This is a genomic window from Cupriavidus sp. 09_S30, assembly GCF_056930435.1.
Genome location: NZ_JBXOWI010000002.1, coordinates 1,423,470 through 1,535,731, shown reverse-complemented (window position 1 = coordinate 1,535,731; position 112,262 = coordinate 1,423,470). Strand labels below are relative to the sequence as shown.

Genomic DNA, 112,262 nt, shown 5'->3' with positions numbered 1-112,262 from the left:
GCGCACCTTGTGCACCCTTGCGGGATCGGCGAAGACGCGCGCGTCCTTGTCGCGCCTGACGGCGCCGTCCTCCCAGCTGCCCTCCCAAAGCTTGTAGAGGACTTCCAGGTACTCATCGGCGCGGTCATAGCGCTCGTCGTGGGCGAACTGCGCCTCCAGCCCCATCGCCCGCGCGGCGCTGTCCAGGTAGCCGGTCACGATATTCCAGCCGATGCGGCCGCCGCTCAGGTGATCCAGCGTGGAGAAGCGGCGCGCCAGCAGGTAGGGCGCTTCGTAGCTCAGGTTGACCGTCACGCCGAAGCCCAGGTGGCGCGTGGCCGCGGCCATGGCCGACACCAGCAGCAGCGGATCGTTGACGGGCAACTGGATCGACTCGCGCAGCGTCATGTCCACATTGCCCTGGTAGACATCGTAGACGCCGACGATGTCGGCGATGAAGACCCCATCGAAGAGGCCGCGCTCCAGCGTGCGCGCTTGCTCGGTCCAGTAGGACAGCGTGTTGTAGTCGATCGAGCGGTCGCGCGGGTGGGTCCACAGGCCGTGGTTGATATGGCCCACGCAGTTCATGTTGAAGGCGTTGAGCAAGATGGGCTTGGCGGCCATCACAGGGCTCCGTGCCGGGGCGGGTGCCGGTCGTTGAGGTAGAAATTGCCCACCGCGTGGTACTTCCAGCGGACCGGATCGTGCAGGGTGTGGGTGCGGGCATTGCGCCAGAAGCGGTCGAGTCCGAGGTGGTCCAGCGTGGCGCCTGTGCCGCCCAGCTCCAACAGCTTGTTGCCCGCCAGCAGCGAGGCGGAGGTGGTCAGCACGCGCGCCTCGGCCACGGCCACCGAGGCCTGCGCCACGCTGCCGGCGTCGGGGCTGCGCTGCGCAGAGTCGACGATGCGGCCGGCACGGCGCAGCAAGGCTTCGGCCGCGCGCAGGCGCACTGCGACGTCACCCACCTGCTGGATCGCGAGCGGATCGTCGGCGGCCCGTTCGACGCCGGCGTCCACCCACGGCCGGGCATGCTCGCGCACGAAATCGAGCGTGGCAGCGAAGGCGCCGCGGCCGATGCCCAGGTCGATGGCCGCGTGCAGCAGCTGGGCCACAGGACCGATCGTGGTCGGCGTATCGAAGGAGGCCTGGAAGGGCACCACCCAGTCCGCCTCGACCCGCACCTGCTCGAAGCTGACCGAACCGCTGCCGGTGACCCGCTGGCCGAAGCCGTCCCAGTCATCGACGATGGTCACACCCTGCGCGCGGCGCGGCACGAAGGCCAGGTAGCTGACGTCCCGACCGTCCTCATCCGCCACCACCAAGGTGGGAATCCAGTGGGCGTAGAGCGCCCCGGTGCAGTAGAACTTGTTGCCGTCGATGCGCCATCCATCGCCATCACGCGTGAGTCGCGTGCGGCGCTTGAAGTCCTTGTGCCCGATCTCGGCCAGCGCGTTGCCGAACCGCTCGCCGGCAAGCGCGCGGGCGAAGAAGAAGCGCTTCTGCGCTTCGCTGCCGCCCACGCGCAGCACTTCGAGTGCGTAGAAATGGTTCTGCGGGATCTGGCCGAGCGAGCCGTCGGCGGCGGCGACGAGGGCGGTCACCTCGGCCAGCGTCACGCTGGACACGCCGGCGCCGCCGAATTCGCGCGGCACGGTGATGCCCCACAGGCCGCTGGCGCTGAAGGCATCGAGTTCGGCCCAGGGCAGGCGGCGTTCGCGGTCGCGCAGCGCGGCGTCTGGCGCGAAGCGGGCGGCCAGCTCGCGCGCGGCGGCCAGGGCCTCCACGTCATCGCGGATCAGGTGGGCCGGCCGGGCGAGGGGCGCCGCCGGCTCGGGCCGGCCGGGCGCGGGGGCAGCGGCAAAGAAAGAGGTCAGCTGCGACATGAAGAGAATCCGAATCAGTTCCAGGAATGCCGCGAGGGCAGCACGTGATTGAGGTGGTAGTTGCCGATCAGCTGCGTCTTCCAGCGCACCGGGTCGTGCAAGGTGTGGGTGCGGGCGTTGCGCCAGTGGCGGTCGAGGTTGTAGGCGGCCCGAGTGGCAGAGGAGCCCGCCAGCTCGAACAGCTTCTGGCTGGCCTCCAGCGCGGCCTCGGTGGTCAGCACCTTGGCCTCGGCCACGGCGATTGAAGCGCGCGCGCTGGCCTCGGCATCGACCGGGCCGGCGGCGATCGCGTCCAGCGTGCGACCTGCGTCGAGCAGGACCTCGCGCGCCGCATGCACGTCGATCTGCAGGCGGCCCACGTCCTGGATGATGTAGGGATCGTCGGCGGCACGCGCCACGCCCGAGTCCATCCAGGGCCGGGCACGCTCGCGCACGAAAGCGATCGCGTCCGCCAGTGCGGCCTCGGCGATGCCCTGGTCGATGGCGGCCTGGATCAGTTGGGAATTCGGGCCGTACAGGCCGGGGCGGTCGGCCAGTTGCCACAGCGGCAACACGTCGTCCGGGGATACCGGCACGTCATCGAACACCACGGTGCCGCTGGCCGTGGTGCGCTGGCCGAAGGACGACCAGTCGTCGATCACGCTGAGGCCGCGCACTTCGCGCGGGGACCACACATGCACCGCGCGGCCCGCTTCGTCCTGGGCACGCGCCGGCACGCGATGGGCGAACAGCGCGCCGGTGGAATAGAAGCGCCGCCCGCTCAGGCGCAGGCCATGCTCCGTCCTGACCAGGCGGGTGGTGCCTTGCAGCACGGTCGGGCTGGACGCGGAGCGCCGCTCGGGACCGGCATTGCCCAGCCGCGCGCCGGCCAGCACCTCGCCGTAGAAGCGCCGCTTCTGGGCCTGGGTGCCAAGCTCGCGCAGCACGCCGAGCAGTCCGAAGTGATTCTGGGGAATCTGGCCCAGCGCCGGGTCAGCGGCGCAGAGGATCACAAAGACCTCGGCGAGCGTGGCGTAGGACACATCGGCGCCGCCGAATTCGCGCGGCACCGTGATGGCGCCCAGTCCGCTTTCGGACCACTGCTCCAGCTCCTGCCAGGGCAGGCGGCGCTCGCGGTCGCGTTCGGCCGCGCCTTCGGCAAAGCTGGCGGCAAGATCCCGCGCGCGCTGCAGCGCCTGCGCATCGTCGGCGATGCGGTGCACGCGGTCCGGGTCGGGTAGCCGTGCCGGCGGCACGGGAATCAGGGCGGGAGGAAGATCGGACAGTTTCGTCATGGCAGTCTTGGTTGAGGCGATGCCGGTGTGCCGGCCTGGCTGCCGGGCCTCTCACGCGAACGCGTTACCGCGCTCCGCGGCGCATGCCGGGCCCGTGGAATGGCTCCGCCTGTGCGGTGCGCCGGGCTCGCATGCTGCAGTGAGGTGGCCCGCAGCCATGCTGGCATTGCAGCATGGCAAGGGGACCGCTTCCCACGAATATTTGCGTAGATGCTTACTCGGTTCGGCGCAGATGGCCGCCAAGGACGGAGGGGACGGCACGGGAAGCGGCATCGCCATGCGCGGCACAAGCGGGCACACGCTGCCCTGGCAACGGCCCACCGCTTGCGCGCCCGCGCCCATCGCGCACATCGCCTGCGCCGCCCGTATCAGCGCCCCTCTGTCGGTGCCGGACGCCAACCCTCCGCGCAGCTCGGCGGCCCCCGGCACGCAACTTCGCGGCGCGATCCCGCCAGGGCGCCCAGGGCCGGCAACCACCGTGGCGGGAGGGCAACGCCGTGGTGCGCGCGCGTACGCAAGGGCCGCGCTGGGGGGCATTTTGGTGGCAATATTGGGAATCTTCTACACGCTGCGGCTGTCGAAGTTCCAGCCCCGCCTGCTTCTTGCCACCGTGGACGGGCCGATCAATCAACCGCGAAGAGGAACGCTCGTGGACAGTTGTTCTAGTCGACCTTGGTATCGCTAGTCACAGGCAAGCCCTCTGTCGTTCCCCGACCGTTGTCTTGCCTGTTCAGGTAAGGCAGCGGCATCCCCTCCGGCCAGCCGGCCGCCCGGTCAACCCGCTCCTTTGCAGTAACTGATCCGCCAGGACTGCCTGGCGTCATGCCGCCCCGCGACCATCGTGGCTTGGCGGCGAGGAGTCGAGCATGCGTATCGCATCGGCCAAAACCGGGCGCCTGTCGGCATTGACGGCCCGCCTGTCTTCCCCCTTCCTCCGCCCGCTGGGGCCGGGTAGCGGCAGCCCTGCGGCGCCGCCTGGCGACCCGCACGCGCCTCGGACCAACAAGGAATTCGCTGAAGCCGCCATCCGGTACAGCCGGACGCTCTGGTGAGGGAGCCGGCCGCGCCGCGCGCGGCCTTGAGGATCCATGCGAAGAGGGGAGGCAATCATGGCAGACCTGACCAACGAACTCGCCGCACCAGCCCGCGAGGCCCCGGCGGAGGTCGTCCATGCCGGCGACATCCGGGGCGCGCTCGGCACGATCGCCCACCACGACACCGGCCCACGCGATGGCTGGCGGCGGCGTGCCAGCACGCTGCTGGCCATTCTCGGGCCCGGACTGATTGTCATGGTCGGCGATAACGATGCGGGCGCCTTCGGCACCTATACGCAGGCAGGGCAGAACTACGGCATGACGCTGCTGTGGACCTTGCTGCTGCTGATCCCGGTGCTGTACGTGAACCAGGAGATGGTGGTGCGGCTGGGCGCCGTGGCCCGCGTAGGGCACGCGAGGCTCATCTTCGAGCGCTTCGGCAAGATGTGGGGCTGCTTCAGCGTCGTCGACCTGTTCCTGGTCAATGCGCTCACGCTGGTGACCGAGTTCATCGGCATCAGCCTCGCACTCGAATACCTGGGCATTCCCCGCCAATTTGGTGTCTGCGCTGCCGCGCTGCTGGTGATGCTGGCGGCCTCGACGGGGGACTTCCGGCGCTTCGAGCGCTTCGCGCTGGCGTTGGTGGCCGGCAGCCTGACCTTGATCCCCGTCTTCTTCCTGGTCCACCCGCCGCTCGGCCAGGTCGCGCGGGGACTCCTGATTCCGTCCATGCCGGCACATGCCCGGCTGAGCGAGGTGATGCTGCTGATCATCGCAATCGTCGGCACCACCGTTGCGCCCTGGCAACTGTTCTTCCAGCAAAGCTATGTGATCGACAAGCGCATCACGCCCCGCTTCATCCACTACGAGCGCACCGATCTCTGGCTGGGCATCGTGCTCGTGGTGGTCGGCGCGGTCGCCATGATCGCCTTCAGCGCGGAAGCCTTCCGCGGCACGGATGCCTTCGGCAACTTTACCGACGCGCTGGGGATCGCCATCGGCCTGGAACGGCATGCCGGCCGCCTGAGCGGGGTGCTGTTTGCCATCGCACTGCTGGACGCCAGCATCATCGGGGCCTGCGCGGTGTCGCTTGCGACCGCCTATGCGCTGGGCGATGTGTTTGCCGCGCGCCATTCGCTGCACCGCCGGCCGTCGGAGGCGAAGGGCTTCTATGCGGTGTATTTCGGCCTGACGCTGCTGGCGGCGGGGCTGGTGCTGGCACCGCGCGTGCCGCTGGGCCTGTTGACCAATGCCGTGCAATCGCTCGCCGGCATCCTGCTGCCGAGCGCCACTGTCTTCCTGCTTCTGCTGTGCAATGACAAGGCCGTGCTGGGGCCCTGGGTCAACGGGCGCTGGACCAACCTGCTCACCGGCACCGTGGTCGCAGTCCTGGTGATGCTGTCCGTCATCCTGACCGCATCGGTCCTGTTTCCCCGGATGGGCGCACGCGAAATCCTGGCCATCCTGCTGCTCGGCAGTGCGCTTGCCGTCGGCGCCACGGTGCTTGCGGCGCGGCAGGCGCGGCGCGAGGGCAGGGGCATGGCTCGCGTGGCGGCACCTGCCGCGCAGGCCGCCGACTTGGCTTCGTGGACCATGCCTCCCTTGGCCGAACTGGCGCCGATCAAGCTGACGCCATTGAACCGTTTGTGGATGCTGGCGCTGCGAGGCTATCTGCTGGTGGCCGCCGGCCTGGTGCTGGCCCGCATCGCAAGCCTGGTGATACAGGGAGGCTGAGTCGTGTGTGTGGTGAATCGAATACGCAGGGATAGCCGGGCGGGGCGCGGCGCGGAGGACAGGCGCCGTATCCTCAACGAGCGCCCCCGCGGCAAGCCTGTCCCCGGGGGGGGGGGGGCGGCCGATAGGCCTGCCTCGCCAGACGTCGAGCCGCCCCACTACGCACTAGAATGAATTGGAACGTATGGGATGGTCCCGCGCCGGCGCCCGCCGGCCAACGTGGAGCCTCCCCGTCGGGCGCGCTATGCCTCGCCCGGACGACCAGCCGTCGCCCAGGCTGCCCCGGTTACCTCGACTCGCCTCGCATAGCACGCAGCAGACCGGATCCGTGCCGGATCCACGAGGAGATGTCATGGCAACGCCATTTTTCCTGCTATTGCTGCTGGCCTTGGTGATTCTCGGCGTCTATGTTTTCGCCGTGCGCTCGATCTTCAGCCACCGGCGCGGCTTGGCGCGCGAGCGTCACCCGCATCCGGGCCGGCCACGCCACCGCCTCAGCTAGGCCGCACGGCGTGAATGCCCAGGGTAGCGCGCAATCAATTTCACGAAGCCTTGCGCAGGATCACGTAGAGCTGGTCCTTCAGGAGGAGCTTCTCCTTCTTCAGCTGCTCGATGGCAGCGCCGTCGCCGGCCAGGATCCCTGCCTCCATGTTCTTGATCTGCTGGTCGAGATCGTTGTGCCGATCGAACAAGCGGGTAAAGTGCGCATCTGTCGTCTTCAGCGCGGAAATCTGCTCGCGAAATTCAGGGAACATCGGCTTTCCTCCTCAAGTTGCCAAGCTGCGCACCATCCGTCACAGCTGGCTTCCATTCTGCAATTCGCTCAGAGAAGGGGCCTTGACGCAGGTCATGGCCGGCCATCCGGCTTGGGCGCACGTCCGGCCGAGGCGGGTGCTGCTGCCAGCCTGGACCGCACGCATGCGCTTCCGCTCGAACCTGGCTTGATACCGGCGCGCGCTCCTCCGCCGGTCGTGCCTTGAGGCTGACAACGGTCGGGAAGGCCGCACCGGATCAAGGGCCTCATGCTTGCATCGACATCATGCGGACACCCAGCGACTGCTGCAGCTTTTCAACCAGTTCGTTGGTCAGCCCCTCGTGGGAGTTGGAGTCCATCCGCTCGGACGAGGGGACGTACCGGCAATCGGGCAGAGGCTCGCCTCCAGCTCAGTCCACGTCATCGTGTCTCGCTGGGTAACGGTGCCATCGCCCTTCGCGCGGTAGACGATGTTCACCGAGTTCTTGTTGAACGCCTTCGTGGTCACCGTGGCGCCATCGCCGTCGTGTAGGGATACCCCCAGTTCGACAGAGTCTTGACCAAGCTATCGAAGCTACACTAGCTTTACTGGTACAAGTCGTACAGCGATGCGATCGAAAGAAGCAATGACTTAGCATTCGCGCCTGAGGAGAAATAGGCATGACGAAGAGCGGATTGCAGGCAGGCCCATCCCCATCTCAGCTGATAGACGCGAGAATCGAGGAACTAGGCGACTGGCGGGGCCAGATGCTCAGCCAACTCCGCGCCTTGATCAAAGAGGCCGCCCCCGGAGTCGTCGAGGAGTGGAAGTGGAGAGGGGTTCCGGTGTGGTCGCACGACGGATTGATCTGCACAGGCGAGACTTACAAGAACGTCGTGAAGATGACCTTCGCCAAAGGGGCGGCACTGAAGGATCCGTCGGGCCTCTTCAACTCCAGTCTTGAAGGGAACACAAGGCGTGCGATCGATTTCCACGAAGACGCGGAGATCGACGAGGAAGCGTTGAAGGCGCTCATCCGCGCCGCCGTGGCCTTGAATATGTCCAAAGTCAGAAGCTGATCCACGGTATCCACCGTCAGTCCGTTCTTTACGACGGCCTGTCCACTAATGGCCGAGGCTCCATCGAGCCAGCCGGCTGTAGATTTATACAGTGCTCACGAAAATTGCCTCACCAGCCAGTTCCGTGCATAGTGCTCGACACTGAAACGGAGGCGCACACAATATGAGCGAATCGAACGAATCACGCCTGCGCGCAGCGCTGCAGGACGGGCCAATCCCGATGCGCCTGGAGCCGCTGTTCGGCCAGGACTTCCTCGGTGGGGATGACGCCGCGCACTACGCGATCTACACGGAGCCGGAGGATGCGCCTGGGCGTGCAGAGGTGCTGGCAACGCTGAAGGCGAAAATGGCCAGCGATGTGACGACACTGGATTGGGCTGAAGAACCATTGCTCGGGGAGACGCTGGAGGACGCAGACTGGTCGGTAGGGGCTGCCGAAGAAGTCAGCTTGTCCACGGATGAGGTCGTCGGCCAGGTGATCAATTACCGGCTGATTCTGACGCGCGCTCTGGAACCTATCGGCTTTTGCACCTTCGCGATCAACATCGACGACTACGGTGTCTTTTTCCCGACGCTGTGCGAGCTCTGGATGGAGGCGCCGTATCGAGATACTGGCATCGAGCTGGGATTTATGCGGCAGATGGCGGACGCCATCTACGCGACGATCACTGCTTTGGACGCACGGGTTGGAAACGGCGAGTCGGTTGGAATTGACGTGACCTTTGGCTGCGAGTTCACCTCAAGCACAACGGAGTCCATGCTTCAGGCATGCGCGGCGATGCTTCAGGAGCGGCTTGATTCTCCTGGGGCTTCGAACGGTGCAAGGCTGCAGCGGATTAGGGTTTCGTCTGTGAACGTCGCGTGATCGGGAGCTCGCCGGAGGTCGCGTGCCGGCCTGAACTCACATGCATTCAAATTGCATCTCTCGGCCTCGCATGATGTGGGGCGCAGGGCGAACCATTGCGGTGCCATGCGCCCCACGTTACGAAGCGCGACGAGCATGAAACCTGCGCGTGCCGACCCCAAAACCGCGCAATCTACTTCCACATTTCAATAGCGCCAAATCCCATGCTCGAACAACGCACGTCATTGGCGACGACGTGGAATATCGCGACTACGGCGATGCTGTTTGTTCACTAACGCAAGGCCATGTCCAGCGGCATCATGGCCGGTCCGATGGATGCCAGCAGGCGATCCTTCGTTACCCCGTCGCGGGATTGGACGGAAATGCCGTGCAGCTGCGCGGCGTAAAAATCGGCCAACGCCTCGACATCGGTGTCGGGCTTGAGTTGGCCCTGGGCCAGCGCCCCTCGCAAGCGCTCAACGATCGATTGCGTGCGGGCGCGCCGATGTTCGGCCAGCCATTCCATCACGCCTTCGTTGTCTGCCGAGTAGTTTGTGGCTGAGGAGACCACCATGCAGCCATGGGGATGGCCGCGCTTGGTATAGGTAGTGATAGCGTCACGCAGCAGCCGCTCGATGGCTGCGCGCACATCCGCTTCCTCTCTGAAGGCGCGTTCGGCGAAACCGCCGTCGCCTTGCTCGTAGAGCGTCACGGCTTCCTGGAACAGCGCCTCCTTGCTGCCAAAGGCGGCATAGATGCGTGCTGACGCGATGCCCATGACCTCGACCAAGTCGGACATCGACGTCCCTTCGTAGCCGCGCCGCCAGAACGCGAACATGGCCTGTTTCAGGGCCTTGTCGCGATCAAATTCTCTCGGTCGTCCTGCCATCGTCTTCCTCATCCGTCGATACATCGTTGCGTCGATTTTATCTCGCGTTGTGTTGACACGCGATGCTCTCTCGTCCTATTCTTTGTCGATCGACAAAGAATAGGAGCTTCACATGCGTACCCTCAAGGGCCCCAGCCTCCACCTCGCGCAGTTCGCTGACGATGCCGCTCCCTTCAACAGCCTGCCGAACATTGCGCAATGGGCTGCCGGCGTTGGCTTCAAGGCCTTGCAGATTCCCGCCTGGGACGGGCGCCTGTTCGACGCGGAGACCGCCGCGGATAGCCAGGACTATTGCGATGAAGTGAAGGGCACCCTGGCCGAGCATGGCCTGGAGATCAGCGAATTGACGACCCACATCTTCGGGCAACTGGTCGCGGTGCATCCGGCGTACGACGCCATGTGCGACAACTTCGCCCCCGAGTCCCTGCGTGGCAATCCGGCCGCGCGCACGGCATGGGCCCTGGATCGACTCAAACTGGCGGCACGGGCTTCACGCCGCCTGGGGCTGACCGACATGGGCACCTTTTCGGGCTCGTTGGCGTGGCCCTACCTGTTTCCCTTCCCGCAACGTCCCGCGGGCCTGATCGAGACGGCCTTCGACGAGCTGGCGCGGCGCTGGCGGCCGATTCTCGATGTCTGCGATGAAAACGGCGTCAACCTCTGCTACGAGATCCACCCCAGCGAAGACCTGCATGACGGTGTCAGCTTCGAGCGCTTCCATGCGCTGGTCGGCCAGCACGCGCGCTGCAAGATCCTGTTCGATCCCAGCCATTTCGTGCTGCAGCAGTTGGACTATCTGGCCTACATCGATATCTACCGCGAGCACATCCGCATGTTCCATGTGAAGGACGCGGAGTTCCTGCCTTCGGGTCGGCAAGGCATCTACGGCGGCTACAGCTCATGGCTGGAGCGTGCCGGCCGTTTCCGCTCGCTCGGCGACGGCCAGGTCGACTTCAAGGCGATCTTTTCCAAGTTCGCGCAGTACGACTTCGCGGGCTGGGCCACCCTGGAATGGGAATGCTGCCTCAAGGACCAGGAGGACGGCGCGCGCGAAGGCGTCGCATTCATCAACGACCACATCATCCGCGTGACAGACCGCATCTTCGACGACTTCGCCGGCGCCGCGGTCAACCCACAGCAAATCCACGCCATGCTCGGCATGGCATGAGCTGCTTCCCACATTGCTACGGAAAATCGATATGTCCGCCCAACTTCTGTCGCCGTCGGCGAACTCCCAAGGCTTCACTCACCAATACGTGCGCATCGATGGCCAGCGCGTGCATTGCGTCATCGCCGGCACCGGTGCCCCCGTCCTGCTGATTCCAGGATGGCCGCAGACCTGGTACGCCTGGCGCCATATCATGCAGGCGCTCGCAGAGCATGGCTTCATGGCCGTTGCCGTCGACCCGCCAGGCACCGGCTATTCCGACCGGCCGCACACGGGCTACGACACGGGACACACCGCCGCCACCTTGCATAGCGTGATGACGCAGCTCGGCTTCGATGTCTACCAGGTGGCCGGCCACGATGTCGGCATGTGGGTGGCCTATGCCTTGGCCAGTGACCGGCCCGAGGCGGTGAAAGCGCTGGCAATCACAGAGGCGGTGATCCCCGGGCTGGCTCCCGCGCCACCGATCTTCGTCCCGCCGGAAGAGAACATCTTCCTCTGGCATTTCATGTTCAACCAGCTGGCCGACTTGCCCGAGACCTTGATTGCCGGGCGTGAACGGGCCTATCTGGAGTTCATCTTCAACCGTTGGTCGTTCCGGCGCGACTGTGTGGCCGTCGATGTCTACGTCGACGCCTATGCGGCGCCGGGCGGCCTGCGTGGCGGTTTTTCCTATTACCGCGCCATACCGGAGACGGTTCGCCAGAATCAGGAGCGCGCGAAGCGCAAGCTGACGATGCCGGTGCTTGCCATCGGTGCCGAACATGCCACCGGCGACGCGCCGCTGGTCACCATGCGCGACAACGCCACGGATTTGCAGGGCGTGGTCGTGCCCGGCTGTGGCCACTTCATCATGGAAGAGGCACCCGAGGCCTTTGTCGGGCATCTGCTGCCCTTCCTGGAACGGAGCCGCTGAACATGCCGATCGACACCGACATCGCCGCGCAGCTGGAACGATTGGCCCTGGTCGAGCCACCTTCATCACTGGCCGAGTTGCGGCATCCCGCCGATACGGCGCTGCGGGCCTGGCACGGGCCGCTGGAAGCCATTGACCGTACGGAAACCTTCGAGGTGGCCACGCGCGATGGTCAGCAGATACGTGTGCGGGCCTATTGGCCACTCGGCACGGGAGATGGCGGGCCGCCCCGGCCAGCCATCGTTTATGCGCACGGTGGCGGGTGGTGCCTGGGCACGCTCGAGCTGTACGACAATCCTTGCAGCGCCTTGGCCCAGGCGACGCATAGCGTGGTGCTGTCGGTCGACTACCGGCTCGCGCCCGAGCACAAATTCCCGGTGCCCCTGGAGGACTTCTGCGATGCGCTGGCCTGGGTGTTCAGCCACGCCGCCAGCCTGGGACTCGACCCTGCGCGCATCGCCGTCGGCGGCGACAGCGCTGGAGGCAACCTCGCGGCGGCGGCCTGCCTGGTGGCCCGCGAGCAGGGCGGTCCGCCCATCGCGCATCAGCTATTGCTGTACCCGCCGCTGGACGCGTCGATGGACACGGCGTCCTATCGGACCTACGGGCAGGGCTACTACCTTACGAGAGAGGTCATGCAGTATTGCTTCGCGATGTATCTGGCCGATCCGGGCGAGGGCGCCTTACGTGTCGCCGCTGCGTGCGGCCTCGCTCGAGGGGTTGCCGCCAGTCACATTGCTGGCGTGCGAATTCGATCCATTGCGCGACGAAGCGCAAGCGTACGCGGCGCGGTTGCGGCAAGCCGGTGTGCCGGTCGATCTGACCGTGCTGCCCGGGATGGTTCATGCCTGCATCCATATGTGCGGCGTGGCGCCGGCAGCTCACCGTTTGTTCGCGGTAGCTGAAATGGCTATGCGCAGAGTGTTCCAATAACGAGCATTGCACGGGCCAGAGCGCCACCGCACGGCTTGAGCGAAGCCCGCCTCCCAAAGCTGCCGTGGGAGGCGGCCGGAGCGGCATCAGCCGATGGTGGCGCTCAAGCGGTTCAATCGCTCGATCGCAGCCTTCAATTCCATTGTGAGCTGGGCAACCAGTTCGCCGGCTGGTAGCGAGCGGGCCAGCGGCACGGCCTGCCCGGCCCACTGGGCCGCATACTCGCTGTTTCCCTTCGCCTTTGCGGCGCCGTGCAGCGCCTTGCCTGCGTCATAGGTGATCGGATAGTCCGGGAGCGCAGGGGCATCCGGCGCAATGCCGAGCTCGGTGAGCCGGTTCGTGAAGCCCCTGGCTGCACGGCCGGAAATGGCACGCGTGAGGGTAGTGGGGCGCTTGTCGCTGGCGGCAAGCGCCGCCCGATAGGCTGCATCGGCGGCCGACTCGGCGCTGGCGACGAAGGCGGTGCCAAGCTGCGCGGCCTCGGCGCCAAGCGCCAGCACCGCTGCGATGCCAGCACCATCCATGATCCCGCCAGCCCCGATCACTGGCAGGACGGTACGCTCCACCAGCACGCGCACCAGGGCCAGCGTGCCCAGGCCTTCGTCGTAGCCGTCCGGATCGAAGATGCCCCGGTGTCCACCCGCTTCAATCCCCTGCGCGACGATCGCATCGATGCCCGCCGCTTCAATCAGGCGCGCTTCCCGCAGCGACGTGGCGCTAGCCAGCAGCACGATGCCGGCAGCGTGCAGCGCGTCGATCTTCTCCTGTGCGGGCAGGCCGAAATGGAAGCTGACCACCGCGGGCTTCTCTTCCAGCAGCATCTCGAACATCGCCTCGTCGGCCACGAAAGTCTTGTAGATCTCGTGCAGGCTGGCGGGGGCGGTTGCGTCGAACTTCGCGAACTCCGGTGCGAGATAGTCGAGCCAGGCCTTTTCCCGCGCGGAATCGGCAGTGGCGGGTATATGGCAGAAAAGGTTGACGTTGAATGGCTTGCCGGTCAGGGCGCGCGTTTCGCGAATGGCCTTGCGCGCGCCCGCTGCATCCATTGCACCGACACCGAGCGAGCCCAGGCCACCGGCCTTGGATACGGCGGCGGCCATGGCCGGTGTGCTGGTTCCTGCCATCGGCGCCTGGATGATGGGCGTGGTGAGCCCAAGTCGCGAAATCAGGCTTCCAACGGGCTTGCGTGACTGTGAGGTGTTCATGAGAGATCTTCCTGTCGTGGTCTGTTGAGCCGGATCTGGCAGATGCCCGCCGCCAGGAGCCATGCGGCGGACACGATTGCCATCGCGCCGTTGAAACTGCCGCCGCGGGCCATCTCCGTCGATGAATCACTACTAGAGCTGGACATGGCCTAACTCCCGCACGAACGCCTCATAGGCTGACGTCGTGAAGCCGGATCGCTTCACGAGAAACGTGTGGACGGGTCGCACAGGCACGACCTGGAACTCGGACGCATCCCGATGCAAGGCCAGCAGGGAACGCGGCACGATCGCCACCGTCGATCCAGCCGACACCTGGGCGAGAATAGCGTGATAGGAGGGCATCTCCACAACGGCAAGCGTGCGCCGGACCTCGTCCCCAGCTTGCTCCAGCCACTCCTCCGCGCAGCGGCGATAAGTGCATCCACGTGAAAATGCGGCGAGCTGACGAAGTGTCACATCCTGCGGCTTGCGTACCTTCGGGTGGGTGGCGGGCAGGACCAGCACCAGTTCCTCGGTCTTCAGGAACGTGCCTTCCAGGCCCTCGCCGAGCTCGCGGATATCGGCATCACGCGCAGCAGCGGTGCTCGGGTGCGCCACGACCGCACAGTCGATGCGGCTGTCCTGCACAGCATCGACCAGGCTTTGCGTCGTACCCGTGGTCACCTTCAGTTCGACATCCGGCCAGGATGCGTGATAGCGCGCGAGCGGTTTCGGCAGCAGCGTTGCTGCCGAGCTTTCCATGGACCCGATGCGCAGCCGTCCGCTCGGCGTATGGGTGCGCATCGACTGCTGTGCCTCTTCAGCCAGCGCCAACAAGCGCTCCGCATAATCCAGCAGCCGCTGACCCTCCGGCGTCAGCGTCATCCTCTTGCTGTCGCGCAGGAACAGGGTAACGCCCAGGCTTTCTTCAAGTTGCTTCACGCGCGTGGTGACGTTGGATTGCACTCTTTCCAGGACTCTGGCGGCCCGGGTGATGCTCTGCTCCCGCGCTACCACCCGAAAGATCTCAAGTTCGGCAAGTTCCACGTCGCGTCACGACACTTCGTGTCGTTCTCCAATGGAGAATGAAAGTACATGCAGTATTGTAAATGGAGAACGATAAGTCAAGGATCGACTTGCTCTTCCACATTGGATGTGGCCACGGCGGCGCTTGTGCATGTAGGGCAGCACGGCCTTCATCATGGCCCCGCGCCGAACACAGTGACCTGTCCCAAACACCGCCATTGCGCATGATTACCACGAGCCTTTGCATCGACTTCGTTGGTACCGCCAAGAAGGGGGACTGGGTCGAGTCGCATGTCAGCGTCGTAAAAGCGGGGAGTCGCCTCGCCTTTGTGAATGCGCTGATTTCCGCCGAGGGCGTGCCTGTTGCCAGCGCCCGGGCGGTATTTCTCGTACTTGATGGCAGGGTCGCAGCGAACCCGGCGCCGCGCGTTACTACGACGTGAATTGCCAGCACTTAGGTGGTGTAGGGCAGGGCGGTGCCCTCAGCCGAGGGCTCGATCCGGCCGTCCGGATACTCGGCCACCTCGACGTAGCGATGGAGGAGCTTGCGGGATTCGGGCCGATCTGCCAGCAGGTACATCACCTTGCCGTACTGCATTGACCTCGGAATCCGCCAGTCCGAACCGCGTGTAACGGTCACCCCCGGCGGCATCCGGCTGATTAACCGGGAAGATGCCGGCCTTGTCTCTGTAGAACGCGACCGGCTTGCCGTGGCACTCAAGGTTCGCCCGGCGCCTCGCTGTCGTGGCCGCTGAAGCCCATCTGCGCCGAGATGCGGGCGGCGACGTTGCCGACGATTTCCTTGACCTCGTCCAGTGACGGACTGGACTGGGCATCGATGCGTTCGATGTAGGGCACGTTCAGTGCAGAGATCACATGACCGCTCGCGTCCATGACCGGGTAGGCGGCATTGGTGACTCCACGGATTTGGCGGCTGGGCATAACGGCATAGCCGCGCGTGCGCACCTGGCGCAGTATCTCGAACAGCTCGCCCGGATCCATGGTCAGCTCGCCATCCACCTTGATGTGTGCCGCCAGCATGCGGGCGCGCTCCACCTCGTCGCGGAAGGCCAGCAGCACATGGCCGGACGAGGTGTCGGTCAGCCCCATCATGACGCCGACCTTGAGCCCGAAGGACCAGCGCTCGGGGCTGTCGACCTGGGCGATCACCACCACGCGGCCGCCCTGATACACGGCCAGGTGGCAGGATTGGCGCGTACGGTGCGCCAGCTCGCGCAAGAGCGGCAGCGCCACGGCGACCAGCGTGCGCAGCGGGCGCTGGCGGTGCGCGAGCTCGAACATCTTGAGCGACAGGCTGTAGCGGTCGTTGACGTCCACCATCACATAGCCGCGGCGCTCCAGCGTCACCACCATACGGAAGATCTCGTTCACGCTGCGCCCAAGCTTCTGGGCGATCTCGTTGAGGGTAAAGCCCTCCAGCGAGTCGGCCAGCACCTCGAGGATGTCCAGTCCCTTGTCCAGCGCCGGCGCGCTGTAGCGCGGGCTGCCGCGCTCGGCGCCCGTGTCTTCGTCTGCAGAGTCTTTGGCAGGTGTATTCATGTAGGGGCCGATGATACCTGAACGCTCACATCACCGCGCCGATCTGCCATGGCACGAATTCGCTCTGGCCGTAGCCGTGGCGCTCGCTCTTGCTCTGCTCGCCCGAGGCCGTGGCCAGCACCAGCTCGAAGATGCGCCGGCCCATCTCCTCGATCGAGGCCGTGCCGTCGACGATCTCGCCGCAGTTGATGTCCATGTCTTCCTCCTGGCGCCGCCACAGCGCGCTGTTGGTGGCCAGCTTGAGCGAGGGCGAGGGCGCGCAGCCATAGGCGCTGCCGCGCCCGGTGGTGAAGCAGATCATGTTGGCGCCGCCCGCCACCTGGCCGGTGGCGCTGACCGGGTCGTAGCCCGGCGTGTCCATGTAGACGAAGCCGCGCGCCGTCACGGGCTCGGCGTACTCGTAGACCGCCTCCAGGTTGCTGGTGCCGCCCTTGGCCACCGCGCCCAGCGATTTCTCGAGGATGGTGGTGAGCCCGCCGGCCTTGTTGCCGGGAGAGGGGTTGTTGTTCATCTCGCCGTCGTTGATGCGCGTGTAGTGTTCCCACCAGTGGATGCGGTCCACGAGCTTCTGGCCCACTTCGCGCGAGACGGCGCGGCGCGTGAGCAAATGCTCGGCGCCGTAGATCTCGGGGGTTTCGCTGAGGATGGCCGTGCCGCCGTGGGCCACCAGCAGATCGACCGCCGCGCCCAGCGCCGGGTTGGCGCTCACGCCGCTGTAGCCGTCCGAGCCGCCGCACTGCAGGCCAATGGTCAGGTGCGCCGCGCTGCAGGGCTCGCGGCGCACGGCGTTGGCGCGCGGCAGCATCTCATTGATCAAGGCAATGCCTTTGTCCACGGTCTTCTGCGTACCGCCGGCGTCCTGGATGTTGAACACGCGCAGGTTCTCGCCCTCGGCCAGATGCCCGGTGGCCAGCCAGGCATTGATCTGGTTGGCCTCGCAGCCCAGGCCCACCACCAGCACGCCGGCAAAGTTGGCATGCGTGGCATAGCCCGTGAGCGTGCGCGAGAGGATGTCCATGCCCAGCCCTTCGGAGGCCATGCCGCAGCCGGTGCCATGCGTGAGCGCGACCACGCCATCGACATTCGGGTACGGGGCCAGCGCGTCCGGGTTGGTACGGCGCGAGAAATGCTCGGCGATGGCGCGCGCCGCCGTGGCAGAGCAGTTCACGCTGGTCAGGATGCCGATGTAGTTGCGCGTGGCCACGCGGCCATCAGCGCGGCGTATGCCCATGAACATGGCCTCGCGCCGCGCGGCCGGGGCCTTGGCATCGGCGCCGAAGGCGTAGTCGCGCGCAAAGTCGCCCTTGTCCGGCCCCATGTTCAGGTTGTGCACATGCACATGCTCGCCGGGCGCGATGGGCTGGCTGGCGAAGCCGATGATCTGGTTGTAGCGCCGCACCGGCTCGCCCGGCGCGATGGCACGCACGGCAACCTTGTGGCCGGGCGGGATCAGGCCCCGGCTGGTGACGGACTCGATGGCCGTGCCGCCCAGCAGCTGGGTGCGGGCGATGACCACGTCGTCGGCGGGATGGAGTCGGATGAAGGGGGTCATGGTAGGGATAGCGGTTGGTGCTCAGTGCTTGACGACCAGGGGGCTGAACTTCTGCCGCGCGCGCAGCACGTCGAAGTCCCAGGCGATGCCCAGCCCGGGGGCGGACGGCGCCAGCGCATGGCCGGCCTCGATGCGCAGCCGGCTGGTGGCCACCTCATCGAGCTGCGGAATGAACTCGACCCAGCGCGCATTCGGCACGGCCGCGCACAGGCTCACATGCAGCTCCATCAGGAAATGCGGGCAGATGGCGACGTTGTGGGCCTCGGCCAGGTGCGCGATCTTCAGCCACGGTGTGATACCGCCCACCCGCGCCACATCGGCCTGTACGATGGAGCAGGCATCGCGCTTGAGGTATTCGGCGAACTGCGCTGGGTGGTACATGGACTCGCCCACCGCGATGGGCAGCGAGGTGCTGGCCAGCAGCTGGGCATGGCCCTGCACCTGCTCGGCAGGCATGGGCTCCTCGAACCACGCGAGGTCGAAGGCCTCGTACTGGCGCGCCCGGCGGATTGCCTCGGACAGCGTGAAGCCCTGGTTGGCGTCGACCATCAGCTCGAAGCCACTGCCTACGGCCTCGCGCACGGCCGCGAGCCGGCGCAGGTCTTCCGACGCATGCGGCTTGCCGACCTTGAGCTTGGCGCCCAGGAAGCCTTCGGACTGCGCCTGCAGGGTCTGCTCCACCAGCTGCGCCGGCTCCAGGTGCAGCCAGCCGCCTTCGGTGGTGTAGACCGGCACGCGCGGCTGCGCGCCGCCGGCCAGCTGCCAGAGCGGCAGGCCCGCCACCACGGCATTACGGTCCCACAGCGCGGTATCGATGGCGGCCAGCGCCAGGCTGGTGATCGCGCCCACGGCCGTCGCATGCGTGTGGAAGAACAGGTCACGCCAGATGGCCTCGACGTGCTGCGGATCGCGGCCGATCAGGCGCGGCGCCAGGTGGTCGCGCAGCAGCGCCACGATGGACGAGCCGCCGGTGCCGATGGTGTAGGTGTAGCCCGTGCCCACGGAGCCATCGTCGCAGCGCAGCGTGACCATGACGGTCTCCTGCGTCACGAAGGACTGGATGGCATCCGTGCGGCGGACCTTGGGGGCGAGGTCGACCTGCGACAACTCGACTTGCTCGATGCGGCTCATCGCTCAGTTTCCCTATCAGTTGCCTTTGGCCAGCACATCGGGCGGCAGGTCCGCGCCGTGGAACTTGCGGTAGATGGCATTGAGCTCGCCGGACTTGAGCCGCGCCTTGATCGCCTCATCCACCTTGGCCTTCAGCCGCGGCTCGTTCTTACGCAGGCCCACGGCCAGCATGTTCACCTTCATCGTGAACTTGGGCTCCATCTGCTTGGACGGGTTGCGCTCGTTGATGGTCTTGAGCAGTGGCGGCGCCGTGGCGAAGATCTCGGCCTGGCCGCTCACCACGGCGGTGATCGAGGTGGCATCGTCGTCGAAGCGGGTGATCTGTGCCGTGGGCGGCGCGATCTTGGTCAGCTCCTGGTCGTTGGTCGTGCCCCGCGTGGAAATGACCTTCTTGCCCGCCAGATCGGCCGGGCCGGCGATCTTCATGCCCTTGGGCGCGGCGACCACCGCCAGGATGGCCGCATAGGGGAGGGAGAAGTCGATCACCTTCTCGCGCTCCGGCGTGACCGAGAGGCTGGAGATCACGATGTCGGCCTTGTCGGTCTGCAGAAAGGGAATGCGGTTGGCGCCGGTGGTAGGCACGATCTCCAGCGCCAGCCCCAGGTCCTTCGCCAGCAGCTGGGCCGTCTCCACGTCGGAGCCGGTGGACTGCAGCTTGTCGTCCTTCATGCCATAGGGCGGCACGGCCAGGTCGATGGCCACGCGCAGCTTCTTCGCGGCCATGATGGTGTCGAGCTGATCCGCATGGGCGCTGCCCGCGCCCAGCGCGGCCATGCCCAACAGCAGGGCGCAAAGCTGGTGACGGGTGGATGGGATATGCATGTCTCGCTCCTTGTCTTGCTGGTTGGATGGATGGGGAAAGGCTTCAAAGCCCGCTGCCGACGAACTGACGCAGCTCGGGCGTGGCGGGCGCTTGCAGGATGTCGGGGCCGCCTTGCTCCCAGACCTGGCCCTGGTGCATGAAGATGACCTGGTGCGCTACGTTGCGCGCAAAGGCCATTTCGTGCGTGACCAGGATCATGGTCATGCCTTCGGCGGCCAGCTTTTCCATGACCTTGAGCACCTCGCCGGTCAGCTCCGGGTCTAGCGCCGAGGTCACCTCGTCGAACAGCATCACCTGCGGCTGCATGGCCAGCGAGCGCGCGATCGCCACGCGCTGCTGCTGGCCGCCCGAGAGCTGCTCGGGATAGGCGTCGGCCTTGTCGGCCAGGCCCACGCGGGCCAGCACCTCCAGCGCCAGTTCGCGCGCCTGCGCCGCCGGCAGGCGCTTGACCGAGGTTGGCCCAAGTGTGATGTTCTGCAGCACTGTCAGGTGCGGGAACAGGTTGTAGCTCTGGAACACGATGCCCACGTCGCGCCGCAGCGCGCGCAGGTCGAGCTGCCGCTCGTGCACCGCGTGGCTGCAGACCTGGATCGTGCCCTCGTCCACGTGCTCCAGCCGGTTGATGCAGCGCAGCGCCGTGCTCTTGCCCGAGCCGCTCTTGCCGATGATGGCCACCACCTGCCCCTTGGTGACGGAGAACGACACCCCGCGCAGCACGTGCAGCGCACCGAAGCGCTTGTGCACCGATTTCAATTGGACGACGGCTTCAGCGGCGGCTTGCATGGAGTTTCCTTTCGAGCGCCAGGCTCCAGCGCGACAGGGGGTAGCACAGGGCGAAATACAGCAGCGCGGCGCTGCCGAAATACATGAACGGCTGGAAGGTAGAGTTGTTCAGCACCTTGGCGTTGTAGGAGAGCTCGGCGAAGCCGATCACCAGCGAAGCCACCGAGGTGTTCTTGACGATCTGCACGGCAAAGCCCACCGTGGGCGGCGTGGCGATGCGCAGCGCCTGTGGCAGCACCACCTGGCGCATGCGCTGCCAGCGCGTCAGCCCCAGGCATTCGGCGGCCTCCCACTGGCTCTTGTGCACGGCTTGGATGCAGCCGCGCCAGATCTCGCCGAGGAAGGCACTGGCATAGATGGACATGGCGACGGCCGCCGCCAGCAGCGCCGGCACCGAGCCGAAGCCCGCAATGCTGGGGCCATAGAAGCACAGCCCCATCAGCACCAGCAGCGGCGTGCCCTGGATAAGCTGGATCCACGCGGCGGCGGCCATCCGCACCGGGCGGGCCGGCGAGATGCGCGCCATGGCCAGTGCCAGCCCCGCGAGCCCGCCCGCCACGAAGGTCAGCGCGGACAGCAGCAGAGTGCCCCAGGCGCCCTGCAACAGAAACGACAATTGTTCTTGCGACATGCGGCCGGGCCTCTCACAGTGGGGTGCCGAGCTTGCGCCGGCGCGTGAACACGAACTGGCCCAGCAGCCAGAAGCCGGCGCGCATCAGGTACGAGAGCGCGAGGTACGCCGCCCACAGCACCAGGAACACCTCGAAGTTGCGGAAGGTGTCCGACTGGATGCGGTTGGCTACGCCCAGCAGTTCCTCCGCCCCCACCGAGGACATGATGCTGGAGGCGAGCATCAGCAGCACGAACTGGCTGGTCAGCGCCGGCCACACACGCTCCACCGCCGGCCGCAGCACCACATGCCACAGCACCTGCGCCCGCGACAGCCCCAGGCATTCGGCCGCCTCGATCTGGCCGTGCTGGATGGACTCGATGCCCGCGCGGATGATCTCGCAGGTGTAGGCGCCGATGTTGATCACCAGCGCCAGCACCGCGCCGGTCATGATGGGCATGGTGACGCCGACCGACGAGAGCCCGAAGATCAGGAAGTAGCTCTGGATCAGCAGCGGCGTGTTGCGGATAGCCTCCACATAGGCCCCCACCAGGCGGCGCAGCCAGCCATGCCGGCTGCCGCGCCCCACGGCGCACAGCGTCCCCAGCACGAAGCCCAGCACCGTGGCCAGGAAGGAAAGCTGCACGGTCGTCCATGCACCCTCCAGCAGCAGCGGCCATTGCGCCAGCACGGCTGCGAAATCGAACTGGTATTTCATGAAAACAGCCTGTCTCCTTTGCGTAGCAGGCGCTGGCCGCTGCTACGCTTTTTGTTCTGTTATCCATGAAGCTGGCGCCGCCCCCGGGCAGCCGGGCCGCCCGGGTGGCTTGGTGTCAGCTCAGGCCAGCTCGCGCGACCAGGCGCGTGTGGCCTGCTGCTGCTCGCCCAGGCCCTGGATGCCCACGCGCATGGTGTCGCCGGCCTTCAGGTAGAAGGGCGGCTTCTGGCCCAGGCCCACGCCGGGCGGGGTGCCGGTGCTGATGACATCCCCCGGCAGCAACGACATGAACTCGCTGATGTAGCTCACCAGCTTCTTCACCGAGAAGATCATGGTGCGGGTGCTGCCGTCCTGGAAGCGCTTGTCGTTGACCTCCAGCCACAGGCCGAGGTTCTGCGGATCGGCCACCTCGTCCTTCGTGACCATCCACGGGCCGATGGGCGAGAAGGTATCGCAGCCCTTGCCCTTGTCCCACTGGCCGCCGCGCTCGAGCTGATATTCGCGCTCGGACACGTCGTTAACGATGGTGTAGCCGGCCACGTAGTCCAGCGCCTCGTCTTCCGTGACGTAGGAGGCCTTCTTGCCGATCACCACGCCCAGTTCCACTTCCCAGTCGGTCTTGACTGAGCCGCGTGGAATCACCACCGTGTCATCCGGCCCGATGATGGACGAGCTGGGCTTGAGGAACAGAATGGGCTCGGCCGGGATCGGTGCGCCGGTCTCGGCCGCATGGTCGGCATAGTTCAGGCCCACGCAGATGATCTTGCCCACGCGCGTGACCGGCGGGCCGTAGCGCACCGGGCCGCTGACCACGGGCAGGCTGGCGGCATCGATGGCGGCAAGCTTTTGCAGCGCTGCGGGCGACAGCGCAGCGCCGTCGATGTCTGCCACCTGGGCCGACAGGTCGCGCAGTTGGCCCTGGGCGTCGATCAGGCCCGGCTTTTCCTCGCCGGCCTGGCCATAACGTACCAATTTCATGCTCAATCTCCTGGGGAAACGGGGTGAATCAGGCTACCGGACTCAGTTCGACCAGCCGCCGTCGATCATATGGATGGTGCCGGTGGTGAACGACGACTCGTCGCTGGCCAGGTAGACCACCAGCGCGGCCACCTCGTCGGCGCGGCCCACGCGGCCGATCGGCTGGCGCGCCACGAACGCGGCGCGGACCGTGGCCTCGTCGGTACCGGCCTGCTGCGCCTGGGCGCGGATGCGGCCCTGCAGCGAAGGCGACTCCACGGTGCCAGGGCAGATGGCGTTGCAACGGATGCCGTGCTGCACATAGTCGGCCGCCACGGCCTTCGACAGGCCGATCACCGCCGCCTTGGAGGCGCCGTAGACAAAGCGGTTGGGCACGCCTTTCACGCTCGACGCGGCGGACGCCATGTTGATGATGGACGCACCGCCACCTTCACGTCCGGCTGCCAGCATCGAAGGCAGGTAGGCGCGGATGGTGCGGTACATGGCCTTGGCATTCAGGTCGAAGCTGAAGTCCCAGTCTTTTTCCTCACATTCGAGGATGCTGCCGTGGTGCACGAAGCCGGCGCAGTTGAACAGCACATCCACCTTGCCCGTGCGCCCGGCAAAGGCTTGCACCGCCTCCGTGTCCAGCACGTCCAGGCGGGCCGTCTTCAGCCCGGCCAATCCTTCTTTCGCCGCCTCGGCGGCCAGATCCGCCAGGGCCCGCTCATCCACGTCCGTGGCCCATACCGTGGCGCCCTCGCGCGCCAACGCCAAGGCACTGGCACGGCCAATCCCCTTGCCTGCGGCGGTGACCAGGGCCAGCTTGCCTTCTACACGCTTCATTGCTGCTCCTTTGGCATCTGCAAACCTTCAACCATGAAATCTACTTTTTCTTATGAAATAACATTTCATCAAAACTGGACTCTATACAAGCAATCCTTGCCGGGAATCAGTGATTTCCCTTAACTCATTCAAGGACATGCCTCTCAATCAGGGTAAGTACTGTTATTTCCACAAGTAAAAAATGCTTTCATATAAAAAAGATCGCGCAGCTGCCATGCGATTGCAGCATCGGGTCTCAAGTTGCAGGGTCGATACGCACCGAGGTGTTTCCGCGTGCACTTCCCGGGTTCTGTCTATCGAGGAATTTCGTGAAAATCAAACGCACCATTGAAAAGATTCCGGGCGGCCTGATGCTGGTGCCCTTGCTGCTGGGGGCCGTGCTGCACACCTTCTGGCCGGGCACCGGCAAGTACTTCGGCTCCTTCACCAACGGGCTGATCACCGGCGTGGTGCCCATCCTCGCGGTCTGGCTGTTCTGCCTGGGCGCCTCGATCCATATCCGCGCCACCGGCACGGTGCTACGCAAGTCCGGCGCGCTGATCGGCGCCAAGATCGGCATGGCGTGGCTGGTGGCGTTCCTGCTGTCGCGCTGGCTGCCGCTGGAAGGCATACAGGCTGGCTTTTTCACTGGACTGTCGGTGCTGGCCGTGGTGGCGGCCATGGACATGACCAATGCCGGCCTCTATGCGTCGCTGATGGAGGAATACGGCAGCAAGGAAGAGGCCGGCGCCTCGGTGCTGATCGGCATGGAGTCCGGCCCGCTGGTGACCATGCTCATCCTGGGCTCCACCGGGCTGGCCGCATTCGAGCCGCACCTGCTCGTCGGCGTGCTCATTCCCTTTCTGATCGGATTCGTGCTCGGCAACCTCGACGAGGAACTGCGCGAGTTCTTCTCCAAGGCCACGCGCATCCTGGTTCCGTTCTTCGCATTCTCGCTGGGCAATACGATCAACCTCGGGGTGATCATGGACACCGGCCTGCTGGGCATACTGCTGGCCGTCGCGGTGATGGCCATCTCGGGCCTGGCGCTGATCGTGGCCGACATCGTGCTGGGCGGCGGCCGCGGCACGGCCGGCATCGCGGCATCCAGCACGGCGGGCGCCGCCGTCGCCACGCCTCATCTGGTTGCCGAAGCCGCACCGCAATTCGCGCCAGCGGCTCCGGCCGCCACCGCCCTGGTGGCCGCCTGCGTCGTGGTGACGGCCATTCTGACGCCGATCGTGACGACACTGTGGGCATCGCGTATCGGGCATCGTCTGGGCGACCGCCGACAGGCCGTGACCGTCGGCTAGATTCGGCTCACGCGAAACGGCATTCCGACCGCAATCAGCTATCAAGCGGCCCGGTTGCAATCATGTCAAAAGAGCTACCGCCGGCTGATAGCTTCGAGTTGTAAGGCGCATCGCGAGGCTGTCAATCCTCACCTTGGCAAAGCGCGCGTTGAAGTCCGCGATCAGCCTCGGCGCATAGGCGCTGGCCGCATCCATTGAGCTGATGCCGCGCAGGCGCAACTCCCTGCTACGCGGCCTTCGCCTCCTCCAATATCCATTTGGCAAATGCCTGAATCGGAGCTTCACTCAAGGAAATCGGCTCCGGCATGACAAGGCAAAACGTTTTCGAGATTGAGATGCCTTCCGGCCAGGGCGCAACGAGACGGCCTTCTGCCAGTTCGGCTTCCACATAGAGGCGCGGCACCAGTGCAACGCCAAGGCCAGCCAATGCGGCCTCGATCAGCATGGCGTGAAGATCGTAACGGGCACCGATCGCCGGATTGCTCAGCGCGATCCCCGTTTCCTGCGCATAGCGCTGCCAGGCGTCTGGATTCTGGCGGCGCTGCAGGCGTGGAAGCGCATCCAGTGACGGCACCTCTTGGCATCGGTCGAGCAATGCCGGATGGCAGACGGGGATCAGCACCTCGTGCAACAGCCGGTGCGTTCGCATTCCCGTCCATGCAGGATGCTCGAAGTGGATCGCGGCGTCGAATCCGCTTCCTGCGAGCACGAAAGGTTCCATGCGTTCGGCAAGATGCACGGTGATGTTCGGGTGCTGCTCGTGAAATCGCTTCAGGCGGGCGATCAGCCAACGCGTCGCGAAGGTCGGGAGGGTGGCAATTTCCAGACTCGCACCGTCACGCCGCTGTCCCATCATGCACAGGCTGTCGCGCTCCAGTTGATCGAGCAACTCTCGGACTTGAGCGGCATAGCGATGTCCATTCGGCAAGAGCCGAACGCGATTTCCGACTCGCTCGAAGAGTTTGACTCCGAGAAAGGTTTCCAGCCGGCCAATCTGGCGGCTGATGGCCCCTTCGGTCAGGGACAACTCGTCCGAAGCGCGAGCGAAGCTGCCATGCCGTGCCGCAGCCTCGAATGCCATGAGGGCGGAATTACTGGGAATTTTGCGACGCATGCTGGTCTGGGTTGTCGACATCGACCCCTTCAGCATGACATTTGATCACTGAAGGGTGAGTCAACATCGATATACAAGCGAATTTCTGGAATCTACCATAACAAAACGTCAACTTCAGGAAGGAACGGGTGCTTTGCGCATCTGCTTGAGCCGATGATCTATACCGTTGAATGCAGTTTCGCCGACCCGGGCAGTGAAGCGGAATGGAACGATTTCTACAGTCTGTCCAAACTACCGGCCCTCATCTCGGTGAGCGGCTTTCATACCTCACAGCGCTTCGAGGCATTGAGCCATGGCTGCCCTGTCTACCTTGCGCTTCATTCAATCGATGGCCTTGAGGTGCTAACGGGCGAGGAATATCGCAAGAAGGGCGGTGGCAACTTTTCTCGATGGCAGCAGCACATCACTGACTGGCACCGGAATCTTTATGCTGGTCTCGACCGTGCACCGACCGTCGGCCTGGATGAATGCCTGGCCATTAGTGGAAACGGCCCCGAGACCGCTGATGCGCATGGGCCTGACGCCGTGCGCCTTGCGCGCAGTCGCACTGGAGAAATTTCCGGAATCCCGCTGGCTTGCCAAAATGGCGCGCCCCGCCACGGACGACCTCGCGTCCCTGCCGCCTGGCGTTCACATCTATACGCCAATGACTGCGCAATTGACGCGCGACGCAACCGACATCGCCGAAAAATAATGCCAGGAGAGCCATGCCCAACCTCACGATCTATATGCCGGCGGACAAATTTCCGAACGATGATCGGCTCGCTGCGCTGACCGATCAATGTACGGAAATTTGCACCCGCATCCTGACGGCTGCACTGGCGAACGTTCACGTCATTTACGTGGCTGTCACGCACGGACGAGGACATCTGGTCTTTGCACAAGTCCAGTATCGACTGGATCCCGTGCGCACACCGTCCATCATGGCGGAGTTCATGGAAAGACTTGATGAAGCCATCGTCCGCCATACCGGATTGACTGCCCGCATACGCTGCTTCGGCTATGCGGCGACACAAATTCACGCCCGCAATTGATCTTGCCGTTGAGAGAGATGCAATGTCGAGTTCCATATTCCCGAGTCAGCAGGTCGGTGATTTTCTGATTACGGCGATCAGCGATGGCTATCTCACGGCCAGCCTGGATTTTCTGTCGAACATCGATCCGGTCGATGCCGCCAGGATGCAGGCCGAGGCAGGCGTGAAGGAATCTTCTGCGATTCACATCAACTGCTACGTCGTACGCGGACGCGGTCGCACCATTCTGATTGACGCCGGCGCAGGTGGCATCAAAAAATGGGGTGGCTGCCTGAAGCGCAATCTGCCGCTAGCTGGCATCCAGCCCGCCGAGATCGACACGATCTTGTTGACGCACGCGCATCCAGACCATATTGGCGGGTTGATGGACGCATCAGGAGAGATTGCCTTTCCGAATGCCGAGCTTGTCGTTCACCATCGAGAGGTCGCGTTCTGGCAGGACGACAGCAATCTGAGCCGCGCAAGCGAGCGCGCGCGCGGCAATTTTCTGATCGCGCGCCAGGTGTTCGACAGTTACCGTGCCAGATTGCGTACGTTCGAACGCGGCCAAGTGCTCCCCGGTATCAGCGCGATGCCGCTTCCAGGACACACGGACGGGCATACCGGCTACCAGCTTGAATCAGGGGAGGAAAGCCTGCTCGTCTGGGGAGATATCGTCCATTTTCCCCAAATTCAGATTGCCCGTCCGGATGTATCGATCGCATTCGATCAAGACCCCCATCTTTCGGCGGACACACGTTCGAAGCTCTTGGACCTGGCGAGTGCGGAACGGCTGCTGATCGCTGGCATGCACCTTGGGAAGCCCGGCTTCGCACGCGTTGAGCGAAGCGCGGGGCGATATGGCGTCGTGTACGAGGAGTAAGTGGGATGGGGTTGGTTAGGAGCAGCAACTAATCAGTCAGTTCGATACTCGAAAGCTGCCGTTTGCACGCCCAACCCGCCGTGAAGAAGTGCAGGGCCGGCACGCTGCGCGCCGGCATTGCAGAAGGGGGCGTCAGCGATGCATGCGCGCGCCGAAGCCGAGCCCCGGCGAGATCACCGATGCGTCTTCGCCCTGCAGCGTGACGGTCGACAGCCGCCCGCGCTGAAGTGCCTCCGTGGCGAACTCGCCGAGCTTGCGCACCCTGGCGGCGGGCACGCCGCACGGTGCGAGACGTTCTTCGAGGTCGTCCGCCCCCAGCGTCTCCAGACGTTCGGCGATGACCGCCTTGAGCCTGGCAGGATCGACGGAGCGTACGAAAGACACGGGCGAGTCCGGGTCCAACGGCTCGGCAAAGTAGGCAGGATCGGCCGCGAGGTGAGACAGGTCGAGGACTTCCAGCAGCCGCAACAACTGGCGCGGCGTATTGGCGCCGAGCGCGATCCAGCCGTCACGTGTGGCGAAGAAGTCGGCGGTCGGGCTGCCCGAATAGCCTTGATTGCCAACCCGTGCGGGCGATGTGCCGCTGGTCAGTGCCTCGCAGGCGAACGAGTACATCAATTGCAACGCGGCGCCGGTCATCGACACATCCAGTTGTACGGCGCAGCCAAGCCGATCCCGCTCGCGCAGCCCGGCCAGGATCGCCAGCGCCGCCTGCATGCCGGTCGCAGCATCGACCACTGGAAAGCCCGTCTTGATCGGCGGATCGCCCTCGGTCCCTGCCATGTAGGCCATGCCGGTAGCGGCCTGGATCACGTGGTCGTACGCCGGTCGGCCGGCCACGTCGGCGCTGTGCCGGCCATAGCCTGAGATCGTGCAATAGACAACTTTCGGATTGACCGCCCGGATCGCCTCGAAGCCAAGCCCGAAGCGTTTCAGCACGCCAGGGCGGAGATTGTCAACCACCACGTCGCAGGTCGCAGCCATCTCCAGAGCGCGGGAGAGGTCCGCCGCATTATCGAGGTCGACGGCATGGCTTTGCTTGCCGGCATTCAGCGCGACGAAGCCCTTCCGGCCCTTCTCGGTGCGACGCATCACATCGCCGCCGTTGGCGTTTTCCATCTTCAGTACCGTGGCGCCGAGTTGCGCCAGGTAAAAGGTGGCCAGCGGCCCGGCGATGACGTGCGAGAAGTCGAGCACGCGGATCCCGGTCAGCGGGGCGAAAGAGAAATCTGTGCAATTCATGGCTTCCTCACTGCAACGCGATATGGGTCTGTTCGACGATGCGGCGATACTTGCCTGTTTCGTCGGCGACGAAGCGATCGAACGCTTCCGGGGTCGGGGTGGGGTCGATGATCGTGCCGGCCTTCTGGTAAAAGTCGCGCACGCCGGGATCGTTGAGTGCCTTCAGGAAAGCCACATGCAGACGGGCAACGATCGGCCTTGGCATGCCCGCCGGCCCCCAGATGCCGCTCCATGCGTCCAGCACCAGATCCTGGCGGCCGAGCGCCTCGTTCAATGTCGGCACCTGCGGCATGCCCGGGAGCCGGTGCGCCGACGTTACCGCCAGCGCCCGCACCGCGTGGTTCTGCAATTGCGGAATGGCGGTCGACGCCACGGGAAAGCCAATCGTCGTATCGCCGCGGATCAGCGACGGCACAATCTCGACCGAGCCCTTATACGGGACATGCACAAGGTCGACACTTGCCGCATTGGCGAACGCCGCGCCAGCCAGATGTGCCGCACTGCCAATCCCGCCCGACGCATAGTTCAGCGTGCCGGGCGCCTTGCGCGCGGCCTGCACGACGTCTGCAACCGTGCGATACGGCGCGCTGCCCTTCACGAGCATCACTTGCGGGCTGAACCCCGAACGAATGATGTGGGTAAAGCTCGTTACCGGATCGAACTTGACCGACGGCTGGAGCAGCTTCTGGGTGACGTGCGTGGACGCGCCGAGCATCAGCGTATAGCCGTCGGCCGGCTGCTGCGCCACGACCTCGGCCGCCAGAATGCCCCCAGCGCCGACCTTGTTCTCGACCACCAGCGGCTGCCCCAACTCACGCGCAGCGACTTCCGCAAGCTTGCGCGCCTGGATATCGGGACCACCGCCTGCTGCATATGGGACGATCAGCCGGATCGGTCGGGTTGGGAAGTCGCTTTCTGCGGCCGGGGCAGCCGTGGCGGTCGAGCAGAAAGCGCCCGCTACGGCGGCGGCTAGGCCCAGCCCGGCCAGAAGGGTTCCTGTCTTGCGCACTTCATCGTCTCCTTGTCGTTGTTTGGGCAGATGGAGCCGAATTGTGGGAGTCCCAGTCTTTCTTGTAAATTATCAGTTCCTGATCCCATCATCACTGTTTGTTATGACCGACGACACACCGCGGACGCGTCACGCGCGCCTGGCTGCGCGCCTCGACCGGCTGCGCATCCGCCACCTTCGCTTCCTGGAGCTGGTCGAAGCGCACGGCTCTCTGTCGGGCGCAGCTGGGCAGCTTGCGCTGAGTCAGCCCGCCGCGACCAAGATGCTTCAGGAACTTGAATCAGTCTTTGGTACGGAATTGGTAGCCCGCACGACGCGCGGCGCCGCTTTGACGCCGGCCGGGCAACTCGCGCTCGGACGCCTGCGTGTCGTCCTCAATGTGCTATCTGCCGCTATGGAGGACATCGACACCGAGTCGCCGGTGCCAGTGGTCCGCCTCGGCATCCTCCCGCTGGTCGGCGTAGTGGCCTTGCCGAAGCTGCTTGCGAAGATGGCCTCGCAGCCAGGCTGTCCGCGCCTCGTGGTCCACGAGTCCACGGTCGGCGGTCTGCTCGGCATGCTTGACCGAGGTGAACTCGACTGCGCGATCGGCCGCGTCGGCGGCAGCCTCGACGCGAATGCGGCACGCGAGATGCGAGTGACGCCACTATGGGAAGAACGCCTCGCCATCGCCTGCGCGCTCGACCACCCAGTCGCACGCAAGCGCACGATCAGGCTTACCGACTTGCGCGAATACGACTGGGTCACCACGCCGCGCGGCACCCATACGCGCAAGCTATTCGAGGCGCCATTCCTCAACGCCGGCATCGTGCCACCGCAGCCCAAGGTCGAGTCCTTCTCCTTCCACACGAACCTTTGCATGGTCGCGAGTTGCAGCCTGCTGACGGTTGCGCCGGAGAGTGCCGTGAGGCATTATGCGCGCCTGGGCCTGGTGCAACAGGTCCGTCACGATACGTGGTTCGCGGCTGGACGAACAGTGTTCGTCACGCGCGACGATACTGCGGCTTCGCCGGCAGTGCTCGCCGTCAGCGCGGCGCTGGCCAGCCTGATGGACGATGCTGAATTCGTTCGGGCCGTATCTGCCTAATCCGCTAGCCAACCAGATCAGCAGTAGCTCTAGGAGCTGCGCAGCCAGCGCGCCCGGCCCGCAAACGCCGCCGCGCCGCCCAGTTCGACCTCGAGGTACTGCGGCAGAAGGTGAACACTCGAAGCATCCAATACCAATGACAAGGTCGGCCGAACAGCTGGGTTGGCCGACACCCAGCCAGCCAATTCAATCGACGAATGGCGCTTTTAGCTTGCAGATTCAATCGGTCGATACACCGGCTGAACGATTCCATCAATCCGTTGCATCGACCGGTTGAATCTGCACTTGGATGCCGTCATTGCGATCGCACAACTTCCAACGGCCGCCCAGGGTCGGTACGGGTCCGCGGCGTCGGTGGCGGTCTGACGTCGAGCGCACAGCGGCCGGTCGTTGACCGTGCCGAAGGCGTCCGTGTCCGGCCAGGAGCCGACATTCACCCGTTTGGCTCGGCTATCCTCCAACTTCGATTCCATCCGTGGCTGGATATGCAAGATACACAGGAAGAAAGATTGCCGCTTATTGACGTCAACCTCGTCCGCCAGCTTATTTCGCTGCAATTTCCACAGTGGGTCGGCTTAGACCTCACTCCCGTAGTACCAGGCGGTTGGGACAATCGGACATTCCAGCTTGGCGATGACAAGCTGGTAAGGCTCCCAAGTGCCATGGCTTATGTCGATCAGGTCGAGAAGGAGCAGATATGGCTGCCAAAGATAGCTGCTCATCTCTCATTGCCTATTCCCAAGCCGATAGCCAAAGGTACGCCGACAAACATCTTTCCATGGCCATGGTCGATCTACAGTTGGCTGCCTGGCGAGCCCGCTTCCGAGGCATTAATTGGCGACAAAATGAGGTTCGCGCGCTCCTTGGCAAATTTCCTCAAGGAGTTGCATCGAGTCGACACGTCGGGCGGCCCGCAACCTGGCCCTCACAATTTCTTTCGGGGTGGCCCACTGGAAATCTACGACGATGAAACGCGTTCGGCACTTGAAACACTGTCGGGTTCTATCGATACAGACAGTGCCTTGGCAGTTTGGACAGCCGCACTGGATTTCCCACGGGAAGCCGCCCCCGTTTGGGTCCATGGCGATATAGCCTGCGGAAATTTGTTGGTCGATGAGGGGAAGCTATGCGCCGTCATCGATTTCGGATGTGCTGCCGTCGGCGATCCTGCTTGTGATCTTGCGATTGCCTGGACTTTTCTTGATGAAGAAAGTCGGCGAACGTTTCGCACCGAGCTGTCATTAGACAGTGGTGCTTGGGCACGTGGCCGAGGCTGGGCGTTGTGGAAGGCGCTGATTACGCTGGCGAAACTGGATCCCGGCGTGCGTCAGAAGGACCCATCGTTTCACACGTTCTGCCAAGTATTGGCTGACCACAGCCAAGAACTCGGCAACTGAACTTGCTTGACACTCCTTGAGGCCGCTTTGGGTCGGTAGCCGCCCTGCGGCAAGCGGCCAACTAGGGCAGGGGCGTGCCCTTGATCGCCCGCTCCAGGTCCAGCCGGTTGACCAGCCGCTGTCGCTTCATAGGCCTAGGCTGCGGGCGCGCGTGATCCGCGAATCGGGTGGGAAGCCCGGGTAAGGCATGCATTGCCGGGCCGAACGCCAAATCCGGCGCTCTGGCCTCCCGGTCATGTCCTGTGTCGTCTGTCACCGGCTTCGCACGCCTACATGCCACAGATGGACTCCCGCAACGGTGGCGCTTTGCGCGTGAAGTGACGTAGGGTTGCGGACGGGTTCCAGTCATCGCCATCGATGCTGTAGCTCTCGTCGAAGGGCCTGGCATTGCTGGTCTGCGCATACAGCGGCGTGGTGTACGGCGCCACCACCATCAGGTGCAAGGTTCCGTCCGGGCCGAACGCCAGCCCTTCGGCCTCGGTACGGTTGGGCTCATCGTAGGTCAGCAACTCGATCACGCTGCCGCTGACCGTGTCGATCTTGTAAATGCGCTTGCGCTTGAGCCCATTGACCGTGTCCTTGGTGTCGGCGGACGCGTACAGCATGCCGTTGTAGATCTTTGCGCCTTGTACCCGCTTGCCATTGAACGAGATCTGCAATGGCACCGAGCGAATCAGCTTGAAGGTCTCCAGGTCGAAGACATTGAGATTGTCGGCCGCGGCCGTGCTCCACGTTACCGTATAGAGCTGTTTGCGCGGCGCATCCACCGCCACCCAGGGCACGCCGTCGGCATGCTCGGCAAGCGGTAGCGCGTGCTTCTCGCCGGTGTACTGCAAGGTCTTCGCGTCGAACACAGCGATATAGGACTGCTGGGACGAATCGTCCTCGTCTTCGATCGGTGCGTAGAGTTTGCCGTTGGCGATATCGATGTCACCGATGTGGCCCATATGCGGCCCCCCGGGGAAGGCGCCATATTCCGCCTGGATATCGGCCGGAAGCGCCAGCGGCCGGTTCAGCACTGGCGCATAGCCGGCATCGGTCCGCTGCAGGCCGTAGCGCCAGGAGAACACCGGCGTAGCGCCGTCGAATGCCAGGCCCTGGCTTTTCAGCGTAGCAGGGATGCTGGCCGCCTGGTCATCGGTGAGGTAAGAGAATCCGGTCAGTGTCTTGGTGTCCAGCGCCAGTTGCGTCAACACGCGGTCCAGGTATTGCTGCAGCACCGACATGTCATTGACGAACGACGTGCGTTGCGCGGTGGATTCCGACCAGGTCTCCTGGTCCAGCGCGTTGTTCACGGCGCGCAGGGCCGCCACGACCGGCATGCTGCGGCCAACCAGCCTGGTCTCCATCGCGAGCAGATCGGTTTCCGACAACGCGGCCAGCTTGACGCCCGGGGTCGCTGCGGCGAGCGGCGGGATGGTAATGCCGTTGCTCGGGTCCTGGTCGGCGTCGAGACTGAGCAGCAGGCTGGCCAGCTTGCCCAGCGCTGGCGTGCTTTGGCAGTTTCGCTCGGGCTGCAGATCGAAGAGCGTGATGACAGGCTTGGGTGCGATCGTCGCCAGTTCAATGCCCGCGACTTCCAGTGTCAGCTTGCTGGTGCTGTCGACGGAAAAGGTGCCGTTGTCGGCCTTGATCGGTAAGCCATTGACCTTCACAGTCAGCCCGTCCAGCCCAGGCCAGCCGGCGAGCTTGACCTGCGTGATCGTTGCAGCGGGCTGCGTGGCCGGAGGCAGCGCAGGACTGCCTGCTGCGGGTGTCGCGGCGTTGTCCGCGCCATCGCCATCGCCACCGCAAGCGGCAAGGGAAACGACGATGGCGGCAAGCAGCGGGATGGCGTAGCGGCGGGTGGCCGGCAGGGCGGGACGACGAATCTTCATGATCCTGGAGCGGTCGTACGGCGATTGGCAGCCCGAGTGGAGTACTCAGGGAAGGGGGCGGGCGGCGATTGCCGTCCGTTGACGCCCTGCATTGTTGGCCCACCGTGTGGCACTTTGATGACGTATTGTTATCACTTCAAATCATGCAGGCACGCGATCGTCGCGGCATCCTGCGAGCCGCAGCGCCGCTTGGTTTCTTATGTTATGGAGCGCACGCGCAAGCCTGTCGCCCCCCCTGGCCGGGTGTCCAGGCTAAGTTGAAATGTGCGGTTGCCAGCAAAGCTAAAATGTCCGCTTAGTTTCAATGCTAACCACTGCACGGGAGAGCCTTATGAAGGTCAACCAAAAGCAATTGGCGGCAGTATTTGCATTACCCGGTCCGGAGCGCTTCGAGCATTTTGTCAAGCTCGTATGCGATTGGGAGGAGGTTTGGGGGCTATACCAGAACGGGTGGGCTCTAGCGGCGGCAGACGACGATGGCACCACTGTTTTCCCTGTTTGGCCTGCGAAGGAGTACGCGCTTCATTGTGCGGAAAGAGAGTGGCTGGGATACGAACCGCGTAAGATCAGCCTGACTGAATTCCTGGAGGTAGTTCTGCCAGCCCTGAAAGCAGAGGGAACGCTCCCTGGTGTTCTTTACACGCCAACTGACAAAGGCGTAACACCAACAGTCGAGGAACTCGAAGCTGCTATCAAAGCTGAGCTCGAAAAGTATTGATGGGGCATTCCTGCGCGAAGCATGACGCGTTAGCCTGTGGCTATATGAGCGGTAAGTGCCCCGCGACAGGCGATAGTCAGTTCTCGGTCCCGTTAAGAGGCCACGACTGCTGCTGCGACCGCCGCAGAGCCTCCAACATGTCGTTCTCGCCCAGCGACCGCTGCGACTTCTTGCCGGGTGGACTCCCACGCTTGCGCGGGAGTCCATCGGTAGACGGAACAGACTGCGAGCGCCGGTTTTCGCGCTTCTCCTGAACATACTGGGCCAACTGCAGCACGCGCCCCAGGCGCTTGTTGTCTACGATCGTGCCCTGGTCGATCTCCGAGAGTCGATCATTAATGACCTCGGGTCTAGCCATCGCCTGGCGTCTCCTTTGCATCTAACCGGGCAGGCTGGATACCATGGGAGACAGGCAATGCGGACATTTCTACTTAGCCAGAACCGGACGTTACAACTTAGCCCCTACATCAGATGTCCACCCCGGATTCAAGTGTCGCAGCGCCGGCCATTTTCAAATCTATGGTCAGCACGGGCGTGCTTTTTGAGATGGGTGATTCTCTTGATGGGGTGCCATAGGGCGGTGGCGCTGGCCGGAGACGGCAGAGGCCTGCACAACATTCCCTGGCGCGAGCCAGGTCCGCTTGCCGCATCGTTGCGGCCGCCGCCTGTCCGCCGGCGGACAGGCGGCTACCGTTCAACGCTCGGTTGGTCTGACGTCTCTTTCCAAAGTACAGCGGTCGTTCGCCCCGTGGAGATGTGGTCCGGTCATCGGCCATTGCCGACAACGGGCATCGGGTACTGCAAGGCAGTTGTCGGTTGCTTACCCGACATTCGCATTTCGACCACCGTGAATGTCAGTTCCTGTCGCATGCATTCGAACGCTTTTACCAAGGCCGTGCTGAGTCGGCGCATCAGGCGGTCGATGGAGCGCAAGCGGAACTGGCGCGAACGAGCCGCTCAACCACGCACGGCGCGCCATCGGCGATTACATCAAGCTGTAGAACCGGAAACGGTTCAATTCGAGTCTGGAGGGTCAGACGTCGAAGGGGCATACTTTGCGACCCTGCCAGGGATCAGATCGGCAACGTGATTGCCTCGGACGTTCCACATAAAATATTGAGGACCTTTCTAACGAGCGGGGTCACCGTCTGTCGACGGTTTGCCCCGCCAGATCTCTGCACTACGTGTGAGAAATCTTTACGTCATGATCGGTTAGATGTGATGCCACTCCCACTTATCATACATCCTGTAGCGATACTTATATGCGCTGAGATCTGCGACCGCACTCCACTCAGTGTATTCGAGGTCGGGGTCGTTCTCAGGGGTGGGCGGTTCTTTGATCCACCCCTTCGGCATATCGAACGTATTGACGATATGTTGTGCGAGCAGCAATCCATCGCCCGGAGTTTGGTCCTTTTGGTCCAACCCCGCGGACGTCGCGTATGCGATCGCCCGCACGAATCGCGAAGGCGACGAACTGTCGCCTGGCAGCCCGGCCATCCCGCCGCCTTGGCAGAGTGATTGGAGCACGACAGGGGGCGCATTGGGCGAGAGCTGGAGCGTCTTCTCGGATGGTGTCACATTCGACAGGGTCAGGTAATTCCGGAGGTTCGTTTGGTGCCACTGGAATGGCGGCGAGTTGGTCATCACGCCCAGCGGGTTAGCGTGCACAACCAGGCCGCCTTCCATCGGCTCGATGACGATCGACTTGCCGGATTTGTCATGCAGCGTGTAATGTACAGGCAGATGTTCTTCCAGTGTGTTCACGCTTTCCTTCGGCCCGACGATGCTGACCTTTTGTGACTTTAAATAATCGCTGACATGGGTTACGTCTGGGAATGTCGTCAGCGCCCAAGTCAAAAATTCCCAAGGCAAGAACTGAAACTCTGACTTATCGGGCGAGGGGGTAGCCGGCTGATACCTCGCAAAACCGGGAAAGTAGAGCATGCCACCGGCCAGCCCATTCTCGTTGATGCCATCCAACAGGACACGCGTCACGCCATCGCCGAGTTTTTCGACGACACTCGGGTCCGTGGCATTCAAGCCTTTTGCCTCATATTGGACTTCCCAATCTTTATACCGCCCTGAATACTTCTCCTCTTTCTCTATGGTGAGCGGTTGTGAACGAAACTGCTGCGCGAATTCCATGGTTCTACCATAGAAAACATGATCGCTGCCACCTGTTACTGCGCGGCGAATCACAAAGCTTGTACACATATCGTTTTTCCTTTAGAGATCAACCAATTTTAAAACCCGAGAAGATCCGCATAAAATCCGGTCACAAACAGGGTCTCACGCGGTCCGCTCGCCATGCTCCACGCTTCCGCTGCTTTCGTTCCGTCTTTGCTTCATTTGCAGCACCCCTCAGGCTCGCAAAGCCTTTAGTGTGTTGCATCGACCGGTTGAATCCACGACCGATCGATTACCTTGTCGTCGTCGACATCGACAGCCGCGTATCGCCACCCGCGCCTCGGAACACGCTGAAAAGCTTGTCTTCGAAACCGATGACGGCGGGCCCGGTCTCAGACCGGAACGCGTCCGTCATCAGTTGGCCTTCGCTCCAGTTACCGTTGCCGAGATCGAAGGCACTCCAGGACATGTCTCGGAGTTCGCATTATTTCTCACGTTGGTGTATGGGCATTCCCCTCCGTGGTTGCATTGATTTCTTTATAAATACCTTTTCTTCTGTTTGGCTTTGCCACGGCATAAAATCATCGAAATCTTTAATGGCGATGTGAATTTAATTCAATTAAAGTAAATTAAATTCTGTAGTTAATTCATTGTTTTGTAGGGGGGGTTGCGCTTCGTTCTTGAATCCACCTGGTTTCACTTTGGCAGGCGCCCTCCGGCATGGAGCCGCCCGGCGTCCGCTTTCGGGCGGCAGGCGGCCAACTACGGCAGGGGCGTGCCCTTGATCGCCCGCTCCAGGTCCAGCCGGTTGATCAGCCGCTGCCGCTTGACGGCCAGCGATGGGCGATGCGGCCGCGGCGGCTCGCCCAGCAGCGTGCGCGAGGGGCCGGCCTGGTGCCGGTCGTCGCGCAAGGCCTGCACCTGGGCGGCGATGTCCAGCACGTGCCCCAGCCGCTTGTTTTCCACGATGGCGCCCTGGTCGATCGTCGAGAGCCGGTGGTAGGTGGTGTAGGGCAGGGAAGCACCATCGGCCCACAGCTCCACGCGCCCGTCCGGGTAGTCGGCCACCTCGATATAGCGATGGATCAACCGCCGGTGCGCCGGCAGATCCTCGAGCAGGTACATCACCTTGTCGTACTGCAGCGTGAGGCTGGCCGACACCTTGCGCCACTCGCGCCAGCTGAAAATCCGTGCCAGATCCTCGTCGCCGCGCAGGGGCCGGTGCGCGTCGAAGTCACTGCGTGGCACCTTGGCAAAGCGCGCGTTGAAGTCCGCCATGAACAGCGGTGCGTAGGCGTTGGCCGCGTCCATCGAGCTGATGCCGCGCAGTCGCAGTTCCTTGACCAAGCGGTCTTGCAGCGTGCCGTTCATCCGCTCGACGCGGCCCTTGGCGGGGCTGGAGTTGGCGCACAGGATGTCGATGTTGAGCTCGTACAGCGCGCGCCCGAATTGGGTGTAGCCACAGCAAGCGGCGATTCGACTCTGAATTTCATTATCCCGCTTTAGATCAAGCCAAGTCCTAGGCGGATTGACGCCACAAGCGGCGCCGGAGTGCCAGCCGCGACGCGTACGATGGCAATGGCGGTGGTGGCAGAGGAGGGGGATACTAACCGGGCGGCGCCCCTCACTCACATGTGGCGCCGCTGCCGACTTGACCGCGCTCACGATGTCCGAGTCGCAGGGAGCCAAGCTATCGAGTTGGGCTTTCAGGGGAGGTGCTCAAGCCAACTCATTTTCCCGGAGGGCTTCGCCATGAAAAACGGCATCGACGCGAAGGCAAAGCTGATCTTTGTGGCGTTCTTGCTTGTCTCGATGATCGCCGGGGCAATCTGGTATGTGTTTTCGCTGAGCCAATACGCGACTTACCACGTTAATATGCGCGAGCCAGTCTCGGGGCTCATGGCGGACGCACCAGTTGAATTCCACGGCGTAGAAGTGGGGAAAGTCAAAAGCATCAGGCTGGCCAATCCGCAGTCCGTGGATATCCTTTTGACTATCGACAAGACGGCGCCGGTGACCGCGGCTACCGTGGCTACGATTACTTCCCGCGGACTTGCGACACGAGGATTCAGGGGCTACGCTTTCGTTGCTCTCGAAAACGTCGGTGCCAATTCCGGGCAGCTACTTCCACAACCAGGCGAGCGTTACCCTACGATCCCGGCGGCGCCTTCGAAAGTCGTGACGCTCGATACGGCCATAAATCAAGTCAACGAGAATTTCTAGACCGTTACCTCGCTGCTCACATCGATTCTCGACAAGCAGACCGTCGCCACCCTAAAGCAATCCGCCGAGAGCCTGGAAAAAATCACACAGGCAATGGCGGAAGATACCAGAAGGCTGAATGCCATCGTGGCCAATACAGAGCGCGCCAGTCATCAGTTCGAGCCTCTCATGGAGTCGTCACACGAGACGGTGAGATCGCTTCAAACGCAAATCCTGCCTGAGTCCTATAAGGTGCTGACCGAGCTCGATAACTTGTCGAACTCGCTTACTGCTGTCACTGACAGTGATTAACCGAGACCCATCAGTCCTGATTCGCGGCACGGCGCCGCCGCCGGCTGGGCCGGGGGAAAAGCCATGACGGGCGCTGCGGCTATTGGCGCACTGAGCATCGCTTTGCTTTCGGCCTGTACCTTGCTCGCGCCGGCCCAAATTGATACGAAAACATATGCATTGAGTACGATCCCAGGTGATCTTCCCAACGAACGGACACGCGCGGCGACGCTGTTGGTCCTGGTTCCGGAGAGCGCGCCGGCCTACGCTACGCCTCGCATGGCTTATACCACCCAGAAGTACCAGATCGCCTATTTCAGCCAGAACGAATGGGTGGAAACACCTGCACAGATGATGCAGCCGTTAATCGTTGAGACATTCCGGCGCACACACTATTTTGGCGCAGTCGTTTCGCCCCCCTATTTTGGCCAGCGCACCTTTTCGCCTCGCACTGAAATTATTGAACTCCAACAGGATTTCACGTCAGACCCTGCGGTACTGCGGCTTACGATGCGCTTCTATCTCATGCGGGAGGCCACCAATCAGCTAATCGCAAACGACGGGTTCTGGCCGGCAAGAGCCCCTTTGCCGGCCAGGCAACTGGTTGCACTTCGGTTTGCTCTGCCATTTCGAGCGCGTCGTCCACTTCAATGCCAAGGTAGCGCACTGTGCTTTCAAGCTTGGTATGCCGGAGAAGCAGTTGAACGGCCCGCAGATTCTTCGTACGGCGGTAGATCAGTGATGCCTTGGTGCGTCGGATGGAATGAGTTCCGTAGGCTGAGTCGTCCAAGCCAATGGACGCGACCCAGTGATGGACGATCCGCGCGTACTGTCGAGTCGAAAGGTGTGGTGACGCGTGCAAGCGGCTCGGAAAAAGATAGTCGGACAGCTTGAGTCCACGAGCATAAATCCAACATTGGACGCTCTCGCGAGTCTGTTCGGTGATCTCAAACTGTACCGCACGCTGAGTCTTCTGTTGCATCACCGTTGCGCGATTACCAACCTGACTGCCTGCGCAGATGTCCTGCACGCGCAGGCGGGTTAGGTCACACGCACGCAGCTTGCTGTCAATGGCAAGGTTGAACATCGCCAGTTCGCGAACATTCGATGTGAGCTGAAGCCGGGTTCGAATCGCCCATATCTCGTTCAGCTTCAATGGAGCTTTCTGGCCCGTAAGCCTCCCTTTGTTCCATGGAACTTGGCGACTCGGGTGGAGAAGGACGGTTTCCATGATGGTCTCCTTTCAGGTGAAGGGGAAACCGAGTCTGCGCCTTCGCCCCGCCAAGAGGCGTAAAGTGCACATTGCTCAATGCGCCCGTGTCCATGGATCATGAACTGTCGTGTTGGATGCGCATCGCCCGAACGGGCAGGTCTGCGTTGTCAGTATTGGAGCGGCATGAACTTGTCCCGATCTCCGATGCTGGCCAGGCGGGACTCCAGAACGGTCATTCAACGGTCTAGGTTCGACCCTGAACTGCCTTTCGGACTTGCTGATACGGGTCGCCGTGCTCGACCCGTTCCACGGGCACCAGGCGAACCCACAACTTGAGTGGGAAGTTAAGCCACTGAAGCGACCCCAGCTTCAGTGTTCTTCGGCTCTTGGCGGTGCCGAGTAGAATAAATCCAGGCCGCCAAGCGTTTGGTCACACGGGCCATAGTTCTTCCGCCGAGGAGGCGCCGTGTCCGATTCATCACTCTCGTCCCGGGCCACCCGCAGGCACGCGATCGCCGGACTTGTGCTCGCCACATTCATATCGCTGGCGGGCGCCGTGAGTCAGGCCCAGCCAACCGAGGCAGACGGGCGGCCCGATCGGTACGTGCTACAAGACTCGAGCGTCAAGTTCGACGTCGACGCCTTCTCGAACTCCCAGATCAAGATGCGCTTTCATCGCGTGGATGCGCCGCTCGAAGGCACGCGGGCTGGACTTGACTCGGGCCGCGTTGTGGTGACGTTCGATGCCGCAAGCGTTGAGGCGTGCTCAGGTTTTCTGTCTTCGATCATCCGGGGCGGCGGCATGCTCGATGTGGCCCGCTATCCGGAGATCCGCTTTGTCAGTACTGGCTATGTCCGTACTGGAGAAGGCAGCGGATGGCTTCTCGGCAACCTCACGATCCACGGTTCCCCACTGTGGGCGATGCCGTGCACATGAATATCCAAGCGGCGTTCGTGCGTGGACCTTGAGGCGTCTGGCAATACCTAGATTTGTTCACCGATGCGACACAGGAGAACATCATGTCGACTCGAATTCAGGCGGTGCTGCTTGCCGCATTCCTTCTTGCGGCTTGCGGCGGAGGCGGGGACGACGGCACCACGACCGGAACCGGAGGGGGCATGACTGGCGGTGCCTCGTCGGCAAGCGCGCCCGGAATCCAGCCGACGCCAGGCACCGGCAGCATTGGTGGCGGCTCAGGTGGGGCTGGTGGGGCTGGTGGGACTGGGTCCGGAATGTAGCGGGTGAGCGGACAAACTAGCGCCGCTCACATCCAGACGGCCCATCATTCATGCGCCGGCTGTGTGCGGAATGAGCATGCAATATCGCCTCGCCAATGGACTAGCCGGCACGGCAGTTGTGTGGTCTGCCTTGTCCGCTTTGGCCGGTGATGCGGTGAAAGCTCTCTGGGTGCCCAGGACTGATCAGCGAGAATGGCGTCGAGCAAACGTAATGCAGCTTCCGGGAACCGGGCGGACACACCCTCCGGATTGCTGACGGACCAGGTTCAGAGTTGAGCGAACAAAGTTCAGAGTTAAGTGAATCTCAACAGCAGCATTGCCGTCCTGCCTTTGAGGGCAAGTGTCGCTGTTCACGTAACGCTGCACGGTGCACACGAACAATCTGAGTCTTTGCGGCCAACCGTTCAACGGAAGTTGAACCCACGTTCCTTCTAAGTTTGAACTATCCGGCGCTCGATTCACTTAACTTTGAACCTTGCGGCTTTGCGGTGCGGCCTACCGCCCACGTGTGGGCCACTGACACGACGGCGTGACTCTGCCGCTCACACTTCGCGCACCCAATGACCGAAGTTGGGCTCCATCCAGACCTTGGCGCCGTGAGGAAGTATCTCGAATGATCCTTCCGCAACTCTTGTTCCCCCGACGTGACACCGTTCAACGCAGACATCGGCACAGTTCAAAGCGGTAGTCGAAACAGTCAACGGAGCGTTTGCCAGGCTCCAAATGCGACCAGAAACCAGATGCATAGAATCAGCCCAACTCCCCAATAGATCCTCGGTTTCTGCCCTTGCGTTTCCAGCCGTGCCTCGGCTTGGATACGACATGTCTCCAGCACCTCGTCAGGAATCAGGCGAACGGCCAGCCAGATCAGTCCGGGCAAGAGAAGCACGTCATCGACATACCCGAGGATGGGTATGAAATCTGGCACAAGATCAATCGGGCTCAGTGCATAGGCAACCACGAACATGCACAGCAGCTTCGACAGCATTGGGGTGCCAGGATTTCGGTAGGCAAACCAGAGGGTCACACCGTCGCGCTTGATCTGTCGCGCCCAGCCACGCAGCTTTGCGGATACCATTGCGTTGTACGTCCAACGTTTGACCGCTATGGGGTGTGCGCCCATGTGTGCCATGCAGATTCAAGGTATGAATCTGTTCGAGTATCTATGCTGAAGGGCGAAGGGCGAAGGGCGAAGGGCGCACGCGGTGATCTATCGCGGCCCGTTCGCCTCAGTGACCGACGACGAAGGCCATCTGTTTCCCCGCGGCGAGTGCATGGCGGTATGTGAGCGCACCTACCAGTTCCTCATGCAGGGCGACTACCGGGCACATTTCATCGGCATCGCACCGGTCGGCGAGTCGGCCGGAAAGCCGTACTGCGCCCCTTCTGGTACACGCCGACCCGCTTCGGAAAGCAAACAGGCGGCGCATCTTCCTGCCGTCCCGGTCGCCGCCTGTTGCGGTCCCGGTATGGAGTGCGGCTGACGCAATGAGGCTTGTCCTATGCCCATGATCTCGACGTCGGATGACTTTCGCTATCCGTGGTACGTGCGCCTGGTCTTCTGGCTGCAGCGCCGTAAGTATGGCGCCGAACTCGAGCCGGCCAGGTTGTGGGGCCGAACCCCACGTGTCTTTCTCGGATTGGCAGGACTCTATCGCGCGATCGACCGAGAGTCTTCCCCCATCGGACCTGCGCTGCGCTCCTTGGTCACGGTGCGGGTCTCGCAAATCAACTGGTGCGAATTTTGCGTCGATATTAATTCCGCGACGGCGTTGGAGCGCAGCGTGGATGCGGCCAAGCTATCGGAACTGGCCGACTTCGAACACTCCCCGCGCTACAGTGCCCGTGAGAAAGCGGCCCTGCGCTATGCCGAGGCCGTCACCATCACCGGCCGCCGCGTGGACGCAGCGCAGATGAGCGAACTCAAGGCGCATTTCAGCGACAACGCCATCATCGAACTCACCGCGCTGATCGCCTTCCAGAATTTATCGAGCAAATTCAACGCGGCGCTGCACGTTCCGGCCCAGGGGTTCTGCCGGATGCCGCCAGGTCCATCCGACGACGTGGCCAGGCAGGCGCCGCAAAACATCGCCAAGTAAGGAACCCGCGGAGAAGCGCCATGCATGCCACCTTTCCGTTGCTGCGCAAGACCGACTTTCCGGCGATACGCCGCAAGTCATTGGAAACGCTGCAGGTCAACCTGGGTTATCGCTGCAACCAGACTTGCGTCCATTGCCACGTCAACGCCGGACCTCACCGCACCGAAATGATGGACGGTGCCACCGTCGATCTGGTGCTGGAGGTGCTGCGCGCCCGCAGGCTCGCGACCGTCGACATCACTGGCGGTGCTCCGGAACTCAATCCGCATTTTCGCCGCCTCGTGGCCGATGCGCGTGCGTCGGGCGTGCGCGTCATCGACCGCTGCAACCTCACCATCCTGTTCGAGCCGGGGCAGGAAGACCTCGCTGAATTCCTCGCCGCTCAACATGTGGAAGTCGTTGCCTCTCTCCCTTGCTATACAGCGGAGAACGTCGACCGCCAGCGCGGCGCCGGCGTATTCGAGAAAAGCACTTCGGCGTTGCGCCACCTCAACGGCCTCGGCTACGGCCTGCCCGACACCGGGCTTGCGCTGCATCTCGTGTACAACCCGCAGGGCCCGTATCTGCCGCCCAATCAGGAGAAACTCGAGGCGGATTACAAGCGGGAGCTGTACGCGCATTTCGGCATCGTCTTCAATCGGCTCTTCGCGCTCGCGAACATGCCGATCCAGCGATTTGGCAGCACGCTGGTCTCGAAGGGGCAGTTTGCGGACTACATGCGCTTGCTGAAGGAGAATTTCAGCGCCGCCAATCTTGAAGGGTTGATGTGCCGCAGCCTTGTCAGTGTCGACTGGCAAGGCTATCTCCACGACTGTGACTTCAATCAGATGTTGGGCCTGCCACTAAAGCTCGGTGCTCACCCGCGCGCCCATCTGCGCGACCTGCTGGGCGCCGAATTGGCCGGTCAGCCCATTGTTGTGACCGACCATTGCTATGGCTGCACCGCCGGGCAGGGCAGCAGTTGCGGTGGCGCGCTCGCCGCGTGAGCTGGTAGACGTGAATCATATGATGCGGCTCAAGCGGCCCTTGATCTTCCTCCTGGTGGTAAGCGCACTGGCCTCGGCGTCGCATTTCGCACCGGACGTCGGCCAATATGGTTCACCTTGGACGTTCGTGCTACTTGGCTTCCTCACGCTGATGGTGCGGAAGGCGATAGCCGCGGCCGGGATACAACGCGTCTATGCCCGCTGGCCCAAGCCCAGAAGGTTCGACCGCAATCTGGTTGTCATCGGCGCCGGTGCGGCCGGACTCGTCACGGCCTATCTCGCGGCGACGCTCAGAGCCAAAGTCACGTTGATCGAAGGCGGCAAGATGGGTGGCGACTGCCTGAATTCCGGGTGTGTGCCATCGAAAGCCCTCCTGCGCTCGGCAAAATTCCTCAGTCAGGCCAGGCACGCGGCCGCACTGGGCATCGCCAATGCCGAAGTGGGGTTCGACTTTGCCGAGGTGATGGCGCGTGTGCACCGGGTGATTGCCACCATCGCGCCGCACGATTCCGCCGAGCGCTATACCAGGCTCGGCGTGGAAGTCATCCAGGGGAATGCCACCATTACCTCACCCTGGACGGTGGAGGTCAATGGCCGCACGCTCGCCACGCGTGCCATCGTCATCGCTGCCGGTGCACAACCGCTGGTGCCGACGATTCCCGGGCTGCAGACGGTTGGTTATTACACAACTGACACGATCTGGTCCATCCGGACGCTACCCAGACGGCTGATTGTGCTGGGTGGCGGCCCGGCCGGCTGCGAACTGGCGCAAGCTTTCGCCCGTTTTGGGGCGGAAGTCGTGCAGGTGGAAATGTTGCCGCGCCTCTTGATTCGCGAGGACCCGGAGGTCTCCGCAATGATCGCTGCAGCGCTGACGGCGGACGGCGTGCGGGTCCTGGTCGGGAACCGTGCGGTGCGCTGCGAGCAAGTCGGCGGTGTCAAGCAATTGATCGTCGGTCGCGACGAGAAGGAAATGGCGCTCGAGTTTGACGCGCTATTGTGCGCGGTCGGGCGTCGCCCGCGGACTGCGGGCTATGGACTGGAGGCACTGGACATTCCGCTGACGCCAGCCGGGACCATCGAGACGGACGCATACTTGCAGACGCTTTACCCAAACATCTACGCCTGCGGCGATGTCGCGGGGCCATTTCAACTCACCCATGCTGCGGGCCATCAAGCCTGGTATGCGACGGTCAACGCGCTGTTCGCCGGGGTGAAGCGTTTCAAGGCCGACTACGCCGTGATGCCATGGTGCACCTTTACCGATCCGGAGGTGGCCCGCGTGGGTTGGTGCGAACAGGACTGCGCGGAGCAAGGTATTCGCTATGAGGTGACCCGCTATGACCTGGACGAACTGGACCGCGCGATCACCGACGAGTGTGCCCGTGGCTTCGTCAAGGTCCTGACGGTACCCGGGAGGGACAGGATCCTCGGGGTCACGATCGTCGGCGACCATGCCGGAGAACTGCTTGCGGAGTATGTGCTGGCGATGAAGCATGGTTTGGGACTCAACAAGATTCTCGCGACCGTCCACACCTATCCGACGCTGGCCGAAGCTAACAAATACGCGGCTGGTCAGTGGAAACGGGCGCACGTCCCGCAACCGGTGCTGAAATGGCTCGCGCGTTTTCATGCCTGGCGGCGCGGCGGCGTGACGGCGATGCGTGAGGGGCCTGGAACGTGAAACCATCTGGAACGACCTCTTCGAAACGCAACCGTACGCGTGTCCTGATTGTGTTGGCAATCGTCGCGCTGCTGGTGGCCTATTTTGGCCTTGGTCTTGGCCGCGGCCTGACTTTGGAGCACCTGAAGGCAGGCCGGGCCGCATGGCACGCTTACTATGCAGCGCATCCGGCAGCGATGACGGCGGGCTATTTCCTGCTGTATGTCGCAGTCACCGCGCTTTCCGTGCCCGGCGCCGCGATCATGACGCTGGCCGGCGGCGCGATCTTCGGTCTGTGGGTCGGCAGCTTGATCGTTTCCTTCGCCTCGACCATCGGCGCAACCCTGGCATTTCTCGCCTCGCGCTATGTGCTCCGCGACGCAGTGCAACGCCACTTCGGTGATCGGCTTGCAACCATCAATGGCGGGTTAGCGAAGGACGGCGCGTTCTATCTGTTCGCACTCCGGCTGGTGCCGTTGATCCCGTTTTTCACCATCAATCTGGCCATGGGGCTGACACCGATCAAGACCACCACGTTCTATTGGGTCAGCCAGGTCGGCATGCTCGCCGGCACGATGGTCTATGTGAACGCCGGCACCCAACTGGCAAGCATCGGCAGCGTTGCCGATATCCTGTCTCCGGCGCTGCTTGGCGCGTTCGCGCTGATTGGCGTGCTGCCGCTGGTTGCGCGAGGAGCCGTGCGGTGCATTCGGACAACCCGCCGCTTTCGGGGAGAACGCTAATGCGCCTTTCCATCGTGATGCCGACCTGGAATGAAGCGGAGCATGTCGAGGCCGCCCTTGCGGCGCTGCAATCGCTGCGTCGCGAGGGCGTGGAGATCATCGTGGTGGACGCATCGAGTGCGGACGGCACGGCCGATCTGGCGCGGTTCGGCGCAGATCAAGTTGTCATTGCCGCGCGTGGCCGGGCGCGCCAGATGAATGCGGGGGCCTCCGTAGCCAGTGGAGACTTGCTGATCTTCCTACATGCCGATACGCGCCTGCCGGCGGATGCCGCAGGGGCGGTTCGCACCGCCTTGCAGGCAGGACAACGGTCCTGGGGCCGGTTCGATGTCAGTATCGCAGGACGGTTACGGCTCCTGCCAGTCATTGCGGCAGCAATGAACCTCCGCTCGCGGCTGACCGGGATCGCCACCGGGGACCAGGCGATATTCGTGCGCCGCGAGGCATTCTTCGACGTTGGTGGCTTTCCGGATCTGCCGCTGATGGAGGACATCGTATTGTCGGCCCGCTTGAAGGACATCGGGCCGCCGGCATGTTTGCGTGCCCGCGTGGTCACGTCCGGGAGGCGATGGGAACGGCGCGGACTATGGCGAACGATCTGGCTGATGTGGTGGCTGCGCCTGCAGTTCTATTTTGGACGCAGCGCCACAGTGCTTGCGCAACAGTATGAAGCCAAGGAGCACGCATGCGCCCCTCACCGTGCGAACTGATCGTCTTTGCCAAAGCCCCCGCGCCTGGCCATGCGAAGACCCGGCTGATTCCCGCACTGGGTGCAGAGGGGGCCGCGGCGCTGGCAGAGCGGCTGCTGCGGCATACGCTGGCCTCGGCCTGTGCGGCCGAAATTGGTCCGGTGGAAGTTTGCTGCGCGCCGGATACAGGACATCCGGCATTCGTGGCCTATGCGCGAGAATTCAAGGCGACGCTGTCGCGACAGTGCGAGGGGGATCTCGGCCAGAGAATGGCCTCGGCGGCCCGCCGCGCATTGGCGCGTGCCGACAGCGTGCTCATTATCGGCACCGATTGTCCGGGGCTGGACCCGCCGCGGCTCCAGGCCGCGGCGCGATCCCTGCATGCGGGCTACGACGCGGTGCTGGTCCCGGCTATTGATGGCGGCTACGTGCTGCTCGGCCTGCGGCGCGTGGATCCGCATCTGTTCTCGGCAATACGCTGGAGCACCGCGACCGTCATGACGGAAACGCGCAAGCGGCTGAGTGAGCTTGGCTGGCGCTGGACAGAGCAGCCCGCGTTGCCGGACGTGGACGAGCCCGCCGACCTCCGTCATGTCCCGATCGCGCTGCTGTCAGCGGCAACCCAACACCAGAACTGACAAGGAGCAGCCACCATGTTAGGAATCATCGGCGGAACAGGAATTTATGCGATCGACGGGCTCAGCGTGATCAGGGAGCACCAGGTCGACACGCCATTTGGCCTGCCATCGGCACCAGTCCTCCACGGTCGTCTTGGCGTCACGGAAGTCGTCTTCCTGCCTCGGCACGGCCGGCAGCACGAACTGTTGCCGCATGAGGTCAACTATCGGGCCAACATTTACGCCCTGAAAGCACTCGGGGTACGCCAGATCATCGCGCTGTCCGCTGTCGGCAGTCTCAGGCAGGCCATCGCGCCAGGCGATTTCGCCATCCCAACCCAATACGTGGACTGGGTGCGAGGCAACCGGGACAAGACATTCTTTGGGCAGGGAGTGGTTGCACACGTTTCCTCGGCCGAACCCACTTGCGCCCGGCTCGCCTCGATACTCGAAGCCAACGCGACCGAACTCCGGCTGCCCGTCCATTCCGGCGTGGCCTACGGGTGTGTGGATGGCCCGCGCCTGGGCACCCGCGCCGAGAGTCATTTCCTGCGCGATGCCATGGCGTGCGATGTCGTGGGCATGACGAACGTGCCGGAAGTGTTCCTCGCCCGTGAGGCCCAGATCTGCTACTGCACCTTGGGCATTGTCACCGACTATGACTGCTGGCTCGAGGATCCCGCGCAGCATGCCACCGTCGCGGCGGTGATCGCCCGCTATGGAGAAAGTCTCGGCAGGGCCAGGCAGATTCTGGGCCGGATTTTGTCGACCGGATTGCCGGACCACGACGCTTGCCCCTGTCGCCACGCGCTGAGCGATGCGGTACTTACTCCGGAAGGGGCAGTTCCTGCGGACAAGCGGGAGCTGCTGCAGGTCCTGAGAGCGTAATGAGACCGGAGCAGGCGCCAATGCGCGCGGGCGGGCGCTACGGCGCCCGAGGGAAGGGTAAGGCAATGCTCCCCAGGGAGACGAATCATGCAGTACATGTCCAGAGAGGAAGTCAACGCGCGGGGCGCTGAGCCTTGGCCGCAATCTCCCACTGACGCCTTGGAACGCGCGCGGGCCGTCATGGCCCGGGAAGGGCTTGCCCAACCTAACCAGCAGATGGGGCAGCGGTGGCCGGTCGGCTGCGTGGCGCTGGAGATCACCCAGCGCTGCAATCTGGACTGTACGCTCTGTTACCTGTCCGAGAACTCGGAGACGGTCCGGGATATCCCTCTTGAGGAAGTCATGGCGAGAGTGGAGAAGATCTTCCTCGCCTTTGGGAGGAACACCGACGTTCAGGTGACGGGAGGCGAGCCGACCTTGCGCAAGCGTGACGAGCTGCTCGCCATTGTGCACCGGATCCATGCGTTGGGCATGCGCGCCACGCTGATGACCAATGGCATTCGGGCGACTCGGGAACTGCTGCGCGATCTGGCCGCTGCGGGACTGGCGGACGTCGCCTTCCATGTCGATACCACACAGCAGCGAAGGGGCTACCAGACCGAAGTCGAATTGAATGTCCTTCGCGAGCGCTACGTGGAGCGTACCACTGGATTGCCGCTATCGGTGATGTTCAACACCACCGTTCATGATGGAAACTTTGAAGAGATTCCAGCGGTCGTCGCGTTCTTCCGGGCCAACGCTGGCCGGATCCGCACGGCGTCATTCCAGTTGCAGGCTGACATCGGCCGGGGTGTCCAGGGTGCACGCGGCCAGGCAATTACCCCGGAAACCGCCGCGGCCCAGATTGAGCGCGGGGCGGGGACGCCCCTCCAGTTTTCGGCCTCTCTTGTTGGACATCCAGCGTGTACCCGCTATGCGATGTGCCTGGCGGCGAACGGAAGCCTCTATAGTGCGTTTGACGACTTGCGTCTGGTGGCAGCCCTGCAGCGCGCCACGGCTGGTGTGGTGTTCGACCGGACTCACCCTACCGCGGTGGCCTTCCGGCTGGCGTCTTGGTTGTGCGGACACCCGGCCTTCTGGTTGCCGCTCCTGGGATGGCTGGCGCGAAAAGCCTGGACAATGCGGGAGGATCTGATCCGAAGCCGGGGGCGCGTACGCACGCTGTCGTTCGTCATCCACAATTTCATGGATGCGACCAAACTGGAAGCGGACCGGATCGAGGCGTGTGCATTCAAGGTCATCACTGCCGATGGCCCCGTGTCCATGTGCCTGCATAACGCGAAGCGGGATACCTTCATTCTGCGGCCCATCCGATTCCATAGGGCCAAATCGACGCTGTTCTGGAACCCGCTTACGGGCACCGAGACAACTGAGCCGCTTGCACCGACTACGGGCGTTGGGGATCCTTGCCAGCATCGGCACGCAAAAGGTCGCGCACGCGACCGGTCGCCGCGACCTTCCATCCTGTAACGGAAGGCCGTGGACGCATTTGCGCGAGATTGACGATGTTGCTCCGGAGACTTCGGTGCGCCTTGCTTGCGATTCTGCTCGTACTGACGACGAGCGGTTTGTCCCTGTCCGCCGCGCAGGGCGCAGCCGCTGACGCCGACCTGCACTGGGCGCGCGTGCTTCTCAAGTATGTGAATGAGCACGGGCAGGTGGACTTCTGCGAACTCGCCAATGACTCGACCGACTTGCGTGCTTACGTCGACTACGTCGGGCGTGTGAGTCCGCAAAGCGTGCCGGCTGCGTTCCCGACGCGAACGGATGCGATGGCCTACTACATCAATTCCTACAACGCGCTCGCCATGTACAACGTCATTGTCTCCGGCAGGCCGATGGAGCTGGGCTGGCTGACACGGTTGTGGTTCTTTGGCGGCAGACACTTCTCGATCGGCGCGAAGGCAATGACGCTGTACACCTATGAAAACAGCGTGATCCGCCCGCTGGGGGACGAGCGCGTGCATTTCGCGCTGAACTGCATGGTGCGCGGCTGTCCTCAACTGCCAAACCAGCCATTCTCTGGTGAACACCTCGATGCGCAGCTCGATGCGTCCGCGCGGCATTTCTTCAGCGAGCCGCGAAACCTTCAGGTCGACCTGGCAGCGAACACCGTGCGGGTCTCTTCGATCCTCAAGTTCTACCGGGACGATTTTCTGAGGCAAAGCCCGACGTTGATTGCGTACATCAATCGCTACGTAGCAAAGGAGATTCCTCCTGACATGAAAATTGAGTTCATCCCCTACGACTGGACCGTCAACACGCAAGGGCGCGCCTGCCAGTCCGCTGAGTGATGCTCGCGGCACCGGGGCCCGCCAATTTCCTGGACGTTGTCACTTGCACCATGGTTACTGGCTGTCCAATCGAATCGTGCCGATGATGTCGAAATCTGTCCCCTTCGGTTGAACCACGAAAAACTCGCCCATCGGCACCGTGCCCTCAAGCACCAAGTCGGCGATGTTGAGATCATGGGTAATCATGATCAAGTTTGAGGGGCCGTGGTGTTTCAGAATTTCCTGGACAGCGCTGTGGCGATCTAATTTCGCCTGTTCGTCCGATACGGTACCGGGCGGTCTGAGATATTGAACGGGCGTCGCATGACCGAATGCAAGGGTGCCGGTGTCGATGCAACGGCAATAGGGGCTGGTCAGGACTTCCCCGACTGCAACCTCGTGAGCACGGAAGGCTTCACCGATACGCTTGGCCTGCTCTATGCCGATGGGCGAAAGGTTCACTTCCTCCGCGCAGTTTCCGGGCGCGAGATGCCCTATCCCTTCTCGCATGTCGACATGAGTATGACGCATCAGGACAACCGTGCCGCCCTTTTTTAATGCCGCCCAGACCTGCTCGTCGCTGGCAATAGCCTGTCCGGCTGACAGCGTCAACAAAAGCACGAAACCGAGGAGGAAGGGGCCTCTCCGGCTGATCAAGTTTCTTAGCATGATGTTGCGGACGCCCCGTGGCGCAATGGATCTGAACTGATGCTATGGAATATTGGCGATGTCCGGTGTCCCTACTCGGACCCGCCCAGCAGGTCCGCTTTCGCGCCGTTGTCGGCCGAGTGGCTGACCTTGAACGCGCCTGATTAAGCTTGCTCAATTATGGTGTACGCGCTGGCGAGCGAAAAGCCATAGGCGCGCGAAAGCCAAATCGACCGCCCGCTCTCGTCCCGCAGCACCGCGACGAGCACAACCTCTGCAGCCACCGTCCGATCAATTCGTTCGGGTGAGCAAGTACCTTCAGCGCGCTGCTGGCGGGCTACCTCAGGTCAATGGTGCACTTGTCACGAGCGACCGAACCTGGGCGCGAGGAGACCACCAAGTCGGGGAGGGCAGTCGGCCGTACGCGACCCTTAACGGCCTTTGGCTTCAGCGCCGACGAATGACCGAAGTTGGGTTTCAGAGACACCCCGCGTACCCTACGTCCGCAATTGCCGAGGTCAATAGATGGGCGCTACTTCTCGCGAGCGGTGCGAGGAGCGGATTCGCGTAACAGCCGTTCGAGGTAAGGCTTCCACACTACCGCCAGAGACAGCGTCAGGTGGCCGATTGTCCTGGCGTCTTCCGGAATCAATACAAACTGAGCCCTCGGAACTGATTCGACCAGCGTCTTGACGATGCCTAGATCTGCTGCGTTTATGACGTCGTCCGCGAAATTGACGGCGACGACGTGCGCCTTGATCTGATTCAACGTGGGTTGCGGGTCATAATCCCATGAGGATTCGAGCCAATAGAGAAAATCGTTGGCGTCGTATTTCCTGGCTGCTTCGACCATCCGGTCGTAAGTATCGATGGCGGCCTTTTGGGTCGACCCTCGGGCCTGCAGGCGAACTGCGCTGTCCAAAATGACGGGCCAGAGTGGCGCTGTAAAAACCCAGTGCTGAGGTGGCGTCATATAGTCCCCGCCCATCCAATCAGGGTCGTTGCGAATTGCCTCGGTGAGAATGCGGCGGAAGATGAGATTGCGGCCGGAAATCTGTATCGGTTGGCAAGCAATGGGCATGATTGCGTCCATCATGTCCGGATAACGCTCTGCCCACATCCATGCTTGCATCCCCCCCATCGAGGTGCCTAGCACTAGGCGAAGATGATCGACGTGTAGACCGTCGTGAACCAACTGATAATGAGCACTGACTACATCGCCGTACCCATATTTCGGAAAACGTGCCCGCAGCCCGTCACTTGGCTTGCTAGAACCGCCTCTTCCGAGCCCATCTGGAATGATGATGTAATACCGCGCGGAATCAAGCGGTTGGTTGGGTCCGAACAATTCGCTCGCCATTGCCGGGGCCAGAAATGATTTACCTGTTGAGTTCGTGCCGTGAAGCAGCAGCACTGCATTCGTGACATGACCGCTGGAATCGCGCTGCGGCGTGCCAAGGGTGGTGTAATGCAGTCGGACTTCGGGGAGTGTATCCCCATTCTGAAAGTGGAAATCTCGAACAGTGATGTCGCCTTCCTGCTGGATAGGGCCAGGCTGGGCAGTGGCGTCGGCCGCGATAGAGTTTCCGAATGCGAAAAGGAAAATTGCTGCCGCTGCGATTCGAAGCACCGTGAGGGGCGTCACCATAACGCCACCTCGGAATGAAGTGTGTCTCATTATTCACCCCTTATCGTCGAAGACATCCCCGCTGGCACTTTGTTTCGGCCGTGCACTCACTTCATAGTATGCGAGCGGCGACACAGGTTGCCGATGGCCGCCCCTAGGGATACGGCACACCGGAGTGCGCTGCGACTGTCAGTCTGCTGGCCAGCTTCGGTCAACTGAGGTGCTGGCGCCGGTGGGCGCTTGTCATCCCAACGCCGTCATCGATGATCTGAGACCGACTGTCTCAAACTGGCCTCCGGTGTCCGCCGTCGGCGAGCGAGCGTCTCACGAGCAGTTCCCGACCCATTGCCGCCGTTCGAGTTTCGATGACCAATGTCTGCTATGTAACGCCTACCGGCTGGTGCCCACATGCAAGCTGACCGGATGCGTGGAAAGAGGCGTTTGCATAAAACCCGATGAACCACATCCAGCGCCTGTAAAGGTCAGCCGGCCGCTCGGCTTTCGTCACTGGGGACATGACTTTCTATCCGTGCGGAATCCAGCACACATCATTCAATGCGGTACAGGCTGCCAAAGCCGCCTCCCTCCACTGACGTGCTGTCAGCGCCACCAGGCATCGGTAGACCCTGTCCCCATCCGGCTGCCAAGACCTGCACGTCACGCACAGGATCGGACGCCTTGGCCCTCTCGTTGCGGATGCGACAGGTTTCAGGATCTGTGGCGAACAACCCGCGTGCGAAGACCCGGCCCTGTTCCGCCAGCCTTGCGGTTTTGGGGGCGCGAATTTTCGCAAACGCCTGGAAGATCTCTTCCAAGCCTCCACTTGCACCATCCAGGCACCGGGCCAAATGCCACGCATCCTCCAGCGCCTGGCAGGCTCCTTGCCCCGACGTCGGCAACGGCGCGTGTGCGGCATCCCCGACCAGCAGTACATTCGCCCGACTCCATGTATGCAGCGGCTCCAGGTCATGCACCGCAATCAGCCGCATGGCATTCTCGGGCGTGGCACGGATGATGCTTGAGACCGGCTCAGGCCATTCCGCGAACAGATTCTCGACCTCCTTGTGCATATCTGCGGTGGGCGTGGCCTCATTTAGGGGCCGTGCCTGCGCCGCGGCCCAATACACCAGTTCGGGTCGAATCGCCACGCAACCAAAGCGCTCGCCCGCCCCCCAGAAGTCCTGAATCGAAATATCGTCCACCAGCGCATGCGGCCCCTGCGCCACGCCGATCCAGTTAACAAAGCCTTGATAGATTGGTGTGCTGTCACCCGCGACAAACTTGCGCGCCACTGACTCCATGCGGCCGTCGGCGCCAATGAGCAGATCCGGGCGGATGCTCGCGCCATTTTCGAAATGGGCCACGGCTCTGCCATGAGCATCCAGCTCAATGGCCACCGCCCGGCGCCCGAACTCCACCGGAATCCCCGCCCGTGCCGCATGGTCCAGCAACACCTCCTGCAAGTGCCTGCGCAGCACCGTGTAGGTTGGGTATCCCATCGTCCGGTCCAGCAAACCAATATCGAGGCCCCCCAGTGCATTTCCCGCAGCATCCTGGCGACGCATTGTCAGCGGTCGACCGCCAATGGCCTCAATGTCTTGCAGCAGTCCCAGTTCTTCCAGCACAAAGCTGGCATTCGGCCAGAGCGTCACGCCGGCCCCCATGGTTGCCGGCACCGCACGGCGCTCATAGACCCGAGGGTTGTAACCCTGCTTGCGCAATGCCAGTGCCACGCTCAGGCCCGCAATGCCGCCGCCAAGTATTCCAATTTCCACGCTGAAGCTCTCCTTGTTCATACGGTGCCCGGTGCACGGTGCACGGTCCACCGCGTCACATCGGGCAAAAGGGCATCTTAAATTTCGCCACTACAGAGAACTAGCATGCAAAAATGGGACGTTTTCATACCTCAAACGGGATAATCAATGCGCGATGCACTCGATCTGAATACTGTCCGTGTCTATGTGGCAGTTGTTGATGAGCAGAGCTTTGCTGGCGCATCGCGTCTATTGGCCATGCCTTCCTCCAACGTCAGCCGCCACGTTGCCGCACTGGAGCGCAGACTCGGCACACGCCTGCTGGAGCGAAGCACCCGTCACCTGCGTATGACGGAAGCCGGTCGACTGCTCTACGAACGAGCAAAGCCCTTGCTCGACACCCTGCTCTCCACGCAGGAAGAGCTTGGTGCGGTACAGCGCGAACTGCGTGGTCCTCTGAAGATGTGCATGCCTGGGGAGGCACCAAGGCTGCTGGCTCCCATCCTCGCCGAATTCTGTAGCCTCCATCCAGGCATCGAGCTCGAATGCGATACCCGGATGACCGGGCTGGACGTACTTCGAGAGGACGTCGACCTTTCCATCGTCTTCCACCGGGGCCATCAGGAGGACAGTACTTTCATCACCCGCGAACTCGCCACACTGCCCAGCATCGTGGTTGCCGCCCCCTCCTTGCTGGCCAGGACCGGCATGCCACGCCATGTGCGCGAACTGAAGTCTCTGCCCTGCATCACCACCCTCAGTGCGCTGAAGGGCCAGCCCTGGCAGTTTCAGGACGCTGCGGGCGAAATCGTCAAGGTGCCGGTCCGCAGCCGCTACCGCGTCAACAGCGGAGAACTGGCCGTGGCAGGCGCACGGCAAGGCATCGGCTTCGCGATTGTGGCGGCCTATCCCTGCCAGGAAGACCTTGCTACGGGCCGATTGCAGGAGGTACCACTGGACCTGTGTCCCGCGCCACTGCAATTGCTGGGGGCATACAGCCATCGCCATTCCGTGACTGCGCGTGTCCGGGCGCTGCTGGAATTGATACAAGTGCGGTTGGCTGGATCGGTTAACCCTCCCATGGACCCCAGACCTTGTGGGACGGTCTAGGATCGAAGTGGTGCTCCGGGCTCAAAGTGGAGTCCTTCGGAGCGCAAGCAGTCGCTCGGTATGACTTTCTCAATGTCAGCTTTTGGCCGGACCCGGCCCTAGTGCCCGGGTAGCGGACCGCAGTTCGCCCTACTCCCGCCAGCGCTAGCTAGAACGCCGTCAGGACGCTATCGCCTTATGGGAAGCTGCTGAGAGTTCATTTCCTGCTCCAGCCATGCTTCAAAGGCCTGCTCAAGTTGGTCGAATTCTTTGTGGTACATCCGGATGCCCCGCTCCAAATAGAAGGTGGCGTAACCAGATTCTGTTTGTACCAACCAATAGCCTTCAGCTCTTGGCTTTGCGGTAACAAAGCAGTCCAAACCTCGGCGCCGGGCTTCCGCAACGATATCGGGAAACAAAGCAGTCCAACACGTCGGCAGGTGGCTCCAGGCGCCATCACAGTAACGATGGACTAGGTTCCACACACGCCCCGAAAGTATTGCGTCAATTTGCTCGAACTCTGGGATCGTCACCCTCGTCTCCGTGGCACCGGACCGTCCGGCAGCGGGAAATTTTCAACGAATTTTAAGCGGGTGTCGATGAGTGCTTCTGGCCGGACTCCGACACCGGCCGGCTCCCGGGCGGGGTCGTGTAAGCTTTGGCCTGCCTGACGCGCCGTCCCTGAGTCGAGCGCGCGACCGACGCTCACCCACCTGACGAAAACCACAGCCCGCCCGAACGGCGGGCCGGACCCCCAACCATGAACAGCAGACAACGCCGCGCGGCATGCCGCGCGAGCCTGTACAAGCCCGGCACCAGTTGGGTATTTCGCGGCAAGCGCCTGACCGTTACCCGCGTCGTGAGCCCGACCGAGGTACGCGTGGAATGGCCAGACGGGGCCCGCACCTACGTCTCCACCCGAGTGCTTGACGTAAGCGGCAAGCGCGCGTGACGGATTCAGGCAACTACCCCAAGGGCCGCTTCTGGCCGATCTCGGACGTCGGCGGCTGTGCCTCCGGACGTCCGAGATCGAAAAGCGGACCTCCGCCAGCAGGGCGATAGTGTTCGCTTTCCACTGAAACGTCGGCAGTCAATGCACCTTCTGTTTACGCGGCGCTCAACCGAAGTACCGTCGGTGCCCCGTCCATAAAAGCGCCCATTGCCCGGCCTAGGGTGCGAAAGTGATCAGACTTGCGATGTGCCTCAACGGCGGCAGCATCCTTATAGCGCTCGACAAACGCATAGGTTCCGGCCTCTTCGGTGCGCCAAAGTCAATATTCCAGGCACCCTTCTTCCTGCCGGGAGGCCGACACCAGTTGGCCCGCCACCTCTTCGAATTGAGATTCAGACCCGGTTTTCACCTTGATTTGTGCTACTACTGCGAGCATTTTCGATATCTCCATAAGTTTAGAATTGCGCGAGGCTAACGGCTTTGGCAATCCCGACAAGCTGTTCGTCAGCAATGCCGGGGTGGGGCCCGGCTCGACCTGATCTCCGTGTGCTGGCCAGCCGGGCGCTCGGCCGGCATGCGCTGGCCAAGGATCCCTAGAGTAAGGCGAGCGCTTAGACTCGCTCGATGATGATGGCCGGGGCCATGCCGCCGGCCGCGCACATCGTCACCAAACCGCGCTTGAGGTCACGCCGCTCCAGTTCGTCGAGCACGGTACCGATCAGCAGCGAACCCGTAGCGCCAATGGGGTGACCGAGCGCCATCGCGCCGCCGTTGACGTTGACCTTTGCGCGGTCGAGTTTCAGGTCGCGAATGAACTTCTCGGCCACCACGGCGAACGCCTCGTTGATTTCCCAAAGGTCGATGTCATTCACGGTCAGCCCGGCTTTAGCCAGCACCTTGCGCGCAGCCGGCACCGGGGCGTTGAGCATCAGCGTGGCGCTGTCGCCCACGTTCGCCATGGCCACGATGCGCGCGCGGGGCTTGAGGCCGCGCTTCTTGACATAGTCGCCAGAGGCAAGCAGCAGTGCGCCCGCGCCGTCGACCACGCCAGAACTGTTGCCGGCGTGGTGCACGTAGTTGATCCGGAGGTCCGGGTAGACCTGGCGGATCAGGCCAGCATAGGTATTTCCCTGCTCGTCCAGCGGCCGCTCCGCCATGGCTTCGAATGCCGGCCTGAGTGCGGCCAATCCCTCTAGCGTGGTCTGCGGGCGAGGGAACTCCTCGCGGTCCAGCGCCAGACTGCCGTCTTCGCGGTAGACCGGCACCAGGCTGCGCTTAAAATGGCCGCCCTCGATGGCCGCGGCGGCACGCCGCTGGCTCAGCAGCGCCAGTTCGTCCAGCGCGTTGCGCGGGATGCTTTCCAGCGTGGCGATAGCGTCAGCACAAACGCCCTGGTGCGACTGCGGCACGTTGCGGCGCAGCCGCAGGTTGCCCGCGTCCATCATGTTCGGCGAGCCAGAATCGGCCAGCGTAGCTGGTGTAGCTCATCATCTCGCAGCCGCCCGCAATGACCAGGTCCTCGAAGCCCGCTGCCACGGTCGCGGCCGCCAGGTTCACAGCAGTGATGCCGGATCCGCAGAAGCGGTCCAGCGTGACGCCGCTGGCCAGGTGGCTGTAGCCGGCGTCCAACAGTGCCATGCGAGCCATGTCCGAGCCCTGCTTGCCGCGCTGCGTCGAGGTGCCCCAAATCACGTCGTCCACCTCGGCGGTGTCGATCTGGTTGCGCTCGGCCAGTGCCTTGAGTACGGTAGCCGCCAGGTGCTGGGGATGAAAGTCGGCAAGAGCGCCCTTGCCGACCTTACCGATGCCGCGCGGCGTGCGGCAGGTGTCGATGATGTATGCGTCGGACATGCTGTTGGACTTTGCGTTGTGAAAAATGCAGGCTAGCGGCACCAGAGGGACACCGTCCTCGTCCGAAGGGACGAGTTTGGGCTGACCCCGCTCTCCGGGGCTTTGCACGCCGGCGCGCCTTCCACTCATTCAAGGCGGAATAGCTGTGGATTCAACCGGTCGATGCAGCACCCCTCAGGCTCGCAAAGCCTTTAGTGTGTTGCATCGACCGGTTGAATCTGCAGCTCTTCATCGGACATTGTCCGATAGATTGTCAAGGACCGTTTGTGGCCGAACTCGGTCCGCCGAGGCGAGGGTGCCGGTGGGAGATTCCCGACAAATACAGGTAGTCCGTCCCGCTCTTCATCGGTCGTTGACGGCCTCCAACTCTGCGCTCGATCGGGGCAGCACGTAGTACCGGCTACTTGACGTGCAGGATCACAAGTCCTTCCGAGATCGTCGGGGCACTTGCGTCATTGCCTGCAGCGTTCTGGGCGATCCAGTCCCTGGCTTTCTGGCTGCTTTCATCAACGCCCGTCTTGTCACTGCAAACGGTAACTGAGAAGCCAAATTCACCATCCTCACTTCGGGCCAGTGTGTAGCTGACAAAGCCTTGGACCGAGCGCATCAGCGATTCGATCTCCGGAGTGCGCCTCTCCAGCAAATCAAAGAGTTCCTTAGCGCCTACTCCCGAATATGCCCTGATTACGGTGTGCATGATGTGTCACTCACTTTGATGCCCTGGCTCGAATGCGGTGCTGGGGACCTTAGCCGGCTGTCAATGCGGCTGATAGGGTTGCTCTACACCCGATCAAATTGGCCAGAAGATGTCAGAAGGCTACTTTACGTGGGGTTGATTTGCATTCGACCCCCATCAGGAACTACTTTGGCTGCCAATAGAAAAAAATCCAGTGCTCTCCGGTGAACTTCCGTCTGTCCGTCCGGGGGGCTAGGGTTGCTTGAGTTCAATAGGGCTGCCCACAGGAGGTGGTCGCATCGCGGAGTTGCTTGAAACCGGCGGCTACACCATCTTCATGCAGTGCGAGGCGAGGGGCAAGAAAATCGAACTCGAACAGGCTCGGCTGGGGTTGCAGCCACCGAGAGCGGCTCACACCGAGAGCGGCTCAAGTACAGGATGATATTTCTCACTCACGCTTGAGCTTCAGCATGACAGGCCTCCTCATGAACGAATTCAGGTTTTGGCCCAGCATCATCGTTTCCAGCGGCGGGGCCGAATCGAACTCGAAGCGCACGGCGTGCAGCTATTCCTCGGTCGGCACCAGGTCCCGGCGGAGGCGGCGCAGGTATTCCATCAGCACGAGCGAGTGCTTCTGCTCCTCGAAGAACCAGATGCTCATGAACGCGGAAAAGCGGTTGTCGCGCAGGAACATCTCCGTGGCGGGCAGGGCCGACCATTCTGTGATCGCATTCATGCGGATGGTTTTCGCCTGGTCGTCGGCGAGCAGGCCCGCGTCAAAGGTATTCCGGGGATGTCCTTGTCCATGTGCCAGCGGACCGCCTCCAACGATTTGAACAGTTCGGGGTAGAGCATGGGAATGGCGCGGCTTGCGCTTTCTGGCGCGCCGCATTCGGGCTTATGGTTAGCGGACGATTTCGTCCAGTGGCGCTCCTTAGAGGGAGAGCAACGTTCAGGCATCCCTCCACAGCAACGGCCGCGGCGCCACGACTCTCGACCGATTTCGCCTCAGTTGAACTTGCGAATGAGTTGATGCAAGCGATCGCAGGCTGCTGGAATCTGTTGTTCAATCGCCGTCGCCACGCCAAGCAGCAGCCCCGAGCGCTGCGTGGACTCGGAGCAGTACCAGACCGAAAGCGGCGCGGGCGCGATTCCGTAGGCATAGGATTCCCGGGCGATCCGCTTGTCGTCGGCGCCATCGGCGAGCCGCACCATCACTGCAAGACCGGCCGGATAGGCCTCGAATCCTCGGGACTCGAGCGCTGTCATCAGTGCCTGGCTGCGGCCCGCATAGATGCGTTTCATGCGGCGCAGGTGCCGCATGTAGTGCCCGTCACGCATGAACTCGGTCGTCGCCATCTGTACTGCCGGCCCCGGCGCGGAAGTCAGGCACGCTGCCGCTTCATCGAAGCGGGGTACCAGCGTGGGGGGCACCACCACAAATCCCAGTCGCAGGGTCGGGCTGATGGTCTTGCTGAACGTCCCGATATGAATGACGCGCCGCGTGCGATCCTGCGATGCAAGGGCGGGCGCCGCGCGGCGTTTGAGTTGCAGCTCGCCCAGGTAGTCGTCTTCGACGATCCAGGCCTGCGCCCCGGCTGCCCACTCCAGGAGTTTCAGCCGGCGGGCGAGCGACAAGGTCCGGCCCAAAGGTGCCTGTTGTCCCGCAGTGACGAGGGCCAATGCGGCATCCGGTGCATGCGTCTTGCCGTAGCCGACATCGATTCCCTCATCATCCACGGGTATCGGAACCGTCGTGAGCTGGGCAATGACCAGGGCCTTGCGGCTCAGGGCATATCCGGGATTCTCGACCCATGCCTTGCGGCCTTCGAGCTGAAGCACGCGTAGCGTGATACCGAGCGCTCCGGAGAATCCGGCCGTGATGAAGATCTGCGAGGGCTGGCACTCGATGCCGCGTGACAAGGCCAGATGTGCGGCAATTTCCCGGCGGAGTTCATGTTCCCCGCGCGGATCGGGGTAGCATGCAGGCGCTTCGACTTCGTCGCGTGCCGCCCGGGCGCGCAGCCGTGCAAACAACGTGTCCGGAAAGCAGTCCGATGCCGGCACGCCCATCTGGAATACCGCTGGGCCGGGCATGAAGTGCTGGTACAGCGCCGACTGCAGGTCCGTCTCGATTGACCGCGCCCGTTCCTTGATGGGACTTACGCTGGGCGCGTGCTCGGAGACTCTGGTCCCCCCAGCGCGAGACGAGACAACCAACTGCGCATCGCTCAACCGTTCATAGGCGGTCTTGACGGTGCCGCGCGCCACACCAAGCTGAGCGGAAAGGTCTACCCAAGACGGGAGTTTGGCACCTGGGGGCAGTACCCCACTCTCGATGGCGCCGGTGATAGCTAGGCGTATCTGTTCCGCAAGTGCTGTCTTGGAAGCACGGTCGAGCTTCAGCTCCAGGATGTTCGTCATGGCGGCTGGTGCATCAAGTTTTCGCGTTCTTGGTTCTTTTTCGTGAACCACGGCTGATTCATGATTCTAGCCACCAAGGAGCTATCAAGGAGCTGATCATGAGGATTTCACGAACCTTTCTTTCACTTGTTGCCGCTGGCGGCCTGGCCATGTCCGGGGTTGCCGCGGCGCACGGCACCGCTGCCCATGGCGCTGGCGATATCGTCAAGCCGAATTTCTCACGCGCCATTCTGAACATTCCAGGCAAATCGCTGATCGCCGTGGAAGTCTTTTATCCACCCGGAGGCGCTTCGCTGCCTCACACTCACGCCAAGTCTGCGTTCATCTATGCGTACGTGGTCTCGGGCAGCATCGCCAGCAAGGTGAACGACGAGCCGGAACGCGTCTACAAGGCCGGGGAAGCGTTCTTCGAGGAGCCTGGCTCGCGCCATCCGGTCAGCCGCAATGCGAGCAAGACCAAGCCGGCAAAACTGCTGGCAGTGTTTGTCGTCGATTCGAACGACACGGCACTGACGACCAACGACAAGTAAGGAGCTTGAAAATGAGATTGGACTACACCAAGGCATCGCCGGGCGGCGTAAAGGCATTTGGGGGCGTGTATGGCTATGTCATGCAGTCGGGCCTGGAAGACGTCCTCGTCGAACTGGTCTATCTGCGCGTCAGCCAGATCAACGGGTGCGCCTATTGCCTCGATATGCATACCCGCGACCTGATCAAGAAGGGCGTCACGCCCGCGAAACTGGCACTTGTGCAAGCGTGGCATGAAGCGGGCGCGTTGTTCAGCGATCGCGAGCGCGCCGCACTGGCATGGGCGGAGTCGGTCACCCGCGTGGCCGACACCCATGTACCGGACGAGCACTTCCAGCTTGCCGCGGCGGCGTTCAGCGAGAAGGAGCTCGCGGACCTTACGATGGCCATCAGTCTGATGAACGCCTACAACCGGCTCGCCATCAGCTTCCGCCGTCCCCCCGATTCCGCCTTGGTTGCGGAGCGCTGAAGCGGCTGCCGCTCGGGGGCCGAGGGGCAGCCGGACAAAGAAGGCGCCTGACCGCGCTCACACCGGCAACGGTGAGACTTTTAATTCCGAGTACGATCTTCAGATCGAGCTTGCCCCGTGGCTTCACTGCCGACCGTCCCCATATCACCTACCGCGAACCAGACTTGAGGTCTGCACCTCTCCGGCGGCATTCCTTCGGAACCTGCGGGGCGTGTGACGGACTCAGAACAACCCATCTCTGCCGTTGCATGCCTCATCATGTGAGCGGCAGCTATCGAGGTACAACAGTCATGCTGCGGGCCTGTGGTACGCGAGTCTCGACATTGTGGCTTCATGCAAACGCGAGCCACAGCACGCCGACCGCTATCGTCAGCACTGTCAGCGGCGCGCCGACTCTGAAATACGTCCAGAAGCTGATTTCGACGTTTTGTGCGCGTGCGCCCTGCACGACGATCAGGTTAGCGACCGACCCCAGGATGGTGAAATTGCCGGCGAGCGTGGATGCCATCGCCACGGTAAGCCAGGCGTGCTGCGGGTTCTGCAGGTGCGCAATGAACGGCTTGAGGACGAGGACCGCCGGCACGTTGCTGACGATATTGGAAAGCACGGCGGTAATGCCACTGAGGACCGGCAGGCTGTCGAGATGGGTGCGACCAACCGCAGCAATGAGTTCCGGGGACAGCACGGCTTTCTCGAGTCCGGCGACCACGACGAAGAGCCCGGCGAACATGATCAGCAATGGCCCGTCGATCTCGCGGTAGACTTTCGCGGCCTTGACTCGTCTCGTGATCAGCAGCAGCGCGCCTGCGACGATCGCCACCGTGGGTGCGGGCAGGCCGGCGAAGAATCCGACCACCATCGCGAGCGTCATGCCTACCGATTTGATCACCAGTGGGCGATTCTCACGGGCGGGTTCCGGCTCGGCGTGGAGCCTGTCACGGGTCAAGAACTCGCCACGAAACGACAGCATGATCAGCGCCACGGTGAGCAGCAGGCCAATGGCAGCGATCGGTGCCAGCGCCGCAGCGAACGTCCCGTACGGCATATGCGACAGGCTACCGATGATCATGTTTTGCGGATTGCCGGTGATGGTCGCGGTGCTACCGATGTTCGACGCCATTGCAACCGCAAGCAGGTAAGGTACCGGGTTGCGTCGCAGTTGGGTGACGAGCTGGGCCACCAGCGGCGTGAGCACCAGGCAGATCGTGTCGTTGACGAGAAACGCAGAAAACAGACCCGAAACGAACGTCACCGCTGTCAGCAGGATGATCGGATGGTACGCGCGTGTCACGACCCAGCCGTTAATCAGCCGAAAGAAGCCTGACAGCCGCAGATTGGCCACCACAATCATCATCCCAAGCAGCAGGGTGATCGTGTCCATGTCTATCGACTGGTACGCTTCCGTCAGCGTCATGATCCCACAGGCAACTATCAGGCTGGCGCCTAGCAGGGCCGCACCCGCGCGGTCAAGATGCAGGCCGGGGATCCTGCCGACGGCGACGACCAGATAGGTGGCGAGGAATATGACGATGGCCGCGAGTTCAGGCGCGGAGCGATACCACGCAATGCTGGCGGTACGTGCCTGTCCGGGATCGGTCTTCCAGAAGAGATAGATTGCAAGCCCGAGGAGGGCGACCGCAAGACCGAGGCCGAGTGGGCCGGCGTAGCGTATCCGACGCGGCCTGTCCGGGGGTTGGGGCGGGATGGCGGGCTGACCATCGGGCGGTCGGATGTTGATTGGCATGGTGGAATTTTCCGGCAGCGGCCGCAGAGTCGCCCTTGGCGAAAGTTAGGCTTTGGCAATCATACCGTCAGCCAGGACAGCGCCAGGGCGTCGAAGCGGCATCGGCCTACGCGGCCTGCCGATCTGCGTTTCGGTCGTTGCTGTTAATTCTGGCCGGAAGTCACGTGGATTGCGGGTCTGGCTGGTTTCAAGCGCAAGTCGTGACGATACGTGGTGAGCCGACTTGCTTCGCACCGAGCGTCCGATACCTGAGCGGAGCCGACTGTCGAATGTCCGCCAGGGAGCGAGGTCGAACGGCCGTAGATGGCCGAACCCGGAAGTTCGTCGGCCGCCGGCCTCGCGGGAGATTCATGCCGAGAATCTCATGGACCGCCGTCTCGGCGTGGGTTCCCGCTAAGAGTGCATCGGCCAGCCTACCAATGGTTCGGTGGCCGTCGGCATTCCATGCGTGAGCAGGCGCAGCCACGAACGCTATGCCACTTGCTAGCACACCTAGTTGAAGACACCGGCGGAACTGCAGGGAGGTCTCTCTTGAGGGCGAGCCAGTAGTGGGGGGGGCTTGTGACCTTAATCCACGCCGATAACCTCAAGGCTTCATGACCCGCATCGCGGATTGATGAGCGGCGTCCTTCAACGGAAGGTAGAGTTCATGCGAAGCGGGATCGACCGCCAAACTGTGCGCGTTTGTTCCCACAAAGCCTTCCCCGATCTTTGTCACGCCCGTTGCCGCGACCTTGAAGATCGACAGCACTCCGGATTCGCTTGCCACATACACTCGGCCGAGCGCCGCGTCGTAGCCAAGGACGTCCGGCTCCCGGCCGACCCCGAAGTTCGCGACGATCTGCCTGCTCTTCAGATCCAGTACAAACAGGCGATCGTTCCCTTCGCAGGCAAGAAAGGCCAACCTCAACTCCGGCACGATCAACAGGCCGTGGTTGCCTTCGGCTCCCGGCAAGGTGATGCGATCAATGACTTTGTCCGAGAGCGGATCGATCTCGACCAGCGAACGGCGACCCTGGACGTTCACGAAGATATGCTTTGAGACTGGGTCATACTGTGTGTTACCCACGGCGCCGCCCAACTCAATGGTGGCGACACGCTGGTTGGTGTGGACGTCGATGACGGTCTCGGTATTGCCATTCTCATCGGAGACGTACAGCTTGCCGGCTTCGGGGGCATAGGTGAGACCGTCGGGATAGATGCCACCAGGGATGCGTGCCACGATCTTGAGTGTGGATGCATCGATTGCCACGATTTCGTCAGTCGCGGTTGCTGACGCGAATACGCGATTGAGTTCTGGAACGGCCAACGTGCCGTGCACATGGCCGACATTGCCGATGGTTGCCAGGATGGCTTTGGTTTTGGTGTCCATGACGACGACCGTGCTATCGCCAAGGTGCGCAATGAACAGCTTTGACCTGGTCGGGTCGAGGCTGAGATAGTCCCAACGCGTCGTGCCGCCTGGCAATGGAAAGTCGCCGACGTGCTGGAGCGGCAAAGCCCGAGACGGTAGTGCCGTTGTCGCGGGCAGGGCTGGCGCAGGCAAGAGCAACATGATCAGAGCGAAGGCCAAACCGTACAGGATTCCGCATCGCCGCGATTGAATTTGGTATGGGTTGCGCCTCTTGTTCATCCCTCGCTCCACGCACTACTACCTGTGCACGCTGGCCTGCGCGTCCAGGGCTTTCCTGACGGTTGCCGCCAATTCTGTCGCCTTACCTTTGCCCCAGTAGTGCAGGAACATGTAGCGCGGCTGTTCGTCGATCATGTGCTGATGGATGGCAACGATGTTGATGCCACCTGATCGCATCGCTTTGAGCACCGGCTGAAGCTCGTCCTCGCGCATCACAAAATCGCCGTCCACGACCGCGTTGTCGTCTGTTCCGGCAAACGCCGCCCAGGTGTTGACGCCCATTTCGTTGCCGATGGTCACTCCGTGCATGCTTGCTTTGGCCCCGATCACAACCTTGAACATCCCGTTGCTGGCTTGCCCCTTTCTCCCAAGAATGACTTCCAGGGGGCCTGGACTGATCGCACTCTCTTTCGGGAGGACGCCTGGGGAGCCGGACCCGACCGAGGGATTGGCGGCGCGGATTTCAGCGACCTTGTCAAACAGCTTCTTCACCCCGCCGGCGAGCTGCTCAGGGTCGCCCATGCCACCGATGTGCATGAAGTACACCCTTGGCTGGTCAAAAAAGAAATGATTGTGGAGCGCCGTGACTTCCAGCCCGGCATCGAGTGCGGCGCTCATGGCTGGATTCACTTCGTCCTCGAGGAGGACGGTGTCTCCCATCAGCATGACCTCGCGTCCGTGCGCTGGCGTGAACGCCGCCCACGAAGTCAGCCCCATGAATGGGGGCATGAGTGCGCCGTCTACCTTGATCGGAATATCCGTACGCGGCTTGGAAACCTTGAAGACGTTTTCGGCCTCAGAGAAGCTGCCCTTCAGACCGGTGACTTGCTCGATTCGCGCGGTATCCAGCGTCGCCCGCCGTTCTGCAGGCGCTGCCATGGCGATGGTGCAAGCGCCAACAAAGCAGGAAAGGGCCAGAACTATTTGCTTTGCCATTCGCATTCTTCACTCCAGTGTCACCGTTCGAAAGAGGGAGACTGGCTCGACGCCGATGTCCGTTCAGTTGAGTGGCCTGACACGCCTGAAAGCGATCAGAATGGCGATGTCATAGCCGATCTTCAGCAATCCACAGACCAGCAGCGGCGCGCTGACCCAGCCCACGACCATCAGGCCACCCGCAAGCACCGGGCTGACCGCCGCGGCCAGGCTCCTCGGAACCGCAGTCAGACTGGCTTTCCCGATGCGCTCAAGCGGACATCTGTGGCGGCCACCGATGAGTCTCCGCCTGGCAGCTTTGACACCATGCATACAGCGCGTCGTACATCACCATGCCGTGCTCAAGCATCTCGTGGTCATTCGTGAACACCTGGGACAGCCCGAGTGAAATGGCGTAGAGCCCGCTTGACTGCGGTGTCAGATCCAGGCACGACGTGTCCGCACCGCGCACAATGCTCGCCATTTGCTGCAGGGCCGAGTCACCAGCAAGTCTGTACTTGTCCAGGAACGCGTCGAAGCTGCACAACTCGCCCACATGCGTCAGCTCGACACCCGGGATGTCATACGGAATCGCACCGGTTTCATTGGCGATGCGAATCACGTCGCCCGATGGCACGTACAGGAAGTCAGGTGCCTCGTCGATGAAGCGCGCGATCAGCCATGGGCAGGCGATACGATCGATCTTGGGTCGTTCCCGTGTAATCCACTGCATGACGGCCTCCGTTCGATTGGCAGGTTGAGTTCAGGCTACCGCTGTACAGCACACAGGCGCTCGGCAACGCGCGCCCAATGCACGTTCTGCATGAACGCGTCCACGTAGGCTGCAGCCTTGGCGCCGTAGTCCATGTGGTAGGAATGCTCGTACATGTCGAGCGCCAGGATGGGCGTAGCACCGGCGAGCGTATGGCAATGATCAGACGCCCATTGATTGACAAGCCACCGGTCGCGTGGGGAGTAGGTGAGCAGCACCCAGCCTGAGCCGCCGCCAAGCGCCTTGCCCATGGCAGTGAATTCGGCCTGCCAGCGGGCGATCGAGCCAAAGTCGCGTTCGATGGCGGCTTTGACGTCGCCTTCCAGCGGCCCGCCGTCACCGAGGCTGTCGAAATACGCCTCGTGCAGAATCATCGAGTTCGTTGCGACCAGCTCCTCGCGCTTCAGCCCGTTGAGTACAAATACGGGGGCTGTCGCCAACTCCAATGCGGCAAGCTCCGCCGTAATGGCGTTCAGGCGCTTGACCGCGCCACCGTAGTTGTTCTCGTAGTGACTGAGGATCAGTTTCTCGGACAGGCCAGACAGGCCTGTCGGATCGCAAGCAAGTGGCTTCATCTGGTAAGTCATGGGATCTCCTGTGGCATCTCAGTGATGCAGCAACGGATAGGCGACCAGTCCAATCAACGCCGCACCCACAACAATCATGGGCTCGGACAGCATCTTGAACTTCAGCAGCAGCGCCACGGTGACAAGCGCCAGCAGCGCGGTCGGCATATCGACGATCGAACGTTTTGCCAGCACGATGACTGCGCCGGTGATGGCGCCGATGGCCGCAGCCGTTACGCCATCCACAAAGGCCAGGATCGCAGGTAGCTTGCCGTACTTCTTGAAGTAGGGCGCCGGCAGGATCGTGAACAGGTAGCAGGGCAGGAACGTGCCGGCCGCCGCGACGCACGCGCCGGGCAGGCCTGCGACCAGGTAGCCGATGAAGCCGACCGTGATGACAACCGGACCAGGTGTGATCATCGCCACTGCCACGGCATCGACGAACTGTTTGTCATTCAGCCAGTGGTGTTCAGTGACCACGCCGCCATACAGAAACGGCACGATGGCAAGCCCGGAACCGAAGACGAACGCACCGGCCTTGGTAAAGAACACACCGATCTGCGCAAGCAACGGCCAGTCCACCGTACTCAGCATGCTGCTTGCCGCCGGCAGCGGTGTTGCCGCAATGGCGTTCATCCTGCCTTGCCGTATCCACTTGGGCGGGGCGCGCCAGAACCAGACCAGAATGCCGCCCGCGAGGAACAGCCAGGCCACCTCCGATTCGGTGACCACCGTGACGGCGGCGAGAACCAGGTAGACAAACCACAGGAGTTTGTCCTTGCCCACACTCTTCTTGGTCAGCTTGTAGGCGCTGATCGCGATGATGCCAATCACCGCAGCCCCCACGCCATAGAACACCGACTGCATCCAGGTCAGGCCGCCGAAGCGCACGTAGGCCCAGCCGAGCGCCACTACCATCAGGAACGATGGCAGCACAAAGGCGATGCCGACCAGCGTAGCGCCCAGAATGCGGAAGTGCACATAGCCGAGGTAGATCGCGAGTTGGGCCGCCAGAGGACCGGGCGCCAATTGGGCCAGTGCGAGGCCTTCCTTGTAATCGGCATCGGTGATCCACTGCCGAGCGTCTACCAGATCGCGGTGCATATAGCCGGCGAGCGCCACCGGACCGCCAAAGCCGAAGGTGCCAAGCCGCAGGAAGTACATCACCAGTTGCCGCAGCGTGTAGCCGGGGCGTTCGTGCCCCGATTGGGCCGCAGAGGTATCAGATGGTTGGGGCGAGTTCATCTTGTCTCTTGTGATGGAATATCTGACTCTGCTGGGTTGGCAACGATCTAGCGCTTGCGCGAGCTTGAGAAATGCGCGTGAAGGGAGTCGAGGACATGGCCGACTTCATCCAGCAGTGCATCGTCATCGGGCAGGCGTTCACGCGCGCCAGCCAGCACCGCTTCGAAGCCACTCGCTTCTGCAACGGGCGAGCCGCCGATGTCCAGTACATGGACCATCTGGCCTAGGCGGGCCAGTCCCTTGTCCTCATCGAGTCCGAAGCTGGCGAGCAATACTTCAAACGAAACGCGGTCGCCGATATGCGTGAACGTCGCGCCATCGAAGTCGAAACCCAACACGTCGTCCGGGCATTTGCGGACGTCGTCGAGCCAGAGGAAGGTGGCATGGGGGTCGATGAAGCGCCGGATCAGCCAGGCGCAGGCAACGCGGTCTACCCAGAGGTGCCGCCGGGTCGCCCAGCGTCGGCCCTGATATTGGGCGGGGTCGCGTCGCGGGATGCTGCCCGCCACGCCGTGGGGTTCGCCCGGCGACAGCATGATGTCGATGGCCGCGTTGAAATCGCGCCATTGCGCTTCCGCGCGGGCTGACGAATCGTTGGGGAAAAAGTCGATCTTGCGGATCGCATCGAAGCTCCGGCCGTGGCGCCGAGCGATGCGCAGAAGTTCTGCTTCGTCCGCGCTCCCCAGCGCTGCACGAGCACCCGAAAGCTCCGCCATCCAGGCCCCGTATTCGGGGCTCCGGTCGAACAGCGCTCGATACTCGGCATCCTCCTGTGAATTGGCAGCCTGAACCGACAGAATCCAGACTTTGCCGTTCTCGCTGGCCGCGTCGTCTGCCAGCGCCTGGAGTTGCGCACGCAGTCCTGTCAAGTTGGGCAGAAGATAGGCGCCGTCGCGCAGCGATGCGCCGCCCAACGACTTGATGCCGCGCCACAGCCCGCATGCGCGGTGTGGCGGCCGATGTCGGGAGGCTCACGACGAGCAGTAGCCAGGTGGCTTCGGGGATGGAATGAAGAGCGTTCATGCGCCCAGCTTAGCTGGCCGTAATCACTGCTTCAATTTTGTAGAGATCTCTACAATCGGCCGGCTAGGCCGGTGATTGTCGCTGAATAGGGACAATTAAACCAATGGCGGATGTTCCTCAGCCGAGACTTGTCTCTTGGCCGCTACGTGACAACGGAATACCAGCACGTCGCATCATGAAATAGTTGAATGCAATCCATTCGGAAATCTATACTCCACATCCGAAACGCGAATCGTTGTGATTTGCGTAATCAATCAAAAAAATGAGCCAGAAAAGGGGAGAGTCGGCCGTGCGCCGCGCGATGTTGTGGGGAGCCATCGTCATTTCAATGTGCCTGGGGGCGTGCGGTGGTGGCGATAGTGGGGGTGGCGGCAATCCTGCGACTTCGCCTGTGACAGACCCATCGCTATCTGCGATGGCACAACTCGGGGAGAAGATCTTCTCCGACACGGCGTTGTCGGCCTCCGGCAAACAGTCGTGTGCAACGTGCCACGTCGCAAGCCGTGCCTTTGCCGGGGATGATCCATTGGCCGTGCCGCTCGGCGGGCCCAATATGGACCTGCCCGGACTGCGCAACACGCCGGCACTCGCCTACAACCAGTTCACGCCGGCCTTCAGCATTGGGAAAGATGGCAAGGCGGTCGGCGGCTTCTTTCGAGACGGCCGCTCCCCTACCTTGGCCGACCAGGCCGAGAAGCCGTTCTTCACACCGTTCGAGATGGCCAACGCCTCGCCCGAGGAACTGCTCGGGCGGCTGCTGACGCGCCCTTACATCGACCAGTTCATGGCGGTATTCGGCAAGGCTTCGGTGGATGACGCCACGACAGCCCTGCACAACATCGGCCAGGCGCTGGCCCAGTACCAGAAGGAAGAGCCCGCATTCCACCCGTTCTCCAGCAAGTACGACGCCTACCTGAAGGGCGCTGCATCACTGACACCGCAGGAACTGAATGGCCTGGCGCTGTTCAACAATCCGGCTAAGGGCAACTGCACGGCCTGTCACGTGTCGACGGCCACCGCCACTACGCCGGCACTGTTCACAGACTTCAGCTATGACAACGTTGGCATCCCGCGCAACTGGAAGATCCCGGCCAACATCGATGGCAGTACGCTCGACTATGTGCCGAAGAATGGCACCGCATTGGGCGAACCCAACCATGATTACTACGACCTGGGCCTGTGCGGCCCGCTGCGCACCGACCTGGCTTCGAGCACGGCGCGCTGCGGCCAGTTCAAGGTGCCCACGCTGCGCAACATCGCGCTGACCGGACCGTACTTCCACAACGGCGTGTTCAACACACTTGAGGAAGTGGTGGCGTGGTACATCACCCGCGACACCGATCCGGGCCGCTGGTACAGGAAAGCCGACGGCTCCGCCGACATCCCGTTCAACGACTTGCCAACTGCCTACAGCGGCAATGTCAACGTCAGCGAGGTGCCGTACATCCCGGGCCTCGCGCCCACCCTGAATAACAGCGAAATTGCCGACGTCGTGCGCTTCCTGTGCACGCTGACCGACGGCTTTGATCCCGCCAATCCTTCCGCCTACCAGATGCCGGCGCAGTGCAACTCCACCGAGGCCAGCGTTGCGGCCACGCGCGCCGGTACTGCTGCTGCCGCCAAATAAGTCATCAGACACGCAAATCCGAGAAAAACCAGCAAAGGGAGTGAGATGAAAAGAACCATGATCGCCGCTGCGGTCCTTGCCGCAGCCGGCTCGCCGGCGCTCGCCGCCACGACAGGCGCCAACCCCGTGGTGGTGCAGCAGCTCGAGCGCAAGATTGACGACATGGCTACCCAACTGCAGGCGCTGCAGGCCGAGCTCAAGGCGCTCAAGGAGCAGAACGTCACGCTGGCCTCGCAGCAGCAGACCCAGGCCAAGCAACAGGCCGAGCAGACCGCACAGGTGGCACAGATCCAGGCGTCCCAGGATTCGATCCAGCAGGTGGTGGCCAAGCCGTCGCCGCTCGATAACCTGAGCATCTTCGGCTACGGCGAGATCGCCTACTCGCGTCCGACCCGCAACACCAACGACACGCGCGCCGACATCGCGCGCGCGGTATTCGGCTTCGGTTATCAATTCGATGAGAAGACACGCTTTGCCTCGGAGTTCGAACTCGAGCATGCGATCGCCTCGTCGTCCGATTCCGGTGAATTCGAGGTCGAGCAGTTCTACGTGGACCACATGTTCACGCCCAAGGTCGGCATGACGGCGGGCCTGTTCCTGATGCCGGTGGGCCTGATCAACGAACACCACGAGCCCACCGCCTACTATGGCGTCTATCGCAATTTCGTCGAAACACTGATCATCCCCAGCACCTGGCGCGAAGGCGGTTTCGCGCTGCATGGCAATACCGACTTCGGGCTGGACTGGAACGTGGGCCTGACAACGGGGATGGATTTGTCGAAGTGGAACTTCACCACCGAGACACCGCTGTACAACTCCGCCCTGGAACTGCAGACCAACAGTGTTGCACCGTTCCAGGCCACGCACCAGGAAATGTCGATGGCCAACGCGAAGAACGCTTCGCAGTATGTCTCGCTGAACTATCGCGGTGTGCCTGGCCTGCTGCTGGGCGGCTCCGTCTTCACGGGCAACACTGTCCCGGCGGCAGGCGCGAGCAACCAGCGTGCCACGCTCTGGGAAACGCATGCGCGCTGGACGCCGGGCAAGTGGGATCTCTCGGCACTGTACGCGCAAGGCAGTATCAGCAATACCGCGCAAGTCAACGCGCAGTTCCCGGGAACTGCCAACCCGATGCCCGCGTCGTTCTACGGCTGGTACCTCCAGGCTGCCTACAATGTCTGGCAGCACGACAAGTATCGCGCCGTGCCGTTCGCACGCTTCGAGCGCTACAACATGGGGGCGAAGTATGAAGGCATCGCACCGGGATTCTCGGCAACGCCAAGCCAGCCCGTCACCTCGACGGGCGCTACTTTCGCCAAGCCTTACGATACGGTCTGGACAACCGGTCTGAACTTCTACCTGAACCCGAATGTGGTGTTCAAGATGGACTACCAGTGGTTCCGCATCAACAAGAATTTCAACCGGTTCAACCTTGGCCTGGGCGTCTACTTCTGATGAATGTTAGCGGGAGATAGTGAGCATGCGATACAGCCTTCCACGTACTGCGCTGGTGTGCAGCGCAGCCATCGCTGGTTGCGGCATTGTCGTGACGAGCGCATACGCCGTGCAGTATATGAGCGTCGAAGAAGGGCAGAAGTCCCTCTTCGCCAGCGCGACCGAATTCACCCCGATGGTGGTGGCGCTGTCGCCTGATCAATTGCGGCAGTTGGCCGACCGCGCCGGCGGACCGGCCAGGCCTGGTGCCTGGCGGATCTGGCAGGCACGCCAGGGATCGGCGTTGCTGGGCTACGTCGTCACGGATTCCGTCATTGGAAAGTTCGAACTGATCGACTATGCGGTCGCGCTGAGCCCCACCGGTGAAATCCGCGGTGTGGAAATCCTGAACTACCGCGAGAGCCACGGCTACGAGGTGCGCGGCAAGCCATGGCGTGCGCAGTTCACAGGAAAGTCCGCCGCCGCACCGCTGCGCATCGGCGACGATATCAGCAACATCAGTGGTGCCACGCTGTCATGCACACACCTGACCGATGGCATCCGGCGGATTGCAACGATGGCACAGATGGCGCTTGCGAAGGCGTCCTAGCAAGTGACGGCCAACATGGATCGGCAAAGTCGGTGTCGGCGAGCCAGGCCCTTCCTGGGCACGCTGGTTGACATCGACGCGTGTGGTGCGGATGCGCATCCCGCCGTGGCGGCGGCATTTGCGGCCATTGCGGAGGTGCACCACCTGATGAATCGCCACGATCCCGCCAGCGACATCGGGCGCATCAATGTCGCGCCAGTAAACGTCGCTGTCCGTGTAGATCCGCGGACGCGCTTCGTCCTGGATACCGCGGCATCCCTGTATCGTGACAGCGGTGGCGCGTTCGATTGCACCCGGCATGCCGAAGGCAGCGGTAGCGCCCACTGGTACTTGTGCGGTGACATCGTGAGCAAGACCGAGCCATGCACGCTGGATCTGGGCGGCATTGCCAAGGGCTATGCCGTGGATTGCGCGATCGAGGCGATGCGCAGTTTCGACATTGACCATGCGCTGGTCAATGCCGGCGGCGACATACGCCACATTGGCGTCGCGGCCCATGACATTGCGGTGCGCGACCCCGCAGCGCCAGCGAGCGTGGCCCTGCACTGTCGGCTGTTCAACGAAGCACTGGCCAGTTCGAGCGCGGCAGGACTGTCTGCTGCGCCATCGGGCCGATCACGCATTGTCGGCCACCGGAAAGAGATTCCATTGCGCGCCGGGGCGAGTGTGCTGGCCTCGACCTGCATGCTGGCAGACGCGCTCACCAAGGTCGTCCTGGCAACGGGTACTCCGGCCCACCCGCTTCTTGCACGCAATGGCGCACGCACATTGCTGTATCGTGATGGTCTTTCAGGCGACCAGCATCCGGCTGGTTGAACCAGCGGCCGTTCCACGTGATGTCAGATCTTCACTTTTCCCAGCCCGGTAAACGCCGTGCGCTCCGGATTCCTCAAGCCCGACGCCGCGTCATCTACGCGGCGTTCGCCGTGCTGCTGATCACTGGCGCCGCATGGCTGGCTATCCATTTCGTCGCCGAGGACCCGGCGGAACTGGCGACCTTGCAGGCGTGGAACATGAAGCTCCATGGCGCCGCAGCCTGGCTGGCCACCTACCTGGTTGGCACGATCTGGGCGGCCCACATCAAACTTGCCTGGAAACTCCAACACAATCGTTGGGCAGGCGCGGCTTTCGGCCTCATGGCTGCATTGCTGCTTGTCACCGGCTATGGGCTCTACTACTTCAACGGGGAGACCTTGCGCGTGCTTACGGAATGGCTGCACTGGCTGGCAGGCGCGCTCGCGGCTGGCCTTTTCTGGCTGCATCTGAGTCTGGGCAAGCGATACACGAAGCGACCAGCGGAGCACACAGCGAGCTCTATGCACGCCCCGCAGATTAAGGCTTCCATGCCGCCCCAAACTACGGCGGAGCACTGAACGTGGATTTGATTCGGTAAGGGCGCTTCAGCTAGCCGATGCTGTCTACTGGTAATCGGATCTCACTGGGAGTAATCACACAAAGCGCCACGTCTGGCATGAGTCGGCGTGCCCAAGCCAGGAAGTGTTTCATGATGGTCAGAGCCGGCTATCAGCTTGAAGGATAGTCGTATGCGCCAGGCAGGAACTAGCGCAGTTCCCCAGTAGTTCGTTGCCATCCCACCGAGGGGAAACTGCACGACGGGGGACAATCAGCAGCAGTCCGTGCAGCAGGGCCCAAGCCGACATGACTTCCACCTTGGCTGGCGGTTCGATTTCCACCGCGGTTACCGCGCGCCGTACTACGTCAAACACCTGATAGCGGTGCGTGCGCCAGCTCGGGATGGTTCGCTATGCGCAACGCGGCCCCGACCATCAGGCGAAAGGGGGGGCCGGCTCCTCGGTCGCGGACACCCGGTAGGCGCCCATCAGTGCGGCAAAGCACCGAGCCGGCGCGGCTCGGCAGCGCCTCGAAACGGGCATGCGGGCGCTCGAACCGATCAATTTTTTCAAGGCAACGATTCAATCCGAGGTGGATTGGCCCTACGAGCGGAGTCAGAGTGCCAGCCGCGGTGCGCACTGTGGCAATAGCGCTGGTGGCAGAGGAGGGGGATACTAACCGGACGGCGCCACTCACTCATATGTGGCGCCACTCCGACTTGACCTCGCGCACGATGTCCGAGTCGCGGGGGGAGCCAACCTGTCAAGTTGGACCTTCGTGGGAGGCGATCAAGGCATTATTCGCCCGGAGGGCTTCGCCATGAAAATCGGCATCGACACGAAGGCAAAGCTGATCTTTGCAGCGTTCTTGCTCGTCTTGACGATCGCCGGGGCGACTTGGTATGCGTTCTCGGTGAGCCAATACGCGACTTATCACGTCATTACGCGAGAGCCCGTCTCGGGGCTCATGGCGGATGCGCCGGTTGAGTTCCACGGCATCGAAGTAGGGAAGGTCAAAAGCGTCAAGCTGGCCAATCCGCAGTCCGTGGATATTCTTCTGGTTATCGACAGAACGGCGCCAGTGAATGCGGCTACCGTGGCCACGGTGACTTCCCGCGGACTTGCGACACGAGGATTCACCGGCTACGTTTTCGTCGCGCTCGAAAACGTCGGGGCCAATTCCGGGCAACTGCTTCCACAACCTGGCGAGCGTTATCCTACGATCCCGGCGGGGCCCTCAAAAGTCGTGACGCTAGATACCGCCATAAATCAGGTCAATGAAAACTTCCAGGCCGTTACCTTGCTGCTCACATCGATTCTCGACAAGCAGACCGTCGCGTCCCTAAAGCAATCCGCCGAGAGCCTGGAAAGAATCACTCAGGCAATGGCGGAAGATACCAGGAAGCTGGATGCCATTGTGGCGAATACCGAGCGCGCCAGTCATCAGTTTGCGCCCCTTATGGAGTCGTCACACGAGACGGTGAATGCGCTTCAGGCGCAAGTCCTGCCTGAGTCTTATCGGGTGCTGACCGAACTCGATACCTTGTCGAACTCGCTTGCCGCGGTCACGGACAGGATCAACCGAGACCCTTCAGTCCTGATTCGCGGCGCGGCGCCACCGCCGGCCGGGCCGGGGGAAAGGCGATGACGGCCGGTGCGACTGTTGGCGCGATTGGCATCGTTTTGCTTTCGGCTTGCACGTTGCTCACGCCGGTCAAGGTCGATACAAAGAAATACGCGCTGAGTACGATCCCAAGCGATCTTCCCATCGAACGAACACGCGCCGCGACGCTGTTGGTTCTGCTTCCGGAGAGCGCGCCGGCCTACGCCACGCCTCGTATGGTCTATACCACCCAGAAGTACCAGATCGCCTACTTCAGTCAGAACGAATGGGTGGAAACACCTGCGCAGATGATGCAGCCGTTGATCGTCGAGACGTTCCGGCGTACACACTATTTTGGCGCAGTCCTTTCTCCACCCGATTTTGGTCGACACACCTTCTCGCTTCGCACCGAGATTATTGAGTTCCAGCAAGATTTCACCTCGGATCCTGCGGTGGTGCGGCTTACGATGCGCTTCTATCTCAGGCGGGAGGCGGCCAATCAACTAATCGCGGAAAAGGATTTCTCGGTGCAGGAGCCACTGAGCGAAAAAAACCCCTACGCGGGTGTCGTGGCGGCCAATGTAGCCGTGGGACGATTGTTGCGAGAGCTCTCCAGCTTCGTGATTGAGAACGCCCATTAAGGGAGCATTTTGCGCAGCGTGTCGTCCTTGAAGACTAGATGATGTCGCAATGCCGCCCCCATGTGGACTACGATCAAAAGAATAAGCGTGTATCCCAGCCATTTGTGGATGTCGATGAGTCGGGCAAACAGATAGTCGCTGCGATGCACAAGATCGGGCAGCGTGAAAAATCCGAAAAAAGACACGGGGATACCGGCGGCCGACGACATGAGCCAACCCGTCATCGGCAAGGCGAACATCAGACCGTAGAAGCAAAGATGGACAAAGCGAGCGGTAATCATTTGCCATTCCGGCAGATGTTCAGACAGTTTCGGCAGCACCTGAGTAACGCGCCAGCTCAGGCGCAAGGCGAACAGAATCAAGGCCAGCAGCCCGAATTCCTTGTGATAGAGAATCAACGTGATCTTTTTCGTGCTAAAGCCAGCATCTGGCAGTGCAACCATGTAAAGCCCCAATGCCGCAAGGCCGATAAGAAGTAGAGCCATCGACCAGTGAAGCACGATGGCGAGGGCGCCGTAACGATCTTCGGTATTCTCGATCGGGATCATGAACCGTCTGCTTGGCTATATCGATGCGATGGTGACCCGCAGTTGCTTTGAAACACCTGCATGCTGCCACCACCACCACCACCACCACCACGACCGGCGGCCAGCGTCGGACCGCCCGCCGCCCCCGCCACGATTGCCAGCGTGACCTTGCAAAGCCTTCGGCGGTTCATGATGTGTCCCCGTCTTGCTGCCTGCCGGCCAGGGCGCTCGGCATGAAGGGCCTGTGCGCTGTCGCCCTTGTAATAAACGGCTGATGGGTGGGCTTTGTTCCATCAACCAGCCCCAGAGTTCGAGTCACGCCTTCATGAGATGTCGGCGGATGATGATGTATCTCGAAAGATCCTTCCGCAACTCTTGTTCCCCCGACGTGACGCCGTTCAACGCAGACATCGGCACAGTTCAAAGCGGTAGTCGAAACAGTCAACGGAGCGTTTGCCAGGCTCCAAATGCGACCAGAAACCAGATGCATAGAATCAGCCCAACTCCCCAATAGCTCCTCGGTTTCTTCCCTTGCGCTTCCAGCCATGCCTCGGCTTGGATACGACATGTCACCAGCACCTCGTCAGGAATCAAGCGAACGGCCAGCCAGATCAGTCCGGGCAAGAGAAGCACGTCATCGACATACCCGAGAATGGGTATGAAATCTGGCACAAGATCAATCGGGCTCAGTGCATAGGCAACCACGATCATGCACAGCAGCTTCGACAGCATTGGGGTGCCAGGATTTCGGTAGGCAAACCAGAGGGTCACACCGTCGCGCTTGATCTGTCGCGCCCAGCCACGCAGCTTTTCGGATAGCGTCATAAAGGTGATCGATTCTGCTACGCATTGTCTGATCTGGGCTCCCGCCGCGGCGCGACATGAGCCATTCAAACGACATTGGAATCAGCAGAAGGGGACCATGGCCCCCGAATACCTCAGCGTGACATGTGCCGTGCCGCAAACCGCCTCGGCACCTCAGCGCAACAAATGACTGTTGTGCACGTGAATGCGGCTACGTGCCGACGCGTGCAGAATGGCAGAAGCTGGCCGGTAAGCGACCGCTCGCCGGCCGGCGGCTATACCTCCGTCTGTTCCACACCGATGCACGGCGATTTGACTGCCATCGCTCAGGCGGCGGCACGCGTCGGATTCACTTCGACTGTCACATGTGACAGCCCTTTAAAGCGTTTGAGCGCCGCGTGATAGAAGCTCGGGCTGCGTTGTGCTTCACTGGTGACGACCGACACCACTGCACTCATGTGCCCGGGACCGACGCGCCACACATGAAGGTCAAGCACGGCGTCACCGTTGTCCTCGATGAGATGCCGAACGTTCTCGACCATGCGTTTGTCCAGATTCATGTCGAGCAGAATGCCCCCCGTATCGCGCATCAATCCCCACGACCAGTTCGCAATCACAAGTGCCCCGATCACGCCGGCGAGCGGGTCCATCCAGACCCAGCCGAACGCGCGGGCCAGCAGGAGGCCGATGATTGCGAGCACGGAAACCGCTGCGTCTGCGATGACGTGAATGTAGGCCGAGCGGATGTTGTGGTCGTGGTTCGCTGCAGCGTGTACGTCGCCGTGATCGTGCGCGTGCTCTTCGAACTCAACTTGATGCTCGCCATCGGGCAGGCAGACCGTTGCTCTGAATGCATGCGGCTCTGGAATGACGTCTTTCGACTCCAGATAGCCCCCACGGTCGGCAAACGCGAAGGTCTGGTGGGTACCGTCGTGGCGAACCGTCGTGATTGAAACTGCATCTGCTGTCAGCTTCGAAGAAGCCGTTTCAGGCGTAATGCGGAAGACGGGCGGCACGCCATCCTCGAAGATCGACACGGCGAAAACGCCCGCGCTACCGACGATGCGATGCGCCTCTTCCTCATGAGCGTGTTCGCCTTCATCTCCGTGCCCGTGACTATGCCCATGCCCATGCCCATGTCCATGACCGTGGCCGTGGCCGTGGCCGTGGTGGTTGCCGCTCAGCAACCAGACGCTAGCGAGATTGACCAGCAGACCTAGCACCGCGATAGGGATCGCCTGGCCGAAGTGGATGGGCACGGGCGAGAGAAAGCGCGAGACGGCCTCGTACCCGATCAGCAGCGCAATCATGGCGAGCACGATGGCGCTGGTAAAGCCCGCGAGGTCTCCCAGCTTGCCGGTGCCAAATACGAAGCGGGGATCTGTCGCGTGCTTGCGGGCGTAGGTGTACGCCAAAGCGGCGATCAGCATCGCACCGGCGTGGGTCGACATGTGCAGGCCATCCGCGACGAGCGCCAGCGAGCCAAAAAGACTGCCGCCGACAATCTCGGCCACCATCATAGCGCTGCACAGCGCAATCACCATCCAGGTCCTGCGCTCGTTGTCCTCGTGGGCAGCGCCCAGGAAGATATGGTCATGGCCCGCCCCGAAGGCGGCGTCCTCGAACTTGCTCATGCTTCTCTCACTTGAAGTAGCTGTGGACTACTTCGATTAACTGCTCTGTCCCGCTGCCATGCTCATCAGCCGGCTCAGCGTCGACCAGATGGGTGCGAATGTGGTCCTCAAGCACCACGGCGAGCAGGCCGTTCATGGCGCCGCGACAACTCGTAACCTGTTGCAGCACCTCCATGCAGCCGCGCTCGTCCTCCAGTGCTCTTTCAATCGCTTCAACCTGCCCCTTAATTCGGCGAATGCGGTTAAGCAGCTTCTGTTTTTCGCGAATCGTATGGCTCATGCCTGTTCTCCAGTTTGCGGACGGAGTGTAACATCAATAGGGTGGGGGGGTATACTAAAATAGGCTTGTGCGATCAGGCGGCCTACTTTTATAATCGCGGCACTCTTCGGGGAGTAGCCGCTCCGGGCGCGATGCCAGGAGGCGCACGTCAACATACTTGTCGGCTTGATGGCGACATGGCGTGTGCAGCGCAAGCCTGGCAAGACCGATGACGTGCATCCCTACCTGGCCGGGTCGCAGGGGTGCGTGTCATCGCGTGTTGACTGCGCGGCCCGGTAACAATCAACCCCCATGGAATCCTTCCTCGTATCGACCAGCGTGGTCGCCCTCGCCGAAATTGGCGACAAGACGCAGTTGCTCTCACTCGTTCTCGCGGCCCGTTATCGCAAGCCCATTCCGATCGTGCTCGGCGTCTTCGTGGCGACATTGGTAAATCACGGGTTCTCGGGCGCGCTGGGAGCGTGGCTCGCAAGCGTCATCAACCCCCATGTCATGAACTGGGCCGTTGTCGCCTCGTTCGCGCTGATGGCCATCTGGATTCTCATTCCTGACAAGCTTGACGATGCGGATGCCGTCACGAAGGGGCACATGGGTGTGTTCGGCACGACGGTGGTGACGTTCTTTCTCGCCGAAATGGGCGACAAGACGCAGGTCGTGACAGTCGCCCTGGCCGCCCGCTTTCACGAGTTTCTTGGCGTCGTCGCAGGAACGACACTGGGCATGATGCTCGCCAACGTCCCGGTCATTTACCTCGGTCACAAGTTTGCCGGCCGGCTGCCGACCAAGGCGGTACATGTGGTGGCGGCCATTATTTTTGTCGTCCTGGGAGGCTTTGCACTCAGAACGGCGCTGTATCCGGACGCTCATCCGATGTTCTAACCCGTCAGGTCACTTGCTCTGACCAGGAACGCAAAACGGCGGTGGGTGACCGCTTCCAAAGTGTGGATTCAACCGGTCTTTCGAATTGCTCATCACTAGCCAAGGTGGATGTCCGGATGTGGCCGAACCCGGCCTGACGTGTTCGGCTGCTCAGTTCGACCCCGAACAAGGTGCGCATGGACTATGGCTTCCGCTGACTTCCGCGACGACTACTTTTTCCTCAAGATGGGCTACCTTGAACGAAAATCGATGAAGAACTGGAAAATGGACATGAGCAGAGTGATACGTCCATTTTTTGCAAATTTTGATGGACAGGGGCGTTTCGCTAAGTTGTTGATTGTACGAGGATGTGAGTTGTCCATTTTTTGATGTCTTGCTCATACGACAGCCTTCGCCGCAAGTTGGGGCAAGAAAGCGGCGCTTCGGGTGTCCAGGCTAAGTTGAAATGTCCGGTTTCCAGCAAAGCTAAAATGTCCGCTTGGACTCCGTCAAATGCCGAAATCTAACGCGGAAGCGTACCCACACTAAATTGGATTGAATTCCAAGGGAGGGGAGATGGAAGGGACATTGGGTGGTCAGTGTCTTTGCGGAGGGGTTCAGTTTCGCCTTCACGGTACCCCGATCACGCTGTATGCCTGTCACTGCCTGGACTGCCAGCGTAGGACGGGTAGCGGATTCGCTTTATCCCTAGTGATGAGGACAGAAGATGTCCTCGTGACGAGCGGCGAGCCTCTGAGCTATTCGGCGCAGCTTCCTGACGGAAGGATAAAGACGGGCGTGATGTGCGGATCCTGTGGCACTAGACTGTGGGGAACGCCCGCACGCAACCCTCGGATTCGGATCGTCCAACCTGGCATTCTTGACGACACCTCGTGGATCGAACCAGTTGCCCACATCTGGATGCGTAGCGCCCAGAAATGGATTCTGCTCCCCACAGATGTCGCAACCTTTGATGAGGGCGCGAACTGGGAAAGCCTGGTCGCACTTTGGCGCGAGCGCGGGAGGGGGTGGCTATGCAACTAGAGGATCAGCGAGATACCGTACTCATAGCCGAGCGTCGAGGGATGCCGCGCGGGTAGTCGACCAAGACTAGTTCTGGGTGCCATTCAGTGGCCACGATTGACTCTGAAGCCGCTGCAGTGCTTCCAGCATGTCGTTTTGGTCCAGCGAGCGCTGTGCCTTCTTGCCGGGCGGACGGCCGCGCTTGCGTGGAACTCCATCGGTAGACGGCAAGGACTGTGACCGCCGGTTGTCGCGCTTCTCCTGCACGTATTGGGCCATCTGCAGCACGTGTCCCAGCCGCTTGTTATCCACGATCACACCCTGATCGACTTCCGACAGCTTGTCATAGATGGTGTAGGGCAGGGCAGTGCCATTCGCCCGAGGCTCGATCTTCCCGTCCGGGTAGTGGTAGACGTCGATATAGCGACCCGCAAGCTTGCGGTGCTCGGGAGTGTCTGCCAGCAAGTAGAGAATCTTGTCGTATTGGATCGTCAGGCTCTTCGACACGCAGCGCGGCTCGCGCCAGGTAAAGATCAAATCCATGCATTCATCGGCCCGCAACGGTCGATGCGCGTTGAAGCTGTTTCTCGGCTCTTTCCCGAAACGAGCGTTGTAGTCGCTGATGAATTCCGGCATGAAGGCATTAGCCGCCTCCATGGTGCTGATGTCGCGTAGTCGTAGTTCCTTGACCAGGCGGTCCTGGAGCGTCAGGTGGGTTCGCTCGACGCGCCCCTTGGCTTGGCTTGGCTTGGCTTGGCTGCTGTTGGCACAGATGCCCTCGATGTTCAACTCGAACAAGGCCCGCGCAAATTGGGTATGGCCGTCGCCACCGGTTGCATTCGGTTTGTTGTTGCGAAACACGCTGGCCTTATCGCTATAAAGGGCCACCGGCTTCCCATGGCGCTCCAGATAGGCCCGGGTCGCAGCGAAGTACATGAACGTGGCCTCTGAATGGGTAAAGCGCAGCTCCATAATCCGGCTGGTTGCATCGTCGACGTAGACCAGCAGCGTACAGGCTGGCGCCCGGTCTTCGAACCAGCGGTGATCGCAGCCATCGATCTGGATCAGTTCGCCATAGCAGGCACGGCGATTCCGCGGCTGATAGACCTTGGGCGGGCGCTGTTTGCGCGGGACCCACAGGCCAGCGGCCGTCATTCGCCGGCGGATCGTTTCCTTGGATAGCAAAAGCCCATGGCGCTCGCGCAGCTTCTCGGCGGCCAGCGTCGGCCCGAAGTCGGCATAGTGTTCCCGGATCAGACCCAGCGCGGCGGCTTCGCGATCAGCTGGCAACCGGTTGTTGGCTGGTCGGCCGCGCTTGCGGGACACGAGCCCAGATGGACCTTCTTGCCGGTAGCGTTCCAGCAACCGTCGGAACTGTCGATCCGTGATCTCCAACCGCTCGGCGGCCAAACCGGGCCGCAATTCACCATCTACGACCGCCTGGACGGTCTTGAGCCTGTCTAACTCGCGCATGCTGACTGTAATGAACTCGGGTCTAGCCATCGCCAGGCATCTCCATTGCATCTAACCGGGCAGGCTGGATACCATGGCTCGTCGCTCTGGCGGACATTTCTGCTTTGCTAGAACCGGACATTACAGCGTTGCTGCCACACTCCTTGTCCACCCCAGATTCAATTGTCGGGGCGCTGGCCAGATTCAAATGTCGGCACGGGCGTGCTTTTTGTGCGGAGTGTGGATCTTCTTTGGGGTGCCGTAGGGCGGTGGCGCTGGCCGGAGACGGCAGAGGCCAGCGCAGGGTGGGGCGGTGCATTCCCTGGCGCGCCAACCAGGGTCCGCTTGCCTCGTCGTTGCGGCCCTCGCGCAGCCGCCCGCGGACAGACCGCTGCCGGCCATCCCTGCCTTTCGATTGCGTTGAACCGAGTAGCCGGTGTTGGCCCCAAATCAGACAAGCACCTATCGGGGCTAAGGCCGTCCCTTGATTCTCGGGTGTGCGCGGTCCGTGCTCCGATCTGAGCTGCCGAACCATTTCTGATCCGCGCCTGGCAAAGCCTGCCTCATCGATCAAAGTATCGCTGCGACGTGGGCAATAAGTCCTGCTGCAGGGACAAATAGCAATTGAGCCAATAGGGTGCCTGCCAGCCGGCTTCCGACCAGGCATACCACGGCCTTCCTGAACTGCGACTGAGAGACCTTTCCCTCTACGACATCATCGGTCATAGCGGACATATACGGATCAATGAACAACGCCATCGCGATCGTCGCGCCTCCATTGATGATTGAGGACAATGTACTTGAAGTAACCCTCACGTCCGGATCAAGGTAACCTGCGTATAGCGACGCAAAGACCCCGACAGTCCACAGCGCAACGGCGATAATATTGAGGCAGATCACCGACGGTGCTATTCCGTGCCCTCGGTGCGCAGCAACGAGGTTCGCTTTTGCCGGCAGCGTGGCTGAGTCTTTGATATAGCTGAGTCCACCCTTGAAGAAACCATGGAGGATTAGCTTTGGGATTGATCGATGGACCTGAAAGTGGAGAACAGCCCTGCTAAAGACACGCTGGAAGGTCGGGATGAGGATGGCACCCAAGAGAGTCGCAAGTGCGGCGGCAATCAGCAGCCACCTAAAATCCATCACCAAATTCCCGGTAGCCTCCCCCATAAGGTTTGTCTCCACACGCTTGGCCAAAAATGGACCGAGGAACGAGTTGGAAGTACGAGAAACGAGCATCATTACGCTGAATAGCGCAAAGGAGACTGCGATGCGCCCCGTACGGACGCCGGCAATTCGGATGGAGTAAGCCAGCGTCCCGATCAGGTGGATCACAAAAGTGAGGAAGCAGATGAAGAAGAGTTGGATATCCACGGTATGGCCTTCTCTTGCTTGTCGGTGGAGGCAGCGTCGTCGCGAACCCGAGCCTGCTGCGCCACTTTATCAGATGCGTTTCCACTCGAACCACAGACTTTCTAGAGCCCTAGCAGTTATCCAATCCAGGGTCCGTTCAGTGGCCAATGGCGGTCGTGGCTGGCTCAACGAACGGCTGACTGCTTCTGGCCCGATCTCGGACCTCGGCGTCCGGGCCTCCGGACGCCCGAGACCGGCCATTCTCGGCCATCCGCCCTAACATCGTCGAACGGCCGAGGTAGCACCGATGAGCCGCCGTTCACCGAGACCGTCCGAATGGCCACTGTGATCCATAGAACAGCCGTCGAAATAAGCAGAGCTGACATCAACGCCAAAGCTCATCTCGCTGACCAACCCGGCGTCGCTGGACCGCGCCGCCACTAGGCGGCAGCGTTCTTCGCATACTCGACCAACTACGCGGACCCGCCCGACTGGTGGCCAGCAATCCGCGCCAGGCGCGGATCCATGTTATCTCCGGTGCAGGTCAGAATGGCACGCTGCCGACGATGCCGGCGCGGTCCATCTTGCGATAGCAAGGTGGATAGTCCATCACAGCATAGTGCTGCGTTGCCGTGTTGTCCCAGATCGCCACGCTGTTGGGCTGCCAGCGCCAGCGCACCTGATACTCGGGGATGTAGGCCTGCGAGATCAGGTAGCGCAGCAGGTCGGCCGCGCCCGGGTTGGCGTCCTGCCCGAAGCGGACGCGCGCAGGCGTGTGGTAGTTCGTGAAGTGGGTCACATAAGCGTTCACGTAGAGGATCTTCTCGCCGGTATCCGGATGGGTGCGCACCACCGGGTGCTCGGCATCCGGGAACCTTGCCTTGAGTGCGAGCCGTTTCTCGATCGGCATCGCGGCGCCGAAGCTGGCCTCGATGCTGTGACGCGCACGCAGGTCGGCGATCTGCGTCTTGATGTGATCGGGCAGGTTCTCATAGGCGAGCGCCATATTCGCCCACGTCGTGTCGCCGCCCACCGGTGGGCATTCCACGCAGCGCAGCACGGCGCCGAACGGCGGGGCCTCGCGCCAGGTGGCGTCTGAGTGCCAAGCGTTCTCGTAGCGGTCGTTCGGCTGGTCCGGCGACTTGTAGATGCGGACCAGGCCCGGATTCTCCGGATCGCTGCCGGCCACGGGGTGATCCTCAAGTTCGCCGAAGCGGCGTGCGAACGCGACGTGCTCGACGGGGCTGATGTTCTGGTCGCGCAGGAACAGCACGCGGTGTTGCAGCAGCAAGGCACGGATCTCTGCAAACAGATCGTCGCTCTTGATCGCGTCGGCCAGGTTCACGCCGACCAGCTCGGCGCCGATGGCACAGGTCAGTTGCTTGACTTCCATGGCGAACTCCTCAGATGACGGAGATCGACGAGCCGGTGGCCTTCAGGCCCACCGCGACATGGCGGATACGAACCTGGCCGGGGCTCGGATCGCCGATTTCCATGTCTTCGTAACGAAGAATTTCGGGTACGCCGATCTCATACATGCGCACGACTTTAGTCATCGCATCGTCTCCTATTTTATTTAATGCCGCACGACATGTGCTGCTGCGAAAGTAAGTCTAGGCGTGAAGATGTGTCCCCGCTTTGCAATGACTGCGTCCGGCATTGCATTTCATGCCAACGGGCTCTATCAATCCCGGCGCATGGGATGCTTCTTGGCGCTTCTAGCGCACTCGGCCGCTGATTCTCGAGTGTCTCCTCTCGGCCCCAAATTCTGTCGTTGGATCGCAGCACACTTCTCGGCCGTCAGCGCCGCTTGTGCCGCCGAGCGCGATCGAATGGCACTGCCGATTGACAGGTTGCAATAGTGACCGTCATCCCGGCATCAAAGGCGCTCAACTTTGCGGAGAAACAACAGCCACCCTGCTGCGTTCCGCCGCCACGAACATGACGAGACCCAGCAACTGCAGCCCAGCCATGCAGAGCGCCATCTTGACGGTCGAGTCCATCAGCAGCGGAACCAGCAGCGCCGACAGAAGGAAATTGCCAAACTGCTGCACCGTAAAATAGCCACTCGATGCCAGCCCGCGCCGCTCAGGGAAGCAGTCCAGCGCCAGCAATTGTAGGCTCGACTGCGTCATGGTCATGCCGGCAGCAAAGACTGGCAGGGCCATCAGCGCCCACGGCAATGCCGGGGCATGCAGAGTGGTGACCGCAATATTGAATGCGCCGGCCAGCAGCATGACAGCGTGCCCAAGCATCACACTTCGCTCGGGGCTTGTCTGGCCGGCGATGCGATGCGACACGAGCGCACCTAGCATGATCCCGGCAACGATCGGGATGAACAGCCAGCCGAATGACTGCGCACCAAGACCGAGATGTTGGGTAACGAAGCGCGGAGCGGCAAAGATGTAGACGTAGATCGCGAGGTTGACGCCGGCGTTCGCGAGCGCCAGCGCGATGAAGCGCCAATGCGTCAGCATGGCTCCATAGCTGCGCGCCAGCAGCACAGGGTGAAGTGGATGCCGGCGCGCCGGCGGCAAGGTCTCTGGCACCCATAGCCAGCAAGTGGCGAAGAGCAATGCAGACACCAGCGCCAGGAAGACAAAGATGCTGCGCCACCCTATCCAAAGCAATAGCCAGCCACCGCAGACCGGTGCCAGGGCTGGAGCCAGCGCGAAGATCATCGCGACAAGTGCCATGACCTTCTGGGCCTGCATACCGTCAAAGACGTCGCGGACCATTGCCCGGCCAACGATGACGCCGATGCCGGCACTGACACCCTGCAATACCCGCCCAGCGTAAAGCGTCGCAATGCCAGTGGCGCCCGCGCAGATCAGGGAGCCGAGTGTGAACAGCGCGCAGCCGAGCAGAATCATCCGTCGACGGCCTACGGCGTCGGAGATGGCCCCGTGCCACGGCATCATCAGCGCGAAAGGAAGCAGATAGGCGGCGAGCGACTGCTGGACCTGTGCGGTGCTTGCGTGCAAGGCATCGCTCATGACCGCGAAGGCAGGCAGATAGGTCGCGATGGCAAATTGCCCAAGCATCGACAATCCCGCAGCGATCGCCGCCATGGTGAAAGCTCCGGGGAGGGTCGCCGTTCGTGGGTTTCCGCGTAGTATCAGCAAGCTTGACAAGCCTTATCCGGAAGTGAATCAGTCACAAAGCGGAACCGGGGAATTGCTTCCCCGGCTTCTGGGTTGGCGTGTTGGCCTCAGCCGCAACGGCGGCTGCGTGCAGGACTTGTTCCGCGAGGCAGCACCGATGGGCTGCCACCGCATCCCGCCCGGCCTATGGGGAACGACTCGACGCGAGGGACCATGGGCAGTTCTTCGCCTCGACCGCCAGCTTGTGGCTGACGCGCCCCGCCTTCGATGGTCCTGCTGCGCTGTCATTGGGATGTAAGTCACCGGTCGCCGCGCAGAAATCGCACGCCTATCAACAGGACGACAGCCGACGCGATCCCGGCGATTGGCAATAGCTGCAGCGCCGGCACCAGCCCCAATCGATCTGCCAGTGCTCCGGTGACGATGGAGCCTGGCGCCAGGCCGAGGACGTTGCAGGCCAAGGCGAGCGTCGCTATGGCGGTACTGTGAATCGCCTTGGGCGTCAAGTTCGCGACCATGGTGGTGCCCGGCCCCACAATGCCTGCGGCGAAGAACAGGCCCAGGGCAATGAGTACCAGTTGGGCGGTTCCGGTAGGAAGCTGAAAGGCTGTAAAGAGCAGTACTCCGCAGGCCAGGTTGAAAGCGATGGTCAGAAGCATCTTCCGTCGCGGCGAATCGCGGCCCACACGATCGACCAGCGCGCCGCAAAGCGGCATGCCACATGCACCGCAAAGGACAAAGATCGCGGCGACCCCACCCGCCTTGCTCAGTGGCATGTCATAGGCTCGATTCAGGAAGCTCGGCAACCAGGCAAGCATGCCGCCGTTGATGAATAGCTGCAGGCCGCTGCCGATATAGACGCAAATCAGAGTGGGGGATGAGAACAGGTCTCTTAGCACATGCCTGATGGGCGACCGTGCAGTCGACTGATTGCCAGCAGAGCCGCCAGTCTCCCCTTCAATTCGTGAGGGAGTGGCGACCAGCATATAAAGGAGGGTCAGGACAATGCCAAAGACTGCCATGCCGACGAAGGCACTCCGCCAGCCGAACTGGCTTGCCAGTGCACCGCCCATCCCGATCCCCATTACCGAGCCGACCATGCCGCCGGCCATGAATGTGCCGGTGACCGTAGACGTGTACCGCGGCGGAAAGATGCTGATGAGGATGGCCAAGCCGACGCCGGCATAGGCGGCTTCCCCAACGCCGACGAGAAAGCGCGCCGACAGCAAGGTGAAGTAGTTGTGCGACAGGCCACAGAGCAGGGTCGCGACGCTCCAGATCGCCGCCATGGCAATGACGCTTCGCACCCGTCCCCATCGGTCCGCGGCCAACGATAATGGGAAAGCCAGCAGGCCGACTGCCAGTGAGACGATGCCACTGAGCGTGCCAAGCTGGGTGTCGGACAACCCCCATTCGGCCTTGATCTGGGGAAAGACTGCGTTCAGTACCTGCCGCGACATATAGTCGGACAGGATCAGGCCGAAGGTCAGTGCGAAGATGACGCATATATAGCCACGGGATAGGCGTGGTTGCTCACCTTGGTAGCATGTTGTTTGCGGAATATTGAGTGCCACAGTACTGTCTCCATTCTTTGGCTGCTGCTGAAGCTATCTGTCCGTAGCTTTCTTTGTGGTCGTTGCGCGCGCGGCACAGTGGCCGACTTGCCAACGGTTGCCCGGCTCCTCGGAGGAGCCTTGGGCGTTCAATCAGTGCAATTGAGGGCTTCCTCCGACAGAGGAGGCCCGTTGAAAGAGAGGAGCCGCACCGAGACTGCATCGAGGCGCCGGACGTCAATCGATTGACGGCAAGGACGAACTTGCCCTTGCGATTCCGTCGCGCCCCCGGCAACGCAGATCGGTCTCTCAGTCAGGCCAGGCTTCCCGACGCTCCGTCCTCTAGCTGCCCCAAGAATTCGAGGAGCAATTCGTTGACTTGCTCTACGCTTTCCTCCGCGGCACTGTGGCCCACGCCGGAGAGCAGGACTTTTTTTCGCAGCCCGGGCAGATACGCGTCAAGTTGGTCATATTGATTGCGCACCAGCTCAAGGGAAGGGTCGGCTGCACCGCCAATGAACATGCTCGGCTGGCGCACCACAGCGCCATCGAGGAAGGCCGTGATTTCCCAGTTCCGGTCGCGACAGCGGTAGTAGTTCAAGGCGCCGGTAAACCCGGTGCGGGTATATTCGTCCACGTAGTAGTCCAGCGCGCGAGCGCTCAACCACTCGGGGAATTCCTTCGGCTCAGTGACGGAGCTAAGAATGCCCTCGTTCGAATCGAAGAGCACGCGCCAGCGTTCGGCACCGGCGGCGCTCCCGGAAATCGAGTAGAACATGCTACGCAGCGTCTTTCGCGTATCGGCGGACAATTCGCGGTCGGGCTTGCCGACCTGCTGGAAGTACAGGTAGTGAAATCCCTTGCCCTTGGCCATGGCCTGCCAGCCGACGCTGGGTTTTACCTTGCCTCGTGGCGGTATCGGGGTATTGAGCATGGCGAGGGCACGAAACAGATCCGGCCTCAGCATGGAAGCCGCCTGCGCAACCCAGGCACCCAGGTCGTGCCCGACGATCACGGCGGACGTCTCACCCAGGGCCTGCATCAGCCCGACCATGTCGCCAACTGCCTGACTGATGTCATAGGCTTCGATCGCATCGGGCCGGTCGCTTTGGCCAAATCCCCGCTGGTCGGGAACTACGACCCGATAGCCGGCGTTGACCAGAGCCGGGATCTGGCGCCGCCACATGTACCACAGGTAGGGAAAGCCATGAAGCAGGATCACCAGGGGACCGTCCCCCTCGTCAACGTAGTGCATGCGGACGCCGTTCACCTCGGCGAAGCAGTGGTTGAACGCTTGCGGATCGTCGGCATTCGCCGGTGCCCAAGTGTCGACCCTATCGCAGTGAGCTGCTGTGCCCTTAGTCATTGTCTTCCTCCGTTTCAGGGTTTCAACGACTAAGGTAGCTGCGAAGGCCGCAACTATACTAAGCAAGTTGGGACAAATTCTTAGGAGGTTGGGACATGGCTGCAGACGGGCACATTTTGACCAGGGCGGCCGCGCTCACCGACTACGAACACATTGCCCGAGCAGTCGGTCTGGATCCGTTCCGCATGTTGCGGCTGGCGAAGATACCGGCCAAAGCGCTGGAGGATCCCAACCTCATGATCAGTGCCGATTCGGTCGGCTGGCTGCTGGAAGAGTCAGCCCGCCTGTCCGGCCAGGAGGCATTTGGCCTGCTGCTGGCAGAAAAGAGAAGCCTGGCGAACCTAGGCGTGCTGGCCCTGGTCCTGCGCGAGGAACCCACTCTACGTGCCGCAATGCTGGCCTCAGCCCGGTACCTGCGACTGCACAACGACGGGGTGCAATTGCGGCTCGAGGATGCCGGGGATCTCGCAATGCTGTTCGTGGATTTCCGGCGCCCTGGCGTCTGGCGCCAGGCCGTCGAGCAGTCGGTGGGCATTGCGCTACGGAACTTTACAGTCTTGTCACGGAATACCTTTCGCCCCGTGTCGATCAGCTTTAAACATGAGGCCCCCGCCAGCCTCGATGTTCATCACCGCGTGCTCGGGACCAACATCGAATTTTCCAAGGAATGCAATGCGATCATCTGTCGACGCCGCGAGCTGGACATGCCAATTCCAGCGGCCGTCCCCGAGCTCAGTCGAGAAGTGAAGCGGTTGCTTGACGTACAGTTGGCCAGCCTGGAAGACGACCCGACCCAGCGGGCGCGTGAAGTCATCAAGATGTTGTTACCGGCTGGACTTTGTTCGGTCGAGCGAATCTCCCAGCATCTGGGTATCAACCGGCGCACACTCAACCGGCAACTGGCACGCAGCGGCGAGAGCGTGACAACGATCATCAATGCCGTGCGCTTGGAACTCGCCGAGGAATACCTCGCCAACAGCAGGCGCAAGCTATATGAAGTTGCCGAACTGCTTGGCTTCTCCACCGCAGGCGACTTCTCCCGCTGGTTCCGCCGAGGGTTCGGCAAAACCCCATCGGATTGGGCGGCCGACTATAGGCAGAGAACGGCGAGGTCCAGACCCGGACTGAACCGCGGATGACCTCACTTGGCAGGTGTCCGCGTCGCTATTTCATTGCCCCGCAGCCCCCTGCCCATGGTTCCATTGCCGGTAGTCTGCGGTGGCAACTAACAACGCCGACCGCGCAAATCGAATCGTAGAGACGCCGAACCGGGATCACGCCTTCCCGAATCCCCCGTTCGAAACGAGACTCCGCCGTTGCATAGGCGCTCTGAGCCGGTGCTCTCTGCCGCGCCTGTCCCAATTTGCTAAGTAATTGGCCCAGCGGGCTAATCATCCAGGCGGCGACAAAACCTAACATAGCTGCATCCAAGTGGATTGATCAAGCGGCACAGACTGAGATTGGAGACAACTATGACAGCAACAACTACGGCGCAGAACAGGGCCACACAAATTCCCCCCACGGCACCAGCCATCATCCGGCCATCGGTGCGTCAACATTCGATCAAGGTGGAGCTTTGCACGCCAGCCATCGGCGCTGAACTCAGCAACATCAGCCTGGCCGACGCCGCCCAGGATCCTGACCTCATCGCTGAAATCCGTGCGCTGTGGCTGAAACACAAGGTGCTGTTCTTCCGCGATCAGGACATCACCCCCATGGAGCAGCAGAACTTCGCCGCGCAGTTCAGCGAACTGGAAGCGCACCCACTTGCGCCAAGCCATCCGGATGCCAACAAGCTGCTGATGCTCTATCGGAATCTTGATCCGACCAAACAGAGTTTTGTCGAGAAGGCCAGCCGCGAGAACCTGTGGCATTCGGACGTGACCTTCAAGAAGGCCCCTCCGCGTGGTGCAGTCCTGCGGCGCGAAATGGGACCGGAAAACGGCGGCGACACCATCTGGTCCAACATGGTAATGGCCTATGAACGCCTGCCCGAGGCCATCAAGCAGCGAATTGACGGCCTGTACGCCAAGCACAGCGCCGAGCATTGCTTCCTGGCCCAGTATCCGAAGGAGGAGCGCCGCGCCGCCGCAGAAAAGAACCCCGGCGCCGAGCACCCCGTCGTTCTGACCCACCCGGAAACCAGCGAAAAGGTTCTCTTTGTCAATTCGGTATTCACCACCCACTTCGTGAATTATTTCAACTTCACGGACATTCGCTACGGCCAGGACTTCATGCCCGAGTCACAGCACCTGATGTACTACCTGTGCTCCCAAGCCGCGATTCCTGAATACCAAGTGCGCCTGAAATGGCGCGACAACACCGTGGCAATGTGGGACAACCTGCTGTGCCAACACTATGCCGTGGCGGATTATGGCAATGCGCCGCGCAAGATGCTTCGCGCGACGCTGACAGGCGCTCCTCTGTCCTGATCCAGACAGTCCCGCTGGGGAAACCTTGAGAAATCCGCCCGCCAAGCTATGGCGGGCAGCAACAGCACCTCACCCTGATCAGTTGCGAGGATGTGGGGCGCCAAGCCGCACGTGCGTTGCCTCATGCGGCGTATTGAAATGCCGTCTTATACCAAATCAATGGAGACAGTTATGCTTTACCAACAAGTCGATACTGCAGTCATCGATGGCGAATCGCTGCCTTGGGTTCCCTTCACGCCCTATGCAGATAACGTTCTTCTGAAATACTTCAAGCTTGACCCGGTCCGAGGCGAATGGATCGTGCGGATGAAGGCACCGATCGACATGCAGCTTCCCAAGCACCACCATACCGGCACGGTCATCGTGTACACGATGGAGGGAAAGTGGAAGTACAAGGAGCACGACTGGGTCGCAGGGCCCGGCAGCCTGGTTTACGAGACAGCGGCCTCAACGCACACACCTGAAGTCGTCAGCACAGAAGGCACTGGCGGCTACGTCGAGACGCTCGTGATCGTGACTGGCGACCTTGTGTTTGTCGACGAGAACGACAAGGTGTTGGCCATCGAGAACTGGAAGACCGCTTTGCAGCGCTACCTCGCCTATTGCGATAAGCATGACATCGCGCCGAAGGATCTCACGGCGTTCAACTAAGCACCGTCCAAGGGCACCGCGGGATCACCGCGGCTTCCCGCAACAGCCGGACGATTGATCCTTGGCTGTCTCTCATTTCGCCGCCAGCGATGCGGCCAAGGGTTCATCCTCATCCAAAACCGGTACCACGCCTGCTGCTCGCCTCATCATGACCAGCAGCGAACTGTGGCATCGCACCTGACCAGCCTGAACGACGGTCGCCAGACCTGACAGCGCAACCCCCATTCCGCAGCCTGGAGCCCTTTGCCGCCAGAGTCTCGGGCTGGCAGACAGCAGCAGAAACGGAATGACGCCATGAATGGCCTGATGATGCAAAAGCAGTTGTTGATCTCCTCTCTCATCGTGCACGCGGACCGGCATCATGGCGATACGGAGATCGTGTCGCGGCGGGTGGAGGGCGATATCCATCGCTACACGTTCCGGGACTGCCACCGCCGCGCGCGCCAGATGGCCGGTGCGCTGACCGCCCTTGGAGTCAAGCCGTCTGACCGCATTGGCACGCTGGCATGGAATGGCTATCGCCACATGGAGCTCTACTATGGCGTCTCAGGGATGGGAGCCATCCTTCATACCATCAATCCGCGCCTGCACGAGGATCAGGTCGCTTATATCGCGAACCACGCCGAAGACCAGTACATCTTCTTCGACCTGACCTTCCTGCCGCTGATCAAGGCCGTCGCCAGCCGCTGCAAGACGGCCAAGGCGTTCATCGCGATGACCGACCGCGCCCACATGCCGCATGACGCCGGCATCGACCTCCTTTGCTACGAAGATCTGATCGAGCAAGGCTCGCCCGAGTACGTGTGGCCGCTCCTTGACGAAGAAAGCGCCAGTACGCTGTGCTACACCTCTGGGACGACTGGCAACCCCAAAGGCGTCCTATACAGCCACCGCTCATCGCTGCTGCACACCTACGCGGCTGCGCTGCCGGATGCGCTGAATTGTTCGGCGCGCGACGTGATCTTGCCGGTCGTGCCGATGTTTCACGTCAATGCCTGGGGCCTTCCGTACATTGCGTGCATGGTCGGGGCCAAGCTGGTCTTCCCCGGACCGGCACTGGATGGCAAATCGCTGTACGAACTGCTCAACGCCGAGCAGGTCACGCTCTCCGCAGGAGTCCCGACAGTCTGGCAAGGCCTGCTGAACCACCTGGAGCAGACAGGCCAGGAATTCTCGAGCATGGCGCGCACCATCATTGGTGGCGCGGCCTGCCCACCTGCCATGTTGCGCAAGTTTCAGGACGAGTACGGTGTGGCCGTGCTGCACGCTTGGGGGATGACCGAGCTGAGCCCGATCGGGACCGTTTGCTCGATGAAACCCAAACACTGGGAGATGAGCTACAAAGACCGTCTCACCGTCCAGTCGAAACAGGGCCGTGTGCTGTTCGGCGTCGACATGAAAATCGTCGGCGCGGACGGACGCGAGTTGCCTTGGGATGGCGTGGCGTCCGGTGACCTATTGGTGCGCGGGCCGTGGGTGGTCCGTGAGTACTTCCGGAGCGAAGGCGGAAATCCGCTACAGCTCGATGACGAAGCACAGAGCTGGTTCCCGACCGGCGATGTCGCCACCATTGACGTCGATGGCTTCATGCAGATCACCGATCGCAGCAAGGACGTGATCAAATCAGGCGGCGAATGGATTGGCTCAATTGACCTGGAGAACATCGCGATGGCGCATCCGGCCGTTTTCCAGGCCGCATGCATCGCCGCGAAGCACGCAAAATGGGATGAGCGCCCGCTGCTGATCGTGGCCAGGAAGCCGCAAGCGGATCTTACCCGGGACGAACTGCTCGCCTTCTATGAGGGCAAGATCGCCAAATGGTGGACGCCGGACGATGTGATCTTCGTGGATACCATTCCTTTGGGTGCGACAGGCAAGATTCTGAAGAATCGTTTGCGGGAACAATTCGGCAATCATCTGATGGCAATGGCTGCAGGCTGAGCGGGTGGCCGCGGGATGTCCTGTCCGGGCCCGAGTTCGACGAGCTGCTACCGCACTTGGGCGAGCAGCGCTAATTGGACTTGATTGGCACTCAGTTCGGATGTCCGCTCCTCTGCGAACACCGGTCGCTTGGCTTGCCCGGAGCGACCGGCTGCCCCTTGGCCGACTCTGCCCTTCGACCCTGACTACCTATAAAGGGTCGAACCTGGACCGTTGAATGACCGTTCTGGAGTCCCGCCAGGCCAGCATCGGAAGATCAGGACAAGTTCATGCAGTCTCGAATACTGACAACGCAGACTTGCCCCCTTCGGGCGATGCGCATCAAACACGACAGTTCATGATCCATGAGCGCGGGCGCATCGGACAATGTTCACTGAGCACTCCACGCCTCTTGGCGGGACGAAGGCGCAGACTCGGTTTACCCTTCACCTGAAAGGAGACCATCATGGAAACTGTCCCTCTCTACCCGAGTCGCCAAGTTCCATGGAACAAAGGAAGGCTGACGGGCCAGAAGCCTCCATTGAAGCTGAACGAGATATGGGCGATTCGAACCCGGCTTCAGCTCACATCGAACGTTCGCGAACTGGCGATGTTCAACCTTGCCATTGACAGCAAGCTGCGCGCGTGTGACCTAACCCGCCTGCGCGTGCAGGACATCTGCGCAGGCAGTCAGGTTGGTACTCGCGCAACGGTGATGCAACAGAAGACTCAGCGTCCGGTACAGTTTGAGATCACCGAACAGACTCGCGAGAGCGTCCAATGTTGGATTTATGCTCGTGGACTCAAGCTGTCCGACTATCTCTTTCCGAGCCGCTTGCACGCGTCACCGCACCTTTCGACTCGACAGTACGCGCGGATTGTCCATCACTGGGTCGCGTCCATTGGCCTGGACGACTCAGCCTACGGAACTCATTCCATCCGACGCACCAAGGCATCACTGATCTACCGCCGTACGAAGAATCTGCGGGCCGTTCAACTGCTTCTCGGGCATACCAAGCTTGAAAGCACAGTGCGCTACCTTGGCATTGAAGTGGACGACGCGCTCGAAATGGCAGAGCAAACCGAAGTGTAACCAGGTGCCTGGCCGGCGAAGGGTCCCTTGCCGGCCAGTTTGGGTCAGTCGTCCCCGGATTTTCGATGACCGAGCCGACCGAGAAGCGGGCATCCGGCCACTCGCGCTCGAGTGGCCGGAGAGCTGCGACGAACGGTCATTCGATGGTCGCAGCCGACTGTACATTCGTCAGCCACCTCGCCGCTTGCTCCGCCCGTCGAGCGCCATTCACCGGAACTCATAGCCATTTCATCTGCGTGCCTCGCCATGCGCGAGGTGTCGTGCCGAAACGCGCCCTGAACCACTGCCCGCCCTATTGGGGAAACGCTGATTCGTGAGATAGCGTACGGCAAGCCCCTGACGCACCTCCTCGACCAGATTCGAGAAATTCGTACACCGCTGTCTCAAGCTGGCGCTGCATGGTTCTCACGCTCAGATGCAGATGGAGTGCGACCTGCTCGACGGTTGCTTGTTCGATCGGCCGCAGACGATGAATGGTCTTTCTCACGTCCAGCACAATCGATTCCGGCCCCGCCCTGCCCACCCGAAGATAGCGCTCAGTGCTCTCGCACGGACCATGGATTCGGCCACTGTCGCTCCACTCTGTCTTTGTTTTGGATGCGAGCCAATCGTCCTCGCCAACGTCCTTAGCGTTTACTCGGTGTGGCGCACAAACGAAAAACTACGGCGCGTAATCCGAAAAGTCGACCGCATGGGAAGCCTACAGTGGAGTCCAACACCGAACCGGACGGCATTCAGCGCTGAACGGCGGTGGTCAAGCCCCCCAGGAGACAACCATTCAATGGAGATAGGGACCTATGAAACTCAATAGTCGTGTAGCTGTCGTCACTGGTGCCGCTGGCGGCCTTGGCCAGGCCATTAGCCGAACCCTCGCAGCCGAGGGCGCCACCGTCATTGTGAATGACGTTTGTGATGAAGCCAGAATTCAGGCAGTTGTCGACCGAATCCAGGCTGCCGGCGGCAAGGCCTATGGCAAGCGAGCCAACGTGGCATCCAGCCAGGAAGTCAGGAATATGTTCAAGGAGGTTGCCGAGCAGTTCGGTACGGTGCATATCCTGGTGAACAATGCCGCGGTCACCCCATCGCGTCCGGCAGATGACGCCCGCCGGGCAAAGCACTACGCCTACATCAGCACGCCCGTCCCGCGCCAGTCCCTGCAGTTCACCAGCAATATGAGTGATGAAGAGTGGAACCGCTATTGGGACGTCAACGTCAATGGCGTGTTCTACTGCACCAGGGAGGCGCTCAAACTGATGGAGCCGCAACGTGATGGGCGGATCATCAATATCTCGTCCGTCGCAGGCTATACCGACTGGAGCATCCACTCGCCGCATTACTGTGCTTCGAAGGGCGCCGTCATTGCGTTCACGAAGTCGGTTGCGTCGGAAGTTGCCGGTGCAAACATCTACGTCAACGCCGTGGCACCTGGCGGCATCATGACACCAGACTTTGAACGGTATCTTGAGAAGGCGGGGGAAGAAGCTCGTAATCGCCTGTGGCAAGGTGTCCCACTCGGTCGTTTCGGGACCGCTGAGGAGTACGCACAGACTGTATTGCACTTGGCAGACACCCACTATCTGGTCGGTCAGATTATCAGCCCGAATGGGGGATCGGCAATCTGATCGGCGTGAGCATTCAGGGCAAGGAATCGTGTTTGTGCATTACCAAAGAGGAGACAGACAGTCGAGCACGTGACGTTTGATCATCCGCTCTGGATCGTCTACTCCTCGGGCACGACAGGCCTGCCGAAACCCATCGTCCATTCGCATAGTCGGTGTGGGTTTCGGCAAGCCAATGCATTCAGTTCAGGTTGACCTTGAAATCCTTGATGATCTTCCCGATCCTGTCGAAGCCCTCCTTTTCGGCCTTTTCCAAAGCCTCGATCGACTGGGGCTGCATGGGCTCGAGGCCCAGCTCGGCCAGCTTTTTCTGCACCGATGGGGCCGATGCGGCCTTGTAGACTGCAGCGCGGATCCTCTCCGACAGTTCCGGTGACACCCCGGCCGCAACGATAGCCACGGCCTGGTTGCTGAACTGATTGATGTCGGGGTATCCCAGTTCGGTAAAGGTCGGCACGTCGGGCAGGCTGGCCAAGCGGTGCGGAGCAATGACGGCATAGGGCCTGAGTTTGCCGCCGCGAATCAAGGGCAGCGAGGTGAGAAGACCATCCACCATGATGGGCGTCTGCCCGCCCATGACCTGGACCAGCGCAGGGGGCGAGCCGACGAACGGCACATGGTTGAGCTGGAGCCCTGCCTGGCTGCCCAGCATCACCCCCGCGTAATGAGAGGCCGATCCCACCGCATAGGAGGCAAACGAATCCTGTTGCGGGTTGGCCTTCAGATAGGCAATCAGGCCCTTGAAGTCCTTGGGTGGAAGCGCCGTGTTGCCCACCAGCACGAAGGCGGAGCGCGCGAATGCCGCCACCGGCCGGATGTCCTTTACGGTGGAGAAGTTCTGCTTGATGACATGCGGGATCTCCGTGAGGATGTTGTCGAAGGCAACCACAATGGTCTGGCCATCGGCGGGCGACGACAGCAGGGCCGCCATGGCGACGTTGCCACCCGCTCCGCGCTTGTTTTCCACGAAGAACGGCGCTCCAACGTCCTTGGAGAGCTGGTCGGACAGAACGCGGGCCACGATATCCATCGAGCCGCCCGCAACAGCCGGCACGATGACCCGCACGGGCTTGGTAGTCCAGGCGTGGGCGCCGCCCGTCCCGATGAAGAGTGACATCGTGCAGAGCAGGGTTCGCGCGCCCCTGCTCCCTAAAAGGCGCTTCATCATGGTTGTCTCCTTTCTTGTGCGTGTGAAGCCGTTGCGTTACGCCACGGCCCAGGCGGGCTGGCCGCGCTCGTTCTCCCGGCGGTTGGGCAGGTAGCCAACCTTGCGCAGCGTTTCATCCACCGTCTGGTACTGCTCGCCAATGCGATAGATGCGGCGCGCCTCGTCGGCAGTGGCCACGTCGCGGTACAGGCTGCGCGACATGTTCACCATGCGCTCCACCTGCTGTACGGACGTCATACGCTCTCCCTTGCGGCCCCACAGCGTGTCTTCAATGCCGCAGCGCACGTGGAAGCCCATCGCGATCGCCATTGTGGTCAGCGGATGGACGTAGCGCATAAAGGACTCGACCGTGAAGACCGCGTTGTCGGGCAAGCGGTTGGCCATTTCCAGCAGGTTGCGCGGATTCGGCCCTTCGGAACCCCCGCCGAGCTGCACCCAGTTCACCAGCAGCGGCCCTTTGTAGATGCCTCGGCGAATCAACCGCTCGATGGATTCCATCTTGGCGATCTGGCCGACCATGAAATGCGGCTGGATGCCGGCGGCTTGCAGGCGCTTGAGATGCTCTTCCACGAACACAGGCCCGGCCTCGTAGGACATGTTGCGGTACGCCTCGTACATCGCCGGCTCGGCCATGGAGGTGCCCGCGTATTCCTCCGGGGGATGCAACTCGGTGACATTCATCGTGGCGCTGTTGACCACAATCGTCACCTGGTCCGGCTTGGGGCTAAGGTCGGCCAGCATGTGGCGCGTATCGTCGCTCAGCCACTTGGCGGCTGCGCCATCGTTCTCTGGCGCAAAGGAAATGGAGCCGCCCACCTGCAGAATCATCTTTGGTACGGCTTCGCGCAGCCGGGCCAGCAGTTCGTTGAACATGGACAGCCGCTTGCTGCCTTTGCCATCGGCCTCGCGCACGTGCACGTGCAGCACGGTGGCGCCAGCGTTGTAGCAATCGACCGCTTTCTGCACCTGCTCGTCCATGCTCACGGGGATGTCGTCCGAGTCGCTGGGCAGCCACTGCGGACCGTATGGCGCCACCTGAATGACCAAGGGTTCCTGGTTCTCGGGGAGCAGGGAATCATCAAGGAATTGCATGGTTGTCTCCTTCGTTGGATGTGTGGGAGGAACGTTGCGATAACACTTGGCCTCAGCCGTCTGCGGACCGGACCATCCTTGGCGAGGTATTCGCATACAGGCCGATGCGCGAAACTTCGCGTAGAGCCTTCTATGTCGGAAAGGAATTCACGTCTTGTCGGGCTTCCCTTCTCTCGTTGTTCAGAGCATTTCGCGGATCAGGTCCTGCGCGCGTGGCCATTCGCCGAACCCCGCGGCGGGGTTGAGATGGCCGACTTCGCCCAGGTCAACGAAGCGGCTGCCCCAATCCGCTGCCATCTCCGAAACACGAACGAAGCGCGCCAGCGGGTCATTGCGGCTGGCCGCGACAATGCTCGGGAACGGCAGCGCCTTGCGGGGTATCGGCAGCCAGCCATTTCGCTCCAGTTCATCCCGAGAGGTATGTCCTGATGGCAAAGGCGTTTCAAGGTCAGGGGGCGTAGCAAGCAAAGCACCGTGGATCGGGCGGTAGTGCTGACTTGCCCAATGCACGGTGGTCATGACACCGGCGCTATGCGCGACCAGGATCACAGGGCCCTCGATCTGGCCCAATACCGCGTCAAGCGCGGCAACGCGGGCCGCGCGACTCAATTTGTCCCGATCCAGTGGCGGCACGGAAACCGCGTTTGGCAATTTCGCTTCCAACAGCGTTTGCCAGTGCTCCGCCACGTGATCACGCAGGCCGGGTACGATGAGGATAGTCGGATTCATTTCTGTGGACTTCAGGTTCTGTCGGCGGCTTCTGCGCAGGAATGCTGCAGGACCAAATCGGCTTCTTTTCTCGTCAAATACACGGGAAGCGCTGCGCGTTATTGACGGCGCCATGGCATTGAACATGCCGGACCATTGCCAGCTCAGAACGGCTTGCTGCCAACGATCCCGGCGCGATCCATCTTGCGGAAGCACGGCGGATAATCCATGACCGCGTAGTGTTGTGTTGCGCTGTTGTCCCAGATGGCAATGCTGTTGGGAGTCCAACGCCAGCGCACCTGGTATTCGGGGATGTGCGCCTGGCTGATCAGGTATCGCAGAAGATCGCCTGCGCCCGGATTGGCATCCTGGCCATAGCGGACATGCGCTGCGGTATGAAAGTTGGTGAAGTGCGTGGAAAAGACGTTGACGTACAGAATCTTCTCCCCCGTTTCGGGATGCGTACGGACGACGGGGTGCTCTGCGTCAGGGTATTGCGCCTTGAGCGCCAACCGCTTCTCGATCGGCATGGCCGCGCCGAACGTGGCTTCAATGCTGTGGCGGGCACGCAGGTCGGCGATCTCCTCCTTTACGTGGGCCGGCAGCTTCTCATACGCCAACACCATGTTCGCCCACATGGTGTCACCGCCAATCGGCGGACATTCAACGCAGTGCAGGACAGCGCCGAACGGCGGCGCTTCACGCCACGTGGCGTCCGAATGCCAGGCGTTCTCGTAGCGGTTCGGCGATTGATCGGGTTTCTTGTAGATCCGCACCAGCCCCGGGTTCTCGGGGTCGGAACCGGCGACAGGGTGATCCTCCAGATCGCCAAAGCGGCGCGCGAACGCGACGTGCTCGGCGCAGTTGAGATCTTGGCCACGGAGGAACAGGACTCGGTGTTTGAACAGAGCGGAACGAATCTCGGCGAATAATCCATTGTCATGGATAGCATCGGCTAGCTTGACGCCAGTGATTTCAGCGCCCAGGGCATAGGTCAGTTGCTCGATACGCATGGTGCAATAGCTCGGAAGAACTTCAGTCCAAATGCGGGGAAGTGGGTAAGGCTGTCCAGGTCGGGATCCCAATCAGCCTTAACGTCCTTCAGGGCACGAGCACGGTCGCCCCCGTTGTCTGGCGCGACTCCAGCATCCGATGCGCTTGCGCGGCCTCTGCCAGCGCGTAGATCTGCTTGGGCTCGCTCGAGACCTTGCCGGCAAGCACCAAGTCAAATAGCTCCTTTGCCATCGACAGCATGTGCGAGCGCGGTGTTGCGTAATGCACCATCGCCGGACGCGTCACCCACACAGATCCCTTCTGCGCGAGCGTCAACGCATCAAAGGTAACGGGGCCTGAGCTTGTTCCGTTGCTCACCAGCGTGCCGCGCACCTGCAGGCTGTCCAGCGATGCCTGCAAGGTGTCCTTGCCGACGGAATCGAATACGACCGGCACGCCTTTTCCGTCGGTAAGCTCGCGCACGCGCTCGGCGATGTTCTCGCGAGAAGTGACAATGGTGTGCGTGCAACCGTTCGCCTTGGCGATCTCGGCCTTCTCATCGCTGCTGACGGTACCGATCATCGTTACCCCCAGAGCGCGGGCCCACTGGCAGGCAATCAAGCCGACACCACCGGCAGCCGCGTGATAGAGGATCGTCTCGCCGCCTTTGAGCGGGTAGACCTGGCGGAACAGGTACTGCGCAGTCATCCCCTTCATGATGAGTGTCGAAGCGGTGCGATCGGAGACGCCTTCTGGCAGGGGTATCAGCACGTTGGCGGGCATCACGCGAACGTCCGAGTAGGCACCCTGCGGCCCCATCAAATAGCCGACACGATCGCCAACCTGGATGTCTGTTACGCCCGGTCCCACTGCCTCGACCACACCTACGGCGTCGGATCCCAACCCGCTCGGCAGTGCCAACGGGTAGTAGCCCGTGCGGTGATAGATGTCGATGAAGTTGACGGCGATGTAGCGATGTCGAACCCGGGCTTGTCCCGGCCCCGGCTCACCGACCTCGACGTTCTCGAGCGTCAGTACTTCCGGCCCGCCGGTTTGATACAAGCGGATTGCCTGTGGCATGGGATATCTCCAGTGAATGAGGGGACTGTCGATGCGCGGCTGCGGCGTTCGCGCAGGTCCTTGCTTCGGCGTAGATCACGACGCGCCGTCCAGAAGAAATCGCAGAGCACGCCGTGAACTTGTTGGCTACTATATGGCAGTGCCGAAATCTGACTTTAGTTTTCGCGCCATTGTTTTTAGTATTCGCGCCATTACGCGTAAACACTGAGGCCTGCCGATGGCGATGTGCCAGCAAAACCAAGTGTCGGAAAATGAACCCAAGGCCAGAGCTGCCTCTCTGACGACCTATCCGCAGGTCGCACTGCGGCTTGGGTTGAACCCTCACGAGCTCATGCGCCGGTTCGGGCTGGATCCGGCAACGCTGATGAACCGGGAACAACGCATTCCCTTCGCGTCGCTATGTCAGTTGCTCGAAGCGACCGCGCAGGAGTCCTCGACGCCGTCCGTCGGCGTCCAAATGGCAGAAGCCCGTACGGCTTTCGACTTTGGCGTTATCGGGCTTCTTCTCGCGCACAAACGTACGCTGGGGGAGGTACTTCTTGCGATGGTGCACTACCGCCATCTGCTCAACGATGCCCTTGGCCTCTACGTTGAAACCACAGGCTCCCAGGTGATCATTCGCGAGGAATGTCTTTGTGATATCGGCGTCTGGCCGCGGCAAACGATGGAACTCGCGGTCGGCGTCCTGGCTCGTACTTGCGCAGCGGTACTTGGCCCGAACTGGCGACCGATCAGCGTGCATTTCTCGCACTCCGCACCGGCGGACCTTCGCGTTCACGGCCGGATTTTTGGTTGCCCGTTGGTTTTTGATAGCGATTTCAACGGGTTCATCTGTCTCGCGAGCGATCTCGATCACCCGAACCCGATGGCTGATCCTGAACTTGTCCGCTACGCGGAAGGGCTTGCGGAATCCGCCGGCGCCGCTGGCCGACAAACCATCACCGCGGAAGTACGCAATGCGATTTATTTGCTGCTCCCTGTCGAGCAGGCCGCGATCGAACAGGTAGCACATCACCTGCATATCAGCGTGCGAACCATGCAGCGTCAGCTCGAAGAGGCAGGGACTACATTTTCGAACCTGCTTGACGAAGTACGACAGGAGCTTGCCGTACGCTATATGAACAACGAACGTTACTCGATCGGACGGGTGGCGTCGCTGCTCGGCTACACACAGCAGGCATCCTTCACCCAATGGTTCTCGCGGCGATTTGGGATGGCACCGAGAGCATGGCGCGCCAAGGGGCAGAACTGAAGTATCAATTCAGCTCGGGCTTTTCGTGCCCAGAGGCAGGCATTGCGCATCGCAGACATTCATTTGCCTGCCGAGCGCCATTGCTGCAACTCACAGTCACTTCATCTGCGCAGCCCGCCATGCGCGCGGCGTCGTACCGAAACGCGCGGTGAACCACTGCGTGAACGAGGATTGCCGAGAGTAGCCCAGCAATACCGAGACCCGCCCTATTGCGAAACGCTGATTGGTCAGGTAGCGTACGGCAAGCTCCTGGCGCACCTCCTCGACCAGATTTGAGAAGTTCGTGCCCGCTGCCTCGAGCTGACGCTGCATGGTTCGCACGCTCAGATGCAGATGGAGTGCGACCTGCTCGACGGTCGCCTGTTCGATCGGCAGCAGTAAATGGATGGTCTTTCGCACGTCCAGCACAATCGACTCCGGCCTAGACACATTGAGCGGCGTTGCCAGGCTTTCCGCGTATCGCACTAACTCTGGGTCGGCATTGGGATTCGGGTGATCCAGGTCCGCAGCAGCACAGACAATGCCGTTGAAGTCGCTGTCGAAAACAACCGGGCAGCCGAAGAAGTGCCGATAAAAACGTAGATCTGCCGGAGCCGAATGGGTGAAATTGACGCTGCTCGGCCTCCAATGCTCACCGAGCATGGCAACGCAGGTGCGGGCCAGCAGGCCGACCGCAAGCTCGGTTGCCTGAGTCGTCGGGATGCCCGGGTCCGCCACGATCTCCTCGCGAATCACCACCATGTCGCCGCTGGCCTCCACATGGATAGCCAGGGCTTCATTGAGCAGGTGGCGATATTGCACTGCTGCCAGCAGGACCTCGCGCAACGTGCGCTTGTGCGAGAGCACAAGATTGATGATGCCGAAATCGAATGGCTGGCGCGTGTCGGCCATTTGCAGCCCGAATGTGGGGCACCTGGCCTTCTGCGCTGCCGTGTCCAGCAGCCGGCAGACAGCCGTGATTGGAATCCGGTGCTCCGGACTGGCCAAGACCGCAGCATCAAGCCCAACCTGCCGCAAGACATCTTGCGGGGAGAGTCCAAGCTGCCTGGCTACCTGAAGATAGCCACTTAACGCTCTCGCGCGGACCATGGATTCGGTCACGTTTGCTCCACTCTGTCTCTGTTTTTGGCTGCAAGCCTGCCGGCACTTGCCGCTGTTAGTGTTTACACGGTGTGGCGCGCAAACGAAAAACTATGGCGCGCAATCCGAAAAGTCTACTGCATGGGAAGCCTAAAGTGGAGTCCAACACTGAACCGGACGGCAAAAGCGCTGAACGGCGGTGGTCCAGTCCACACCACAGGAGACAACCATGCAATTTCTCGACGACTCGCTTCACCCCGAAAACCAGCAGAAGGTGGCCATCACCGTCGCACCCTACGCCCCGGAATGGATGCCGTCGGACTTCCCGGAAGACATTCCGGTGACCATGGACGAGCAGATCCAGAAGGCCGTCGACTGCTATGAGGCCGGCGCCCGCGTGCTCCACCTGCACGTGCGCGAGCTGGACGGCAAGGGCTCCAAGCGGCTGTCGAAGTTCAACGAGCTGATCGCCGGCGTGCGCAAGGCCGTGCCTGACATGATCATCCAGGTGGGCGGCTCCATCTCGTTCGCACCGGAAGACGACGGTCAGGCCGCCAAGTGGCTCTCCGACGATACCCGCCACATGCTCGCCGAACTGGATCCCAAGCCGGACCAGGTGACGATTGCGATCAACACCACGCAGATGAACATCATGGAGCTGATGACGCCGGACGCCGTGCACGGTACGTCGCTGGCCGAGCCGGCCCTGCAGCAAGCCTATCGCGAGATGACGGTCCCGGCGGGACCTGGCTGGGTTGAAGAGCATCTGCGGCGCTTGCAGGCCGCAGGCATCCAGCCGCATTTCCAACTGGCGGGCGTTCACTCCTACGACACGATCGAGCGCATGATCCGCCGCGGCATCTACAAGGGCCCGGTCAACCTGACCTGGATTGGTATCGCCGGCGGCGCCGACGGCCCCAATCCCTATAACTTCATGTATCTCTTGCAACGCGTCGCTGACGGCATTTGTGTCACGTCCGAATCTCTGCTGCGTAGCGTGCTGCCATTGAACATGATGTCCATGGCGATGGGATTCCATCCCCGCGTTGGTACGGAAGACACCTTGACCGATCAACGCGGCGACCGCATGACGTCCGTCCAGCAGGTGCAGCAGTGCGTCCGGGTCGCCCACGAACTCGGCCGTGAGATTGCCACCGGCAAGGAAGCGCGCGAAATCTACCGCATCGGCACCTGGTACGACAGCATTGATGAGACCCTCGCGGCCAACGGCATGGCGCCCAACCGCCAGCCTGGGGTAAGAGGCGTACCACTGCGCGCCGCCTGACGGCGTGCCGCCCAGCCCGCCGACCACGCGGGCTGGGCACTGTAGAACCAAGGGGGCTTTCCATGAAAAGGCTCCCACCCCGGAGACACAAATCATGAACTTGCATTCGGCCGCCCCGCGGATGGACGATCGCGACGGCTATCTTGTCAGCCGGCCGCAGGCCTGGTTCGCCTTTGCGATGACCTTCGCACTGATGTTATTTGACTACATCGACCGGCAAGTCATCGTGTCGGTGTTCCCGCATTTGAAGGCTGCATGGGGCTTGTCGGATATGCAGCTCGGCGGTCTCGTGTCGATCATCTCCATCGTCGTCGCCGTGGGTGGTCTTCCCGTTGCGCTGCTGGCAGATCGCGTCAGCCGCGTCAAAAGCATCTTCGTCATGGCAACGGTGTGGAGCCTGGCGACGATCTCCTGCATGTTCACGCGCAATTACAGCCAGCTCTTCATCGCACGAGCCGTCGTCGGCGTCGGCGAAACCGGCTATGGCTCCGTGGGTGGCGCCCTGATTGCGAGCCTGTTCCCCAAGCGCCTGCGCACCACGCTGTTGGGCGCCTTTCTCGCGGCCGCTTCGATTGGCTCCGTGCTTGGGGTGATGCTCGGTGGTGTGGTCGCAGCCCACTGGGGCTGGAAGGCTGCGTTCGGTGTCGTTGGGATTCCGGGCCTGATCCTGGCTGTCCTGTACCTGCTGGTGCCGGACTACAAGACGGTGGCGCTCGCGCCTCGCATGGATAGCGAACGGCAGTCTATCGGAGGCTTTGCCAAACAGATCGCAACGGTGCTGACCGGTTCGCCCACCGCATTGTGGACTTGCCTTGGCTCCGCACTCCAGCTCGTCGTCGTGTCGACGATCTGGTCGTGGCTGCCGAGCTATTTCAACCGATACCATGGAGCCGCTCCGGACCAGGCGGCCATGCAGGCCGCAGCAATCGTGCTTTGCGGCGCCTTGGGCTCCGTCATCTGGGGGGCGGCGGCGGATCTCGTCGGTGCACGCCGGCCGCGCAACAAGCTCGTGATGATGGCCATCCTTTCCACGGCAACATTGCTTGTTTTCGTGACTGCATTTGCCGGCACGGCGCCCTCTGGCCAGCAGTTCCTGTTGATCGCCCTAGGCGGGCTCCTGATGATGTGCACCGTAGCGCCGGCTTCCAGCGTCGTGTTCAACGTGATCCATCCGGGCGTCCGTTCCACGGGTGCGGCCATGCTGGCGCTGTTCCAGAACCTCTTCGGTCTCGCCGTCGGCCCGTTCGTGGGTGGATTGGTGTCCGATGCCTGGGGCTTGCAGACGGCGCTCGCGGTCATGCCCGCTTTCGGCTTGCTCGCAGCCCTGAGCTTCCTGCTTGCCATGCGCAGCTACGAATCGGAACTGGCAAAGGTAGCAAATATTCGCATGGATGCCGCTTCCCCCGGGGCATCGCCAATGGCGGTATCCGCCTGACCTGCCCGGCGCATCCAGACGTCAAGCCAAGACTGAGTCCATCTCCCAAGGTTGCGCCCCGGCAGGGCGCAGCCAGCATCCGTACCCAGCAATGAGCATCTCCAGCACTACTACCCCGGGCGCCGGTTCGCATGCGGCTGCTTCGTCCGCCATGCCCGCCTGGTCACCATCTTCTGAAACCATAGATCGCGCTCGCATCACTGACTTCATGCGGTGGCTCGAGCGTGAGCGCGGGCTGTCGTTCGCCGACTACCACACCTTGTGGCAATGGTCAGTCGACCAGATCGACGCCTTCTGGCTCGCGCTGTGGGAGTGGGCCGGCATCCCGGCGGCACACGCGCCGTGCGTGGCGCTGGCCGATGCCACCACGCCGGGTGCCGTCTGGTTGGCGCTGTCGGATTGGGCGGGCATCCCGGCGGCACATGCGCCGTGCGTGGCGCTGGCCGATGCCGCCATGCCGGGTGCCGTCTGGTTCCCTGGCGTGCAGTTGAACTATGTCGAACAGGTCTTTCGGCATGCCACGACGAGCCGGCCCGCCATCATTCACCGCGACGAAGCGGGTCGTGGCGGCGAAATGAGCTGGGCCGAACTGGAGCGGCAGGTGGCCGCCCTGGCGGCATCCCTGCGCAGCATGGGCGTCGAGCGCGGCGATCGGGTCGCGGCCTTCCTGCCCAATACGCCTCAGGCCATTGTCGCTTTCCTGGCCGTGGCGAGCATCGGCGCGATCTGGTCGGCCTGCGCGCCCGATATGGGGGAGTTGGCGGTACTCGACCGTTTCCGCCAGATCGAGCCCAAGGTGATGATTGCCGTCGATGGCTATCAGTATGGCGGCAAGGCTTTCGATCGCCGCCCACTTCTGCACGCGCTGGAGCAGCAGTTGCCGAGCGTGAAGCACGTCGTGCTCGTACCGGGTCTGGCGTCGGAGCCGTCGTCATCCTGCCACGAATTCCGTGGCTGCGTTTCCTGGTCTGACGCCATTTCGGGCAACGCCGCGC

105 protein-coding genes, 10 pseudogenes and 1 riboswitch (2 of these 116 cut by a window edge) are annotated in these 112,262 nt (G+C 62.0%); of the genes and pseudogenes, 53 read left to right on the top strand and 62 right to left on the bottom strand.

The window, feature by feature from the left end:
• The 3 genes in view from AC1Z3O_RS27030 to AC1Z3O_RS27020 are tightly spaced (at most 14 nt apart) and all read right to left on the bottom strand, a layout consistent with a single transcriptional unit that may run on beyond the window.
• A protein-coding gene (locus tag AC1Z3O_RS27030) for an LLM class flavin-dependent oxidoreductase (protein WP_483519205.1) crosses the window boundary here: on the bottom strand, positions 1-603 show its 5' portion. It extends 759 nt beyond the left edge of the window; only the first 603 of its 1,362 coding nucleotides appear in the window; its start codon is at positions 601-603; its stop codon lies off the left edge, out of view.
• The gene (locus AC1Z3O_RS27025) at positions 603-1,862 is read right to left on the bottom strand and encodes an SfnB family sulfur acquisition oxidoreductase (RefSeq protein ID WP_483519203.1); all 1,260 of its coding nucleotides are present in this window, start codon (positions 1,860-1,862) and stop codon (positions 603-605) included. The genes AC1Z3O_RS27030 and AC1Z3O_RS27025 overlap by 1 nt, the downstream gene beginning before the upstream one ends.
• Before the next feature lie 14 nt (positions 1,863-1,876).
• Positions 1,877-3,136: an SfnB family sulfur acquisition oxidoreductase gene (locus AC1Z3O_RS27020; protein WP_483519201.1), complete on the bottom strand. Its 1,260-nt coding sequence runs from the start codon at positions 3,134-3,136 to the stop codon at positions 1,877-1,879.
• Between the two features lie 157 nt (positions 3,137-3,293).
• On the opposite strand from AC1Z3O_RS27020, the gene AC1Z3O_RS27015 reads away from it, so the two are divergent.
• The 4 genes from AC1Z3O_RS27015 to AC1Z3O_RS27000 all read left to right on the top strand — a co-directional run bounded on the left by AC1Z3O_RS27015 (position 3,294) and on the right by AC1Z3O_RS27000 (position 6,406).
• Positions 3,294-3,821, top strand: a complete 528-nt coding sequence (locus AC1Z3O_RS27015) for a hypothetical protein (protein WP_483519199.1) — start codon at positions 3,294-3,296, stop codon at positions 3,819-3,821.
• 181 nt (positions 3,822-4,002) lie between these two features.
• Positions 4,003-4,188 carry a hypothetical protein gene (locus AC1Z3O_RS27010; protein ID WP_483519197.1) on the top strand — a complete coding sequence of 62 codons (186 nt, stop codon included), beginning with the start codon at positions 4,003-4,005 and terminating at the stop codon, positions 4,186-4,188.
• 57 nt (positions 4,189-4,245) lie between these two features.
• Positions 4,246-5,904, top strand: a complete 1,659-nt coding sequence (locus AC1Z3O_RS27005; RefSeq protein ID WP_483519195.1) for an NRAMP family divalent metal transporter — start codon at positions 4,246-4,248, stop codon at positions 5,902-5,904.
• A 352-nt stretch (positions 5,905-6,256) separates the two neighbouring features.
• Complete coding sequence (locus AC1Z3O_RS27000; protein WP_483519194.1) at positions 6,257-6,406, top strand: hypothetical protein; 150 nt, start codon at positions 6,257-6,259, stop codon at positions 6,404-6,406.
• Positions 6,407-6,446: 40 nt separating this feature from the next.
• On the opposite strand, the gene AC1Z3O_RS26995 is transcribed toward AC1Z3O_RS27000, so the two are convergent.
• Positions 6,447-6,659 carry an HP1242/YdcH family protein gene (locus tag AC1Z3O_RS26995; protein ID WP_483519192.1) on the bottom strand — a complete coding sequence of 71 codons (213 nt, stop codon included), beginning with the start codon at positions 6,657-6,659 and terminating at the stop codon, positions 6,447-6,449.
• 659 nt (positions 6,660-7,318) lie between these two features.
• Here AC1Z3O_RS26995 and AC1Z3O_RS26990 point away from each other — a divergent pair.
• Both AC1Z3O_RS26990 and AC1Z3O_RS26985 read left to right on the top strand, forming a co-directional pair.
• Positions 7,319-7,717, top strand: a complete 399-nt coding sequence (locus tag AC1Z3O_RS26990; RefSeq protein WP_483519191.1) for a DUF1801 domain-containing protein — start codon at positions 7,319-7,321, stop codon at positions 7,715-7,717.
• Positions 7,718-7,880: 163 nt separating this feature from the next.
• Positions 7,881-8,582, top strand: coding sequence for a hypothetical protein (locus AC1Z3O_RS26985; RefSeq protein ID WP_483519189.1), 702 nt, complete (start codon positions 7,881-7,883; stop codon positions 8,580-8,582).
• A gap of 271 nt (positions 8,583-8,853) precedes the next feature.
• Here AC1Z3O_RS26985 and AC1Z3O_RS26980 read toward each other — a convergent pair whose 3' ends face one another.
• A complete protein-coding gene (locus tag AC1Z3O_RS26980; RefSeq protein WP_483519187.1) occupies positions 8,854-9,450 on the bottom strand; it encodes a TetR/AcrR family transcriptional regulator in 597 nt (198 codons plus the stop codon).
• Positions 9,451-9,562: 112 nt separating this feature from the next.
• Here AC1Z3O_RS26980 and AC1Z3O_RS26975 point away from each other — a divergent pair, with 112 nt between their 5' ends.
• From AC1Z3O_RS26975 to AC1Z3O_RS26965, 3 genes and pseudogenes are all read left to right on the top strand, one after another.
• On the top strand, positions 9,563-10,618 hold the full coding sequence (locus AC1Z3O_RS26975) for a sugar phosphate isomerase/epimerase family protein (protein ID WP_483519185.1): 1,056 nt from the start codon (positions 9,563-9,565) through the stop codon (positions 10,616-10,618).
• Between the two features lie 31 nt (positions 10,619-10,649).
• Positions 10,650-11,534, top strand: coding sequence for an alpha/beta fold hydrolase (locus AC1Z3O_RS26970; RefSeq protein ID WP_483519183.1), 885 nt, complete (start codon positions 10,650-10,652; stop codon positions 11,532-11,534).
• A gap of 2 nt (positions 11,535-11,536) precedes the next feature.
• Positions 11,537-12,467 (top strand): annotated as a pseudogene (locus AC1Z3O_RS26965) (alpha/beta hydrolase).
• Between the two features lie 86 nt (positions 12,468-12,553).
• Here the strand turns inward: AC1Z3O_RS26965 and AC1Z3O_RS26960 are convergent.
• Positions 12,554-13,672, bottom strand: coding sequence for an NAD(P)H-dependent flavin oxidoreductase (locus AC1Z3O_RS26960; protein ID WP_483519182.1), 1,119 nt, complete (start codon positions 13,670-13,672; stop codon positions 12,554-12,556).
• Between the two features lie 132 nt (positions 13,673-13,804).
• On the bottom strand, positions 13,805-14,698 hold the full coding sequence (locus AC1Z3O_RS26955) for a LysR substrate-binding domain-containing protein (RefSeq protein ID WP_483519180.1): 894 nt from the start codon (positions 14,696-14,698) through the stop codon (positions 13,805-13,807).
• 62 nt (positions 14,699-14,760) lie between these two features.
• Between AC1Z3O_RS26955 and AC1Z3O_RS26950 the strand changes: the two genes are divergently transcribed.
• A complete protein-coding gene (locus AC1Z3O_RS26950; RefSeq protein ID WP_483519178.1) occupies positions 14,761-15,120 on the top strand; it encodes a PaaI family thioesterase in 360 nt (119 codons plus the stop codon).
• A gap of 11 nt (positions 15,121-15,131) precedes the next feature.
• Here the strand turns inward: AC1Z3O_RS26950 and AC1Z3O_RS26945 are convergent, their stop codons facing one another.
• From AC1Z3O_RS26945 to AC1Z3O_RS26900, 10 genes are all read right to left on the bottom strand, one after another.
• Entirely contained in the window at positions 15,132-15,275 is a 144-nt protein-coding gene (locus AC1Z3O_RS26945) for a hypothetical protein (protein WP_483519177.1), read from the bottom strand.
• A gap of 119 nt (positions 15,276-15,394) precedes the next feature.
• The gene (locus AC1Z3O_RS26940) at positions 15,395-16,237 is read right to left on the bottom strand and encodes an IclR family transcriptional regulator (protein WP_483519175.1); all 843 of its coding nucleotides are present in this window, start codon (positions 16,235-16,237) and stop codon (positions 15,395-15,397) included.
• A gap of 25 nt (positions 16,238-16,262) precedes the next feature.
• The gene (locus AC1Z3O_RS26935; protein WP_483519173.1) at positions 16,263-17,789 is read right to left on the bottom strand and encodes a UxaA family hydrolase; all 1,527 of its coding nucleotides are present in this window, start codon (positions 17,787-17,789) and stop codon (positions 16,263-16,265) included.
• Positions 17,790-17,810: 21 nt separating this feature from the next.
• Entirely contained in the window at positions 17,811-18,920 is a 1,110-nt protein-coding gene (locus AC1Z3O_RS26930; protein WP_483519171.1) for a mandelate racemase/muconate lactonizing enzyme family protein, read from the bottom strand.
• Between the two features lie 15 nt (positions 18,921-18,935).
• Entirely contained in the window at positions 18,936-19,742 is an 807-nt protein-coding gene (locus AC1Z3O_RS26925; protein ID WP_483519169.1) for a transporter substrate-binding domain-containing protein, read from the bottom strand.
• A 43-nt stretch (positions 19,743-19,785) separates the two neighbouring features.
• Complete coding sequence (locus tag AC1Z3O_RS26920; RefSeq protein ID WP_483519168.1) at positions 19,786-20,526, bottom strand: amino acid ABC transporter ATP-binding protein; 741 nt, start codon at positions 20,524-20,526, stop codon at positions 19,786-19,788.
• Positions 20,510-21,157, bottom strand: a complete 648-nt coding sequence (locus AC1Z3O_RS26915) for an amino acid ABC transporter permease (RefSeq protein ID WP_483519166.1) — start codon at positions 21,155-21,157, stop codon at positions 20,510-20,512. The genes AC1Z3O_RS26920 and AC1Z3O_RS26915 overlap by 17 nt, the downstream gene beginning before the upstream one ends.
• 13 nt (positions 21,158-21,170) lie before the next feature.
• Entirely contained in the window at positions 21,171-21,854 is a 684-nt protein-coding gene (locus AC1Z3O_RS26910; protein WP_483519164.1) for an amino acid ABC transporter permease, read from the bottom strand.
• 120 nt (positions 21,855-21,974) lie between these two features.
• The gene (locus tag AC1Z3O_RS26905) at positions 21,975-22,832 is read right to left on the bottom strand and encodes a fumarylacetoacetate hydrolase family protein (RefSeq protein ID WP_483519162.1); all 858 of its coding nucleotides are present in this window, start codon (positions 22,830-22,832) and stop codon (positions 21,975-21,977) included.
• 42 nt (positions 22,833-22,874) lie between these two features.
• Positions 22,875-23,657: an SDR family oxidoreductase gene (locus AC1Z3O_RS26900; protein WP_483519161.1), complete on the bottom strand. Its 783-nt coding sequence runs from the start codon at positions 23,655-23,657 to the stop codon at positions 22,875-22,877.
• Between the two features lie 308 nt (positions 23,658-23,965).
• Here AC1Z3O_RS26900 and kdgT point away from each other — a divergent pair, with 308 nt between their 5' ends.
• Entirely contained in the window at positions 23,966-24,949 is a 984-nt protein-coding gene (kdgT, locus tag AC1Z3O_RS26895) for a 2-keto-3-deoxygluconate transporter (protein ID WP_483519159.1), read from the top strand.
• A gap of 226 nt (positions 24,950-25,175) precedes the next feature.
• On the opposite strand, the gene AC1Z3O_RS26890 is transcribed toward kdgT, so the two are convergent.
• Complete coding sequence (locus AC1Z3O_RS26890; RefSeq protein ID WP_483522019.1) at positions 25,176-26,063, bottom strand: LysR substrate-binding domain-containing protein; 888 nt, start codon at positions 26,061-26,063, stop codon at positions 25,176-25,178.
• Between the two features lie 153 nt (positions 26,064-26,216).
• On the opposite strand from AC1Z3O_RS26890, the pseudogene AC1Z3O_RS26885 reads away from it, so the two are divergent.
• The 3 genes and pseudogenes from AC1Z3O_RS26885 to AC1Z3O_RS26875 all read left to right on the top strand — a co-directional run bounded on the left by AC1Z3O_RS26885 (position 26,217) and on the right by AC1Z3O_RS26875 (position 27,959).
• Positions 26,217-26,757, top strand: a pseudogene (locus AC1Z3O_RS26885) (sugar ABC transporter).
• A 13-nt stretch (positions 26,758-26,770) separates the two neighbouring features.
• Positions 26,771-27,097 (top strand): hypothetical protein, encoded by a 327-nt coding sequence (locus AC1Z3O_RS26880; RefSeq protein WP_483519157.1) that lies wholly within the window; start codon positions 26,771-26,773, stop codon positions 27,095-27,097.
• Between the two features lie 22 nt (positions 27,098-27,119).
• A complete protein-coding gene (locus tag AC1Z3O_RS26875; RefSeq protein ID WP_483519156.1) occupies positions 27,120-27,959 on the top strand; it encodes an MBL fold metallo-hydrolase in 840 nt (279 codons plus the stop codon).
• 132 nt (positions 27,960-28,091) lie between these two features.
• Here the strand turns inward: AC1Z3O_RS26875 and AC1Z3O_RS26870 are convergent, their stop codons facing one another.
• Both AC1Z3O_RS26870 and AC1Z3O_RS26865 read right to left on the bottom strand, forming a co-directional pair.
• Entirely contained in the window at positions 28,092-29,201 is a 1,110-nt protein-coding gene (locus tag AC1Z3O_RS26870) for a CaiB/BaiF CoA transferase family protein (RefSeq protein ID WP_483519154.1), read from the bottom strand.
• A gap of 7 nt (positions 29,202-29,208) precedes the next feature.
• Entirely contained in the window at positions 29,209-30,210 is a 1,002-nt protein-coding gene (locus AC1Z3O_RS26865; protein WP_483519152.1) for a Bug family tripartite tricarboxylate transporter substrate binding protein, read from the bottom strand.
• 103 nt (positions 30,211-30,313) lie between these two features.
• On the opposite strand from AC1Z3O_RS26865, the gene AC1Z3O_RS26860 reads away from it, so the two are divergent.
• Together AC1Z3O_RS26860 and AC1Z3O_RS26855 are read left to right on the top strand one after the other, a co-directional pair.
• Positions 30,314-31,297: a LysR family transcriptional regulator gene (locus AC1Z3O_RS26860; protein WP_483519150.1), complete on the top strand. Its 984-nt coding sequence runs from the start codon at positions 30,314-30,316 to the stop codon at positions 31,295-31,297.
• A gap of 485 nt (positions 31,298-31,782) precedes the next feature.
• Positions 31,783-32,694 carry an aminoglycoside phosphotransferase family protein gene (locus tag AC1Z3O_RS26855; RefSeq protein WP_483519148.1) on the top strand — a complete coding sequence of 304 codons (912 nt, stop codon included), beginning with the start codon at positions 31,783-31,785 and terminating at the stop codon, positions 32,692-32,694.
• Between the two features lie 269 nt (positions 32,695-32,963).
• On the opposite strand, the gene AC1Z3O_RS26850 is transcribed toward AC1Z3O_RS26855, so the two are convergent.
• A complete protein-coding gene (locus AC1Z3O_RS26850) occupies positions 32,964-34,571 on the bottom strand; it encodes a YncE family protein (protein WP_483519146.1) in 1,608 nt (535 codons plus the stop codon).
• A gap of 331 nt (positions 34,572-34,902) precedes the next feature.
• On the opposite strand from AC1Z3O_RS26850, the gene AC1Z3O_RS26845 reads away from it, so the two are divergent.
• Positions 34,903-35,289, top strand: coding sequence for a DUF2750 domain-containing protein (locus tag AC1Z3O_RS26845; RefSeq protein WP_483519144.1), 387 nt, complete (start codon positions 34,903-34,905; stop codon positions 35,287-35,289).
• Between the two features lie 76 nt (positions 35,290-35,365).
• On the opposite strand, the pseudogene AC1Z3O_RS26840 reads toward AC1Z3O_RS26845, so the two are convergent.
• The 4 genes and pseudogenes from AC1Z3O_RS26840 to AC1Z3O_RS26825 all read right to left on the bottom strand — a co-directional run.
• Positions 35,366-35,623: pseudogene (locus AC1Z3O_RS26840) on the bottom strand (ISNCY family transposase); the annotation flags it as partial.
• Between the two features lie 878 nt (positions 35,624-36,501).
• Positions 36,502-37,506, bottom strand: coding sequence for a linear amide C-N hydrolase (locus AC1Z3O_RS26835; protein ID WP_483519143.1), 1,005 nt, complete (start codon positions 37,504-37,506; stop codon positions 36,502-36,504).
• A 205-nt stretch (positions 37,507-37,711) separates the two neighbouring features.
• Positions 37,712-37,888 carry a hypothetical protein gene (locus AC1Z3O_RS26830; protein WP_483519142.1) on the bottom strand — a complete coding sequence of 59 codons (177 nt, stop codon included), beginning with the start codon at positions 37,886-37,888 and terminating at the stop codon, positions 37,712-37,714.
• Positions 37,889-38,181: 293 nt separating this feature from the next.
• Positions 38,182-38,880 (bottom strand): annotated as a pseudogene (locus AC1Z3O_RS26825) (transposase family protein); the annotation flags it as partial.
• Positions 38,881-39,171: 291 nt separating this feature from the next.
• On the opposite strand from AC1Z3O_RS26825, the gene AC1Z3O_RS26820 reads away from it, so the two are divergent.
• Positions 39,172-39,642: an MlaD family protein gene (locus AC1Z3O_RS26820; RefSeq protein WP_483519140.1), complete on the top strand. Its 471-nt coding sequence runs from the start codon at positions 39,172-39,174 to the stop codon at positions 39,640-39,642.
• Positions 39,643-40,435: 793 nt separating this feature from the next.
• On the opposite strand, the gene AC1Z3O_RS26815 is transcribed toward AC1Z3O_RS26820, so the two are convergent.
• The gene (locus tag AC1Z3O_RS26815) at positions 40,436-41,143 is read right to left on the bottom strand and encodes a tyrosine-type recombinase/integrase (protein WP_483519138.1); all 708 of its coding nucleotides are present in this window, start codon (positions 41,141-41,143) and stop codon (positions 40,436-40,438) included.
• 448 nt (positions 41,144-41,591) lie between these two features.
• Here AC1Z3O_RS26815 and AC1Z3O_RS26810 point away from each other — a divergent pair, with 448 nt between their 5' ends.
• Positions 41,592-42,062: a YceI family protein gene (locus AC1Z3O_RS26810; protein WP_483519136.1), complete on the top strand. Its 471-nt coding sequence runs from the start codon at positions 41,592-41,594 to the stop codon at positions 42,060-42,062.
• A gap of 999 nt (positions 42,063-43,061) precedes the next feature.
• Here AC1Z3O_RS26810 and AC1Z3O_RS26805 read toward each other — a convergent pair.
• Positions 43,062-43,487 (bottom strand): YkvA family protein, encoded by a 426-nt coding sequence (locus AC1Z3O_RS26805; RefSeq protein WP_483522017.1) that lies wholly within the window; start codon positions 43,485-43,487, stop codon positions 43,062-43,064.
• Positions 43,488-43,569: 82 nt separating this feature from the next.
• Here AC1Z3O_RS26805 and AC1Z3O_RS26800 point away from each other — a divergent pair, with 82 nt between their 5' ends.
• From AC1Z3O_RS26800 to AC1Z3O_RS26755, 10 genes are all read left to right on the top strand, one after another.
• Positions 43,570-43,848 (top strand): hypothetical protein, encoded by a 279-nt coding sequence (locus AC1Z3O_RS26800; protein WP_483519134.1) that lies wholly within the window; start codon positions 43,570-43,572, stop codon positions 43,846-43,848.
• Positions 43,849-43,866: 18 nt separating this feature from the next.
• On the top strand, positions 43,867-44,463 hold the full coding sequence (locus AC1Z3O_RS26795) for a carboxymuconolactone decarboxylase family protein (protein WP_483519132.1): 597 nt from the start codon (positions 43,867-43,869) through the stop codon (positions 44,461-44,463).
• 20 nt (positions 44,464-44,483) lie between these two features.
• Positions 44,484-45,449, top strand: a complete 966-nt coding sequence (gene arsS / locus AC1Z3O_RS26790; protein ID WP_483519130.1) for an arsenosugar biosynthesis radical SAM (seleno)protein ArsS — start codon at positions 44,484-44,486, stop codon at positions 45,447-45,449.
• A gap of 19 nt (positions 45,450-45,468) precedes the next feature.
• Entirely contained in the window at positions 45,469-47,133 is a 1,665-nt protein-coding gene (locus tag AC1Z3O_RS26785) for a dihydrolipoyl dehydrogenase family protein (protein WP_483519128.1), read from the top strand.
• Positions 47,134-47,183: 50 nt separating this feature from the next.
• On the top strand, positions 47,184-47,855 hold the full coding sequence (locus tag AC1Z3O_RS26780) for a TVP38/TMEM64 family protein (RefSeq protein WP_483522016.1): 672 nt from the start codon (positions 47,184-47,186) through the stop codon (positions 47,853-47,855).
• The gene (locus AC1Z3O_RS26775; protein WP_483519126.1) at positions 47,855-48,565 is read left to right on the top strand and encodes a TIGR04283 family arsenosugar biosynthesis glycosyltransferase; all 711 of its coding nucleotides are present in this window, start codon (positions 47,855-47,857) and stop codon (positions 48,563-48,565) included. The genes AC1Z3O_RS26780 and AC1Z3O_RS26775 overlap by 1 nt, the downstream gene beginning before the upstream one ends.
• Positions 48,541-49,182 carry a TIGR04282 family arsenosugar biosynthesis glycosyltransferase gene (locus AC1Z3O_RS26770; RefSeq protein ID WP_483519124.1) on the top strand — a complete coding sequence of 214 codons (642 nt, stop codon included), beginning with the start codon at positions 48,541-48,543 and terminating at the stop codon, positions 49,180-49,182. Before AC1Z3O_RS26775 ends, AC1Z3O_RS26770 begins: the two co-directional genes overlap by 25 nt.
• Before the next feature lie 15 nt (positions 49,183-49,197).
• On the top strand, positions 49,198-50,049 hold the full coding sequence (mtnP, locus tag AC1Z3O_RS26765; RefSeq protein ID WP_483519122.1) for an S-methyl-5'-thioadenosine phosphorylase: 852 nt from the start codon (positions 49,198-49,200) through the stop codon (positions 50,047-50,049).
• Between the two features lie 87 nt (positions 50,050-50,136).
• The gene (locus tag AC1Z3O_RS26760; RefSeq protein WP_483519120.1) at positions 50,137-51,519 is read left to right on the top strand and encodes a radical SAM protein; all 1,383 of its coding nucleotides are present in this window, start codon (positions 50,137-50,139) and stop codon (positions 51,517-51,519) included.
• Positions 51,520-51,581: 62 nt separating this feature from the next.
• Entirely contained in the window at positions 51,582-52,343 is a 762-nt protein-coding gene (locus AC1Z3O_RS26755; protein ID WP_483519118.1) for a DUF547 domain-containing protein, read from the top strand.
• A gap of 54 nt (positions 52,344-52,397) precedes the next feature.
• Here the strand turns inward: AC1Z3O_RS26755 and AC1Z3O_RS26750 are convergent, their stop codons facing one another.
• The 3 genes from AC1Z3O_RS26750 to AC1Z3O_RS26740 all read right to left on the bottom strand — a co-directional run bounded on the left by AC1Z3O_RS26750 (position 52,398) and on the right by AC1Z3O_RS26740 (position 56,372).
• Positions 52,398-52,991, bottom strand: coding sequence for a histidine phosphatase family protein (locus AC1Z3O_RS26750; protein WP_483519117.1), 594 nt, complete (start codon positions 52,989-52,991; stop codon positions 52,398-52,400).
• Positions 52,992-53,502: 511 nt separating this feature from the next.
• Positions 53,503-54,618: an alpha/beta fold hydrolase gene (locus AC1Z3O_RS26745; RefSeq protein WP_483519115.1), complete on the bottom strand. Its 1,116-nt coding sequence runs from the start codon at positions 54,616-54,618 to the stop codon at positions 53,503-53,505.
• Positions 54,619-55,145: 527 nt separating this feature from the next.
• The gene (locus AC1Z3O_RS26740) at positions 55,146-56,372 is read right to left on the bottom strand and encodes an FAD-dependent monooxygenase (protein WP_483522014.1); all 1,227 of its coding nucleotides are present in this window, start codon (positions 56,370-56,372) and stop codon (positions 55,146-55,148) included.
• 147 nt (positions 56,373-56,519) lie between these two features.
• On the opposite strand from AC1Z3O_RS26740, the gene AC1Z3O_RS26735 reads away from it, so the two are divergent.
• A complete protein-coding gene (locus AC1Z3O_RS26735) occupies positions 56,520-57,461 on the top strand; it encodes a LysR family transcriptional regulator (protein ID WP_483519113.1) in 942 nt (313 codons plus the stop codon).
• A gap of 167 nt (positions 57,462-57,628) precedes the next feature.
• On the opposite strand, the gene AC1Z3O_RS26730 is transcribed toward AC1Z3O_RS26735, so the two are convergent.
• Entirely contained in the window at positions 57,629-57,973 is a 345-nt protein-coding gene (locus tag AC1Z3O_RS26730) for a hypothetical protein (protein ID WP_483519111.1), read from the bottom strand.
• 227 nt (positions 57,974-58,200) lie between these two features.
• Here AC1Z3O_RS26730 and AC1Z3O_RS26725 point away from each other — a divergent pair, with 227 nt between their 5' ends.
• Positions 58,201-58,392, top strand: coding sequence for a hypothetical protein (locus AC1Z3O_RS26725; protein WP_483514887.1), 192 nt, complete (start codon positions 58,201-58,203; stop codon positions 58,390-58,392).
• A 154-nt stretch (positions 58,393-58,546) separates the two neighbouring features.
• On the opposite strand, the pseudogene AC1Z3O_RS26720 reads toward AC1Z3O_RS26725, so the two are convergent.
• From AC1Z3O_RS26720 to pdxR, 6 genes and pseudogenes are all read right to left on the bottom strand, one after another.
• Positions 58,547-58,828: pseudogene (locus tag AC1Z3O_RS26720) on the bottom strand (putative quinol monooxygenase).
• A 175-nt stretch (positions 58,829-59,003) separates the two neighbouring features.
• On the bottom strand, positions 59,004-59,837 hold the full coding sequence (locus AC1Z3O_RS26715) for an acetyl-CoA C-acyltransferase (protein ID WP_483519110.1): 834 nt from the start codon (positions 59,835-59,837) through the stop codon (positions 59,004-59,006).
• A complete protein-coding gene (locus tag AC1Z3O_RS26710; protein ID WP_483519108.1) occupies positions 59,770-60,243 on the bottom strand; it encodes a thiolase family protein in 474 nt (157 codons plus the stop codon). Before AC1Z3O_RS26710 ends, AC1Z3O_RS26715 begins: the two co-directional genes overlap by 68 nt.
• 400 nt (positions 60,244-60,643) lie before the next feature.
• Complete coding sequence (locus AC1Z3O_RS26705) at positions 60,644-60,940, bottom strand: hypothetical protein (protein ID WP_483519106.1); 297 nt, start codon at positions 60,938-60,940, stop codon at positions 60,644-60,646.
• A 457-nt stretch (positions 60,941-61,397) separates the two neighbouring features.
• A pseudogene (locus tag AC1Z3O_RS26700) lies at positions 61,398-61,774 on the bottom strand (ferritin-like domain-containing protein); the annotation flags it as partial.
• A gap of 153 nt (positions 61,775-61,927) precedes the next feature.
• Positions 61,928-63,343 carry a MocR-like pyridoxine biosynthesis transcription factor PdxR gene (pdxR, locus tag AC1Z3O_RS26695; protein ID WP_483519104.1) on the bottom strand — a complete coding sequence of 472 codons (1,416 nt, stop codon included), beginning with the start codon at positions 63,341-63,343 and terminating at the stop codon, positions 61,928-61,930.
• Positions 63,344-63,492: 149 nt separating this feature from the next.
• On the opposite strand from pdxR, the gene AC1Z3O_RS26690 reads away from it, so the two are divergent.
• Together AC1Z3O_RS26690 and AC1Z3O_RS26685 are read left to right on the top strand one after the other, a co-directional pair.
• Positions 63,493-63,873, top strand: a complete 381-nt coding sequence (locus tag AC1Z3O_RS26690) for a cupin domain-containing protein (RefSeq protein WP_483522012.1) — start codon at positions 63,493-63,495, stop codon at positions 63,871-63,873.
• A 5-nt stretch (positions 63,874-63,878) separates the two neighbouring features.
• Entirely contained in the window at positions 63,879-64,340 is a 462-nt protein-coding gene (locus AC1Z3O_RS26685; protein WP_483519103.1) for a carboxymuconolactone decarboxylase family protein, read from the top strand.
• Positions 64,341-64,671: 331 nt separating this feature from the next.
• Here the strand turns inward: AC1Z3O_RS26685 and AC1Z3O_RS26680 are convergent, their stop codons facing one another.
• The 8 genes and pseudogenes from AC1Z3O_RS26680 to AC1Z3O_RS26645 all read right to left on the bottom strand — a co-directional run bounded on the left by AC1Z3O_RS26680 (position 64,672) and on the right by AC1Z3O_RS26645 (position 72,238).
• On the bottom strand, positions 64,672-66,084 hold the full coding sequence (locus tag AC1Z3O_RS26680; RefSeq protein WP_483519102.1) for an ArsB/NhaD family transporter: 1,413 nt from the start codon (positions 66,082-66,084) through the stop codon (positions 64,672-64,674).
• Between the two features lie 586 nt (positions 66,085-66,670).
• Positions 66,671-67,717 carry a YncE family protein gene (locus AC1Z3O_RS26675; protein ID WP_483519100.1) on the bottom strand — a complete coding sequence of 349 codons (1,047 nt, stop codon included), beginning with the start codon at positions 67,715-67,717 and terminating at the stop codon, positions 66,671-66,673.
• A gap of 18 nt (positions 67,718-67,735) precedes the next feature.
• Positions 67,736-68,659, bottom strand: coding sequence for a DUF1259 domain-containing protein (locus tag AC1Z3O_RS26670; protein ID WP_483519098.1), 924 nt, complete (start codon positions 68,657-68,659; stop codon positions 67,736-67,738).
• Positions 68,660-68,716: 57 nt separating this feature from the next.
• Positions 68,717-68,911, bottom strand: a pseudogene (locus AC1Z3O_RS26665) (MFS transporter); the annotation flags it as partial.
• Positions 68,904-69,365 (bottom strand): chromate resistance protein ChrB domain-containing protein, encoded by a 462-nt coding sequence (locus AC1Z3O_RS26660; protein ID WP_483519096.1) that lies wholly within the window; start codon positions 69,363-69,365, stop codon positions 68,904-68,906. The gene AC1Z3O_RS26660 and the pseudogene AC1Z3O_RS26665, both read right to left, overlap by 8 nt.
• Positions 69,366-69,400: 35 nt before the next feature.
• On the bottom strand, positions 69,401-69,991 hold the full coding sequence (locus AC1Z3O_RS26655; protein WP_483519095.1) for a superoxide dismutase: 591 nt from the start codon (positions 69,989-69,991) through the stop codon (positions 69,401-69,403).
• A gap of 18 nt (positions 69,992-70,009) precedes the next feature.
• Positions 70,010-71,215, bottom strand: a complete 1,206-nt coding sequence (locus AC1Z3O_RS26650; RefSeq protein WP_483519094.1) for a chromate transporter — start codon at positions 71,213-71,215, stop codon at positions 70,010-70,012.
• Positions 71,216-71,262: 47 nt separating this feature from the next.
• A pseudogene (locus AC1Z3O_RS26645) lies at positions 71,263-72,238 on the bottom strand (chromate resistance protein ChrB domain-containing protein).
• A gap of 415 nt (positions 72,239-72,653) precedes the next feature.
• Between AC1Z3O_RS26645 and AC1Z3O_RS26640 the strand changes: the two are divergent.
• The 7 genes from AC1Z3O_RS26640 to AC1Z3O_RS26610 all read left to right on the top strand — a co-directional run bounded on the left by AC1Z3O_RS26640 (position 72,654) and on the right by AC1Z3O_RS26610 (position 79,505).
• Entirely contained in the window at positions 72,654-73,865 is a 1,212-nt protein-coding gene (locus AC1Z3O_RS26640; RefSeq protein ID WP_483519092.1) for a cytochrome-c peroxidase, read from the top strand.
• A gap of 45 nt (positions 73,866-73,910) precedes the next feature.
• On the top strand, positions 73,911-75,320 hold the full coding sequence (locus tag AC1Z3O_RS26635; protein ID WP_483519090.1) for a porin: 1,410 nt from the start codon (positions 73,911-73,913) through the stop codon (positions 75,318-75,320).
• Positions 75,321-75,345: 25 nt separating this feature from the next.
• Complete coding sequence (locus AC1Z3O_RS26630) at positions 75,346-75,909, top strand: FMN-binding protein (RefSeq protein WP_483519088.1); 564 nt, start codon at positions 75,346-75,348, stop codon at positions 75,907-75,909.
• 3 nt (positions 75,910-75,912) lie between these two features.
• Positions 75,913-76,725 (top strand): FAD:protein FMN transferase, encoded by an 813-nt coding sequence (locus AC1Z3O_RS26625; protein ID WP_483519086.1) that lies wholly within the window; start codon positions 75,913-75,915, stop codon positions 76,723-76,725.
• On the top strand, positions 76,722-77,282 hold the full coding sequence (locus tag AC1Z3O_RS26620) for a cell division protein CrgA (RefSeq protein WP_483519084.1): 561 nt from the start codon (positions 76,722-76,724) through the stop codon (positions 77,280-77,282). Before AC1Z3O_RS26625 ends, AC1Z3O_RS26620 begins: the two co-directional genes overlap by 4 nt.
• A gap of 799 nt (positions 77,283-78,081) precedes the next feature.
• Entirely contained in the window at positions 78,082-78,909 is an 828-nt protein-coding gene (locus tag AC1Z3O_RS26615) for an MlaD family protein (protein ID WP_483519083.1), read from the top strand.
• Positions 78,906-79,505, top strand: a complete 600-nt coding sequence (locus AC1Z3O_RS26610; RefSeq protein WP_483519082.1) for an ABC-type transport auxiliary lipoprotein family protein — start codon at positions 78,906-78,908, stop codon at positions 79,503-79,505. Before AC1Z3O_RS26615 ends, AC1Z3O_RS26610 begins: the two co-directional genes overlap by 4 nt.
• Here the strand turns inward: AC1Z3O_RS26610 and AC1Z3O_RS26605 are convergent.
• The 4 genes from AC1Z3O_RS26605 to AC1Z3O_RS26590 all read right to left on the bottom strand — a co-directional run bounded on the left by AC1Z3O_RS26605 (position 79,502) and on the right by AC1Z3O_RS26590 (position 82,750).
• Positions 79,502-80,053, bottom strand: a complete 552-nt coding sequence (locus AC1Z3O_RS26605) for a cytochrome b (protein WP_483519080.1) — start codon at positions 80,051-80,053, stop codon at positions 79,502-79,504. The two genes, AC1Z3O_RS26610 and AC1Z3O_RS26605, sit on opposite strands and share 4 nt — an antisense overlap.
• Positions 80,054-80,473: 420 nt before the next feature.
• Complete coding sequence (locus AC1Z3O_RS26600; RefSeq protein ID WP_483519078.1) at positions 80,474-80,857, bottom strand: YkvA family protein; 384 nt, start codon at positions 80,855-80,857, stop codon at positions 80,474-80,476.
• Positions 80,858-81,162: 305 nt separating this feature from the next.
• Entirely contained in the window at positions 81,163-82,470 is a 1,308-nt protein-coding gene (gene dmeF, locus AC1Z3O_RS26595; protein ID WP_483519076.1) for a CDF family Co(II)/Ni(II) efflux transporter DmeF, read from the bottom strand.
• 7 nt (positions 82,471-82,477) lie between these two features.
• Positions 82,478-82,750 carry a metal/formaldehyde-sensitive transcriptional repressor gene (locus AC1Z3O_RS26590; RefSeq protein WP_483519074.1) on the bottom strand — a complete coding sequence of 91 codons (273 nt, stop codon included), beginning with the start codon at positions 82,748-82,750 and terminating at the stop codon, positions 82,478-82,480.
• An 81-nt stretch (positions 82,751-82,831) separates the two neighbouring features.
• A riboswitch (yybP-ykoY riboswitch) is annotated at positions 82,832-83,027 on the top strand.
• Between the two features lie 14 nt (positions 83,028-83,041).
• Here AC1Z3O_RS26590 and AC1Z3O_RS26585 point away from each other — a divergent pair.
• On the top strand, positions 83,042-83,629 hold the full coding sequence (locus AC1Z3O_RS26585) for a TMEM165/GDT1 family protein (RefSeq protein WP_483519072.1): 588 nt from the start codon (positions 83,042-83,044) through the stop codon (positions 83,627-83,629).
• 555 nt (positions 83,630-84,184) lie between these two features.
• Positions 84,185-84,652 carry a GFA family protein gene (locus AC1Z3O_RS26580; RefSeq protein ID WP_483519070.1) on the top strand — a complete coding sequence of 156 codons (468 nt, stop codon included), beginning with the start codon at positions 84,185-84,187 and terminating at the stop codon, positions 84,650-84,652.
• A 66-nt stretch (positions 84,653-84,718) separates the two neighbouring features.
• Here AC1Z3O_RS26580 and AC1Z3O_RS26575 read toward each other — a convergent pair whose 3' ends face one another.
• The 7 genes and pseudogenes from AC1Z3O_RS26575 to AC1Z3O_RS26545 form a co-directional block, all read right to left on the bottom strand.
• The gene (locus AC1Z3O_RS26575) at positions 84,719-86,134 is read right to left on the bottom strand and encodes an ISNCY family transposase (RefSeq protein WP_483519069.1); all 1,416 of its coding nucleotides are present in this window, start codon (positions 86,132-86,134) and stop codon (positions 84,719-84,721) included.
• 519 nt (positions 86,135-86,653) lie between these two features.
• Positions 86,654-87,457 (bottom strand): lipid II flippase Amj family protein, encoded by an 804-nt coding sequence (locus tag AC1Z3O_RS26570; protein WP_483519068.1) that lies wholly within the window; start codon positions 87,455-87,457, stop codon positions 86,654-86,656.
• Positions 87,458-87,980: 523 nt separating this feature from the next.
• Positions 87,981-88,829: a TauD/TfdA dioxygenase family protein gene (locus tag AC1Z3O_RS26565; RefSeq protein ID WP_483519066.1), complete on the bottom strand. Its 849-nt coding sequence runs from the start codon at positions 88,827-88,829 to the stop codon at positions 87,981-87,983.
• Between the two features lie 43 nt (positions 88,830-88,872).
• Positions 88,873-88,992: pseudogene (locus tag AC1Z3O_RS26560) on the bottom strand (quinone oxidoreductase); the annotation flags it as partial.
• Positions 88,993-89,325: 333 nt separating this feature from the next.
• Positions 89,326-90,507, bottom strand: coding sequence for a multidrug effflux MFS transporter (locus AC1Z3O_RS26555; RefSeq protein ID WP_483519064.1), 1,182 nt, complete (start codon positions 90,505-90,507; stop codon positions 89,326-89,328).
• Between the two features lie 332 nt (positions 90,508-90,839).
• Entirely contained in the window at positions 90,840-92,114 is a 1,275-nt protein-coding gene (locus tag AC1Z3O_RS26550; RefSeq protein ID WP_483519062.1) for an MFS transporter, read from the bottom strand.
• A 292-nt stretch (positions 92,115-92,406) separates the two neighbouring features.
• Positions 92,407-93,459, bottom strand: a complete 1,053-nt coding sequence (locus AC1Z3O_RS26545; RefSeq protein WP_483519061.1) for an alpha/beta fold hydrolase — start codon at positions 93,457-93,459, stop codon at positions 92,407-92,409.
• A gap of 95 nt (positions 93,460-93,554) precedes the next feature.
• Between AC1Z3O_RS26545 and AC1Z3O_RS26540 the strand changes: the two genes are divergently transcribed.
• The 7 genes and pseudogenes from AC1Z3O_RS26540 to AC1Z3O_RS26510 form a co-directional block, all read left to right on the top strand.
• Complete coding sequence (locus AC1Z3O_RS26540) at positions 93,555-94,598, top strand: AraC family transcriptional regulator (RefSeq protein WP_483519059.1); 1,044 nt, start codon at positions 93,555-93,557, stop codon at positions 94,596-94,598.
• Positions 94,599-94,931: 333 nt separating this feature from the next.
• Positions 94,932-95,891 carry a TauD/TfdA dioxygenase family protein gene (locus AC1Z3O_RS26535; RefSeq protein WP_483519058.1) on the top strand — a complete coding sequence of 320 codons (960 nt, stop codon included), beginning with the start codon at positions 94,932-94,934 and terminating at the stop codon, positions 95,889-95,891.
• A 171-nt stretch (positions 95,892-96,062) separates the two neighbouring features.
• Positions 96,063-96,542 carry a 2,4'-dihydroxyacetophenone dioxygenase family protein gene (locus AC1Z3O_RS26530; RefSeq protein WP_483519057.1) on the top strand — a complete coding sequence of 160 codons (480 nt, stop codon included), beginning with the start codon at positions 96,063-96,065 and terminating at the stop codon, positions 96,540-96,542.
• Between the two features lie 294 nt (positions 96,543-96,836).
• Positions 96,837-98,483, top strand: a complete 1,647-nt coding sequence (locus AC1Z3O_RS26525; RefSeq protein WP_483519055.1) for a 3-(methylthio)propionyl-CoA ligase — start codon at positions 96,837-96,839, stop codon at positions 98,481-98,483.
• A 445-nt stretch (positions 98,484-98,928) separates the two neighbouring features.
• Positions 98,929-99,555 carry a tyrosine-type recombinase/integrase gene (locus tag AC1Z3O_RS26520; protein WP_483519053.1) on the top strand — a complete coding sequence of 209 codons (627 nt, stop codon included), beginning with the start codon at positions 98,929-98,931 and terminating at the stop codon, positions 99,553-99,555.
• 797 nt (positions 99,556-100,352) lie between these two features.
• Positions 100,353-101,177 carry an SDR family NAD(P)-dependent oxidoreductase gene (locus AC1Z3O_RS26515; RefSeq protein WP_483519051.1) on the top strand — a complete coding sequence of 275 codons (825 nt, stop codon included), beginning with the start codon at positions 100,353-100,355 and terminating at the stop codon, positions 101,175-101,177.
• A gap of 60 nt (positions 101,178-101,237) precedes the next feature.
• A pseudogene (locus AC1Z3O_RS26510) lies at positions 101,238-101,324 on the top strand (AMP-binding protein); the annotation flags it as partial.
• A gap of 31 nt (positions 101,325-101,355) precedes the next feature.
• Here AC1Z3O_RS26510 and AC1Z3O_RS26505 read toward each other — a convergent pair.
• From AC1Z3O_RS26505 to AC1Z3O_RS26485, 5 genes are all read right to left on the bottom strand, one after another.
• A complete protein-coding gene (locus AC1Z3O_RS26505; protein ID WP_483519049.1) occupies positions 101,356-102,342 on the bottom strand; it encodes a Bug family tripartite tricarboxylate transporter substrate binding protein in 987 nt (328 codons plus the stop codon).
• A gap of 36 nt (positions 102,343-102,378) precedes the next feature.
• Positions 102,379-103,434, bottom strand: a complete 1,056-nt coding sequence (locus AC1Z3O_RS26500; RefSeq protein WP_483519047.1) for a beta-keto acid cleavage family enzyme — start codon at positions 103,432-103,434, stop codon at positions 102,379-102,381.
• A gap of 180 nt (positions 103,435-103,614) precedes the next feature.
• On the bottom strand, positions 103,615-104,163 hold the full coding sequence (locus tag AC1Z3O_RS26495; RefSeq protein ID WP_483522010.1) for an RBBP9/YdeN family alpha/beta hydrolase: 549 nt from the start codon (positions 104,161-104,163) through the stop codon (positions 103,615-103,617).
• A gap of 143 nt (positions 104,164-104,306) precedes the next feature.
• Positions 104,307-105,155, bottom strand: coding sequence for a TauD/TfdA dioxygenase family protein (locus tag AC1Z3O_RS26490; RefSeq protein ID WP_483519046.1), 849 nt, complete (start codon positions 105,153-105,155; stop codon positions 104,307-104,309).
• Between the two features lie 88 nt (positions 105,156-105,243).
• Complete coding sequence (locus AC1Z3O_RS26485; RefSeq protein ID WP_483519044.1) at positions 105,244-106,215, bottom strand: quinone oxidoreductase family protein; 972 nt, start codon at positions 106,213-106,215, stop codon at positions 105,244-105,246.
• Positions 106,216-106,456: 241 nt separating this feature from the next.
• On the opposite strand from AC1Z3O_RS26485, the gene AC1Z3O_RS26480 reads away from it, so the two are divergent.
• Positions 106,457-107,467 (top strand): AraC family transcriptional regulator, encoded by a 1,011-nt coding sequence (locus tag AC1Z3O_RS26480; RefSeq protein ID WP_483519042.1) that lies wholly within the window; start codon positions 106,457-106,459, stop codon positions 107,465-107,467.
• A 96-nt stretch (positions 107,468-107,563) separates the two neighbouring features.
• Here AC1Z3O_RS26480 and AC1Z3O_RS26475 read toward each other — a convergent pair whose 3' ends face one another.
• Positions 107,564-108,556, bottom strand: a complete 993-nt coding sequence (locus AC1Z3O_RS26475; RefSeq protein ID WP_483522008.1) for an AraC family transcriptional regulator — start codon at positions 108,554-108,556, stop codon at positions 107,564-107,566.
• 220 nt (positions 108,557-108,776) lie between these two features.
• On the opposite strand from AC1Z3O_RS26475, the gene AC1Z3O_RS26470 reads away from it, so the two are divergent.
• The 3 genes from AC1Z3O_RS26470 to AC1Z3O_RS26460 form a co-directional block, all read left to right on the top strand.
• Positions 108,777-109,832, top strand: coding sequence for a beta-keto acid cleavage family enzyme (locus tag AC1Z3O_RS26470; protein ID WP_483519040.1), 1,056 nt, complete (start codon positions 108,777-108,779; stop codon positions 109,830-109,832).
• Positions 109,833-109,926: 94 nt separating this feature from the next.
• Complete coding sequence (locus tag AC1Z3O_RS26465) at positions 109,927-111,267, top strand: MFS transporter (RefSeq protein ID WP_483519038.1); 1,341 nt, start codon at positions 109,927-109,929, stop codon at positions 111,265-111,267.
• Between the two features lie 151 nt (positions 111,268-111,418).
• Positions 111,419-112,262 carry the start of an acetoacetate--CoA ligase gene (locus tag AC1Z3O_RS26460; protein ID WP_483522006.1) on the top strand. The gene runs 1,211 nt beyond the window's last position, so only the first 844 of its 2,055 coding nucleotides appear in the window; its start codon is at positions 111,419-111,421; the stop codon falls past the right edge of the window.

Excerpts from the sequence above, each read along its gene's own strand:
- AC1Z3O_RS26960 (WP_483519182.1), bottom strand. The coding sequence starts at position 13,672 with ATGAACACCTCACAGTCACGCAAGCCCGTTGGAAGCCTGATTTCGCGA.
- AC1Z3O_RS26735 (WP_483519113.1), top strand. The coding sequence starts at position 56,520 with ATGCGCGATGCACTCGATCTGAATACTGTCCGTGTCTATGTGGCAGTT.
- AC1Z3O_RS26715 (WP_483519110.1), bottom strand. The coding sequence starts at position 59,837 with ATGATGGACGCGGGCAACCTGCGGCTGCGCCGCAACGTGCCGCAGTCG.
- AC1Z3O_RS26500 (WP_483519047.1), bottom strand. The coding sequence starts at position 103,434 with ATGCAATTCCTTGATGATTCCCTGCTCCCCGAGAACCAGGAACCCTTG.
- AC1Z3O_RS27015 (WP_483519199.1), top strand. The coding sequence starts at position 3,294 with ATGCTGGCATTGCAGCATGGCAAGGGGACCGCTTCCCACGAATATTTG.
- AC1Z3O_RS26605 (WP_483519080.1), bottom strand. The coding sequence starts at position 80,053 with ATGATCCCGATCGAGAATACCGAAGATCGTTACGGCGCCCTCGCCATC.
- AC1Z3O_RS26845 (WP_483519144.1), top strand. The coding sequence starts at position 34,903 with ATGAAGGTCAACCAAAAGCAATTGGCGGCAGTATTTGCATTACCCGGT.
- AC1Z3O_RS26505 (WP_483519049.1), bottom strand. The coding sequence starts at position 102,342 with ATGATGAAGCGCCTTTTAGGGAGCAGGGGCGCGCGAACCCTGCTCTGC.
- AC1Z3O_RS26855 (WP_483519148.1), top strand. The coding sequence starts at position 31,783 with ATGCAAGATACACAGGAAGAAAGATTGCCGCTTATTGACGTCAACCTC.
- AC1Z3O_RS26745 (WP_483519115.1), bottom strand. The coding sequence starts at position 54,618 with ATGGTGACGCCCCTCACGGTGCTTCGAATCGCAGCGGCAGCAATTTTC.
- AC1Z3O_RS26870 (WP_483519154.1), bottom strand. The coding sequence starts at position 29,201 with ATGAATTGCACAGATTTCTCTTTCGCCCCGCTGACCGGGATCCGCGTG.
- AC1Z3O_RS26655 (WP_483519095.1), bottom strand. The coding sequence starts at position 69,991 with ATGACTTACCAGATGAAGCCACTTGCTTGCGATCCGACAGGCCTGTCT.
- AC1Z3O_RS26875 (WP_483519156.1), top strand. The coding sequence starts at position 27,120 with ATGTCGAGTTCCATATTCCCGAGTCAGCAGGTCGGTGATTTTCTGATT.
- AC1Z3O_RS26585 (WP_483519072.1), top strand. The coding sequence starts at position 83,042 with ATGGAATCCTTCCTCGTATCGACCAGCGTGGTCGCCCTCGCCGAAATT.
- AC1Z3O_RS26750 (WP_483519117.1), bottom strand. The coding sequence starts at position 52,991 with ATGCTAAGAAACTTGATCAGCCGGAGAGGCCCCTTCCTCCTCGGTTTC.
- dmeF (WP_483519076.1), bottom strand. The coding sequence starts at position 82,470 with ATGAGCAAGTTCGAGGACGCCGCCTTCGGGGCGGGCCATGACCATATC.
- AC1Z3O_RS26710 (WP_483519108.1), bottom strand. The coding sequence starts at position 60,243 with ATGTCCGACGCATACATCATCGACACCTGCCGCACGCCGCGCGGCATC.
- AC1Z3O_RS26760 (WP_483519120.1), top strand. The coding sequence starts at position 50,137 with ATGCAGTACATGTCCAGAGAGGAAGTCAACGCGCGGGGCGCTGAGCCT.
- AC1Z3O_RS26600 (WP_483519078.1), bottom strand. The coding sequence starts at position 80,857 with ATGACGCTATCCGAAAAGCTGCGTGGCTGGGCGCGACAGATCAAGCGC.
- AC1Z3O_RS27020 (WP_483519201.1), bottom strand. The coding sequence starts at position 3,136 with ATGACGAAACTGTCCGATCTTCCTCCCGCCCTGATTCCCGTGCCGCCG.
- AC1Z3O_RS26775 (WP_483519126.1), top strand. The coding sequence starts at position 47,855 with ATGCGCCTTTCCATCGTGATGCCGACCTGGAATGAAGCGGAGCATGTC.
- AC1Z3O_RS26660 (WP_483519096.1), bottom strand. The coding sequence starts at position 69,365 with ATGCAGTGGATTACACGGGAACGACCCAAGATCGATCGTATCGCCTGC.
- AC1Z3O_RS26485 (WP_483519044.1), bottom strand. The coding sequence starts at position 106,215 with ATGCCACAGGCAATCCGCTTGTATCAAACCGGCGGGCCGGAAGTACTG.
- AC1Z3O_RS26770 (WP_483519124.1), top strand. The coding sequence starts at position 48,541 with ATGCGCCCCTCACCGTGCGAACTGATCGTCTTTGCCAAAGCCCCCGCG.
- AC1Z3O_RS26610 (WP_483519082.1), top strand. The coding sequence starts at position 78,906 with ATGACGGCCGGTGCGACTGTTGGCGCGATTGGCATCGTTTTGCTTTCG.
- AC1Z3O_RS26975 (WP_483519185.1), top strand. The coding sequence starts at position 9,563 with ATGCGTACCCTCAAGGGCCCCAGCCTCCACCTCGCGCAGTTCGCTGAC.
- AC1Z3O_RS26925 (WP_483519169.1), bottom strand. The coding sequence starts at position 19,742 with ATGCATATCCCATCCACCCGTCACCAGCTTTGCGCCCTGCTGTTGGGC.
- AC1Z3O_RS27025 (WP_483519203.1), bottom strand. The coding sequence starts at position 1,862 with ATGTCGCAGCTGACCTCTTTCTTTGCCGCTGCCCCCGCGCCCGGCCGG.
- AC1Z3O_RS26890 (WP_483522019.1), bottom strand. The coding sequence starts at position 26,063 with ATGCGTCGCAAAATTCCCAGTAATTCCGCCCTCATGGCATTCGAGGCT.
- AC1Z3O_RS26640 (WP_483519092.1), top strand. The coding sequence starts at position 72,654 with ATGGCACAACTCGGGGAGAAGATCTTCTCCGACACGGCGTTGTCGGCC.
- AC1Z3O_RS26540 (WP_483519059.1), top strand. The coding sequence starts at position 93,555 with ATGGCTGCAGACGGGCACATTTTGACCAGGGCGGCCGCGCTCACCGAC.
- AC1Z3O_RS26705 (WP_483519106.1), bottom strand. The coding sequence starts at position 60,940 with ATGCACACCGTAATCAGGGCATATTCGGGAGTAGGCGCTAAGGAACTC.
- AC1Z3O_RS26815 (WP_483519138.1), bottom strand. The coding sequence starts at position 41,143 with ATGGAAACCGTCCTTCTCCACCCGAGTCGCCAAGTTCCATGGAACAAA.
- AC1Z3O_RS26805 (WP_483522017.1), bottom strand. The coding sequence starts at position 43,487 with ATGGGCGCACACCCCATAGCGGTCAAACGTTGGACGTACAACGCAATG.
- AC1Z3O_RS26860 (WP_483519150.1), top strand. The coding sequence starts at position 30,314 with ATGACCGACGACACACCGCGGACGCGTCACGCGCGCCTGGCTGCGCGC.
- AC1Z3O_RS26690 (WP_483522012.1), top strand. The coding sequence starts at position 63,493 with ATGTCCGGGGTTGCCGCGGCGCACGGCACCGCTGCCCATGGCGCTGGC.
- AC1Z3O_RS26580 (WP_483519070.1), top strand. The coding sequence starts at position 84,185 with ATGGAAGGGACATTGGGTGGTCAGTGTCTTTGCGGAGGGGTTCAGTTT.
- AC1Z3O_RS26915 (WP_483519166.1), bottom strand. The coding sequence starts at position 21,157 with ATGTCGCAAGAACAATTGTCGTTTCTGTTGCAGGGCGCCTGGGGCACT.
- AC1Z3O_RS26545 (WP_483519061.1), bottom strand. The coding sequence starts at position 93,459 with ATGACTAAGGGCACAGCAGCTCACTGCGATAGGGTCGACACTTGGGCA.
- AC1Z3O_RS26835 (WP_483519143.1), bottom strand. The coding sequence starts at position 37,506 with ATGTGTACAAGCTTTGTGATTCGCCGCGCAGTAACAGGTGGCAGCGAT.
- AC1Z3O_RS26725 (WP_483514887.1), top strand. The coding sequence starts at position 58,201 with ATGAACAGCAGACAACGCCGCGCGGCATGCCGCGCGAGCCTGTACAAG.
- AC1Z3O_RS26930 (WP_483519171.1), bottom strand. The coding sequence starts at position 18,920 with ATGAGCCGCATCGAGCAAGTCGAGTTGTCGCAGGTCGACCTCGCCCCC.
- AC1Z3O_RS26575 (WP_483519069.1), bottom strand. The coding sequence starts at position 86,134 with ATGGCTAGACCCGAGTTCATTACAGTCAGCATGCGCGAGTTAGACAGG.
- AC1Z3O_RS26465 (WP_483519038.1), top strand. The coding sequence starts at position 109,927 with ATGAACTTGCATTCGGCCGCCCCGCGGATGGACGATCGCGACGGCTAT.
- AC1Z3O_RS27010 (WP_483519197.1), top strand. The coding sequence starts at position 4,003 with ATGCGTATCGCATCGGCCAAAACCGGGCGCCTGTCGGCATTGACGGCC.
- AC1Z3O_RS26525 (WP_483519055.1), top strand. The coding sequence starts at position 96,837 with ATGAATGGCCTGATGATGCAAAAGCAGTTGTTGATCTCCTCTCTCATC.
- AC1Z3O_RS26995 (WP_483519192.1), bottom strand. The coding sequence starts at position 6,659 with ATGTTCCCTGAATTTCGCGAGCAGATTTCCGCGCTGAAGACGACAGAT.
- AC1Z3O_RS26495 (WP_483522010.1), bottom strand. The coding sequence starts at position 104,163 with ATGAATCCGACTATCCTCATCGTACCCGGCCTGCGTGATCACGTGGCG.
- AC1Z3O_RS26590 (WP_483519074.1), bottom strand. The coding sequence starts at position 82,750 with ATGAGCCATACGATTCGCGAAAAACAGAAGCTGCTTAACCGCATTCGC.
- AC1Z3O_RS26820 (WP_483519140.1), top strand. The coding sequence starts at position 39,172 with ATGAAAAACGGCATCGACGCGAAGGCAAAGCTGATCTTTGTGGCGTTC.
- AC1Z3O_RS26535 (WP_483519058.1), top strand. The coding sequence starts at position 94,932 with ATGACAGCAACAACTACGGCGCAGAACAGGGCCACACAAATTCCCCCC.
- AC1Z3O_RS26970 (WP_483519183.1), top strand. The coding sequence starts at position 10,650 with ATGTCCGCCCAACTTCTGTCGCCGTCGGCGAACTCCCAAGGCTTCACT.
- AC1Z3O_RS26635 (WP_483519090.1), top strand. The coding sequence starts at position 73,911 with ATGAAAAGAACCATGATCGCCGCTGCGGTCCTTGCCGCAGCCGGCTCG.
- AC1Z3O_RS26670 (WP_483519098.1), bottom strand. The coding sequence starts at position 68,659 with ATGCGAATGGCAAAGCAAATAGTTCTGGCCCTTTCCTGCTTTGTTGGC.
- AC1Z3O_RS26490 (WP_483519046.1), bottom strand. The coding sequence starts at position 105,155 with ATGCGTATCGAGCAACTGACCTATGCCCTGGGCGCTGAAATCACTGGC.
- AC1Z3O_RS26850 (WP_483519146.1), bottom strand. The coding sequence starts at position 34,571 with ATGAAGATTCGTCGTCCCGCCCTGCCGGCCACCCGCCGCTACGCCATC.
- AC1Z3O_RS27005 (WP_483519195.1), top strand. The coding sequence starts at position 4,246 with ATGGCAGACCTGACCAACGAACTCGCCGCACCAGCCCGCGAGGCCCCG.
- AC1Z3O_RS26985 (WP_483519189.1), top strand. The coding sequence starts at position 7,881 with ATGAGCGAATCGAACGAATCACGCCTGCGCGCAGCGCTGCAGGACGGG.
- AC1Z3O_RS26920 (WP_483519168.1), bottom strand. The coding sequence starts at position 20,526 with ATGCAAGCCGCCGCTGAAGCCGTCGTCCAATTGAAATCGGTGCACAAG.
- AC1Z3O_RS26555 (WP_483519064.1), bottom strand. The coding sequence starts at position 90,507 with ATGGCGGCGATCGCTGCGGGATTGTCGATGCTTGGGCAATTTGCCATC.
- AC1Z3O_RS26680 (WP_483519102.1), bottom strand. The coding sequence starts at position 66,084 with ATGCCAATCAACATCCGACCGCCCGATGGTCAGCCCGCCATCCCGCCC.
- AC1Z3O_RS26880 (WP_483519157.1), top strand. The coding sequence starts at position 26,771 with ATGCCCAACCTCACGATCTATATGCCGGCGGACAAATTTCCGAACGAT.
- AC1Z3O_RS26940 (WP_483519175.1), bottom strand. The coding sequence starts at position 16,237 with ATGAATACACCTGCCAAAGACTCTGCAGACGAAGACACGGGCGCCGAG.
- AC1Z3O_RS26990 (WP_483519191.1), top strand. The coding sequence starts at position 7,319 with ATGACGAAGAGCGGATTGCAGGCAGGCCCATCCCCATCTCAGCTGATA.
- AC1Z3O_RS26935 (WP_483519173.1), bottom strand. The coding sequence starts at position 17,789 with ATGACCCCCTTCATCCGACTCCATCCCGCCGACGACGTGGTCATCGCC.
- AC1Z3O_RS27000 (WP_483519194.1), top strand. The coding sequence starts at position 6,257 with ATGGCAACGCCATTTTTCCTGCTATTGCTGCTGGCCTTGGTGATTCTC.
- AC1Z3O_RS26520 (WP_483519053.1), top strand. The coding sequence starts at position 98,929 with ATGGAAACTGTCCCTCTCTACCCGAGTCGCCAAGTTCCATGGAACAAA.
- arsS (WP_483519130.1), top strand. The coding sequence starts at position 44,484 with ATGCATGCCACCTTTCCGTTGCTGCGCAAGACCGACTTTCCGGCGATA.
- AC1Z3O_RS26470 (WP_483519040.1), top strand. The coding sequence starts at position 108,777 with ATGCAATTTCTCGACGACTCGCTTCACCCCGAAAACCAGCAGAAGGTG.
- AC1Z3O_RS26675 (WP_483519100.1), bottom strand. The coding sequence starts at position 67,717 with ATGAACAAGAGGCGCAACCCATACCAAATTCAATCGCGGCGATGCGGA.
- AC1Z3O_RS26830 (WP_483519142.1), bottom strand. The coding sequence starts at position 37,888 with ATGTCCTGGAGTGCCTTCGATCTCGGCAACGGTAACTGGAGCGAAGGC.
- AC1Z3O_RS26515 (WP_483519051.1), top strand. The coding sequence starts at position 100,353 with ATGAAACTCAATAGTCGTGTAGCTGTCGTCACTGGTGCCGCTGGCGGC.
- AC1Z3O_RS26650 (WP_483519094.1), bottom strand. The coding sequence starts at position 71,215 with ATGAACTCGCCCCAACCATCTGATACCTCTGCGGCCCAATCGGGGCAC.
- AC1Z3O_RS26945 (WP_483519177.1), bottom strand. The coding sequence starts at position 15,275 with ATGCAGTACGGCAAGGTGATGTACCTGCTGGCAGATCGGCCCGAATCC.
- AC1Z3O_RS26900 (WP_483519161.1), bottom strand. The coding sequence starts at position 23,657 with ATGAAGCGTGTAGAAGGCAAGCTGGCCCTGGTCACCGCCGCAGGCAAG.
- AC1Z3O_RS26615 (WP_483519083.1), top strand. The coding sequence starts at position 78,082 with ATGAAAATCGGCATCGACACGAAGGCAAAGCTGATCTTTGCAGCGTTC.
- mtnP (WP_483519122.1), top strand. The coding sequence starts at position 49,198 with ATGTTAGGAATCATCGGCGGAACAGGAATTTATGCGATCGACGGGCTC.
- AC1Z3O_RS26565 (WP_483519066.1), bottom strand. The coding sequence starts at position 88,829 with ATGGAAGTCAAGCAACTGACCTGTGCCATCGGCGCCGAGCTGGTCGGC.
- AC1Z3O_RS26630 (WP_483519088.1), top strand. The coding sequence starts at position 75,346 with ATGCGATACAGCCTTCCACGTACTGCGCTGGTGTGCAGCGCAGCCATC.
- AC1Z3O_RS26910 (WP_483519164.1), bottom strand. The coding sequence starts at position 21,854 with ATGAAATACCAGTTCGATTTCGCAGCCGTGCTGGCGCAATGGCCGCTG.
- AC1Z3O_RS26475 (WP_483522008.1), bottom strand. The coding sequence starts at position 108,556 with ATGGTCCGCGCGAGAGCGTTAAGTGGCTATCTTCAGGTAGCCAGGCAG.
- AC1Z3O_RS26905 (WP_483519162.1), bottom strand. The coding sequence starts at position 22,832 with ATGAAATTGGTACGTTATGGCCAGGCCGGCGAGGAAAAGCCGGGCCTG.
- AC1Z3O_RS26950 (WP_483519178.1), top strand. The coding sequence starts at position 14,761 with ATGGAGAACGATAAGTCAAGGATCGACTTGCTCTTCCACATTGGATGT.
- AC1Z3O_RS26785 (WP_483519128.1), top strand. The coding sequence starts at position 45,469 with ATGATGCGGCTCAAGCGGCCCTTGATCTTCCTCCTGGTGGTAAGCGCA.
- AC1Z3O_RS26795 (WP_483519132.1), top strand. The coding sequence starts at position 43,867 with ATGCCCATGATCTCGACGTCGGATGACTTTCGCTATCCGTGGTACGTG.
- pdxR (WP_483519104.1), bottom strand. The coding sequence starts at position 63,343 with ATGACGAACATCCTGGAGCTGAAGCTCGACCGTGCTTCCAAGACAGCA.
- AC1Z3O_RS26980 (WP_483519187.1), bottom strand. The coding sequence starts at position 9,450 with ATGGCAGGACGACCGAGAGAATTTGATCGCGACAAGGCCCTGAAACAG.
- AC1Z3O_RS26530 (WP_483519057.1), top strand. The coding sequence starts at position 96,063 with ATGCTTTACCAACAAGTCGATACTGCAGTCATCGATGGCGAATCGCTG.